Origin of the sequence: Arthrobacter sp. CAN_A1 (assembly GCF_015751665.1) — a bacterium.
GTDB lineage: Bacteria > Actinomycetota > Actinomycetes > Actinomycetales > Micrococcaceae > Arthrobacter_D.
This window is the reverse complement of the sequence record NZ_JADOUR010000006.1, coordinates 55978-171320: the sequence shown is the minus strand read 5'-3', so window position 1 is coordinate 171320 and position 115343 is coordinate 55978. Positions and strand designations below refer to the sequence as shown.

The following is a 115343-nucleotide window of genomic DNA, read 5'->3' as shown; positions in this document are numbered from 1 at the left end:
AGTCACCCTCAGCCGGGCCCATCCACCGACCACCACCCCACCACAGCAGGAGACCGGCGCATGACCCTGACCCCGACACGCGATCTGATGGCCGCCGCGCAGGCGGCCGGAACGGGCATCGGAGCCTTCAACGTCATCCAGCTGGAAACTGCCGAGGCCCTGGTAGCTGGCGCGGAGGCCGCCGGACTTCCGGTGATCCTCCAGATTTCCGAGAACTGCGTCACCTATCATCGGGGGTTGGAACCCCTCGCCCTCGCCACCCTCGCCATCGCCCGGTCGGCGCGGGTCCCGGTCGCCGTGCACCTCGACCATGCCGAAGATCCGGAGCTGGCCTTCGCCGCCGTGGACCTGGGGTTCGGGTCGGTGATGTACGACGGCGCCGCCCTGGACTTCGACGACAACGTTGCCACCACCACCCGGGTCGCCGCCTACGCGCAGGAACGCGGCGTGTTCGTGGAGGCGGAGCTGGGCAAGATCGGCGGGAAGGACGGCGCACACGCGCCCGGCGTCAGGACGAACCCGGTGGAGGCGGCGGCGTTCGTGGCGGCCACCGGCGTTGACGCGCTCGCCGTCGCCGTCGGTTCCTCCCACGCCATGACGCAGCGCAGCGCAGCACTGGACCTGAACCTGATTGCCACGCTCAAGTCTGCACTGGACGTACCGCTCGTGCTACACGGCTCCTCGGGAGTGTCCGATCACACTCTCGCCGCGGCCATTCAGGCCGGTATGACCAAGATCAACGTCTCCACGCACCTGAACAACCTTTCCACCCGGGCTGTCCGCCTCTACCTTGAGCACAACCCCTCGGTCGTTGATCCCCGGAAGTATCTGCGGGCCGGGCGGGCGGCCATCGAACCGGAGACAGCCCGCCTGCTCACCCTGTTCGCTGCCGGAGGGCGGGCCGGCTCGTCGGTACCGACGACCTCGAACGGGCCAGTGGGATGAAACGCGCAGAACGGCTCAGCGCCATCCTCGACCTCCTCTCCGAAGCCAGTCAGGTGGACGTCGAGGAGATTGTTACCAAACTCAAGGTCTCGCCGGCCACCGCGCGGCGGGACCTCGACAGCCTGGCCGAGCAACGCCTGCTCACCAGGACCCACGGTGGGGCCACCATCGAATCCGTCGCCTATGACCTGCCAGGACGCTACAACCGGGACGTGCACGCCGAGCAGAAGCGGGCGATCGCCCAGGCCGCCAGTAGCCTGATTCCCAAGGGTGCGGTGATCGGGCTCTGCGGGGGAACCACCAGCACGGCGATTGCCTCGGCCCTGAGCAAGCGCAGCGACCTGATGGAACCGTCAAACAAACCCACCCTCACTGTGGTGACCAACGCAATCAACATCGCCGCCCAGCTCGCGGTCCGGCCCAACTTCAAGATCATGGTCACCGGTGGGATCGTCAATCCCCGCTCCTACGAGCTGGTGGGATCATACGCCGACGCCGTGTTGCAGCGGGTCGCACTGGACTTCGCCTTCGTGGGAGTCAACGGACTGGATCCGGTGGTCGGGCCCACTATCAGCGACGAGGGTGAGGCAGCAGTCAACGCGATGGTCGCCCGGCGCGCATCGACCGCGTACGTGGTGGCCGACTCGTCCAAGATAGGCACCCGCCGCTTCGCGACGATGACCGGCTACACCTTCAGTAACCTGATCACCGATTCAGGGATCACCGACGATCAGCTGAGGGCCTTCGAAGACCATGGCACCGCGGTGATCGTCGCGCCAATGGTGGGGGACGACTAGCCCCAAGAAACTCCCACTAGGATGGCTGGCATGTCCACCGAACTACCCAAGGCGTCAGGCCTGTCCTCAGCCACGCCGCCATCGACGCAGCCAACCGCAGTCACCCGATCCGCGCCGGTTCAGCGGCGGCGGATCACCGCCGAGATCGCCATCGTGCTGGGGTTGTCGCTCGGACAGTCAGCCGTCTACGCGGTAGTGAACCTGCTGGACAAACTCAGCCAGGCACCGCTCGCGGCGCAGACCACCCGGCTGAACCCTGTCCTCGACGACCGCCAGTATTTCGACCTGACCTACCAGCTGCTGGGCATCTTCTTCGCCCTGATCCCGGTCTTCCTCGTCCTGTTCCTGCTGACCGAGCCCGGCAAGTCGGCGTTCCGTACCCTGGGGTTCACCTTCACCAAACCAAAAGTCGACTTCGGGTTGGGATTCGGTCTCGCCGCGGTAATCGGCGCCGGCACGTTGGGCATCTATGCGGCGGGACGTGCGCTCGGGATCACTACGGCCATCGAACCGGCGGCGCTCGACGCCTACTGGTGGACAGTACCGGTCCTGATCCTCTCGGCGTTGCGCCATGCGGTGGTCGAGGAGGTCATAGTGGTGGGCTATTTGTTCCACCGGCTGCGACAGCTCGGCTGGTCGACGCCGGTCATTATCGTCACGAGCGCGCTCCTGCGTGGGAGCTACCACCTGTACCAGGGTTTTGGGCCGTTTATTGGCAACTTCATCATGGGTCTGATCTTTGGGTACGCCTACACCAGGACCCGACGGGTCATGCCCCTGGTCATCGCCCACGCACTCCTGGACATTGCAGGATTCGTGGGTTTCGCCCTCTTCGGGTCGGCGATCGGGATCGGTACGTAGCCGCGCACCCGCCCGCTGCGGCGGCTGGCTAGATTTCCACCAGGCCGGTTGCCGTCTGGAAGGTCACCGACATGATGCCGGGGGTGCCGTTCGGCGCCACCCAGTGCACCGCGACACCATCAAGGGGTTCGGTGGCGGGGGTGCCCAGCCACTCAGCGATGCGATCGGGGGAGCCGGCGATCGTCAGCGAGTCAAGGCGGGCTGACGCCGGTTTGGCCTGCGACGGATGAAGCGCCTCGGTACCGTCATCCCACCGCAGCATGTAGGGGACCTGAGGGTCGGCGATGAGCCCTTTGATCCCGATCTGCTGCCAAGTCAGTTCCTGTCCGTCCGGGAACTTGCGGTTACCCGGCACGGCGCTCCGGCCCAGCCGCTCCTCGAAGGGGGCCAGATCATCCACTGCCACACACCAGCCCATCCAGCCGCCGCCGGCCTCGGACCGGGCACGCACTGCCTGACCGAACGGGGCTTTGTCCGAGGCGGGGTGGTTCAGCGCTTCAACCACTTCCAGGTACTGGCCATTAAGCATCGGGAAGATCATGTTCCGGGTGCCGAAGCGTGGGTGCACACCACCCTTCACGGGGTCGACACCCAGGGCGTCGGAAATCCTCCCAGCAGTTGCTACGAGGCCGTCGGGTTCACAGGCATATGAGACATGGTCCAAGCGCATGGCCTTAGTGTGGCACTTTGTGATCTGTGACTCGACTTAGGATACCCTTACCTAAAAATAGGCGGCGTATTCCCCCGCGGGCGAGCATCAGAACGATGATCAGCGCCGTCACCTGGAAGAACCCACCCAGGTACACGGCGTTGCCGAAGACCAACGCCACCAGCTCAAGAACCACCAGCTTGCTGCCCGGCATGACCAGCAGCAGGGCAACAACGATGGCCGTCAACAGTTCCAGTACGAACGACCCCGAGATGACCTCCGGGATTGACAGCTACAGCCGACCTGCCGGGCCACAGATGTTCACATATTTGCGCCAGGGGGTTCTTTTCGGGTTATCTAGGAACAGGTCACGAGTGCCAGCACGGAGCGGAACACCCGCTCCACCGAGCCCCGGCTTGCTGGACGGCAACCCTCCTTCGCGGCGGGGTGCCCCGGGTGACGACCAGGCGGCAGGCAGAGTGTCAGGCGCAAGCGCGGATTCCAAGGTGGGCGATACCAGTGGCAACTCTTCATACGACACAGCAGGGACCCGGGGCACTCGGTGACGTCCAGCCCATCCCGGACGACGGCCCTGATGGCGTCCTCCGCACCCGAAGTCTCGGTCCCTTCACCTGCGAAACGGGTGGCTATCTTCCCCAGCTCGCCCTCGCCTATGAAACCTGGGGCACCCTCAATGAAGACCGCTCCAACGCGGTCCTGATCCAGCATGCACTGACCGGCAGTTCCCACGTCGCCCGCGGGGACTCGGACGAAGACGGCTGGTGGGACCAGTTGGTCGGCCCCGGCAAAACCATCGACACCACCAGGTACTTCGCGGTGTCGATCAACATGCTCGGCGGGTGCTACGGATCCACCGGACCGGCCACGGATGATCCTGACGGGGTCCCCTGGGGCTCGCGGTTCCCGTACGTCACAGTCAGGGACTCGGTCCGGGCCGAGGCACTGCTCGCCGATGCCCTGGGCATCGGGCAGTGGCATTCGGTGGTCGGCGGATCTCTCGGCGGGGCGAGGGCACTGGAGTGGGCCCTCCTCTACCCGGAGCGGGTCAACCGGTGCGCGGTAATCGCCTGCACAGCAGCCAGTTCGGCCGAGCAGATTGCCTTTGCCCAGGCGCAGCTCAGGTCCATCAGGTTGGACCCGGGCTTCGCTGGTGGAGACTACTATCCGGGCCCCGGGCCGGTCGATGGTCTGGGCCTGGCGCGGCGGATCGCCCACATCACCTACCGGTCCGAACCCGAACTCGAGCACCGCTTCGGTAGGGCCGCGCAGGGCATTGAGGCGCCCTTCGGCTCATCGGATCCCTCGTCCCGCGGCCGCTACCAGGTGGAAAGCTACCTGGACCACCAGGCCGACAAACTGGTGGAGCGTTTCGACGCCAACAGCTACCTCCTGCTGACCGAAGCCCTCATGGGGCACGACGCAAGCCGCGACCGCGGCACCCTGCAGGACGCCCTCGGGCAGGCAAGCGCCGAGTTCTTCATCGCGGCAGTGGATACTGACCGGTTGTATTACCCCAGCCAATCCCACGTCCTGGCGGCGGCGCTGCCGGGTGATGTGCCCGTGCACATGATCGCCTCACCTATCGGTCACGACGCGTTCCTCACCGAGATCCAGCAACTCGACGAACGGCTGCGGGACGCCTTCTACTCCGTGCCCTGACCATCGTCGCGTGGATGGTCCACCACCCGCAGGGTGCATAGGCGAATTCCTGGGACTGCACGGCGCCCGGCCACCTGACCACGGCACCCGGTGTGGCGGCAGGAGGATTTCACAGCCCCTGCTGGGTCATCCGGCGGGCGGCGACAGCGCCGTCGGGCTGGGCGGGCGCCGGCACTGCGGACCCTAGCCGCCAGCGCCCGGCGGCAATCCCGGACCGAAGATTGGGGCAGCATCGGGGCGTTTGGCCAGGATCCCGTCGCCGGAGGATTGGCGCCGCAACCGGCGCAGAACCCATGGCACGAAATAGACCTTCGCCCACACAAGGTCCTCCGTCCTGGCGGTGCGCCACCTCTTGTGCGGGAGCGGCTGTGGTTCGAGGGGTGTCAACGAGTGGGGGACGGCGAGGGTTTCCAGCACCATCATCGCGATGGTGTGATGACCCAACGGCGAGAAATGGAGCCGGTCGCTGTCCCACATCTGGGTGTTCACCAGCTGGCGCAGTGCCCACATGTCGGCGATCAACGCGTCATGGCGTGCTGCGATGATCCTGAGATTCTCGTTGTAGATGGCCGTCTTGGACCGGAAGTTGCCCAGCACCGACTCGCGCGCATCGGGGCCGGTGAACAGGACCACCGTCGCATGATCGGCGCTCAACGCCCCGACGGCGTCGTCCAGGCGCGCCGCCAACTGGTCAGGGTCGCCGCCGGGTCGGATCAGGTCGTTACCCCCGGCCGAAATGGTGATCAGGTCCGGTTTCAACGCGAGCGCCGGCTCCACCTGCTGTTCCACTATCTGGTGCAGCAACCGGCCACGGACGGCGAGGTTGGCGTACGCGAAATCCTCACGGCTCCTGCTGAGTTCCTCGGCCACCCGGTCGGCCCAGCCGCGGTTACCGCCCACGCTCTCGGGATTCGGGTCCCCGATGCCTTCGGTAAAGGAGTCGCCCAACGCCACATACCGGGTCCAGGGGTGCGGGGTGTTGTTCTGCTCAGGGTGAGACTCCGGGGGCAGGTACAGGTTCCGGTTCATCCCCCTATCCTGTAACAGGCAGTCACCGAACGCGACCCCCGACTGGGTGCGGTCAGCTGGTGCGTGCCAGAATACTTCAATGACTCTTTCGGAAACGCCCCACCCAGCAGCCGCCGGGCAGCCCACCGCGCTGGCCTGGGATCCAGTGGTCCTCTGGTCGCGACCCGAGGACGAACGGCAGGGGACTGCCCTGCTCGTGATGTTCCACGGGCACCTCGCCAATGAAGAGGATCTGATGGGTCTGGCGGACCATCTGCCGTCCGATCTCACGGTGGCGTCGGTCAGGGCTCCGCACGCCCAGGGGCCCGGGTTCACCTGGTTCCCGCTGTCGCAGGACACCGGATATTCGGTGGATCTGGTCACCGCATCAGTTGCCCGGGTGGTGACCTGGCTGGACTCGGTCAGGGGCGCGCACACCAGTGTTTCGTTGCTGGGGTTCTCCATGGGAATGGCCGTTGCGACCAGCCTGCTGCGTCATCGCCCGCAGGACTTCACCGCCGTCGTCGGCCTGTCAGGGTTCGCGGTTCCCGCGGAGGGGAGTACATTTTTCGACGACGACGCCGCAGCGGCCCACCCGGTGCCGCTGTTCTGGGGACGCGACCAAGAGGACCCGGTCATCACCGCCGACCGGATCGAATTCACCCACCGGTGGGCGGTGGGCCACACCACCCTCACCAAGGTGCTCTACGCGGGCATCGGCCACAGCATCAGCATGCGGGAACTGGCGCATGTGAAGGAATTCATCGAGCTCACAGTGTTCGGGATCGAACCGCAGCCTAGCCGCGGGTAATCCGCACCGAGGCACCATTGACGGTCACCACGTCACCGGGATGGAGCTGGGCGCCGCGGCGCTCCTCAATGGCGCCGTTGACCTTCACCAGCCCGTTGTCCACCAACTCCTTGGCCTGGGTGCCGTCCTCGGCCAGATTGGCCAGCTTCAGCAGCTGGCCCAGCCGGATCATGTCATCTTTAATTTGGATGGTGTCGCCGGCGGGCGGGTCAACGTCGTGGGATTTGCTCATAGGACCATTCTGCCCGACCGGGACCACCGCGCCTGAACGGTTGGCGGACGTGGCCCGATTCGCTGCCGGTACCAGAGCGATGATTAAGCTGCCATAAGATCAATGGGTGTCACACCACCCCCGGCTTCCCCTGGTCCTCGGCCTGCTGCTCGCCGTCACCGCCGGAGTAGCCATCCCTTTGCAAGGCAGAATCAACGGCGCGCTGGGCACCCGCCTTAACGATGGTGTCGGAGCGGCCCTGGTGAGTTTCAGTATAGGACTGGCCGTGATGGTGCTGATGACCTGTGTGTTGCCCGGGGGACGGGCCGGGTTCCGGCAGATCATCCCATCCGTCCGCGAACGGCGTTTCCCACCCATTTACCTCGCGGCCGGCACCATCGGCGCTTTCTTTGTGTTCTCCCAGTCCCTGACCATCGGGATACTGGGCGTCGCCCTGTTCACAGTGGCCGCCGTCATGGGCCAAACCCTCAGCGGACTGCTGGCCGACCGCGCGGGGATCGGTCCGGCGGGTAAACGGCCGCTGACCACGATGCGGCTGATCGGGACGGCGCTCGCCGTCGCCTCCGTGGTGTGGGCGGTGTCGCCGCGGTTCGGTGCCACCGGCGACCTCCAATCCTGGCTGATACCCGTGCTGCTGCCGGTGCTCGCCGGGTTCCTGATCAGCTTCCAGCAGGCCATGAACGGCACCGCCGCGGTCCACTATGGGACCCCCATCATCGCCACCTTGATCAACTTCATCTCGGGGACCTCCGTGCTGCTGGTGGCATGGCTGATCAAAACGCTGATCGCCGGCCCGGGCGAAGCGCTGCCCGCCGAGTGGTGGTTCTACCTGGGCGGCCCCCTGGGCTGCATCTTCATCGGACTCGGCGCGGTCCTGGTGCGCAGCCTGGGTGTCCTGCTCACGGGACTGGGCATGATCGCCGGACAGCTGGTGGGTTCGCTGGTCCTCGACCTCGCGTTCCCCACCCCGGGTACCGTGGTGGAACTGGCCACAGTGGCAGGACCCATCCTCACCCTCGTCGCCATTGTGCTGACCACCCTGCCCTGGCCCCGACGCGCCCTGCGATTCCGCTAGCACGACGGTCCCCGGAGGGCAGCACCGACAGCACGCGGCCGGACCTGTACAGCTGCGGCGCGGGCTGTCGGTGCTGTCGGTGCGCTAGGGTTATACCTTCGATTCGAGCAGGCACCAGGCCTTCCCTGGACCCATGCCCTGGCCCATTCCCGGGCCAGTTCCCTGCCGGACACCGCCACGGACCGCACCCAGCGGCCTGTAGAAATGGAGAACCACCTTGGCCAAGAACCAGTCCGCACTCGACCCCATCATTTCCCTCGCGAAGCGCCGCGGCTTCGTCTTTCAGGCAGGGGAAATCTACGGCGGCTCACGGTCGGCCTGGGATTACGGGCCCCTCGGTGCCGAGCTGAAGGAAAACATCAAGCGCCAGTGGTGGCAGTCAGTGGTGCGGGGACGCGACGACGTCGTCGGGCTCGATTCCTCGGTGATCCTCCCGCGCAAGGTGTGGGAAGCCTCCGGTCACGTCGACGTGTTCAGTGACCCCCTCGTGGAATGCCTGAGCTGCCACAAGCGGTTCCGCGCCGACCACCTTGAGGAGGAGTACGAGGAGAAGAAGGGCCGTCCAGCCGAGAACGGGCTCAAGGACATTGCCTGCGCCAATTGCGGTACCCGCGGCGAGTGGACCGAGCCGCAGGAATTCTCCGGCCTGCTGAAGACCTATCTGGGTCCTGTCGCCAGCGAGGAGGGCATGCACTACCTACGGCCTGAAACCGCGCAGGGCATCTTCGTAAACTTCAACAATGTCCTCAACACCTCCCGGAAAAAGCCGCCGTTCGGCATCGGCCAGATCGGCAAGAGCTTCCGCAACGAGATCACCCCGGGCAACTTCATCTTCCGCACCCGTGAGTTCGAGCAGATGGAGATGGAATTCTTCGTCGAGCCCGGGACCGACGACGAGTGGCACGAATACTGGATCAAGAACCGCCTCGACTGGTACACCGGCCTCGGCATCAACCCCGACAACCTGCGCCTGTTCGTGCACCCGCTGGAGAAGCTCAGCCACTATTCCAAGGGCACCACCGACATCGAGTACCGGTTTGGGTTCCAGGGCTCGGAGTGGGGGGAGCTTGAAGGCATCGCCAACCGCACCGACTTTGACCTGTCCACCCACTCGAAGCATTCGGGCACCGACCTGAGCTACTTCAACCAGGGCACCAATGAGCGGTTCACGCCGTACGTGATCGAACCCGCCGCCGGTCTGACCCGGTCCTTCATGGCGTTCCTCGTGGATTCCTACACCGAGGATGAGGCACCCAATGCCAAGGGCGGGGTCGACAAGCGCACCGTCCTGAAGCTTGACCCGCGGCTGGCCCCGGTCAAGGCAGCGGTCCTCCCGCTGAGCCGCAACGAGGACCTGTCGCCCAAGGCCAAGGATCTTGCCGCCCAGTTGCGCAGGAACTGGAACATCGACTTCGACGATGCCGGTGCCATCGGCCGGCGCTACCGCCGCCAGGATGAAATCGGCACCCCGTTCTGCATCACCGTTGACTTCGACACCCTCGACGACCAGGCGGTGACCATCCGCGAACGCGACACCATGGCGCAGGAGCGGGTCTCACTGGACAAGGTCGAGGGCTACCTCGCCGCCCGGCTGATCGGCTCCTGATGGCGCTGCATTACCGTGAATGGCGCGACGGCGATGACCTGGAACTGATCCAGCTGTGGGGCGGACCCGAAAACGCCCAGGTGGAACAGGCCCGGGCGCTGTTCCGCCCGTCCTCGAACAACCCGTGGCTGCGCTGCATCGTGGCCGAGGACATTGTGGGCACAGACGCCGGAGTTCCCGTCGCTGCGGCCTATGTCTTCGAGCCGAAGCTGCACAACCAGCGGCTGTGGGCCTACGTCGAGGTGGCCGCTGACCACCGGCGCGCCGGTGTGGGATCCACGCTGGTGGGGATGCTGCGCAACGAGGCCACCGGCTCGCCGTCGGGCACCACGAAGCTGCGGGCGAAGGTCATCCCGGGCAGTACCGGCGGGTACTTCGCTGCGGCGTCCGGGTTCAGGCAGATCCAGCGGTCGCGGATCGTGAAGGTGGAGCCCGGCGCGCTGGCCCTGCCGGTCTTTGACGACGCCGGAGGGCCGCAGCTCGATGAAGCGGCGACTGGTTCGGTGGAACTCACCACCGCCGTCGCCGCCTGGTACAACGCGGTGCACGGCTGGGATCCGGCAGACATGACCCTGGGTCAGGCGCAGCAGTACCTGCTCGCCGACACCACGGGGGCCGGGGGAGCTGTGGTGCTCAGGGACAAGCCACGGGCCGACGGCGGCACGATCGCCGCGTTTGCGATCAGCTACACCCAGGCCCGGACCGACGATCCGGCCGACGTGCTGGTGGGCTATAATCCCGAGCTGGCGGCGGCCGAGCAGGAAGCCGCTGTGGCGTCGCTGCTCGCGATGCTGGTACACCAGTTCCCGGTGCTCCTTGAGGTGGACGATTCGATGCCCGCGCTGGTCAACGTCGTCGAGCCGCTGCTGGCCATGGGGTCGGCCACGGTGAGTGCGCCCGAAACCCAGGTCGTCAGCGACTAGCCCCTCCTCCTCCTACCTAACTTCTCGGCGGAAGGGGTTTCGGTCGGAGCCGGAAGGTTTTACTGCCGCTTGTGCCGGCCCGTCGCCTGGTCGTGGGCGTCGGCGGCGATGCGTTCCTCCTCGGTCATCGCGCCACCACCAAGGTGGGCGGGCTGCCACCAGGCCCCGGCCTCGGGGACCAGCGGGAAATCGGCGATCCCACGGTCAATGCCGTCCTGCAGCTCGGCCCGGAGCTGCTCCGTCTCCCTGACGACGTCGGCGTCCGCATCGTGCCAGATCGGCTTGCTCACGTGGACCCGTACCGGTGCCCGGAAGACGGTCTTCAGGGACAGTTTGTGGCCACGACTCATCAGTCGATGTGATCCCCACACCGAAATGGGGATGATCGGCACTCCGGCTTCCGCTGCCAGGCGCACGGCACCTGTCTTCAACTCGCGGACGGTGTAGCTGCGGCTGACCCCCGCCTCGGGCAGGATCGCCACATACTCACCGGCCTTCAACTTCTCCAACGCGCCCTGATAGGCGGCGCTTCCGGCGCTGCGGTCAACGATCACATGGCCTGCTGCCCGGATGGCCGGTCCGGCAAACCAGTGCGACCCCGCTCCCTTGGTGATGAGGAACCGCATCTGGGCGCGTGCGTGATGCCAGAGCACCAGCTCGGCAAACGCGAAGTCCAGGTACCCGAAGTGGGTGATCGCGACGACGGCGCCCTCGCCGGGCACGGGCCGCCGGGACTGACCGTTTCGGGGGCCCGGGGGTAACAGGTTCTCCTCGCCTGTGACATCCACCCGGATGCGGAACACCAACCGGAGCGCCTGCCCGGTCCGCACGATCATGCGGTAGAAACGATCGTTGGGCTGGGGCTGCCAGGCGGCAATTTTGTCAGTGAGCCGACTCATGATGAAGCACCTCGTCCGGGTTTGGGGGGAAGCGGGAAGAAGCCGCTGGTGTTCTCGATGTACTCGCGGTAGCCGGGCCGCGTGCTGAGGCGCTTCTCCGTGAGCGGCTTGCCGGTCTTGTTGGACAGGGTCCAGAACATCAGGGCGGGGGACAGGATGGTGAGCACCCCCGGCCAGGAGTCGGCTGCGACCAGGAATAGGCCCACCCACACGGCCGCATCACCGAAATAGTTGGGGTGCCGGGTATAGCGCCACAGGCCGCGGTCCATCACTGTCCCCTTGTTGGCCGGATCGTTCCGGAAAGCCGCCATCTGGTAGTCGCCGACCGTCTCGAAGAAGAAGCCGATCAGCCAGATGATGGCTCCCACCCAGGCCAGCCAGCCGAGTGGACCCGTGGCGTACATGGCCACCTGAACAGGAAGGGACACGAAGAGCATGACCACTCCCTGCGTCAGGTAGATCTTCCGCAGCGCAAACATATTGCGGGAGCCGGGCGCCTCGCTGAGCATGTCCTCGTAGCGCGGGTCCTCGGCGCCGTCGCGGGCACGCCAGCCGATGAAACCGGCCAGCCGGAGCCCCCATGCGGCGGTGAGGATCAGGATGAGCCAGCGGCGGGCGTCGTCGCTCCCCGATCCGGCGGAGGTGGCGAAAGTGACCGCGGCGATCACCACAAAGCCCAGCCCCCAGGCCGTATCGATCACCGAGTGGCGCTTCTGAACCTGGGCCAGGGCGAAGGTTGCTCCCAGCAGCACGACGACGCCGAGCGCCGCCCAGCCGAAGCCCTCAACAAAACTTTGAAACGGAAAATCAGGCATCGCGCACCTTTGATGGGTTGGTCGGGGCTGGTTGCTTGGCGGTGATCGCTAGACGGAGATGGACAGGGGCTGGTCGCTGGCCAACAGTTCCCGGGCGGGCAGAGTCCCATCGGGATGCACCGCGGCTCCCGTGTCGGCGGCGAAGCACTTGAGCACAAACGAGGCAGTGAGCTCATGCCAGAGGGTGGCCTTTTTGACCATGAAGTGCCCGGCGTTGGTGACGGTAACGTAGTGCAGTTCGGTGGCGAGCGGGCGGGCGCGGTGGGCGTAGCGCAGCGATTGGCGGTGCGACGTCCAGCGGTCCGAATCGCCGTGCAGGATCAGCACGCGCCGGCCGGTCACTGGCTCTGCTGGGGTGGTTTCACTCAGCCACGGCGCGAGGGAGACCACGGCGCGGACCTGGGGATCGTCGGCGACGCAGAGTGCCACGAGCCCGCCCATTGAGTGGCCGACCAGGTAGATCGGAACCCCTGGATGGCGTTTCCTGATGGCTGCCAGGGCCCAGCGGGCGTCCTGCAGGGGGGACATTTCCTGGCCGTTCCAGCCGCGCACCCGATTGCGGAGAGTCCACACTTCAAGGCCGTGACCGGCGCCGCGCCGGTGGATCAGTGCTGCGAAGGGGATCATCCGCGCCGGGCTGAGATGGCGTGCGCGTACCGGTTCGAAGCTGTTGGCGCGGCCCCCGTGGAGCACCAGCGCCACCCCTTTGACCGGTCCCGACGCTTTCCGGACGGTGATTACTGGTGCGTGCGCAACCGTCCCGGCGGGAACCTCGTCCGATTCACTAAACCGCTCTTTCATCTGCCCTTTTCCGCCTACCGCGTGGTGTCTTTCAAACCGTGTCTTCTCACAGTGGTTCTAGCTTATGTCCCGGGGCGGGTGTATCCAGTCCCCGCGTAGAATTCCGTAGAGCACCGAACCAGTGCACTGACCCATTCAAGGACAGCTAGGAATCTCGTGGGCCACAGCCACTCTCATGACACAGGCAATTCGGAGCCGAGCGCAGCAACGATTGGCGCGCGGCAGCGGGCAAATCTCCTGCTCGCCGCCATCCTGGTCCCGGTGGGTATTCTGACGGTCATCGGTATGATTCTGCTCTGGCCCAGCGGCGATCGCAGCAGCGTCACCATCGCCAACCCGTATGCCACGGCGGACGGGGTCTCCATCGAAGTGGGGCAGGTGGAACGGGTGTCGTTGGAGGACTGTCCCTCCTCGCAGCCGACTGTCGACGCAGGGGGCGAAGCGCTCCAGTGCCAAGTGGCCTACACGGTGCCCGACGCCGGCGGGGCGCCCATCCCCGTCGAGGTCACCCCGGAACTGGCCCGCGCCGGTGCGGTGGAGGCAGGCGACAAGATCAGGTACCTGAATCTCGACGGCGTTATCCAGGGCGGCAGCGCCCCCTACATTTTCATGGACTTCGTCAGGACCGTGCCGATGATGTGGCTTGCCGTCCTTTACGCGGTGGTGGTGGTCGCCGTCGCCCGCTGGCGTGGACTGCGCGCGATGATTGGCCTGGTCGGCGCGCTGGTGGTGCTGGCCCAGTTCATCCTCCCGGGACTGGTGGAAGGCAAACCGCCGTTGCTCCTGGCACTGGTGGGGTCGGTGGTGATCATGATCGGGGTGCTGTACTTCGCTCACGGGTTCTCAGCCCGAACGTCGACAGCCCTGCTCGGCACCCTGTTCGGCCTGTCCATTACTGCGCTTCTGGCCGCGTGGGCGACCGAGTCCATCTACCTGTTCGGGGTGGGCGACGAGAACGCTTACGCCCTGGTCAACGCCTCAGGGGAGGTTTCAATCTCCGGGATCATCATGTGCGGTCTGATCATTTCCGGATTGGGCGTCCTCAATGACGTGACCATTACCCAGTCATCGGCCGTGTGGGAGCTATACGAACTGGCTCCCAACACCTCCGCCCGCCGTCTGTTCACCGGTGCCATGCGGATCGGGCGGGACCACATTGCGTCCACCGTCTACACGATCGCCTTCGCCTACGCCGGTGCGGCGCTGCCGTTGCTGATCCTGGTCTCGCTGTACGACCGGACGGTGCTCGAAAACCTTACCAGCGGTGAACTCGCGGAGGAGGTGGTGCGCACCCTGGTCGGTTCCATCGGCCTGGTGCTCGCCATCCCCGCGACCACTTTGATCGCCGTCCTCGTGGTCAAGTCAGTGGGCCTGCGCAGGCAGCCGGTTGACGACGACGGCGGCCCGACTCCCGGGGTCCTCGCCGCCGAAAATGCAGTTGGGGGCGCCGCCGCGAGAGGAGGCGTCGCTGAGGATGCCGTGGTCGAGGGAGCCGCCGTCGAGGGTGCGCCCACTGAGCCCGCCGATGACCTGGTGGCCGCAGCCCAGACCCGACGTTCGCGCCGGGACGCCGAAGCGCGAGGCAACGGCTAACTCCCGCTCGAGCCGAAACACGCCCAGAACACGCCCAGAACGCGCCTAAAACGCGGCTAGAACGCGGCAGAAACACGCCGCGAACGTGCCATCCCTTCCCGATTTGCCTCCGGTTGCGACAATGGGTAGGTGACTGTTGTATCAACCCTGCCCGCCGACACGCGCCTGGACCTGCCCCCGCTGCAGCTCGGCAACATTACCGTGAAGACCCCAGTGGTCCTCGCGCCGATGGCCGGGATCACCAACACCGCGTTCCGTCGGCTGTGCCGCGAATACGGCGGCGGCCTGTACGTTTCCGAAATGGTGACCTCCCGCGCCCTGGTGGAGCGCAACCCCGAGTCCCTGCGGATCATCTCGCACGACGACGACGAAGCGGTCCGCTCGGTCCAGCTCTACGGCGTCGACCCGGTAACCGTGGGCGCCGCGGTCAGGATCCTCGTCGACGAGGACCGCGCCGACCACATCGACCTCAATTTCGGCTGCCCCGTCCCGAAGGTTACCCGGAAGGGTGGCGGTGCAGCGCTGCCCTGGAAGCTCGACCTGTTCACCGGCATCGTCCAGACCGCCGTCCGGGAAGCGTCGAAGGGTGGGATTCCCCTCACCATCAAGATGCGTAAGGGGATCGACGAGGATCACCTGACCTTCCGCGAAGCGGGGAAGATCGCCCGGGACAGCGGCGTCGCAGCCGTCGCGCTGCACGGGCGCACCGCCTCGCAGTTCTACTCGGGCAAAGCCGATTGGAACGCTATCGCTGAACTTCGCGAAGCCCTGCCCGATATTCCGGTCCTCGGCAACGGCGATATCTGGTCGGCCGAGGACGCCATCAGGATGGTGCGGCAGACCGGCGTCGACGGCGTCGTCATTGGTCGCGGCTGCCAGGGCCGGCCCTGGCTGTTCGGTGACTTGATGAACGCCTTCGAGGGAGACAGCACCAGGCACCAGCCCGGCCTCGGCGAGGTGGCAGCGACCGTCTACCGCCACGCCGAACTGCTGGTGGACACCTTCGGCAACGAAATGATGGCGCTGCGGGACATCCGCAAGCACATGGCCTGGTATTTCAAGGGCTACGTGGTGGGCGGGGAACTGCGCGCCCAACTGGCTGCCGTTCCCACCCTTGAGGTCCTGCGGGAGCTGCTGGACGAGCTCGACGCCGACTCCCCGTATCCGGGCGTCGACGCCGAGGGCCCGCGCGGCCGTGCCGGCAGCCCGAAGAAAACTTCGCTACCACAGGACTGGCTGAGCTCCCGGGCCCTCAACGACGCGCAGCAGGCGGACATTTCCGCCGCAGAAGTGGACATCTCAGGTGGCTGAATCTCCCAAGAGCTTCCCCCACGCCCCCGTCACCGCCGGGTACACCGCCGCCGACATGCAGCGGTGGGTCGACGAGCCTGCCAAGAGCACCCACCGGTCCCACTTCGAGCGTGACCGGGCCCGGGTGCTGCATTCGTCGGCGCTGCGACGGCTCGGTGCCAAGACCCAGGTGGTGGCCCCGGACACGGACGACTTCGTGAGGACCCGCCTCACCCACAGTCTTGAGGTTGCCCAGGTGGGCCGCGAACTGGGCCGTGCGTTGGGCTGCGACCCGGACATTGTTGACGCCGCCTGCCTGGCCCACGACCTGGGCCATCCGCCCTTCGGCCACAACGGCGAATCCACGCTCAACGATCTGGCACACTCAGTCGGCGGATTCGAAGGCAACGCCCAGACCCTGCGCCTGCTGACCCGCCTGGAACCGAAGGTAATCCGTACCGACGGCACACCGGCCGGGCTGAACCTCACCCGTGCCAGCCTCGACGCCGCGTCGAAATACCCGTGGACGGCCGCGAACGCGCCGGTACGCCACGGGCAGCGGACCTCCAAATTCGGCGCCTACGAGGATGACCTGCCGGTCTTCGAATGGCTCAGGGAAGGTGCCCCCGCCGGACAGTCCTGCCTTGAAGCTCAGGTCATGGACCTGGCAGACGACATTTCCTATTCGGTGCACGACGTCGAAGACGCCATCGTCGCCGGTCACTTCCAGCTCAAACAGCTGGACAGCTCTGACCAGCGTGCCCGGGTGGTGGGCTACACCCAGCAGTGGTACCTCCCGGACAGCGACCCCTCGGCGGTGGAGGCGGCCCTCACCCGCCTTGAGGCGACCGACATGTGGGTGCGGGACGCCGACGGCAGTCGACGGTCCATGGCCGCCCTGAAAAACATGACCAGCCAGCTGATCGGCCGGTTCTGCCTGAGCGCCCTCGCCGCCACCCGCGCGCTCTACGGGCACGACCCCCTCACCCGGTACCACGCGGAGATGGTGGTGCCCGAGGAGACCGAGCTGGAGATAGCCGTGATGAAGGGCTTGGCCACCACCTTCGTGATGACCACCGAGCGGCGCCAGCCCGTCTACGAACGCCAGCGGGAGGTGCTTAGCTCGCTCGTCCACCAGATGTCCGCCGCGGGGGACAGATACCTTGAACCCACCTTCGCCGCGGACTGGAAGGACGCACCCAACGACGACGCCCGGCTGCGGGTCATCATCGACCAGGTCGCTTCCCTTACCGACGCGTCGGCACTGGCCCTGCACCGCCGGGCAGTCGGACCGGTCCCCTCCCTCTGGTAACTGGTCACCGGAGGTGCGCCGTGGGGCACCTCTCCTGCACAGCGTGCCCGGACGGAACCTGAGAGCAGCGGCGACGCATAGACTGTTTTCATGGCCGGACTCATCAAGCGCGAAGACATCGATGAGGTACGCCAACGCACTGACATCAAGGAAATCGTCGACGGGTACGTCACGCTGAAGTCCGCTGGCGTGGGCTCCTACAAGGGCCTGTGCCCCTTCCACGACGAGCGGTCGCCGTCGTTCCACGTCCGCCCCCAACTGGGTTCCTACCATTGCTTCGGCTGCGGTGAGGGCGGCGACGTCATCTCGTTCGTCCAGAAGATGGACCACACCTCCTTCTCCGAGACGGTGGAAAAGTTGGCCTCCCGGATTGGGTTCGAGCTGCGCTACGAGGACGGCGGCACCGGCCCCCGCCGGGAAGATATCGGCAAACGCCAGCGCATGCTCGACGCCCACAAAATCGCCGCCGAGTTCTACTGCGACCAGCTCCTCACCCAGGGCGCCGCAGCCGGCCGCCGGTTCCTGCAGGAACGCGGGTTTGACCGGGCCGCCGCGGAACTGTTCGGGGTGGGTTACGCCCCGCAAGGCTGGGACGGCCTCCTGACCCACCTCACGGGCAAGGGATTCACCCAGGACGAGCTCAAGCTCACCGGCATGTTCAGCGTCTCCTCCAACAACGCGCAACGGATCTACGACCGGTTCCGCGGCCGGCTGATCTGGCCGATCCGCGACATCACCGGCGACACCGTCGGGTTCGGGGCGCGGAAACTGTATGAGGAGGACCAGGGTCCCAAGTACCTCAACACCCCCGAAACATCCCTGTACCGCAAATCCCAGGTCCTGTACGGCATCGACCTGGCCAAACGGGAAATCGCCAAGTCACGCCAACTGGTGGTGGTCGAGGGCTACACCGACGTGATGGCCTGCCACCTCGCCGGGGTCGGCACCGCCGTGGCCACCTGCGGCACCGCCTTCGGTGCCGACCACATCAAGATCGCGCGCCGGCTCCTGTCCGACGACGGGTCCGGTGGGGAGGTGGTCTTCACCTTCGACGGCGACGCCGCCGGTCAGAAAGCGGCCCTGCGCGCTTTCGAGGAGGACCAGCGGTTCGTGGCGCAGACCTACGTGGCCGTGGAGCCCAGCGGCGCCGACCCATGCGAGCTGCGCCAGGCCAAGGGCGACGACGCCGTCCGCGGCCTGATCTCCTCCCGCAGGCCCCTGTTCGAGTTCGCCATCAAGGCGTCCTTCGGCAACTATGACCTCAGCACCGGCGAAGGCCAGGTCAACGCTCTCCGGCATGCCGCGCCGATCGTCGCCCGCATCCGGGACGTGTCTCTGCGGTCCATCTACACCCGCGAGCTGTCGAGGTGGCTCGGCATGCAGTTCGTCGGTGAAGACCAGGTGGCCCGGGCGGTGTCCACTGCTGCCCGGAAGGGGACGGGACCCAGTGCCGGGTCGGGTGCAGGATCCCGGGAGCAGGGTGCGACGTCGTCGTCCTCCTCTGATGGAACCACGACACCCGGTGGATCGGAGCAGGGCGGCGAGGTGCAGCAGTTCCAGCGGCCGGATCCCAAGGACCCGATCGGCAGGATGGAGCGCGAAGTCCTTGAGGTGGTCCTGCAGTACCCGAACCTGCTGGAGCCCGTGCACTGGGAGCGGTTCACCGAGTCGGAGTTCTCGGAACGGGTCTACGGCGTGCTGAAGGACGCTGTGCAGGCGGCGGGGGCTGCCGGGGTGGATCCGGCCCAGTGGGTGGAACGGGTCCGTCAGGAGGTCCCGGAGGTGTTGCGGGGATTGGTGACCGAATTGGCTGTCACTCCGCTGCCGTCCAAGGCCGAGGACGCGCTCGCCCTGTACTGCAGGGACATCCTGAACCGGCTCTACGAGTTGCGGATCACCCGGCTGAAGGCCGAGATGCAGGGTCGGCTGCAGCGGGTCGACGCCGCCGCCGACCCCGAGCAATACGTGCAGTTGCAGCGGGATCTGCTGGAGCTGGAAATGCGTCGCCGGCAGTTGCGCTCCGACTAGTTGCCGGCCAATTTCACTTCCCCGCTCTTGGTATGTAAAGTTGGATCTGCTGCTTTCCTCCGTAGCTCAATTGGCAGAGCATTCGACTGTTAATCGAAGGGTTACTGGTTCAAGTCCAGTCGGAGGAGCCACTAAACCCCTTCCCACCAGCTTCGTGCTGGCGGGGAGGGGTTTTCTTTTTGCCACGTCCATTACCCCGGCACGAACGTCGGCAGGGAAGTGGCGCGCCGGGGCCCAGGGAAGCGTAGGCTGAGGAAATGGAACAAGACAGCAAACTGATCTTAGTCACCGGGGCAACCGGATACATCGGCGGCAGACTGGTGTCCCGCCTCGTCGCTGAGGGGCACACCGTGCGCGTGCTCGTACGGTCCCCGCAGAAGCTCAAGGACGTCCCCTGGGCGTCGTCAGTGGAGGTAGTGAAGGGCGACCTCGAGGATGAGGCATCGCTCACCGAAGCCTGTGCAGGGGTGGATACGCTGTACTACCTCGTCCACTCGATGGGCACCGGCAAGGGCTTCGAAACCAAGGAGTCGAAGATCGCCTCGATGGTGTCGAAGGCAGCCACCGCCGCAGGGGTGACACGGATGGTCTACCTGGGCGGCCTGCACCCGGAAAACGTGAAGCTGTCCACCCATATGCGTTCCCGCGAGGAGGTGGGAAGGATTCTCCTGGAATCCGGAACACCGACCATCGCCTACCAGGCCGGAGTGGTGATCGGATCAGGGTCCGCGTCATTCGAAATGATCAGGCACCTCTCGGATGTGCTGCCCGTCATGCCGGCACCCAAATGGGTCCTGAACCGGATCGAGCCTATCGCCGTCCGTGATGTTCTTCACTACCTGCTCGGTGCACTCACCCTTCCGGCCGATCTGAACCGGACCTTCGACATCGGTTCCCGGAACGTGCTCTCCTACGCCGACATGATGAACCAGTACGCGGTCGAGGCGGGTCTGCCGAGCCGGAAGATCTTCGCGCTGCCGGTGCTGACCCCGCGCCTCGCCGGTCACTGGGTCAACCTCGTGACACCCATCCCACGGGTGATGGCCATGCCGCTGATCGAGTCCCTGCAGCACGACGCGATCACCGCCGAACACGACATTGACACATACCTGCCGGCGCCCGACGGCGGGCTCACCGACTACCGCACGGCAGTTGACCTGGCGCTCGGCAAGGAACGCGGGGGAGAGGTGGAAACCAGTTGGGCGGGAGCCTCACGCGTTGACACTGCCGCGGATCCGCTGCCCACCGACCCCGAATGGGCTGGGCATACCGTCTTCACCGATGTTCAGGTTTACCAGTCCAAGGCCACCCCCGAGCGGCTGTGGAAGGTCATTGAGGGCATCGGCGGCGACAACGGCTGGTACTCGCTGCCTGTGGCGTGGGCTGCCCGCGGCTGGATGGACAAACTGGCTGGCGGTGTTGGACTCCGCCGGGGGCGGCGCCACGCGGACCAGCTGCTGACCGGCGATCCGCTGGACTTCTGGCGGGTTGAGGAAATCGTCAGAGGCGAGCGGCTCCGGTTGCGGGCCGAGATGAAACTCCCGGGCCGCGCCTGGCTGGAAATGTCGGTGAGCCCTGAGGGCACCGGCAGCGAATACACCCAGCGTGCAGTGTTCTTCCCGAAGGGACTCGCCGGTCGGCTGTACTGGCTGGGGGTACTCCCGTTCCACGGGATCATCTTCAAGTCGATGGCCCGCAACATCTCCAGCAAGGCCGAACGGAACTAACCTGATCGGGTGGAGAGACTGTCCCGCCCGCGCCTAGCGCAGGGGCGGGACGGTCCGCGGCTTGACCACGGTCCACAGGAAGATCACTCCAGCCCCGATGCAGGCGGCCATCACGCCGCCCATGGTGGTTGCGGAGACCCCCAGCAGGCCGACCACCGGGGAGATCGCCCCGGCCAGGCCAAACGTGACAGCACCCAGCAGGGACGCGGCAGTGCCCGCCTGGGCTCCGTGGTTGGCCAGCGCGAGCACCTGCACGCAGGGGAACGTGAATCCCGCCGACATGATGTAGAACCAGAGCGGCACCATGATTCCCCACAGCCCGAACCCCAGCTGTGCGAACAGGACGATGAGCAGGGACATCAGCAGCATCGACGCAGTGGAGTAGACCATCACCCACTGCGGGCCGATCCGGCGCAGCACCCGAGCACTGATCTGCACTCCTGCCACGATCCCCAACGAATTCACGGCGAACAGCAGGCCATACTGCTGTTCGCTGAAGTTGTAGGTGCCCTGGAAGAGGAACGGCGACGCCGAGAGGTAGGAGAACAGCCCGGAGAAGTTCATCCCACCCACCAGCAACACGCCGATGAAGATCCGGTCGGTGAGCACCGCCCGGTAGCGTTGCAGGGCGGTGGCGCCCGAGGTGCCCCGCCGCTCGGCCGGGAGCGTCTCCACCAGGAACACCGACACGGCAATGATGACCAGTAGTCCGTAGGCGGCGAGGAACCAGAAAATGCCGGGCCACGGCATGACGAGCAGCAACTGTGATCCGATGACTGGCGCAAAAATGGGGGCCAAGCCGTTGACCAGAGCCATGTAGGACAGCATCCTGACCAGCGGATACCCGCCAAAGAGGTCCCGGAGCATTGCCATGGCGACGACGCCGCCGCCGGCAGCCCCTACGCCCTGCAGCACGCGGAAGACCATCAGCATGGTGATATCGGTGGCCATGGCCGCACCCAGTGAGGCGAGGATATGAACGCTTGTCGCTAAAATCAGGGGGATTCGGCGTCCCACCTTGTCGCTGAGCGGACCAACGATCAACTGCCCGACGGCGAACCCGACTATTGTGCCGGTCAGCGTCAGCTGCACTGCCGCTTCAGTGACACCGAGATCGCTTTGCAGTGACGGGAACGCCGGGAGGTAGAGGTCAATGGTGAACGGGCCCAGCGCGGTCAGGGAGCCGAGGATCACCACGTACATCAGCTTTTGCCGTCGGGAAAGTGAAGCGCCGGGATGGATTACTGTGCTCACTGGTGCCTATCCGACCAGGGTCTTCCCCTGCGTCACGGGTGGCCCGTAGGCCTCGGGTAAAAAGTGATGCGAGGGCGCGCTGATTCTCGTCTGGGAAAGGGGGAGGGACAACGCACCACGCTGTCGTTAGTTCCATCTTAGGTTGCCTTGGCAAACAGAAGTCCCTAAGGGTGCTTGCTATTGCAGTAGGCTTACACAGATTCGGCATTAGCCGCTCAATGGTAATTTTAGGAAAAGGTTTACGCAGCTTGCAGGTCTGCTCACGCGGTCTGTTAGACGAGGGATGGAGGCAGAGCTATGGATAGCTCCGCTAGCACACGTGGCACAGGGACAACCGGCAAGCCATCAGTCTTCGGACTGGTCAAGCTTCTCGCGAGGCTGACGCCTCGCCAGTTCGGCGACGAGTTCGCAATGGCGCTCGAGCAGATGAAGCAGAAGGGCATCAAGGCGGGCATCGCAGCCGCATTCCTTGTTGTCGCGGTTGTCTTCCTCGCTTTCCTGGCTGTAGCCCTGATCGTCGCAGCGATTCTGGGCCTGGCCACCATCATGGACGCCTGGCTCGCGGCGCTGCTGGTGGCGGGTCTGTTCCTGATCGTCATTGCCATCACCGCCCTGATCGGTGTTTCCCGGTTCAAGAAGGCGCTGCCGCTGCTCCCTGAGGAAGCGATCCGTGGCATCCGCTACGACATCGGCGTCCTGCGTGAAGGCCGAAGCTTCGATCCAGCCACCCTGGATGTCAAAAAGCCCAAGGAAGAAAAGCCCAAGGACAAGCCGGAGGATTCCAAGCCCAAGGAGCCGACGCCGTCGTACGGTGAATTGCGCAGCCGGTCCGGGACGCGCCGCGACCACCTCGCGGATCTACGCGATGATCTGGGCCGCGGACTTGACGTCAAATCACGCTGGAACAGCGCCAAGGCCACAGCCAAGACCAGCGCCGACCGACTCGCCGAGCAGGCACGGTCGGTTGTCCCGGAACGCACCGCCAAACCACGCGAACACGAGCACAACGTCACCTTGGCCGACCGGTGGAAGCCGCTCTCCGTGGTGGCGGGCTCGGTGGCAGCGATCGTGGTCATGGTGCGGAAGCTGGTCTCCCGCTAGGAAATGTCAGGTTCCGCCGGTCGTGACGTCCGGCTGGTCCCGCTCTCCCTGCATAATGGTGGGGGAGGGGAAAATGATCAGACTCATTGGTGCCGGCGCCAGACCAGGGCACGAGAATGACGAACTAGCGACCTTCTGGACCCTGCCCAACATCATTACGGTCATCAGGTTCCTCGGGGTTCCGTTGTTCGTTTACCTCATTGTGAACAACGAGGACGCCCTCGCGGTCATCACTCTCGTGGTGCTTGGCTCCACCGACTGGGTCGACGGCTACATTGCCCGCCGTTTCAATCAGGTGTCGTCGGTGGGTAAATGGCTTGACCCCATTGCCGACCGCACCGCGCTCATCGTCATTGCAGTCGTCTTCGTGGTGGATGGGATCGCACCGGCCTGGCTGGTCTGGACCATTGTCATTCCGGACGCCATCCTGATCCTCAACGCCCTCATTCTGTTCCGCGGACCCTTGCACCTTCCCGTCACCAATGTGGGGAAGATCCGCACCGCGCTGCTGCTCATCGGCTCGCCGATGCTTCTGCTCTACCGGGTGCCCGGGTTCGATCTGCAGTGGCTGCTCGTCGCAGCCAATATTCTCCTCGTCCTGGGATGTATTGGTCACTTGATCGCGTTCTACGGGTACTTCACCGCAGCCCACCGGAAGTACCGCTCGGACGGCCGATCCGGCGGATCTGCCCAGCCCGGGGCCGTTGATGCAGGTTAACTCCCTTCGCCCCCGTCGCACGAAGGGTGGCGCATGGTCTGGCTAGCCATTTTTCTGGCTTTGGTCGGCGCCTGTTTCCTTGCCGTCGGAGCGCAGCGCCAGGGTAGTGCAGTGCGGTCCAACACGGGCGGCCTGTCACTGAATTCGAAGGGATTCGTTCGGCTGCTGCGCAACCCCCGGTGGGTGCTCGGGCTGGTCCTGCTGGCGGTGGGTATGGCCCTGAACGTCGTTGCCCTGAGTATGGCGAGCCTCACCGTGGTGCAGCCGATCGGTGCGATCGCCCTGGTGATTACCACCGTCGTGAACTCGAAGGATCAGGGCATCCGGATCAACCGGGCCACTGTTGTCGCGATCGCTGCGTGCGTGAGCGGCAGTGCTCTCTTCGTGTTGCTGGCGGTCAATGTCACCCGCGAAAATCACGCGGTGCTTCCGGAGCAGGAACTCGTCACTGTTCTTCTGCTGGCGGCAGCGGTCGCCCTGTTCGGGTCCCTGGCGGTCCTGTTCCGTCGTCGGCTCGGTGCCTTCGCCTACATTCTGGGTGCAGGGGTGCTGTTTGGCTTTGTCGCGGTCCTGACCAAGATTATTGCCACCCATTTGTTGGACCCCAACGGGCGATTCCTCCTGAATGTTCCCCCCTACACGCTGGTGGCGATTGCGGTCGCCGCGGCCCTCGGCTCCTGGTTCGTGCAAAGCGCCTACGCGACAGGTCCGCCGGACCTGGTGATCGCCGGTCTCACGGTCATTGACCCGATCGTGGGGATCGCGGTGGGTATTGTGATCCTGGGGGAGCTGGAACCCGACGTGGAATCGGTCATCGCCATTGCCATGGGAATGGCTGCGTTGGTTGCTATTGTGGGGGTCATTGCGCTGTCCCGCCATCATCCCGATGTAGTGCAGCGTCAGAGAGAAGTACGACGTCGGCGCTAGCTGAGACCCCATCTGTCCAGCAGCCGCATCCGCCAGTAACCCACAGAGGAATCCACCGTGAGCCACCCGGCCGATAAATTGCCCTTGACCATCCTGATTGCCGCGGAGACCTATCCGCCCAACATTAATGGGGCGGCGCAGTTCGGCTACCGGTTGGCCAAGGGGATGCACTCCCGCGGGCACAACGTGCACGTACTGGCCCCGGGTACCGAAGGTGGCAGGAGTTTCACCGAGGCCGACGGCGAGTGGCCGGTACATCGGCTGAAGTCCCACGCGGTCCCGACCCACGATTACTGGCGCATCTGCCTGCCATGGGAGATCAAACGGGACATCAGCATGCTCTTTGACCGGGTGCAGCCTGACGTGGTGCACATCCAGTGTCACTACATGGTGGGCGAGTACACGCTCTACGAAGCGGTGAAGCGCGGCATCCGCGTGGTGGCCACCAATCACTTCATGCCCGAGAACCTGAATCCGTTCCTGCCCTTCCCTGAGTGGTTCAAGAAGATTGTTGCGAAGAATTCCTGGCGTGACATGGGCAAGGTCATGGGGAAGGCGGCCGTGGTGACCACTCCCACCCCGCTGGCCGCGAAGGCGATGCATGAGCACGCGTTCCTGCGGAAGGTGCTGCCCCTGTCCAATGGCATCGATTCAGCCGCCTATGAGCTGCAACCTGGGGAAGTACTTGAGCCAGAGGACCACCCCACGGTGCTCTTTGTTGGACGCCTCGCCGAAGAGAAGCATGTTGATGTCCTGATTGACGCCGTCGCGAAGACCCCGCCAGCACTCAACGTCCACCTTGAGATCGTGGGCGGCGGCGAAGTGAAGGCGGCGCTCCAGGCGCAGGTTGCCCGGTTGGGTCTGGGCGGGCGGGTGCTGTTCCGTGGGCTGATCACTGATGAGGAGCTCCGGCGGACCTATCTCAGGGCGGCACTGTTCTGCCAGCCCGGCACAGCCGAGCTGCAATCCCTGGTGACGCTTGAGGCAATGTCGGCCTCAACACCAGTGCTGCTCGCCAACGCGATGGCGCTGCCCCACCTGGTGGACCACGGTGTCAACGGATACCTCTTCACGCCACACGACAGCACCGAGCTGGCGGATCGGATCACCCAGCTGCTGAGTCTTCCCGCTGATGATCTTGACCGGATGGGCAAGGCCAGCCGGTCCATGGTCGACGTGCACTCACTGACCGCTACGCTCGCCACCTTCGAGGGCCTGTATTACGGCGATTCGCGGGATGCGGAAGCCGTCTAGCACCCGGGTTTTTGCGCCTCTCCACCACCCGAATGGTCGGCCGCCGGTTGATACCGGACCGATCTTCGAGGAGCGGCGTCTTGGGAATAACCCCGGTGTCGTTAGAATAAACAGTGCGCTTCGGCGTTCAAGGTACGGGGCTGTAGCTCAGCTGGTTAGAGCAGCGGACTCATAATCCGTTTGTCCTGGGTTCAAGCCCCAGCAGCCCTACCGAAAAGAGCCCCTGGCCTGCGGAAACGCGGATCAGGGGCTCTTTGCTTTGGAAGTCTGAGGTAGGCAACCAAGGGAAACCCACCGAATTCACTCCAGGTGCTGACCAAACGCTTCGAGCAGAACGGTGTTGCCAGGCGACACATGGGTGTTCAGCAGGTAGTGCTTCCGGGTGACGTTCTCGCTGGAATGGCCGAGCTGCATGTCGCGCAGTTGCCCGTTTCACGAGTGTTAGGTACCTATCACCCGAACTTCTTCCACTGCCCCTCGGAGATCACCTCGACGGAGCCATCGACGACCTTGATGGCGGTCTGCTCGTCGATGGCATAGGCCGGACTTCCGAGGTCGGCGGCCCAGCGTTCGGCGTGGGCCGATGTGTTGGTTGGAAAAGCGTTCAAGTGCGGGAAGATCGAAAAGTCCACAACCCCCAGGGTGCGATCGTCCGGCGCGGAGGACCACTCGACGAAGGATGCGCCGATCCGGGGCGTCATCACCATGCTTCCGGCACTCACCCCCACCCAGACCGTGTCGGGCAATGACGGCAGCAGCTCGGCAAGCCCGGACTCCCGCATCCAATGGGACAGGTACGTCGCGTCGCCGCCGTCGACCAATATCGCGTCGGCTTCCTGAAGCCAGGGGACCCATCGCTCCTTGCCGATGGTGGGCAGTGCGGTGAGCTCAAGAACTCCGAGCGAAGCCCAGCCCAGGCCGGACAAGTGACGGAAGTCGGGCCCAGCGGTCAGTAGTCCCCGCACAGATGCCGGTCCGCACATCGGGTGGCCCCACTGCGCCGTCGGGACGACCAAGGCGTGGCATTGGCCGATCGGCTTGTTGAGAAGCTCCACTAGCGCCGAACGAATGCTCGGGTTCGTCACGCCGCCTGACGTAAGCAAGAGTTTCAAACGTTCCTCCAAGTTCGTGCCCGGATGGTGGATGTGCCTGAGGTTGCGGGACCGGACTGGATTTTACCGCCCAATGTGGTGAGCCTGCCGGCTACGCTCGGCCCTCCAATAGGTACACAATCGGTGAAACTTTGTCCACAGCTCGGCATTCGCGTAGACCTCATATTGATCTGGCGTCTCGTAATCTATCTGCCTCGTAACTCATAAGATGCGAGGCGAGCTGCCCCATCGGACACGGCATTTCACTAGTCCGCCTTCCCGGGGAGCGGTTCAGACAAGTGACAAACTGCGTACCGTAAATCGGTCCCGCACCGCGACGCCGGGGTCTGCAAACTGATGCGCGGGTCTGCATATGGAAGAGGGGCCTGTAACCGATCCCCTGGTCGCATTCCACTGGTGCGCATGAGCATGGCTTCCGCCATGGTGTGGGACAGGTGGAGACCGGTGATGATGAGAGCGGCGCCGGCGATCCCGGGGAGCGTGAGGGTGTCGTGGCCGATGGTAATGCCGATGAGGACGGCCCAGATGGGCTCGGAGCCCATGAGAAGGGTCGCTTTATCGCCCCCGCAATAGTCGCCGCCGGCCCTGCCGTGGCATTGATGCCTCGCTCCACCACCGCGCCTCGCCCCGACAGCGGAATATTGCTCAAACTGCTCAGCGATCTGCATCCCGCCAGGCGCGTGGACATCCTTTGTCAACCCGAAGCTCTACACCGGGCCGCTGTGCAAAAGGTCGTTACCGCACTCTAAGAAAGCGCAGCCCCCCAGATCACGACGACCCGCGTCAAGTTCGCCAGTGAAGAGGCGCGGGAAGCGCTCGGCCCGCAGGTGCGGTTCGGACGCAGGCCGGTGAAGACCGGAAACTGATGAAAAACAAGAGTTTCTAATCCGTTTGTCCTGGGTTTAAGCCCCAGCAGCCCTACCCCTGTGAAGTCCCCGGAATACGACGTTCCGGGGACTTTGTCGTTTCACCTGATCCCGCGTCGGTGATTGGCAACCAAGTTACTCGTGGGTAACATAGTCCGAAGAACCGTTGGACTACGCAAAGGACACCAGCATGAGCAAGCCGGTCATCGATGTAAATAACCTCCCGTACGCCGACGGCGACTTTTACTCCTTCGAAGCGCTACTCAGCCAGAAGGAACGGGACCGGCTCGAGGAGATTCGTCAGTTCCTGAAGACTGAGGTCAAGCCCCACGCCACGGGCTGGTGGAACGACTCGGCTTTCCCTAAGGACCTCATTCCCAAGCTTGCTGAACTGGATGTGATGAGCCCAGTCCGCCGCCAGGGATTCTCCAATCTCTTCGCTGGTTTGATGCACGCCGAGTTCACCCGCGCCGATACGTCAATCGCGACGTTCATGGGGGTCCATGACGGACTGTTCACCGGGTCGATCGAAGAGCTGGCTTCGCAGGAGCAGCAGGAAGCCTGGCTACCGGATATCTACTCGATGAAGAAGATCGGAGCGTTCGGTTTGACCGAACCCCTCGGTGGGTCCGACGTGGCCGGCGGCACCCGCACCACAGCACGCCGCGAAGGCGATAGCTGGATCCTCAATGGCGCCAAACGGTGGATCGGTAACGCCACCTTCTCGGACTGGGTCGTCATCTACGCCCGTGACCTTGAGGACAACCAGGTCAAAGGCTTCATGGTGGACACCACCCTGAAGGGGTACCGCGCCACCAAGATTGAAAACAAGATTGCGCTGCGGACCGTCGAGAACGCCGACATCACCCTCGATAACGTGGTGGTCCACGACGACTTCCACCTCAAGGGCGCCAACAGCTTCAAGGACACCAACAAGGTGCTCAAGGTCACGCGACTCTCCGTCGGCTGGCAGGCGGTAGGGCAGCAGCTTGCCGCCTTTGATGTTGCGCGACGCTACACCGTGGAGCGGCACCAGTTTGGGCGCCCGCTTGCCTCCTTCCAGTTGGTACAGCAGCAACTCGTCGAGATGCTGGGAAATACAGTGAGTTCAATGGGCATGATGGTCCGGCTGGCACAGCTGGAGGATGAGGGACAGGCCAAGGACGAGCAGTCGGCCATGGCCAAGGCCTTCACCACGGCCCGGATGCGCGAAACCGTCGCCATGGGCCGCAGCCTGCTCGGCGGAAACGGAATTGTCACCGACTACGAAATGGCCAAGATCTTCTCCGACGCCGAAGCCGTGTACTCCTATGAGGGCACCCACGAGATCAACACCCTGGTGACAGGGCGGGCCATCACCGGCATCGCTGCCTTCGTCTAGGCCGTGCCGGGCGACCTATGGTCCGTGCAGGGGGAGAAGGATCGACGGTCGGCGGTCGAGGACGAAGTCAAGTGGGTTGACGTAGTCCCCGTCCCGTCGGACCCCCCAGTGCAGGCAGGTCGAGGAGCAGTGCGATCCGGGGACACCTGGCTCGGAAGCTTGCGGCTCAGGGGCAAGGGTTCCGACCGGTTGGCCAGCCTGCACCAGGTCCCCGCGTTTCAGCCCGGCAACGACCGGCTCGAAGCTGCTGATCAGGCCGCCGCCGTGATCCACGGTGACTACGGGCCGGTCCACCACCCACCCGGTGAAGACCACCCGACCCTGCGCGGGGCTGCGAATATCGACAGTCCCGGTTGCGGCGAGATCGACACCTCGATGGCCCGGCAGCCACCGCTGGGCTGGCGGTTCGAAGTGGCGGAGCACCCGCGGCGTGGGGGAGAGCGGCCAGGTCCACGATGGCTCGGCCGCGATGCCCGGACCCGTGCGACCTGCACCGCCACCCGCGAAGCCGGTGGCCAGCACCAGCGAGGCGCTTGCCATCAGCATCACACAAGCGGCGGCTCTGGTCAGGGCTGAACCAGGAAGGTGGACGGAGCTCCTGCCCCGGACTCGGTTTCGGATACTGCTCTTCGGCATGGTTCAAGTGTTCGCCTACTGGACCGGCGCCGGAGGGCGCAAAGCCATCATGTGGACAACTGCAGTGACCCGGCCCGGGTTCCAGCCTCCGCCAGCCCTGTAGTACACTCATGAGAGCAGTTTGCTGCGATGCCGCGTGCCCTCCGCAAGTTTTCGAAGGGCAAGCAAGTCATAGCGACTGACTACGCGTACCTCTTCTCCTCGTCCCTCTCATAGGTGGCGAAGGGCGTGGCTCCAACGGTCCGGAAGAACTTCCGGTGATGGACACCACGGGTGAAGACCAGCAGGTACCAGGAGTGACGTTCACCCCGAACGGAACACTAGCAACCGTCAACAGGCAGAAACGGCGCCACGCGCCCTGCCGATAGAAAGGAACGACATGCCAGTCGTTACCATGCGCCAGCTGCTCGACAGCGGCGTACATTTTGGCCACCAGACCCGTCGCTGGAACCCGAAGATGAAGCGTTTCATCTTCACCGAGCGCAACGGCATCTACATCATCGACCTGCAGCAGTCACTGTCCTACATTGACCGCGCCTACGAGTTCATCAAGGCCACCGTCGCGCACGGCGGCACTGTACTCTTCGTCGGTACGAAGAAGCAGGCACAGGAAGCCATCGCCGAGCAGGCGACCCGCGTGGGCCAGCCCTACGTCAACCAGCGCTGGCTCGGTGGCATGCTCACCAACTTCCAGACCGTCTCCAAGCGCATCCAGCGCATGAAGGAGCTTGAGGAAATTGACTTCGACGATGTGGCCGGATCCGGGCACACCAAGAAGGAACTCCTCCTCCTGCGCCGCGAACTCACCAAGCTGGAAACCAACCTCGGTGGTATCCGCAACCTGACCAAGGCACCTTCAGTCGTGTGGATCGTTGACACGAAGAAGGAACACCTGGCCATCGACGAAGCCAAGAAGCTGGGCATCCCCGTCGTCGCAATCCTTGACACCAACTGCGATCCTGACGAGGTTGACTTCCCGATCCCCGGCAACGACGACGCCATCCGCGCCGTTCACCTGCTGACACGCGTGGTTGCAGATGCAGTAGCCGAAGGCCTGATCGCCCGTCACAACCGCTCCGGTGGAAACGACGCCGATGCCGCAGCCGAGCCAATGGCCGAATGGGAGCGCGAGCTGCTTGGCGATAGCGCCACCCCGGCAGCCGACGCAGCACCCGCCGCTGAGGAAGCCCCAGCAGCAGAAGCAGCAGCTGAGGAAACTCCAGCCGCGGCCGAGGAAACTCCAGCAGCAGCTGAGGAAACCCCAGCCGCCGAGGAAGCACCAGCAGCCGACGACAGCAAGTAACTGGATGAGGGGGTGCGGGTGTCACACCCGCGCCCCCTTCTCTATCTGCCCAGGCGTCAGAGCCTGTAGGCATCATTCTTCTTGGACACAACATACTTAGGAGTTCACATGGCGAACTACACCGCCGCTGATATCAAGGCCCTCCGCGAGCGCACTGGCGCTGGCATGATGGACGTGAAAAAAGCCCTCGACGAGGCCGACGGCGATGCCGGCAAGGCGATGGAGCTCATCCGCATCAAGGGCTTGAAGGGTGCAACGAAGCGCGAAGGCCGGTCGACTGCCGAGGGCCTCGTAGCAGCGAAGGTCGACGGCAACGTCGGCGTCATGGTCGAGGTCAACTGCGAGACCGACTTCGTCGCCAAGGCTGGCCCGTTTGTCGAATTCTCCAACAAGGTCCTCGCCGCAGCGATCGAATCCGGCGCCAACGACGTCGACACCCTCCTCGCGTACACGGTTGACGGCAAGCCCGTCTCCGAGCATGTCATCGAGGCCGGCGCCCTGTTGGGTGAAAAGGTGGCCATCCGCCGTCTTGCACGCATCGAGGGCAACATCGTTGATGCTTACCTGCACAAGACGTCGAAGGACCTTCCGGCCCAGGTTGGTGTGCTTTTCGCTGTTGAGGGTGAGGGCGACGCCGCCAAGGAAGCCACCCACGACATCGCAGTCCACATCGCTGCCTACTCGCCGACCTACCTCGTCCGTGACGATGTACCGGCGGAACTGGTCGAGACGGAACGTCGCATCGCCGACGAGACCGCGCGCGCCGAAGGCAAGCCTGAGGCAGCACTGACCAAGATCGTTGAAGGCCGTCTGACGGGCTTCTTCAAGGAGGGCGTGCTCGTCGACCAGGCCTTCGCCAAGGACGCCAAGAAGTCGGTGGCCCAGGTGCTGACTGAAGCCAACTCCAAGCCGACCGCATTCGCCCGGTTCCGGGTTGGAGCCTAGGTCGGTTAGGCACAGCAAGTAGTCGGACAAAGGGGTGGTTACCACGGTGACCACCCCTTTTTCCTGCCCAATGGGCAAACCAGACAGCACCGCAACGTATTCTTTTAGCAACGAACCCCGCAACAGCCCTTGGAGGCACAATGGATAACTCTGATCTGGGCACACATGGTCGGGAAACCCACCGACGTCGGGTGCTCCTCAAGCTCTCCGGCGAGGTTTTCGGCGGCGGCAAGCTCGGCGTCGACCCGGAGACGGTCCGCTCGGTAGCGAAGCAGATCGCCGCGACCGTCGGTCAGGTGGAAGTTGCCATCGTCGTTGGCGGCGGTAACTTCTTCCGGGGAGCCGAACTATCGCAGAGCGGCATGGACCGGTCCCGGGCCGACTACATGGGCATGCTCGGCACGGTCATGAACTGCCTGGCGTTGCAGGACTTCCTGGAGCAGGCTGGCGTCGAAACCCGGGTGCAGAGTGCCATCACGATGGGGCAGGTCGCCGAGGCCTATATTCCACGCCGCGCGATCCGCCACCTCGAGAAGGGCCGCGTTGTCATCTTCGGCGCCGGGGCAGGGCTCCCTTATTTCTCCACCGACACCGTCGCGGCCCAGCGGGCCCTCGAAGTGCACGCTGACCTGGTGCTCATGGCGAAGAGCGGTGTCGACGGCGTCTATACGGCCGACCCGCACAAGGATCCCACAGCGAAAAAGCTCGAGACGCTTTCCTACGATGACGCCCTGCGGCAGGACATCCGGGTCATGGACCAGACCGCTATGACCATGTGCAAGGACAATGACCTGTCCATGATCGTCTTCGGCATGGAAGGCGAGGGCAACGTCACCCGGGCAATTCTCGGGGAGAAGATCGGAACCATCGTTACCACCTAGGCGCACCCGCCGGTTTGCCCCTGAGGGGCGGCCCGTGTGAACTAGGATTGAAAACCGAACCGGACGACGCGCCACTACACCTCAGTTGGCGCACTGCATAGGAGTTACAGTGATCGACGAGACATTGCTAGAGGCCACCCAAAAGATGGATAAGGCAGTGGAGGCCGCGAAGGAAGACTTCGCCACTATCCGCACCGGACGCGCCAACGCCTCGCTGTTTTCCAAGGTCATGGTCAACTACTACGGCGCTCCGACGCCGCTGCAACAGTTGGCCTCCTTCCAGAACCCTGAGGCGCGCACCCTCCTGATCACCCCCTTTGACCGGGCTGCGCTGAACGACATCGAGCGGGCGTTGCGGGATTCCGATCTCGGGGCCAACCCGTCAAACGACGGCAACATCATCCGGGTAGTTCTTCCGGAGCTGACTGAGGAACGTCGCAAGGAATACGTCAAGCTGGTGAAGACCAAGGCTGAGGACGCCAAGATCGCCATCCGCAACATCCGCCGCAAGGCGAAGGACGGCATCGACAAGGCAGTCAAGGACGGCGACGCCGGCGAGGACGAAGGATCACGCGGGGAAAAGGATCTCGACGCCCGCACCAAATCGCACACCGACACGATCGACGAGCTGCTCAAGCGCAAGGAAACCGAGCTGCTTGAGGTCTAATGAGCGACACCCACCACTCAGCTAACACCGGCGCCCAGCCCGCGGCCAGCGTGGACGCCGAGGTGAGCGGTCGGCGCGCCCAGCGGGCACCCGGTACCCGGCAAATTCGCCGCAGGTCCGGGCGGAAAACCCCTGGGGCGCCGAAGGCACCCTCCCGGGCCGGCAGGAACCTTCCCGCGGCAACTGCTGTAGGGGTTGCGTTGCTCGGATCGGTGCTGGGCGGGATCCTCTACCTGCCCATTGCCTTCGTCGCGATCACCACGGCGTTTGCCTTGGTGGGCGTCTGGGAAGTGTCCCGGGCGCTTGAGGTACGCCAGATCCGGCTTCCCCTCGTTCCGGCTATTGCCGCCACTATCGCGCTGCCGTTTGCCGCCTACCTTGGCGGCCCCGAGGCCCTGGCATACGCCGTCGTTCTGTCCACTACGGCCCTTGCCCTCTGGCGCAGTTTCGACCCGGCACCGGATGCAGCGATATCCATCACCGCGGGCATCTTCGTCGTGCTCTGGATCCCGCTGCTGCTCAGTTTCGCGATGCTGTTGCTGCAGGAACCCTCGGGCAAGCTCCTGGTGGCGACGTTGCTCCTCCTGGTGGTCGCGAACGACACCTTCGGTTATCTGGTCGGAGCGTTCTTCGGGAAGCACGCCATGGCCCCGAAGATCAGTCCGAAGAAGTCCTGGGAGGGATTTGCCGGCTCGGTGGGCGGTGCGGTTCTGGTGGGAACCATCGCAGCGGTCTTCCTGCTGGACCGGCCCTGGTGGTTCGGCTTCGTGCTGGCCGTGGCCACCGTCTCCGCGGCGACCGCCGGGGACCTGGCCGAGTCCATGATCAAACGCGAACTGGGCGTCAAGGACATGGGGAACATTCTGCCCGGGCATGGCGGCATGATGGACCGGCTTGACTCCATTGTCTTCGCCTCCCCGGTTGCGTTCCTGCTGTCGGTTACATTGGTACCGGGATTCCTCTAGCCCCTCCCGCACAACCCAAAGGACTCAAGACACCATGGACGAAGCTCGTCAGGGCAGCTCTCCCTTCGCACGGGTGGGACACCGGGAGTATGGCTATAACCTTCGGCAGGTGGATAGCTTCCTCACCCGGGCCCGCGGGTACTACAACACTGAGGACCCGACGGGGGGCCCGGTGACCAGCGTCGACGTGCGGTCGATGGCCTTCGACCCGGCCAAGGGTGGGTACGAGCCGCAGGCAGTCGATGCCGCTCTGGACCGGCTCGAAGACGTCTTTGCGCAGCGCGAACGCGACCACCTGATCGCGGCGAAGGGGGAGGACGTCTGGCTGATGCAGATTGGCCGCACCTCGGCTGTGCTGCGGAGCAGGCTGCACCGCGAGCCCGGTGAACGGTTCCGTCGCCCGACCAAGCGGAAGGCTGCCAGCTACAACGTCGACGACGTCGACGCCCTCTGCAACGAACTCCTCGGCTATTTCGAAAGCGACGTCCCCCTGAGCGTCGACGTCGTACGCCGCTCAGTCTTCCGGGAGGCGGTGGGTGCTGAGGGCTACGAGGAAACCCAGGTCGACGCCTTCATGGACCGCGTCGTTGAGCTGATGGCAGCCATCGACTAGTTCCGGCTGACGCGGGTCGTGAACTCTGGTTCACGTGGGTCGCTGTTTCCGGCCTACGTGGATCGCTGCACCGGCTCCGGCGTATGCAACCGGGCCAGGACCCGTGACACGCTTCCCGGCGTCCGGTGGGCGGTCAGCCGTGACACCAGGATGGTGACGGCGAACGCCGACGGTACAGTCCACAACGCGGGCTGCTCAAGCCATTCGTAGCGTGCGGATTCCGGCCCCAGCGCCGCCGCAGCGAGGATGGACCCGCCGCACAGGCCAGCCCCGGCCAGCATCCCTGCCACGGCACCCACATCCGTCAGCCCGCGCCACCAGATTCCCAGCAGCAACAGCGGGCAGATCGTTGAGGCGGTGAACGCAAACACCATGCTCACGCTGCCAGCCAACGCCAGCGTGTTGGTGGCGAGCGCCAGCAGCAGGGGGATCAGCGCAGAGATGACCGCTGCCCGCCTGAACCCCCGCACGCTGCCCTGGAAGAACTCCTGGCTGACCACCCCGGCGAGGGACACCACCAGACCGCTGGTCGTCGAGAGGAATGCTGCAAATGCGCCGGCCGTGACCAGGGCTGACAGCAGGTCCCCGGCGGTGCCCTCGAAGATACGGCTCGGGAGCAGCAGGACCGTGGCGTCCGCCGCGCCGTCGGCCGCAAGATCGGGGGTGTAGATCCGGCCGAGAATCCCGTACATCGTGGGGAACAGGTAGAACACCGACAACAGGCCCAGCACAATGAGGGTGGTCCGGCGGGCCGAGGCGCCGTCGGGGTTGGTGTAGAAGCGGACCAGTACATGGGGCAGGCCAAGAGTGCCGAACAGCAGCGCGATGACCAGGGAAATGTTCCGGTACAGCGAGGCGTCGCCGACGATATTCAGGTCGGCGGCGAACACCGCACCTGCATCGGTGATCGGACTCCCGGTCGCTGACAGCCGTAGCAGGATAAAGACGATCGGCACCGCCAGTGCGGTCAGCTTCAGCCAGTATTGGAACGCCTGCACGAAGGTGATGGACCGCATCCCGCCGGTCACCACGCTGAGGCAGACCACCACGACCACCGCCACCGCTCCCACCCACGGGGGCAGCCCGGTCGTGATCTGGACGGTGAGGGCGGCGCCATGCAACTGCGGCACAATGTAGAGCCAGCCGACGACGACGACGAGCAGGCTGGTCACGCGCCGCACCATCAGCGATTCGAGGCGTGCTTCAGCGAAGTCGGGAATCGTGTAGGCACCGGATCGCCGTAGGGGAGCGGCCACGAAGAGGAGGAGCATCAGGTACCCGGCGGTGTAGCCGATCGGGAACCAGAGGGCATCGACGCCGGAGATGAGAATCAGCCCGGCCACGCCGAGGAAACTCGCCGCCGACAGGTACTCCCCACCGATCGCCGATGCGTTCCACCACGGTCGCACGGTCCGCGATGCCACGTAGAAATCGCCGGTGGTTCGCGAAATCCGCAGCCCGTAGATGCCGATCAGCACGGTGCTCAGGGAGACCAGGGCCAGCGCCACGTAGCCGACCACAGGATTCAGTTCGGCGTTCATAGCGGCCTAGTCCTCATCGACCAAGTCCCTGAAACGCAGCTCGTTGCGGGAAGCGCTCCGCACGTAGAGTGCGGCGCAGCTGATTACCAGCGGGTAGACGCCGACCCCCAGGAGGAGCCAGGGTACCGGGATGGTGAAGACGGAGAGATTCCCGATCTGAGGGTAGACCGCCAACAGCACCGGGATGCCGATGAGGATCACCAGGAAGCCTGCCGCGACCACGACGGCGAGCCGGAGCTGGGACCGGATCAGAGAGCGGACAAATAATTCGCCCACCTCCGATTGCTCCGCCATCTCCCGGGTGACCGGGTAGGAGCCCGCAGCGGGCCGCGCGGCGCTGCGCGGCGCAGTGACCCGCACCCGCTGGGGTGGGCCGTCCGGCGTCGTCATTGAGGGCACCTCACGGCTGTCGGGGCCGCAGACGGGTCGCCTCAAGCTTGTCCCGCACCACCGGCAGGTGGCGGCGGCTGACCGGGAGCTCGGCGTCACCCACGAGGAGCGACGCGCGGCCCGCACCGATCTTGACCTGCCGGACCTGGTTCATCGCCACGAGGTAGGACCGGTGGATGCGCAGGAAGCCGGCGTCGGCCCACTGCCGCTCAAGGTCGTTGAGGGGGATCCGGATCAGGTAACTCGATTCGGCGGTGTGGAGGCGGGCATAGTCGCCCTGGGCCTGGACATAGCGGATATCGTCGCGCCGGATCATCCTGCTGATGCCACCCTGATCGACGGTGATCACTTCGGGTGCGGCCGCGGTGCCGTCCTTGCCCGCCTCAATCAGTTCGCAGATGCGCCGCACCGATTCGGACAGGCGTTCCATCCGCACCGGTTTGAGGAGGTAATCAACGGCCCGCAGATCGAACGCCTCCAGGGCGCGGTCCTCGTCAGCGGTGACGAAGACGACGGCGGGAGGCCGGCTGAACCGGGAAATGACCCGGGCGATATCCAAGCCCGACAGGGCCGGCATATGGATGTCGAGGAACAGTGCATCGACGTCATGGGTCTCAAGCGCGCGCAGTGCCTCGGCTCCGCTGGAGGCACGGTGGATGGTGTCGATCCGCGCATCCTTGGCGAGGAGGAAAGCCAGTTCCTCAACTGCGGGGAGCTCATCGTCGGCGATGACAACATTGACCATGTGCTCCAGATTACGCGTACCGGGGCGTTGCCGTGTGATGTGGACTCAGGTCTGGTGGTCGGGCTGCGACTTGGGGATCCGCAGGGTGATCATGGTGCCGGCGCCCACAGCGGTGTCGATGGCGAGACCGTGATCCTCGCCGTACACCTGCCGGAGCCGCTGATCGACGTTGCGGAGGCCAACATGTACCCCGTCGGTGTGGCCGGCGAGGACCGACCGCAGGTAGTCGGGGTCCATGCCGACGCCGTCGTCCTCGATCGTGACCTCGGCGAACGCGCCGGCGTCGTGGGCAGTGATGGTGATGTGCCCCGATCCGTCGGTGGACTCCAGGCCGTGCCGGACCGCGTTCTCCACCAGGGGCTGAAGGCTGAGGAAGGGAATGACCGTGCTGAGGACTTCCGGGCCGATCTCCAGGCTGACCTTCAGCCGGTCCCCGAACCGGGCCCGCTCAAGCAGCAGGTAGCGGTCGATTGACCGGAGTTCCTCGGCAACCGTGGTGAAGTCACCATGCCGGCGGAAGGAATACCGGGTGAAATCAGCGAACTCCACCACCAGCTCGCGGGCCCGGACCGGGTCGGTGTTGATGAAGGACGCGATGGCGTTGAGCGAGTTGTAGATGAAGTGGGGGCTGATCTGGGCGCGAAGGGCGCGCACCTCAGCCTCCATCAGCAGGGTCCTGGAGGAGTCCAGTTCGGCGAGTTCCACCTGGGTGGATACCCAGCCGGCCACCTCGTTGGCGGCCCGCACCAGTCCGGCGCTGACGTGCGGGGCGAACGCGCCCACCGTGCCGACCACCCGCTTGTCGACCCGGATCGGGGAGATCACCACCTGCCCGTCACCGGGGACAGCGGCCGGGCCCAGCTGGGCTTCCCTGAAAATCTGGGTCCGCCCGCTGGCCAGCACCTGATGCACCAGGTCCATTACCTGCTCCGGCATCTCACGCCCGCCGTCCCAGGCGAGGACAGCGCTTTCGTCGGTGATCAGGAGAGTGTCACACCGCAGCAGACCGCGCAGATGCTTGCTGGCTTTCGACGCACCCGTCGGTGTGAGCCCGGCACGCAGGTGCTCCGACGCGAGCGCCGCGGTGTGCAGGGTGGCATAGGTGGCCCGGTCGGCGTCGGACCCCAGATCCCGGTAGGAGCGGGATAGTTTGAACCCCAGGGCCGCGACCACCGCGATCGTCAGGACGACGATGGCGCCTACCAGTGCGGTGTCGACGGCGGTGCTGAACATTGCTCAACAGTAGCCGTCAACGGTTCACCGGTGTTCCCACTCGCCGCAGGAGGGGGCCGCTCACCGCAGCTGGGCGTCCACTGGGCGATACACCACGCTGCGGTACTGGAGAACCGCGCGCGCAGCGCGCAAGGTGATGGGAGTCACACCTTCACGCGCCTGTCGCTGCTCCCGACCGAACGGAGCCAGCGCGGCGTGGAAGACGTTCTCAACGAGGAGGAATCATGGCTACCGAGCAATCGCCGCCGGAAGCTGGCACCACAGCGCCCGTCGACTTCACCGCATACCAGCAGAATCCGCAGTTCAAGGAACTGCGCAAACGCCATCGCAGCTTCGTTTTTCCCATGGCAGTCTTCTTTCTGCTCTGGTACTTCCTGTACGTGCTGCTGGCGTCCTACGCAACAGACTTCATGTCCACCCCGGTCTGGGGAAACATCAACATCGGGCTCATCATGGGTCTGCTGCAGTTCGTCACCACCTTCGCCATCACGATGGGGTACGTCACCTACGCCAACCGGAAGCTTGACCCGATCGCCGCGGACATCCGCCACGAGCTTGAGGTCGCCGCTCCTGAGGTCTTCAATGAGCAGTCAGGAGCGAACAAATGATGCCGGTCTCCCTGCCGATGCAGACGGTCGAAAGCACCCAGGTTGGTGAACCGTGGCTGAACATGACCATTTTCGGGTTGTTCGTCGCCGTCACCCTGGTGATTGTGCTCCGTGCAAGCCGCAACACCAAGACCGCCGCTGATTACTATGCGGCCGGGCGATCCTTCAGCGGACCGCAGAACGGCACCGCCATTGCCGGTGACTACCTGTCGGCGGCTTCCTTCCTGGGTATTGTCGGCGCCATCGCGATCAACGGCTACGACGGGTTCCTCTACTCCATCGGCTTCCTGGTGGCCTGGCTGGTAGCCCTGCTGCTGGTGGCTGAGCTGCTCCGCAACACCGGCAAGTTCACCATGGCCGACGTCCTCTCGTTCCGGTTGCGCCAGCGCCCGGTGCGCATCGCCGCAGCCATCACCACCCTGGCCGTCTGCTTCTTCTACCTGCTCGCTCAGATGGCTGGCGCCGGCGGACTGGTTTCCCTCCTGCTGGGCATTGACGACCGGATCGGCCAGTCACTGGTCATCACCGTCGTCGGCGGGTTGATGATCCTTTACGTACTGATCGGCGGAATGAAGGGCACCACCTGGGTGCAGATCATCAAGGCCGTCATGCTCATCACCGGCGCGTTCGTGATGACCATCTGGGTGCTTGCGCTCCACGACTTCAATCTCTCCACCCTGCTGGGTGCAGCGATGGAAACCGCTGGCAACCCGGACATCATCAACCCCGGCCTGCAGTACGGCGTCAGCAGCACCTCGCAGCTGGACTTCGTGTCGCTTGCCCTGGCGCTTGTTCTCGGTACGGCGGCTCTCCCGCACGTGCTGATGCGCTTCTACACCGTGCCAACTGCCAAGGAAGCCCGCCGTTCAGTGGTGTGGGCCATCTGGCTGATCGGCGGGTTCTACCTGTTCACCCTGGTCCTCGGCTACGGCGCCGGCGCCCTGATCGGTGCGGATCGTATTCAGGCCGCTCCGGGTGGAGTCAACTCGGCAGCACCACTGCTGGCGTTCGAATTGGGTGGGCCCATCCTGCTCGGAGTGATCTCGGCAGTTGCGTTCGCAACGATTCTCGCCGTCGTCGCCGGTCTGACCATCACCGCCGCAGCGTCCTTCGCCCATGACATCTACGCGAACGTCATCCGCAAGGGCAACCTGGATCCCGATGGTGAGGTGAAGGTGGCCCGGCGTACCGTCGTCGTGATCGGTATTCTCTCCATCCTCGGTGGCATCGGCGCACAGGGGCAGAACATCGCCTTCCTGGTTGCGCTGGCCTTCGCGGTTGCCGCCAGCGCCAACCTGCCGACCATCCTCTACTCGCTGTTCTGGAAGCGTTTCAACACCCAGGGCGCCGTTTGGAGCATGTACGGCGGACTCGGTTCGGCAATCCTGCTCATCGCCTTCTCTCCTGTTGTTTCGGGCAAGGAAACCTCGATGATTCAGGGTGTCGACTTCGTTCTGTTCCCGCTGAACAACCCGGGTATCGTCTCCATCCCGCTGGCGTTCTTCCTCGGCTGGTTGGGTAGCGTTCTGGCCAAGACCACTGAGGATCCGCAGAAGCAGGCGGAAATGGAAGTACGGTCCCTCACCGGGGTCGGCGCGGAAAAGGCGACTGACCACTAGGTCGGATTCGCTCACCTCTTTAGACGGCAACAGGCCGGCCCGCATCCGGGCCGGCCTGTTGCCGTTGTAGGGAGTGTGCCAGGGGCAGCCGCCTCCTTCTGGGCCGGCCACCTGTTTCGTGCCTGCCTGCCGGTGGGCAGACCGCCTGCCGCCGACCCGGCTGCCTGTTGACCCGCCTGCCTGTTACTTGCCGGGCTGGCGGGGGCCACGCTCAAGGAGTGGCTCAACCCGGAAGGGGACCAGTTCTCCCATGGCCAGCGAGGTGTCGCATCGCTCCACCCCATCGCAGCCGAGGATTTTCCCGTTGATCCTGAAGAGATCCTCAGCGTCGGCGCAGACCACCCGAACCAGGATGTCTGCCTGACCCGTGAGACCGTACGCCTCGAGCACCTCTGGAATATCGGCCAGCTGTTCAGTAATGGCGGCGAGCTTCTGCTGCTGAACGTGCACGTGAATGAACGCCATCAGCGGGTAGCCCAGGGCTACCGGATTGATCCGGCGCTCGAAGGACAGGAACACCGACTTCTTCTCCAACTGGGCCATCCTGGCCTGCACCGTGTTGCGGGACAGTCCCAGCTTTTGGGCCAACGCCACGACGGTGCGCCGTGGGTCTTTCGCCAGGGCGATCAGGAGGCGGGTGTCGGTGGAATCCAGGGGTTGCATAATGCGCAATGCTAACACGGTGCTGATACCGAATATCTGGCACTATGCTCAACCAAACGGTGATCGGTTGTGCTCGATGGCCGCTGTGAGTAGGGTCACAGTATCTTTGGGTAAAGACGCCCACAGGTCAAGGACAAGGCTCCCGGTCCGTCATAAGCGATCCGGCCGGGTGCCCGACCACACCACTGAAGGTTGTGTAATTGTGCCCCTGAATGACACCGCTTCCGCCGGAGAAGACACGCTGATCCAGCTGCTGACCCCTTCGGGCGTCCGGCGAACAAGCGGAGACTACGACCGGTGGGTTGCCGACGTCGACGGCCCGGCGTTGCAGGCGCTGTACGAGGACATGGTGGTGGTGCGGCGGATTGACGCTGAGGCAACCGCGCTGCAGCGCCAGGGGGAGCTGGCGCTGTGGCCGCCGCTGCTGGGGCAGGAGGCCGCGCAGATCGGTTCAGGGCGCGCGTTGCGTGAGGATGACTTTGTGTTCTCCAGCTACCGCGAGAACGCTGTGGCCTATTGCCGGGGTGTCGGCTTCACCGACATCCTGCGGGTCTGGCGCGGTAACGCGTCGGCGGGATGGGACCCCTTCTCGATCAACATGGCCACCCCCCAGGTGATCATCGGTGCGCAGACCTTGCATGCCACCGGATATGCCATGGGGATCCAGCAGGATGGCGCGGATGCGGTGGCGGTGACCTACTTCGGTGATGGCGCCACGAGCCAGGGCGACGTCAACGAGGCAATGGTTTTCGCTGCGAGCTACCAGGCGCCGGTCATCTTCTTCTGCCAGAACAACCACTGGGCCATCTCGGAACCCGTGGGTCTGCAGGCTCACGTTCCCATTGCCAACCGGGCACCGGGCTTCGGGATTCCTTCGGTACGTGTCGACGGCAACGACGTGTTGGCCTGCCTGGCCGTCACCCGCGAGGCGCTGGACCGGGCACGGACCGGTGGTGGGCCGAGCTTCATCGAGGCCGTCACCTACCGGATGGGCCCGCACACCACAGCCGATGACCCCACCAAATACCGTGACGCGAACGAGCTGGAGGACTGGGCGGCGAAGGACCCGATTTCCCGGCTCTCGGCGCTGCTCGACTCTTTGGGTTTGCTCACCCCCGATTTCATCTCCTCAGTTGGTGCCAAGGCCGACGACGTCGCGGCTAAACTCCGCGCTGGCTGCATCGAGATGCCCGAGCCGGAGCCGATGGACGTGTTCAAGCACGTCTACAGCACCCCCAACTCCTGGCTGGACCGTCAGCAGGAGAACTACGGACGCTACCTGGCGTCTTTCGATTCAGGATCTGGTGACTCTGTACCGGGTGACTCCGGGTCGCAGGATGCCAGCGGATCAGCCACGGAAGGAAGCCACTGATGTCTACGATGACATTTGGCCGGGCCATCAATGCCGGCATGCGCAGGGCCATGGAGAACGATCCGAAGGTGATCCTCATGGGCGAGGACATCGGCAAGCTCGGCGGCGTTTTCCGCATCACCGAGGGGCTGCAGAAGGACTTCGGCGAGCACCGGGTCCTTGATACTCCGCTGGCCGAGTCGGCCATCATGGGCACCGCCGTCGGAATGGCCTACCGGGGGTATCGCCCGGTGGTCGAAATCCAGTTCGACGGTTTCATTTACCCGGCGTTCGACCAGATTGTCTGCCAGGTCGCGAAGCTGCACTACCGGACCCAGGGCGCAGTGAAAATGCCCATCACCATCAGAGTGCCGTTCGGCGGCGGCATTGGGTCGCCCGAGCATCACTCCGAGTCGCCCGAAGCCTACTTCACCCACACCTCCGGGTTGAGGGTGGTCAGTGTTTCCAATCCGCAGGACGCCTACACGATGATCCAACAGGCCATCGCCAGCGACGACCCCGTGCTGTACTTCGAGCCGAAGCGTCGGTACCACGTCAAAGGCGAGGTCGATGAGTCGATCGACCTGTCAGCAACATCAATGGAGGATGCCCACGTGGTCACGGAAGGCGGCGACGTCACCCTCGTCACGTATGGTCCGCTGGTGCCCACCGCACGGGACGCGGCAATTGCAGCATCCGACGACGGCGTCTCTATCGAAGTGATCGATCTGCGCTCCCTCGCACCCATCGACTTCGCCACCATCGAGGCCTCGGTACGGAAGACCGGCCGGCTGGTGATCACCCACGAGGCAGCACAGTCGGGTGGGCTGGGCGCGGAAATTGCTGCCAGCATCACCGAGCGCTGCTTCAATTACCTGGAGCATGCACCGGTTCGGGTCACCGGCTTCGACATTCCTTACCCGTACTCCAAACTCGAATTCCATCACCTGCCCGATCTGGATCGTATTCTCGACGGCGTTGACCGCGTGCTGGGACGAACCAATTCGCTGAGCGGGCTCGAAAGGTAGTGGCGACTGTGATCAAGGAATTCAGGCTCCCGGATCTTGGCGAAGGTCTGACCGAATCGGAGATTGTCAGCTGGCACGTCGCCGAGGGCGACGTCGTCGAACTCAACCAGATCATTGCCGACGTCGAGACCGCCAAAGCGGTCGTCGAGCTGCCGTCGCCCTATGCCGGGGTGGTTGCCAGGCTGCACGAGCAGCCGGGCACAGTGGTCGAGGTCGGTTCACCGATCATCTCGTTCGATGTGCCTGCTGTCGAAGGAGTCAACGGTGGGGGTGCTGGCGCCGGAGGCCCCGCCGCAGCAGCCTCCGGGGGTGCGGGAGCGGTTGCGGGACCGGTCGACGGCGAAGTCCCCGCCAAGCGCGAACCCAACCTTGTCGGGTATGGCGCGGCAGTGGAGAAGGGTGGCCGTCCGGCACGTCGTGCGCGGGGCGGATCGGGTCGTGGTGAGGTGGCTGTAGCCCTGCCAGACTCAGTACCGACAGCTGTGCCTGCAGCGCCAGTTGCCCCATCGGCGCACCTGGTTTCACCTGCAGAGCCGCTGACCACCACCCCGCTGGAACGCCCCCGGTCAACTCCACCCGTGCGGAAGCTGGCACGGGACCTCGGGGTTGAGCTGGCGTCAGTGACCGGATCCGGTCCCGCCGGGCTGATTACCCGTGACGATGTGCTGGGGGCTGCCGGCCAGCGGGAGCAGCCGGCCGCCACGGTTGAGGTGTTATCCGTTCCGGAGCGCTCAACCCAGCGGGAGACCAGGACACCGATCAAGGGGGTCCGCAAGCACACCGCTGCGGCGATGGTGGCGAGCGCGTTCACTGCGCCGCATGTGACCGAGTTCCTGACGATCGATGTCACTCCCACCATGGACCTCATCGCACGACTGAAGGCCAGCCGGGCGTTTTCCGACGTGAAGATCACGCCGCTCACTGTGGTGGCCAAGGCGTTGTGTATTGCGGCGGCCCGCAACCCGACGGTCAATACCCGCTGGGATGGCGCCAGCTCCGAGATCGTGCAGCACCATTACCTGAACCTCGGGATTGCTGCCGCGACGCCGCGGGGGCTGATGGTGCCGAACATCAAGGACGCCGATCAGTTGACGCTCAAGGAGATTGCGCAGGCACTGACCGGACTCACCGAGACGGCACGCGCCGGCAAGACCAGCCCGGCCGATCTCTCCGGCGGCACCATCTCCATCACCAACGTCGGGGTGTTCGGGATCGATGCCGGAACGCCGATCCTCAATCCGGGGGAGGCGGCCATTCTGGCGATGGGAGCCGTCCGCCGGACCCCCTGGGAGTACCAGGGCGGGATCGCGTTGCGTTCGGTGATGACGCTGAGCCTATCCTTCGACCACCGGCTCGTGGATGGGGAGCAGGGGTCACGGTTCCTTGCCGATATCGGAACTATCCTCTCCGACCCCGGCATGGTCCTCACGATGATCTAGCGGGGGAGCTGGGCCGTCGGCTCAGTGCCGAGAACGGTGCGCCAGCGCCAACGATCCGTCGGCGTGAACCGGTGGGCCCTGTTCCCTGAGCTGTACCCGATTCCGGAGAGCGAAGTGGACCAGTCGGGTCAACCCAGGCATCGGTGCCCGGTATGTTGGACACCGATGTCCATTGTGCTCACCGGAGCGGGCTGGAGATGGGTCGCACGGGACCGGGCGTGGTGTGCGCGGGTTTAGCGGAGCTCCAGGACCAGTTCCTTGACGACGGCGCCGCGGGCATTGGCGAATCCCTGGACCTCACCGATGTGTTCGAACCCGTAGCGTTCGAGGATCCGGATGGAGTTGACGTTGTCCACCACGGCGCGGGCACGGATGGGTCGGTCAGTGAATTCCTCGAGGAAAAGCCCTACGGCCGCCGTGGTGATGCCCTGGCCCCAGCGGGACTTGTCGATCCAGTAGCTGATCTCGGGGGTTTCGTCGTTGCGGTAGGCGAGGATGCTGCCCACCACTGCGCCGTCGTTAAGGATGGTGCGCACGGTGATCTGGGGATCGTTGAGGATGTTCTGCCAGTGGTGGTTGAACACCCCACGGTCGGCTGGGTTCTTGGCCGTGAACGCAGCCATGTGGTTGGCGCTGGGATCGAGTTGATGGGTGAAAAACTCGTCCAGGTCGGAGGGTTCAACGGCGCGTAGTGAAGTCACATCGAACTTTCGGTTAGGTGGCGGGTAGGAACAGGTTACTAGGCAATTGGCTACGCATTAAGCGCCGACCATGCCATTTTCTCCAGCAAGAGCCGCAGGTCGGCGATGTCGCTGCTGCTTTTCCGGCGTGGAGTTGTGTGCGGAGTCGAGTTGATCAGCCCAAAGGCTGCATGAGCCTTGCGGCGAAGTTGGGCGGGGTCGTCGTCGGGCAGGAGCTTGGCCATGACATCCACCCACACTTCCACATATTGGCGCTGCAGGAACCGAACGGTGTGCTCATCTTCGGGGGTCAGGCTGTTGAGGTCCCGGTCCTGCACCCTGATCACGTTGGCATTCCGCAACGCAAAGTCCACCTGGAATTCGATCAGTCCGCGGAGCGCCGATGCCGGGTCGGGGGCATCGGCTACCACCGCATTACTGCCGCGGAGCAAGTCCTCGCTGACACCAGCCAGAAGAGCCGCGAGAACTGCCGGTTTGTTGCTGAAGTGGCGGTAGACGGCCGGCCCGCTGACGCCGGCCGCGGCGCCGAGATCCTCGATGGAGACACCGTTGTAGCCTCGATCGGCAAACAGTTGGGCCGCGGCATCCAGCAGGGCGGCGCGGCGCGAGGCCTTCGCCATGCTGCGGCCGGTAATCCGGCTCGGAGCAGAAGCTTCCATTGATGCCCCATCTCGTGCGGTCTCGTGGACCGGTCATCCCATTTTGGTGGACAAGTCGGTTATTAGCTACTAACCTAAACTCAGTTAGTACATACTAACTGAAAGTGCCTCCAAACAGACGGTGCGCTCGCCGACGAGCAACCGGTCAGGGAAAGACCCTCCATGCAGACGCTGACATCCCAGGTAGATCCCACCAGCCCCGGCTTTCTCGAGAACGACACTGCGCAGCGGCAACTGGTCACCGAATTGCGGGACAGGCTCGCTGAGGCGGCCCTCGGTGGCCCTCCGCGATCGCGTGAGCGGCACGTCGCCCGCGGCAAGCTCCTCCCGCGCGAGCGGATCGACCAGCTGCTCGACGACGGTAGCCCCTTCCTGGAGATCGCACCGCTGGCTGCCAACGGACTGTACGACGACGAATGCCCGGGCGCAGGGGTCATCGCCGGCGTCGGGCTCGTCCACGGCCGCCACGTACTGGTGATTTCCAACGACGCGACCGTCAAGGGTGGCACCTACTACCCCCTCACGGTCAAGAAACACCTGCGGGCCCAGGAAATCGCGTTGGAGAACAACCTGCCGTGTGTCTACCTGGTGGACTCCGGCGGAGCGTTCCTGCCCAAACAGGACGAGGTGTTCCCGGACAAGGAGCACTTCGGCCGTATCTTCTTCAACCAGGCCACCATGTCGTCCCGGAAAATCCCGCAGATCGCCGCCGTCATGGGGTCGTGTACCGCCGGTGGAGCGTATGTCCCCGCCATGAGTGACGAGACTGTCATTGTTCGCAACCAGGGCACCATCTTCCTGGGTGGCCCGCCCCTGGTGAAGGCAGCCATCGGCGAGATAGTGACCGCCGAGGAGCTGGGCGGGGGAGACGTCCACTCGAAAATCTCCGGGGTTACCGATCATCTGGCGGAAAACGACACCCACGCACTGGAGATAGTCCGTGACATCATCTCCACCCTGCCGCGAAACGCGCCGGCCTGGGAGATCACTGCTTCCACCGCCCCGGCTGTCGATCCCGACGAGGTCTACGGCGCGGTCCCCACCGACGTCAACGCCTCCTACGATGCCCGTGAAGTCATCGCCCGGCTCGTCGACGGCAGCCAGTTCCATGAGTTCAAGAAAGAGTACGGGGTTACGCTGGTCACCGGCTTCGCTACGCTGCACGGCCATCAGGTGGGCATCGTGGCCAACAACGGCGTGCTATTCAGCGAATCGGCGCTCAAGGGAGCCCACTTCATCGAACTGTGCGACCAGCGGGGAATCCCGCTGATCTTCCTGCAGAACCTGTCCGGCTTCATGGTCGGCCGCGACTACGAGGCAGGCGGTATCGCCAAAAACGGCGCCAAGATGGTCACCGCTGTCGCCACTTGCCGTGTCCCCAAACTGACCGTCGTCGTCGGCGGCTCCTTTGGTGCAGGCAACTACTCGATGTGCGGGCGTGCCTACTCGCCGCGATTCCTGTGGATGTGGCCCTCCAGCAGGATTTCGGTCATGGGCGGCAACCAGGCCTCGTCGGTGCTCGGAACCGTCAAACGGGACCAGCTGGAGGGACGCGGAGAGGACTGGAGCGCCGAGGACGAAGAGGCGTTCAAGGAACCCATCCGTGAGCAGTACGAGGCGCAGGGTAGCCCCTACTACTCGACAGCCCGTCTCTGGGATGACGGCATTATTGACCCCGCGGATACCCGCACGGTGCTCGGCCTCGCCTTGGACATTTGTGCCAACGCGCCGGTCCGGGACACCTCCTTCGGCCTTTTCCGGATGTGAGCGAGATGTTACCCATCGAACCAATGACCGACCCTGCCCTGTCCGACGCCGCCCTCTTCGATACCGTGCTGGTCGCCAACCGGGGCGAGATCGCGTGCCGGGTGATCCGATCCCTCCGCACGCTGGGCATCCGGTCGGTGGCCGTCTACAGCGACGCCGACGCCGGTGCCCTCCATGTCCGGGAAGCCGACGTGGCGGTGCGGATCGGACCGGCGTCCCCAGCGCTGAGCTACCTGTCCATCGACGCGATCCTCGATGCTTGCCAGCGCACCGGCGCCCAGGCGGTCCACCCCGGGTACGGATTCCTCAGCGAGAACCAGGCCTTCGCCCAGGCTCTGAGCGATGCAGACATAGCATTCATCGGCCCCTCGGTGCATGCGCTGAATGTCATGGGCGACAAGATCCGGTCCAAGAATCACGTGATGGACCACGGGGTGCCGGTGGTGCCGGGTATTGCCCAGCCGGGGCTGACCGACCAGCAGCTACTGGAGGCTGCGGCCGACGTCGGGTTCCCCCTGCTGATCAAGCCCTCGGCCGGGGGCGGCGGCAAGGGAATGCACGTGGTCGAACGGCAGGAGGACCTGGCCGGGACCCTGCCAACCGCGCGGCGCGTTGCCGCGTCGGCTTTCGGCGACGACACCCTGTTCATGGAGCGGCTGATCCTCACGCCGCGGCACATCGAAGTTCAGATCCTCGCCGACAACCACGGCAACGTCATTCATTTGGGGGAGCGGGAATGCTCGCTGCAGCGCCGTCATCAGAAGGTCATCGAGGAGGCCCCGTCGCCGCTGCTCGATGAGGCAACCCGTGCCCGCATCGGCGAAGCGGCCTGCAATGCGGCCCGCAGCGTCGAGTACAGCGGAGCGGGGACCGTCGAGTTCCTGGTGTCAGCAGACGCACCTGATGAGTTCTTCTTCATGGAGATGAACACCCGGCTCCAGGTGGAGCACCCCGTCACCGAACTGGTCACCGGCATCGATCTGGTGCAGTGGCAGGTGCGCATCGCCGCGGGTGAGAAGCTCACCCTGTCCCAGGACGACGTCGTGCTCACCGGGCACGCGGTCGAGGCACGGGTCTATGCCGAAGATCCCGAGTCCGGGTTCCTGCCGTCTACCGGCACGGTGATCCACCTCGCGGAACCGGTCGGCGAGGGCATCCGGGTGGACAGCTCGCTACTCGACGGGCTCGACATCTCCGCCAGCTACGATCCGATGCTCTCCAAGGTGATTACGTGGGGTCGCCACCGCACCGAGGCTCTCGACCGGCTGGACCAGGCGCTCGCCGACACAGTGGTGTTGGGCGTCAACACCAACACCGAGTACCTCAGGCTCTTGATCAACGACGACGACGTCCGCGCGGGACGCCTCGACACCACCATGATCGAACGCAAACTGCCCGGGTTGACGTTCCGTCGTATCTCCGACGAGGAGGTGTCAATCCTTGCAGCCGTCGGGGCGGGCAATTCCGTGTCCGAGCCTGCCAGTTTCCATCCGGCCGGATCGCCCTGGGCCCGCCGGGACGGGTGGCGGATTGGAACACGACGGCCCCGGACGGTGCATCTCACCGTCGCTCCAGGCGATGTCCGGGAGGTGCTCGTGCAGCCGACGGCTGCGGGCTACGACGTCCATCTCGGCGACGGCCCACCACGGACCGTGACCCACCATCCGGGCCAGGGCACTGTGACCGTGGACGGCATCCGTCGTCGGGCGGCTATCGGCCAGGACGGCGCGACCCTCTGGTATTCCGACGCCGGGTGGTCGACGTCGGTACGGATGCTCGACCGGGCCGAACGGCTCGAAACCCAGCTTTCGCAGATCGCCCGGGCCGAAGGGACCGCCGACCCCGAGGTGCGCTCCACGATGCCGGGAACTGTCACGTCAGTGTCAGTGGCCGACGGCGACACTGTCCTCGCGGGTCAGACGCTGCTCAGCGTCGAGGCCATGAAGATGGAACACCAGCTGACGGCCACCGTCGCCGGCACGGTGGCCATCCACCTCAAAGCCGGCGACCTCGTCAAGGCCAACCAGATCGTCGCACGAATTCATACGACCGAAACCCTGTCCGACGTAGCAGGACCGACCCCCACGAAAGAAGAAGCGTAAGTCATGAACTTTGAACTCAGCGAGGAATACCAGGACCTGGTCGACACAGTCCGCGATTTCGCCGACGAGGTTGTCGCGCCAGTGTCAGCCAAGCATGACGAGGAGCACAGCTTCCCTTACGCCGTCGTGGACCAGATGGCTGACATGGGGTTGTTCGGCCTGCCCTTCCCCGAGCAATACGGCGGCATGGGTGGAGACTACTTTGCCCTCTGCCTCGCGCTGGAACAGCTGGCCCGGGTGGACCAGTCGGTCGCCATCACCCTCGAGGCTGGCGTGTCGCTGGGCGCGATGCCGGTCTACCGGTTCGGCACCGAGGAACAGAAACAGGAATGGCTTCCGCTGCTGGCCAGCGGCAAAGCGCTTGGTGGCTTCGGCCTGACAGAGTCGGAGGCCGGCTCGGATGCGTCGGGAACCAAGACGACGGCGAAACTTGTGAACGGCGAATGGGTCATCAACGGCACCAAGGAGTTCATCACCAACTCCGGCACCGACATCACCCGCCTGGTGACGGTCACCGCGGTCACCGACACCATCACGCGCGGCGACGGGTCGGTGAAAAAGGAAATCTCGACCATCCTGGTGCCGTCCAACACCCCGGGTTTCAAGGCCGAAAAGGCGTACAACAAGGTGGGCTGGAACGCCTCCGACACCCACCCGCTCACGCTCACCGATGTGCACGTTCCCGAAGCGAACCTGCTGGGTACCCGTGGCCGCGGTTACGCCAACTTCCTCCAGATCCTCGACGAGGGCCGCATCGCCATCGCCGCGCTGGCCACCGGCGCCGCTCAGGGCTGTGTCGAAGAGTCGATCAAGTACGCCAAGGAACGTCAGGCGTTCGGCACCAACATCGGGTCGTTCCAGTCGATCCAGTTCAAGATTGCGCGGATGCAGGCCCGGGCGCACACCGCGCGGCTGGCGTACTACGACGCCGCGTCCCGCATGCTCGCCGGTAAGCCATTCAAGACACAGGCTTCGATCGCTAAGCTGGTGGCGGGTGAAGCTGCAATGGACAACGCCCGGGACGCCACCCAGATCTTCGGCGGCTACGGCTTTATCAATGAGTTCACCGTCTCACGCCACTACCGGGACTCGAAGATTCTCGAAGTGGGCGAGGGAACTACCGAGGTTCAGCTGATGCTGATCGCCCGGGAACTGGGACTCTAGCAACCCGTCATACGTCAGTACTGAAGGAGTTATAGTGATCGACAAAGTTGTTGCGACGGCCGCCGAGGCAGTGTCCGATATCCCCGATGGTGCCTCGCTGGCCGTCGGCGGGTTTGGGCTCTGCGGAATTCCCGTGGCCCTGATCGACGCGCTGCATCAGCAGGGCACAACCGACCTCGAAACCATCAGCAACAACTGCGGCGTCGACAACTGGGGGCTGGGTGTCCTCCTGTTTGACGGTCGGATCCGCCGCACCATCAGCTCATATGTGGGCGAGAATAAGGAATTTGCACGTCAGTACCTGTCGGGTGAACTCGAGGTGGAGCTGACGCCGCAGGGGACCCTCGCCGAGAAGCTGCGCGCCGGTGGCGCCGGTATTCCCGCCTTCTATACCCCGGCAGGGGTCGGCACGCAGGTGAGCGAGGGAGGATTGCCGCAGAAGTACGACGACGCCGGTAACGTCACCGTCGCATCGGCAGCGAAAGAAGTGCGTACCTTTGGCGGGCAGGACTATGTGCTTGAGGAGTCGGTCAACCCCGACTTCGCACTGGTCCACGCCTGGAAGGGGGACCGGCACGGCAACCTTGTTTTCCATGCCACCGCCATGAACTTCAACCCGCTCTGTGCGCAGGCGGGAAAAATCACTATCGCTGAGGTGGAGGAGCTGGTGGAGCCGGGCGAGCTCGATCCCGAGCATGTCCATATTCCCGGCATCTTTGTTCAGCGCGTGGTGCTCACGCCAAACCCGGAGAAGCGGATCGAGAAGCGGACCGTGTCGCTCGCTTCTGATCAGGCGTCGCAGCCGTCTGACCAGGCTGGTTCGGCACCGTCCACCGAGCAGCCACTATTTTCCGAAGCATCCGATATTTCCAACCCGGCGAAGGCGGTCTGACCATGGCACTGACACGTAACGAGCTGGCGGCCCGCGTTGCCCAGGAACTGGAAAACGGACAGTACGTCAATTTGGGGATCGGCATGCCCACACTGATTCCCAACTACATCCCCGAGGGTGTCGAGGTGGTGCTGCACTCCGAGAATGGGATTCTCGGAGTCGGGCCATACCCCACCGAGGAGCAGCTGGACGCTGACCTGATCAATGCGGGCAAGGAGACGGTGACCGTTAATTCCGGTGCGGCGTTCTTCGACTCGGCGGCCTCCTTTGGCATGATCCGTGGTGGCCATGTTGATGTGGCGGTTCTGGGTGCCATGGAGGTCGCCGAGAATGGCGACCTCGCGAACTGGATGATTCCCGGCAAGATGGTCAAGGGCATGGGCGGTGCCATGGACCTGGTGTTTGGTGCGAAACGGGTCATTGTGATGATGGAGCACGTTGACCGCAGCGGTAAGCCAAAAATCGTTGAGTCCTGCTCGCTGCCGTTGACCGGCAAGGGGTGCGTCAACCGGATCATCACCGATCTTGCCGTGATCGATGTCGACCACGGTCGTAACGGCGGCACCCTGGTGTTGCGCGAAACGGCGCCCGGCGTAAGCGTTGACGAGGTGATCGCCGCCACCGGCGCCCACCTTGAGGTTGACCTCCATGGCTGAGTCGTCGTCGTCGGGATCGGATCGGACCGTCGTTGAGCAGCGGGGACTGTACTTCGATGAGCTCGACACCGAGGTGATCTACTCGCACAAGCCTGGTCGCACACTGACCGAGGCGGATAACGTGCTGTTCACCACCATGACCATGAACACCCAGGCGTTGCACCTTGACGCGGCGTGGAGCGAGTCGCAGCCGTTTGGGCAGCGGCTGATGAACTCGATGCTGACGTTGGCGACCGTGGTGGGGCAATCAGTCCCGCAGTTGACTCAGGGCACCATCGTGGCTCAGTTGGGTATGACCAACGTGCGTTTCCCGCACCCGCTATTTCACGGAGACACCCTCTATACGGAGACTGTGGTGACCGAGAAGCGGCTGTCGGCGTCGCGTCCCGGGCAGGGAATTGTCACCATGGATCACACCGGTCGCAATCAGGACGGGACCGTTGTCGCTACGCTCACCCGGAGCGTGCTGATGTGGACCCAGGAGGGGCACCAGAATTCATGAGTACTTTCATCATGGGACCGGCGTTGTTGTTTTGTCCGGCGGATCGGCCTGAACGGTTCGGCAAGGCGGCCGAGCGGGCGGATGCGGTCATTCTGGATCTTGAGGATGCTGTTGCGCCAGCGGGTAAGGCTGCGGCACGCGATGCTGTGGCGGCCAGCCGGCTCGATCCTTCGCGGACCATAGTGAGAATCAACCCTGCATCGACGCCCGAATTCGCTCTTGATGTGGAGATGCTGAAGCACACGGGATACCGCACGGTCATGCTGGCCAAGACCGAGTCGGCCGCCGATCTGTGGGGTTTGAACCCCTTCTCGGTTATTGCTCTTTGTGAAACCGCTACGGGGATCCTCAACGCGCAGGCGATCGCTGCTGAGCTCAATGTTGTGGCCCTGATGTGGGGCGCGGAGGATCTGGTGGCTTCGTTGGGCGGCTCGTCGAGCCGTACCGATAACGGGTCGTACCGCCAGGTCGCCTCGCATGCACGGGCGCATGTGTTGCTGTCGGCGGCGGCAGCGGGCAAGGCGGCAATGGACTCAGTGTTTATCAATATCGCTGATCTTGACGGGTTGGCTGCCGAGTCTCGAGATGCTGTGGCATCCGGTTTCGGCTCAAAGGCCTGCATCCATCCCAGCCAGGTAGCGGTGATTCGAGAAGCGTATCGGCCTTCCGCGGAGGAGGTCGACTACGCTCGGGCGATTCTGGCCGAGGCCACCCAGAGCGGTGGTGTGTTCCAGTTTCGGGGGCGGATGATCGACGGTCCGATTCTTCGTCAAGCCCAGCAAACTCTGGCGAGGGCCGGCGAGGGCTAGCCGGTGTGATCGCTGATGATTTGCCCGAGGGAATTTGATGGACCCCCTCAACCGTTACCCCACTATGAAAACAGTGATAGCAGGAGCCCACGGAAAAATTGCCCGCGAACTCACCCGCCACCTTGTTCACCAGGGTCACGAGGTTGTCGGACTTATCCGCAACCCCGAGCACAACAAAGACATAGAGAGCGACGGAGGTACCCCGGAGGTCGTCGACCTTGAGTCGAGCTCGGCCGACGAACTCGCCAAAGTGCTGACAGGTGCTGACGCAGTCGTCTTCGCAGCCGGTGCCGGGCCAGGCAGCAGCGCCGAGCGCAAAGACACCGTCGACCGCGGTGCGTCTGTGCTGTTGGCAGACGCAGCCGAAATAGCCGGCGTGAAACGATTTGTGCAGATCTCGTCCATGGGTGCTGACTCGGTCCGCGACGGCCAGCGCCCCGACGGACTTGACGACATCTTCTACGCCTACCTCCAGGCCAAGCTCGCTGCCGAAGAAGACCTGGTAGCCCGGTCCTCCTTCAGCTGGACCATCGTCCGGCCTGGTGGATTGACTGACGATCCTGCCACCGGTCGCGTGCGTCTGACCTCGAAGACCGGCCAGGGATCGGTACCGCGGAAGGACGTCGCAGCGGTGATCGCCGCACTTCTCGAGACCAAGCTGGGGGACCGGCAGGTACTTGAGCTGATTTCCGGCGAGGAAGCCATCCCCGACGCGCTCGCCTCCATCAACCGCTAAGCGGCGTCCGCGCACTCGGCGCGGCGATCGTAAGAACGGCCCTTGGGCTCAGGTGCTGCCAATCCAATCGGCGGGCGTGAGCTGAGGGGCCGTTTTTCGCGTATCCGAACCTGCCGGTGCGCGATACTTGAATCATGGTATTCACCGCCCCAGACACAGGACGCCGCCGGGTCGTCATCCTCGGATCCACTGGCTCGATCGGCACCCAGGCCATCGACGTCATCCGGCAGGCTCCGGATCGGTTTATCGTCACAGCGCTGGCGGCCGGCGGCGGAAACCTCACGCTACTGGCGGAACAGGCCGTGGCCACCACCGCCCAGGCGGTCGCATCAGCCACCGGCACCGAAGCGGAACTCAGTGCAGCCATCCGTGCGGCAGCCGCCAGGACAGCGTCAGGCAAGAACTACTCACCGACACTGTTTACCGGTCCCGATGCCTCGGCCCACCTCGCCGCCTGGCCTGACGCCGACGTCGTCCTCAATGGCATTACCGGATCCATTGGGCTCGCCCCGACCCTCGCAGCTCTCAAAGCCGGACATCTGCTCGCCCTTGCCAACAAGGAATCCCTCATTGTCGGTGGTCAGCTGGTCCACGACGAAGCAGCCGAAGGCCAGATTGTCCCAGTGGATTCCGAGCACTCGGCCATCGCCCAGTGCCTGCGCTCCGGCACCGCCGATGAGGTGGACCGGCTGATCCTCACCGCATCGGGCGGTCCTTTCCGCGGCAAAGCGAGGAAGGACCTCCAAAACGTCACCCCCCAGCAGGCCCTCGCCCACCCCACCTGGGATATGGGCAAAATGGTCACGACCAATTCCGCGACCATGGTCAACAAGGCGCTTGAGGTCATCGAGGCGCACCTGCTCTTCGGCATCCCGCTGGAGCGGATCGACGTCGTCGTCCACCCCCAGTCGATCATCCACTCGATGGTGCAGTTCACTGACGGGTCCACCATCGCCCAGGCGTCGCCGCCCGACATGCGCCTCCCCATCGCCCTCGGCATCGGCTGGCCACACCGGATCCCCGGCGCGGCAACCCCCTGCGACTGGACGACGGCGGCCACCTGGACCTTCGAACCCCTCGACGAGGAGGCGTTCCCGGCTGTCCGGCTCGCCAAAGCGGCAGCAGCCTGCGGCGGAACGGCGATGGCCGTCTACAACGCCGCCAATGAAGAAGCGGTCGAGGCCTTTCACAGCGGAGCAATAGGTTTCACTGACATTGTGGATACGGTGGAGGCCGTCACCGCCGAGTACGACAGCACCGGGCCACTCACTCTCAGCAGCGTGCTCGACGCCGAAAAACGGGCACGCACACTCGCCCGAATTCGTTGTGGTGTGCAGGATCAGTTCAGCTAAGCCAAAGGAAACGCGTTGTCCATTCTGCTCTTCGTTCTGGGAGTGCTCTTCGTTGCAATAGGTATTGCCGCGTCCATCGCTCTGCACGAAGTGGGGCACCTTGTCCCCGCCAAGCTCTTCAAAGTCCGCGTTACCCAGTACATGATCGGGTTTGGGCCCACCCTCTTCTCCCGCCGCCGCGGTGACACCGAATATGGATTCAAGGCCATTCCCCTCGGCGGCTACGTCTCCATGGTGGGGATGTTCCCGCCAGCCAAGGTCGACGACGGCGTCAGCACCGGGACGGCAGTCCGCCCATCGAGCACCGGGATGTTTCAGCAACTGACCTCCGACGCGCGGCAGGCCGCCGCCGAGCAGCTACAACCTGGCGACGAAAACCGGGTCTTCTACAAGCTGCCCATCTGGAAGCGCATCATCATCATGCTCGGCGGGCCGGTGATGAACTTGATCATCGGCGTCATCATGTTCGCCATCCTGATTATGGGCTTCGGATCGCCGCAGGCGACCACCACCGTCTCCGAGGTCTACGAATGCGTGGTGCCAGCCAGCCAGCAGGCCTCCACGGGGCAGACTGCCTGTTCCGACGAGGATCCTCCCGCCCCAGCCTTCGACGCCGGGCTGCAGCCCGGCGACCGGGTGGTGAGCTACGACGGTCAGGAAGTCACCGACTGGATCCAGCTGTCCGCCTGGATCAGGGACACCGCTGGCGAAGAAACAGACATCTCTTATGTGCGCGACGGTGACACCGTCAACGCCACCATCACGCCGCTGCTCACCGAACGCCCCGTGCCGGACATCGACGGGCGCCCCAAGCTCGACGACGACGGAACTCCGGTACTCGAAGCGGTAGGGTTTATCGGCGTCGGCTCCCAGCAGGAACTCGTTCCCGGCCCGGCAAGCGACGTGTTGCCCGCAGTGGGCGAGAATGTCGTCGCAGTGACCGGCGTGGTGATCAATCTTCCGCAGCGGGTCGTCGAGGTGGGGCAGGCAGCGTTTTCGGACGCGCCGCGTGATCCCGAAGGTCCGATCAGCGTGGTCGGCGTCGGCCGTATTGCCGGCGAAGTCTCCGCCATGGATGAAATCCCCATCGAATCCCGGGTAGCGACCCTGGTCGGCCTGGTGGGCGGCGTCAATATTGCCTTGTTTGTCTTCAACCTCATCCCGTTGCTGCCCCTCGACGGCGGACACATCGCGGGTGCGCTATGGGAAGGAGTCCGTCGGACCTTCGCACGGTTGTTCAAGCGCCCCGACCCTGGCCCCTTCGACATGGCCAGGCTCCTCCCGCTCACCTACGTGGTGGCAGTTCTCCTCATGGGCATGGGCGCCCTGCTGATTTACGCGGACATCGTGAAGCCGGTCAATCTGTTCGGCTAGGTATGTCAAATCAGCCATCGAGGTTCAACACAAGATGGTTGTAAATTAAATTGAGTGCTAAATAGGTTGTTATTGCTTTCTCAACCGCTTAGGGTTGAAATATGTTTGTCATGACGATCGATCAGAAGGGTAGTTCCCAGGCCGACGACGGGGTCCCCGGCCTCCTCGACCTCCTCCGGCAGGTGCCAGCAGCCGTGCCCTTCGACCGCTCGGTCGGTGATGAGGCGCAGGGGGTCCTTGACTCGCCGGAGGCAGTGGTCGACGCAGCTCTGCTCTGCCTTCGAGCGGGCGGTTGGTATGTCGGGATCGGGGTGGGGGGCGTGGAACTGCCCCTGCCGTCGAGCGCGCGCGAGGGAAGAGGTTCTGCCTTTGTCGCTGCCCGAGCGGCAGTCGAACGAGCGAAGAAGGCCGGGGACCGGGCGGCAGTCGCCGTAGACGGTGGGGTGGGGTCTTCCGAAGCAGAGGGGGTGCTGATGCTGATTGGGTTGCACGTCATGAAGCGGACGGCGGCCGAATGGCGTGTCCTCGATCTGCTGGAACCAGGCAAATGGGGGAGTCAGACTGCCGTGGCGAGACAGCTCGGCATCACCTCCCAGGCCGTCAGTAAGGCGGTTGGCCGATCGGCGTGGGTTGAGGAATGGGCCGCCCGGCCGGCCGCCGCAGTGTTGTTGCAGCGAGCCGACGAGGCCTCCCGGGACTAGTCCGGCGAACAAAGAATAGCCCCGCGAACAAAGCGTCAGACCCAGACTGTAGAGTCCCGGTGTAACGACAGGAAGATGAGGCCTGCATGGAAGCACTGTGGATCATACTGGCGCTGCTGGTGGCGGCAGGTGTTGGTTGGCCAGTAACCACCGGCGTGCTCAAGCTTGCGCGAACGGTCGATGAGCACGAGAAGACGGCAGAGCATCACCAGGCGGCGCAGGACTGGGCCGAGCAGGACAACGCTCCGCAGGACAGGGCCGAGCACCAGAGCAGGCGCGAACCCGCGGAGACTTCCGGGCTGCCCGCGGACGACGCCCGCCCGCGGATAGTGATCCCCGATCCGCCAACACATGACCCCACAACTTCTGCGAAGCCTGCATCCCGCCCCGGAGTTTTGCGTGGTGGTCTGGTGATCGGCGTCCTCGAGCGGCTCGCAGTGGCTGGCGCCATCCTCGCCAACGAACCGGTGGCGATCGCCTACGTCGTGGCAATCAAGGGCCTTGGCAGGTACGCGGAGTTGAAAGACACACCAGCGGTTGCCGAACGCTTCATCATCGGAACCCTGACATCCATGTTGTGGGCGGCCGCCGTCGCCGGCTTCACTGCGGCATACCTCCTGTAATCACGTATAAGGTGGATCCATGAGTGTTTTCGCAGTGGAATATGTGTATGGCCCTGATACCTCCGACCTACGCGATGAGCACCGGCCGGCTCACCGCGAGTGGCTCAGCAGCCTCGTAACCGATGGGCGGGTCCTCGCCTCCGGCGCCTTCGCCGATGGTGCTGGTGCACTGCTGATCTTCACCGCCGATGACGAGCTGGGGCTCAACGATCTCCTGCGCCAGGATCCTTTCGCCCTCCAGGGTGCTATCGCTGCGGTCAAGGCCACCGAGTGGAAGCCCGGCATCGGCCTGTTGTCGCAGTACGCATAAACCCACCACATTTGATGTACCGATGAACTACACATGGAGGATCCTTTGACCTCGGTCAGTTTAGGAATGCCAGCCGCCCCACCGCCCGTCCTTGCTCCCCGCCGCAAAACCCGGCAGATCAAGGTCGGCTCCGTGGGCGTCGGATCGGATTCGCCCATCAGCATCCAATCCATGACCACCACCCCCACCACCGATATCAATGCGACCCTGCAGCAGATCGCTGAGCTGACAGCCACCGGCTGTGACATTGTGCGCGTTGCATGCCCGTCCGCCGACGACGCCGCAGCTCTGCCGATCATCGCCCGGAAGTCACAGATCCCGGTCATCGCTGATATCCACTTCCAGCCGAAGTACGTCTTCGCGGCCATCGACGCGGGCTGCGCAGCCGTCCGCGTCAACCCCGGAAATATCCGCAAGTTTGATGACCAGATCAAAGAGATCGCGGCCGCAGCCAAGGCTGCCGGAACCTCGATCCGCATTGGCGTCAACGCTGGCTCCCTCGACCCGCGGCTGATGGAAAAATACGGCAAGGCAACGCCGGAAGCGCTCGTCGAGTCGGCCGTCTGGGAAGCATCCCTCTTCGAGGAACACGACTTCCACGACTTCAAGATCTCCGTGAAGCACAACGATCCGGTGATCATGGTCCGCGCCTACGAGCTGCTGGCCGAACGGGGTGACTGGCCCCTGCACCTCGGTGTGACCGAGGCGGGACCCGCCTTCCAGGGAACCATCAAATCAGCGACAGCCTTCGGCGCGCTGCTGTCCAAGGGAATCGGTGACACCATCCGCGTGTCCCTTTCGGCCCCACCGGTTGAAGAAATCAAGGTGGGAAACCAGATTCTGCAGTCGCTGAACCTGCGGCCGCGAAAACTGGAGATTGTGTCCTGCCCGTCCTGTGGACGCGCCCAGGTAGACGTCTACACCCTCGCCGAGCAGGTGACCGCCGGCCTCGAAGGCATGGAGATCCCGCTCCGCGTCGCGGTGATGGGGTGTGTGGTGAATGGTCCAGGCGAAGCCCGTGAAGCTGACCTTGGGGTGGCCTCCGGCAACGGCAAAGGCCAGATTTTCGTGAAGGGGCAGGTCATCAAGACTGTTCCCGAAGACCAGATTGTTGAGACACTCATTGAAGAAGCCATGAGAATAGCTGAGGAGATGGGGGAAGCCGATGGCGAGACTGCTGGCCAGGGTGGCCCCATGGTTACCGTCAGTTAGGTCCCACGCCGTACAACCAGGTCCGGCCAGACCGGCCGGGCCGGCCGGGCCAGCGGATCCCGTCGTGTCCGATGGATTCGCGACGCTCGGCAAGGAGCACAACGAAGCTCTCGGACGGCTGGTTGACCGGGATCCGACGGCCAACGTCTTCATCGCGTCGCACCTCGAAGCGTCCCGCGGCCTGTCGCCGTCCTACGCGGGCGGCGAGGTAATCGGCATCTTCCGTGCCGGGGAGCTGGTTTCGGCGTGTTGGGCCGGCGTCAACCTGGTGCCTATCGGGGTCTCGGCTGCCGACGGTGCGGCCCTCGGCACCTACCTGGGGCAGTCCAAACGAAAGTTCTCCTCGATCTTTGGGCCCTCCGACGCAGTGCTGGCCATCTGGTCCACGTTGCTGGAGTACAGCCCCGAACCATTCGACGTCCGTCCCGCCCAGCCGCTGTTGGCCATCACGGGGCAACCCCACGTTGAGCCTGCGGCCGGGCTGCGATTCACCCGCGAGGACGAACTGGACGTCATCGTGCCGGCGTGTGCCGCCATGTTCGAGGAAGAGGTGGGCTACTCACCCTTCACCGGCGGAGGCGACCATTACCGTCGCCGGGTGGCCTCCCTGGTCCGGCGACACGCCTCCCTGGCAGATTTCGACGACGATGGTCAGGTCATCTTCAAAGCCGAACTCGGCACAGTCTCGAGCACTACGGTTCAGATCCAGGGTGTCTGGATGAATCCGGCCTACCGCGGGCAGGGCCTCAGCGCGAGCTACCTCGCCGCCGTCGTCCTCGTGGCTCAGCAACGCGCCCCCGTCGTGAGCCTCTACGTCAACTCCTTTAACACGCGGGCGCTGGCTGCCTACCGGACGGTGGGATTTAGCCAAGTGGGGACCTTCGCCACGGTCCTGCTATGAGCGGGCGGGACGGCCGCTGGTTGGCCGCTCTCACAGGTGCCGTTCTGCTTGTCGGCACCGGGTGCAGCGCAGGCGAGGGCACCGATGACCTCCCACCCCCCGCCACGCTGGCGGCCGAACCGACCACCGACCCAACCGACAGCGCCACCGACCCAACCGCCGGCGCCGACGCCGGCGGCACCCCGGCAGCCAGCTTGGACGCCGAGTTCACGCCCGACGAGCTGGCGGCAGCACTGGAAACACTGAATGCTGAAGAGTCGCTCGAAGGGGTCATCCTGACCGACTCGGACATCCGGGAGCTCGTCGCGGAATCCGGCAGCGGGAACCCTGGCGGTCTGACCGTCTCGCCCGAGGAATGCAACGTCTTCGCCGACCCGGATCTTACCGAACAGGCCCTGAACGCCGCCCTCGCCACCATGACCTTCGCCGGAGCATCGTCATTGCAGCCGGATTCCGTCAGCCTGACCAGCCACGCATCGGATGAGGTGATCGAGGAGCAGCTCGACGCCAACCGGGACCAGCTCGCTGCCTGCTCCGAGTTCGAGATGGACATCGCGGGGGAGACGGTGATGGTGCGCGTGAGCGAGTTGGCTGTCGCTACGATCGCCGACGAGGCGTTCGCGGTCCAGACCGTGGTCCAGGTGCCGGGGACTATCCAGCAGACCGTCTCGCTGACCGCCGTCGTCGGGACCACCACTATCAACGTGACAGTCGGCAGCTCGGGGGACAGCGCGCTGGATCTGGCCCGGGGACGGGACCTCGTGGACACGACGGTTACCGCACTGCGCGGCCTCTAGCGGATCACGGCGCGGGCCGGGTGTCACCGGGGTCTGCCGGAAACGGTTAGATTGGTATCTGATTAAGCTGCCGAGGCAGTCAGTGCTGAAGAAACGGATTCAAACGCGTGGTCCTTCGACTTTCCACTCTTTTCCTGCGCACCCTGCGCGAGGACCCCTCCGACGCCGAGGTAGCCAGCCACCGGCTCCTCGTCCGGGCCGGCTATATCCGCAGGGCAGCGCCCGGGATATACACCTGGCTGCCGCTGGGGCTGCGGGTGCTCGGCAAGGTGGAGACCATCATCCGCGAGGAAATGGCAGCCATCGGTGCTCAGGAAGTCCACTTCCCCGCGCTGCTCCCCAAAGAGCCCTACGAGGCAACCAACCGGTGGACTGAGTACGGCGATGGGATCTTCCGGTTGCAGGACCGCAAGGGCGCGGACTACTTGCTCGCACCCACCCACGAGGAAATGTTCACCCTCCTGGTGAAGGACCTGTACAACTCGTACAAGGACCTCCCGCTGAGCCTGTTCCAGATCCAGTCGAAGTACCGCGATGAGGCACGCCCCCGCGCTGGCCTGCTGCGCGGCCGCGAGTTCATTATGAAGGACTCGTACTCTTTCGACATTGACGACGCCGGCCTGGAGCGCAGCTACCAGCTGCACCGCGGTGCCTACCTGCGGATCTTTGAGCGCCTCGGCCTGACCGTGGTCCCCGTTGCCGCCACAGCTGGCGCGATGGGCGGATCCAAGAGCGAAGAGTTCCTGCACCCGTCAGAAATCGGCGAAGACACGTTTGTTGCCTCCGAGGGTGGCTACACCGCCAACGTCGAGGCAGTCACCACGGTCGTGCCAGCGGAGATCGACTTCACCGGCGCTGCACCGGCAGCGATCAAGGACACCCCTGACACCCCGACCATCGACACCCTGGTCAGCCACGCAAACGAGGTCCTCGCACGCGACGATCGTCAGTGGACCGCCGCTGACACCCTCAAGAACGTGGTGCTCGCCGCGGTCCTGCCCACCGGTGAACGCCGCCTGGTGATCATCGGGCTGCCGGGCGACCGGACCGTCGACCTGAAACGTATCGAAGCCAACCTGGCACCCCACCTTGAGGTCGGCGGCGAAGTGATGGTGGAGCCCGCCTCCGAAGAGGACCTCAGGAAGCACCCCGGCCTGGTCAAGGGGTACATCGGTCCGGGACTGAGCCTCGACGCTCCGGTGCTCCGCGCCGACGGGTCAACCGGGATTCCCTATCTGGTGGACCCGCGGGTCGTCTCGGGGACCGCCTGGATCACCGGAGCCAACGTCTCCGGCAAACACGTCTTCGGCCTGGTGGCCTCCCGCGACTTCGCCTGGGACGGGGTCATCGAATCGGTCGAGGTGCGCGACGGCGACGAGGCACCCGACGGGTCCGGTCCCCTGAAGGCGGCCCGCGGCATCGAGATGGGCCACATCTTCCAGCTTGGCAGGAAATACGCTGAAGCGTTGGGGCTGAAAGTCCTCGACCAGAACGGCAAACTCGCAACCGTCACCATGGGCTCCTACGGCGTAGGGGTAACCCGCGCCATCGCAGCCCTCGCCGAATCCAACCGGGACGACAAGGGCATCATCTGGCCACGGAACGTGGCTCCAGCCGATATCCATCTGGTCGCCACCGGCAAGGGCGAGGAAATCTTCGCCGCAGCCAACCAGCTCGCCGAGGACCTCACTGCGGCCGGACTGGAAGTCATCTATGACGACCGGCCGAAGGTGTCACCGGGGGTAAAGTTCGGCGACGCCGAGCTGATCGGTGTCCCGACCGTCGTCGTCGTCGGGCGTGGCCTGGTCGACGGCGTGGTGGAGGTCAAGGATCGCCGCAGTGGCGATGCCGAGAACGTTGCAGTGGCCGAGGTTGTTGAACACCTCCGCCTGCTCGTCACCCAGTAGCGGAACGGGATGTACTCCGGGCTGGAGGAGATCCAGCTCGCCACCCTCATCCTGGTGGTGGTCGCGGGATTCGCTGCGGGCTGGGTGGATGCAGTAGTGGGCGGTGGCGGGCTGCTTCAGCTGCCCGCCCTGCTTCTGGTCCCCGGGATCACCCCGGTACAGGCGCTGGCGACCAACAAGATGGGGTCCCTTTTTGGGACCACCACCAGCGCCATCACGTATTACCGACGGGCGAAACCGGATCTGAAGACCGCGTTGCCGATGGCGGGTATCGCCCTCGTGGGTGGGTTCGGTGGTGCCATCATCGCCACCTCCCTCCCGTCGTCGGTGTTCAAGCCCATCATCGTGGTGGCGTTGATCGCTGTGGCCGTGTTCACCGCGTTCCGCCCTACCGTGGGGACGCTGACGAAGCTGCGCCACACCGGCAGGAGGCACTACGGAACGGCCGCGGCAATCGGCCTGGTGATCGGGTTCTACGACGGGCTGATCGGGCCCGGTACCGGGTCCTTCCTGATCATCGCCATGGTGACGCTGCTCGGCTACAGCTTCCTGGACGCCAGCGCGAAATCGAAAATCGTGAACCTGGCCACCAATTTCGGGGCGCTGATGTTCTTCCTCCCCAATGGTTCGCTGCTGTGGGGGCTGGGCCTGGTGCTCGGCCTGGCCAACATGGCCGGTGGGTATCTCGGCTCACGGATGGCCATCACCCAGGGCAGCAAGTTCATCAGGATTGTCTTCCTGGTGGTGCTGTCAGCGCTGGTCGCCAAGCTCGGGTATGACGTGTGGGCCGAGAACATTCAGCCTCTCCTGTGATCCCGGTCCGGGAGATCGCTAGGGCATGACCAGGTCGGCTGGCGCCGGCAGCTCGGGCAGGGTGCGCCGCAGCAGGGTGCTGGCCACCCACAGCGAGCGCTGCGCATCGTCCCGATCGCCTGATTCGACTGCCGCGAGCGCGTTCTGCACCTCCCTGACCACTGACCAGTCGCGCGCCAGCAGTGGGTCAAGGTCAGCGGCGAGCGCCAGATCGGAGCATCTTTCCCGAAGGTGGCCGGCCGGGTCCCCGGGAAACAGGTCGCCGATCCGGTTCCAGAGCATGGGTGCGACGGCGAACTCGGCATCTCCGATGACCGGTTTCGGGTCGATCGCCACGAAACGGTGAGCCGCTGGTCCAGCCACTCCGGACTCCTGCCGGGGGAGAATGTTGGAGTAGTGAAGGTCGGAATGGACCAGCACATCCTGTTCCGCCCGGCGCCCCACCGCGCCACGCACCTGGCAGACCTCAAGGGCGCACTCGAGCAGCCACCGGTCGAACGGCCTGCCCAGCCGGTCCCAATCGGCGGGCATCGTGTCAGTCCACATTTCGGCCTGGGCAGCAACCGATGGGATGTCCCGCCACAGATCGCCGGTGGCCGGGCGTAAGGACAGGGACCGCACCAGGGTGCCCCAGACGGGGGCCGTCTCATCCAGCGGTATCCCGCACAGGGACCGATCGCCGTCCAACCGTTCCAGCAAGAGCGCATAGTCGTCCCGGGCCGCCGCAAGCAGGCGCACGGCACCCCAACCGGCCCACAGCGCCAGCGCATCGGGTTCGGGGAGTGCTTCGTCGTGGGGGACGGAAATTTTGAGCACGGCGGGGCTGCCGTCGTCGCGCCGTACGGGAAGGACCACCGCTGCGCTGCCGAACCAGGGGCCAGCCGCGCCGGGGAGGTCAAGGGTCAGATCCCACTCTCTTAGCCGGGTCTGAGCCAGGTCCTGCCACCGGGTGAGCCAACCGCGCCCGCCCGGAAGGCGCAGCGCATTGCCGATCAACACGGCGGGGAGCTCGATTCCGGGGACGTCCACGAATCCAAGTCTAGGCTTCACCGGCCCGCCCCACCGATCCCGCCGAACCAGAGCTCACTCCTCGGCGGTTGGTGGGTCTGGTTCAGGAACACTGTCTGACAGGGTGACTACCGCTCGGGACCCTATTCGGTGATGCCGGGGAACGCCTCAACGACGTCGGTGGTCGAATGCCGGTGATCAGTGACCGCGGCGAATCGTTGGATCGCCCACTGCCGTGCTGTACCGTCGGTCAGTCCCACCAGATCGGCATACATCCCGACCAGGCTCGTCTCGAGGCCGGCAAGCGTCGCAGCCGGGTCAGCTACGAATCCGGGGTCAAGGGCAAACGCCGGGATGCGTGGGGGACTAGCGGTGCAGACAACGGTGTCGAGCAGTGCCTCGCCTTCCGCTGCCGCGGCCGTGTGCTGGCCGGCCAGCGTCAGCAGGGATGCAGGGTCGGGTGCGCGCGCTGCAGTGACCTCATACGCATAGGCCGACTGGTACTCGGCTGCCACCGCTTCAGCCAGCCAATCGGTCTCTGCACTGTCCACGGGGGTAGCAGCGCAGTCGGGCGGCGATTCCACCGGGGCAGCCGGTAGCTCAGCGGGCGGCAATACTTCGAGGTCCTGCAGCCTGGCCAGTATGCGGGCCTGATGACGTTGACTGGTCCCCACCGACGCGAGGAGCCGCGCAATCCCCGGCTCGACGGTGACCGCGGCGTCGAGGTTCTGTTGGGCTGAGCTGAACAGGTCGGCCACAAACCCCGACGGTGTGGGAGCTGGCTCCGCAGGGAGGGAGGCCCCGGCGGAAGACCCGTCGGATGGTTCGCTGGAGGGCAGGCCATCCGCCCCGCCAGCGGGTGGATCGGTGTGCACTGGAGCGGAGAGGATCGGGTGTCTGAGGGCGTCGGCCTGGGTCTGCAGCAGGCCAGCAGCCTCGGTGTAGGCGGGTCCCAGATCGGACCCGGGGGCAGCCGACGGCGCAATGTCGGCAAGCACCGTTGCCGCGGCGGCAAGGTCCGACGCCCTGGCCTCGGCGGCCAGTTGGGCCTCCTCGGTCAGCGTCAGGACTGGTGGTCCCTCGGGCGGGGGGCCGTCAAGGTTCAATCCGAGGGCAATCACGAGGGTGAAGGCAAGGAGAAGTGCAAGCGTCCTGATGGTCCGTCGGGCGACGGTACGCACGGCGCCGGGGGAGCCGGAACGCCGGGGGGCAGCAGAGTCCTTCACAACTCCTGATGATGTCACGATCCCCGACTGTTCGGCGTCCGATACACCGCCCACGCCGGAAAGTCGGTACCCTAGAGCTACAACATCATCGAGTGGGAGGCAGCAATGGCGGTTCGGCCGGGCAATGACAGTCCGCCTGCGGCAAGCAAGCTGCAGCAACAGGCACGCGAGGCCGAGGACCTGGGCGAATCGGCCAGGCTCACAGCACTGCTGCTGCCCACTGTCGAGCGGCATGGACTCTTTCTGGAGGCCGTCGAGATCAAGTCCGCCGGATCCGAGCGGGTAGTCAACGTGGTAGTCGACCTTCCCGAGGATCAGAGCGGTTCAGTCAATCTGGACCTGATCTCCGATGTGGCCCACGATGTCTCGCTTGCCATGGACGCCGATCCCCACGACCATGGGCGTCCCTACAGCCTCGAGGTCTCCTCCCCGGGAGTATCCCGTCCCCTCACCCAGCCCCGCCACTGGCGGCGCAACGTGGGCCGGCTCGTTACGGTTCGCCCGTCGAAGGGCGACGACGTGACCGGCCGGCTCCTGGAAGTCACCGACGACGGCGTCCGGCTGACCCCCCACCTACCCGTAAAAAAGGGGATGAAGCCCAAAACGGGTGACCCCCTGACTCTGCTATTCGCTGACATCCGCAAGGGCACAGTGCAGGTCGAGTTTGCGCATCTTGATGACACCGGGGACGAAGGCATCCAGGACGATGCCCGCCCCACCACGACACACCCAGCTTCGGAGGCCTAAATGGATATTGATATGAGTGCGCTAAGGCTGCTTGAACGTGAACGGGAAATTCCGCTGGAGCTCCTGATCCCCACTATTGAGCAGGCGCTCCTGGTGGCCTATCACAAGACTGCCGGGTCGCAGGACACCGCGCGTGCCGAACTGGATCGCAAGAGCGGCCACGTCACCATCTGGGCCACCGAGACCGACGACGACGGCGCCCCGGTCGGCGAGTTCGATGACACCCCCACCGGGTTCGGCAGGATCGCGGCCAGCACCGCCCGCCAGATCATCCTGCAGCGTCTGCGTGACGCCGAGGACGACAACATCCTGGGGGAGTTCCGCGGAAAAGAGGGCGAACTCGTTGCCGGAATGATCCAGCAGGGCACCAACCCGCACATGATTCAGGTCAACCTTGGATCGGTCGAAGCGCTGTTGCCACCACCCGAACAGGTTCCCGGCGAAAAGTACCTGCACGGAACACGGCTGCGGGCATTCGTCGTCGACGTCCACCGCGGCATGAAGGGCCCATCCATCACGCTGTCGCGGTCCCACCCGGGCCTCGTCAGGAAACTGTTCGAACTGGAAGTACCCGAGATCGCCGACCACACAGTCGAGATCGTTGCGCTCGCCCGCGAAGCAGGACACCGCACCAAGATTGCCGTCAAGGCTCAGGTACCCGGTGTCAATGCCAAAGGTGCGTGCATCGGCGAAATGGGGTCACGCGTGCGGGCGGTCATGACCGAGCTCAATGACGAGAAAATCGACATCGTCGACTACAGCGACGACCCCGCCACCTTCATCGCCAGTTCGCTGTCGCCATCACGGGTGTCATCGGTCACGATCACTGACGAGAGCACCAGGTCAGCCCGCGTCGTTGTCCCTGACTACCAGTTGTCGCTGGCCATCGGCAAGGAAGGCCAAAACGCCCGCCTCGCAGCAAAGCTGACCGGCTGGCGGATCGACATTGTGTCCGACGCAGTCAAGGCCTGAACACCCGCGAGGACCGCGGATGCGGTCTTGCCTGCTGATAAGCGCTAGAATGGAAGAGGCTTAGGTCATTGCCATCCCAACAAACCGCCATAAGAACGTGCGTGGGTTGCCGGAAGCGCGATGGCCAGGCTGTTTTGCTGCGGTTGGTGAAAGACAAGATGGACGGCTCCAACGCCGTCGTGATTGACGATCGCCGCCGGCTCTCCGGTAGAGGTGCGTGGTTGCACCCCCAGCCGGCGTGCATGGAACAGGCCCTCAAACGCGGTGCATTCAATCGTGCCTTTCGGGGTCAGGTTGATCCTCGTGATGTTGAGGATCGGCTCCAGGCACTCAAGGAAGCTTCGCTACGAAGCCACCCTAAACAAACCGTCCTCCCTGAAAGCGGGTCAGAAAACTGATGGATTCCCGATGAGTACCCAGCGATGAGTGCCCAACGATGAAAAATCTGTTGAGCTTTGCAAATGGCTTTTCAGTTGCCCCGGCAGCTGTGGTCTGCAGTAGGAATTAGACGGTTCGTGCCTGACTCGGTGCGGACCGAGACAGGAGAAATGTGGCTAAGGTCCGCGTACACGAGCTCGCCAAAGAGCTCGGAATTACTTCAAAAGATGCAGTAGCCAAACTGCAGGAGCTGGGCGAATTTGTCCGCTCCGCCTCATCAACCATTGAGGCACCCGTCGTGAAGAAACTTCGCGGCGCTTTTCCGGATGCACCAGTTGCAGCCAAACCAGCCGCTGAACCAGCGCCGGCCAAGGCAGCACCAGCACCGGCAGCAACCCCAGCGTCCACCCCCAACGCTCCCACTCCAGCGTCACCGAAGGCTGCTACCCCGGCCGCCCCCGCGCCGAAGGCACCTGAAAAGGAACGCCAGGAAACCCCGGCTTCGGTTCCCGAACCGGCAGCCGCGGCACCTCAGGCTCCCGCAGCGGAACCAGCAGTGCAGGGAGAATCGTCGGCAGCCAAGCCCGGCGCCCGGCCGGCACCAAAGCCAGCCGAGGCACAGACACCAGCCGCACGCCCCGGTGCAGCCCGCCCCGGCGCTCCGCGACCAGGCAACAACCCGTTCGCACCATCACAGGGGATGCCTCGTTCGGGACGCGGCGAAGGTGACCGCTCAGGCGGACCCCGTCCAGGCAACAACCCGTTCGCACCATCACAGGGGATGCCTCGCCCAGGACGTCGCGACGACGAGCGTGGGCAGCGCCCCGCTGCCGGCGCAGGCGGACCACGTCCCGCAGCCGGTGCTGGCGGACCACGTCCCGCAGCGGGATCAGCCCGCCCGGGCGGTCCCCGTCCAGCATCCGGTGCGGCAGGTTCACGCCCTACACCGGGGATGATGCCTAACCGCACCGAGCGCCCAGCGGCCCCGGGCCGCGGAGGAGCGGCCCGGCCAGGTGGCGGACCAGGCCGTGGTGCCCCAGGTGGCGCTCCCGGCGCAGGTGGCGGAGCTCCAGCAGGCGGCGGCTTCGGCAAGGGCGGTCGCGGGCGCGGCGGCACTGCCGGTGCTTTCGGGAAGGGTGGAGCAGGACGCGGCAAGCAACGCAAGTCCAAGCGCGCCAAGCGTCAGGAACTGGAGCAGATGTCAGCTCCGTCCCTGGGCGGCGTCAGCGTACCCCGCGGCGACGGTAACACCGTCGTCCGGCTGCGTCGCGGCTCCTCACTCGCCGAGTTCGCCGAGAAGATAGATGCGAACCCGGCGGCACTGGTCACTGTCCTGTTCCACCTCGGTGAAATGGCGACAGCAACCCAGTCACTCGACGAAGGCACCTTCGACGTGCTCGGCACCGAACTTGGCTACAAGATTCAGGTCGTGTCCCCGGAGGACGAGGAGCGCGAGCTGCTCGAGAACTTCGACATCGACCTCGACGCCGAGCTTGAAGCCGAAGGCGACACCGAGCTTGAGGCCCGTCCTCCAGTGGTCACCGTCATGGGTCACGTCGACCATGGTAAGACCCGCCTGCTGGATGCGATCCGCAAGTCCAACGTCGTCGAAGGCGAAGCGGGCGGCATCACCCAGCACATCGGTGCCTACCAGATCGACCACGATCACGAGGGCACCGAACGGGCCATCACCTTCATCGATACTCCCGGTCACGAGGCGTTCACCGCCATGCGTGCCCGTGGTGCGAAGGTCACCGACATCGCGGTCCTGGTTGTCGCAGCCGACGACGGCGTCATGCCGCAGACGGTTGAAGCGCTGAACCACGCGCAGGCCGCCAACGTGCCGATCGTCGTCGCAGTGAACAAGATCGACAAGGAAGGCGCCAACCCTGACAAGGTCAAGGGTCAGCTCACCGAGTACGGTCTGGTTCCCGAGGAATATGGTGGCGACACCATGTTCGTCCACGTATCGGCGCTCAAGGGCGAAGGAATCGACGAACTCCTCGAAGCTGTGCTGTTGACCGCTGATGCGGCACTCGACATGCGAGCCAACCCGAACAAGGACGCCCGCGGTATCGCCATCGAAGCGAACCTCGATAAGGGCCGCGGTGCGGTTGCCACGGTTCTGGTCCAGTCGGGAACGCTGCGCGTCGGCGACACGATTGTCGCCGGTGTGGCCCACGGACGCGTCCGTGCCATGTTCAACGAAGACGGCGACAACGTCATGATCGCCGGACCGTCCCGCCCCGTCCAGGTCCTCGGACTCTCGACGGTGCCTCGCGCCGGTGACACCTTCCTGGTGACGCCTGACGAGCGGACCGGCCGCCAGATCGCTGAGAAGCGTGAGGCAGCCGACCGTAACGCCGCCCTGGCGAAGCGCCGCAAGCGCATCAGCCTCGAGGACTTCGATCAGGCAGTCGCAGCAGGCAAGGTTGACACCCTCAACCTCATCCTCAAGGGTGACGTCTCCGGTGCTGTTGAAGCGCTCGAAGACTCGCTGCTCAAGATCGATGTGGGCGACGGCGTCGCGCTGCGGGTTATTCACCGCGGTGTGGGTGCCATCACCCAGAACGACGTCAACCTGGCGACCGTGGACTCCGCGATCATCATCGGGTTCAACGTCCGGCCGGCCGAACGGGTGGCAGACCTTGCCGACCGCGAAGGCGTCGACCTGCGCTTCTACTCGGTCATCTACGCAGCAATCGATGACATTGAAGCAGCGCTCAAGGGCATGCTCAAGCCAGAGTACGAAGAGGCACAGCTCGGCACCGCAGAGATCCGGGAAGTCTTCCGGTCCTCCAAGTTCGGCAACATCGCCGGTTCGATTGTCCGTTCCGGTGTTATCCGCAGGAACTCCAAGGCACGCCTGGTCCGCGACGGGACGGTTGTCGGCGACAACCTCACCGTCGAGTCCCTGCGTCGCTTCAAGGACGACGCCACCGAGGTCCGCACGGACTTCGAATGTGGTATCGGCCTCGGGTCCTTCAATGACGTCAAGGAAGGCGACATTGTCGAGACCTACGAGATGCGCGAGAAGCCGCGCGTCTAGGTAGTGACAGGGCGGGTGTCGTCGTTTTCCGGCGGCCCCGCCCTTGGTGCGGGCGCGGGTGCCGCCGTTATCGGCGGCCCCGCCCTTGGTGCGGGCGCGGGTGCCGCCGTTACCGGCGGCCCCGCCCCTTCGCCTCGCCGGCGTCCTTGAAGTCCCCGATTCTTATTGATAAATGTTTAGGCAAGAGGAGTTAGCTATGGCAGATCCGGCACGGGCCTCACGGCTTGCACAACGGATTAAGGTAATTGTCGCCGAGGCGTTGCGTCGCCGGGTCAAGGATCCACGGCTTGAGGCAGTGACCATCACCGATGCGCGGGTGACGAACGACCTCCAGCACGCCACTCTGTACTACACCGTGTTCGGTGACGCAGACGAACAGGCCGCCACCCGCACGGCACTCGAATCAGCACGCGGGGTGCTGCGGTCCGAGGTCGGCCGGAACATCACCGCGCGGCTCACGCCCACCCTGGAATTTGTCCCTGACGAGATCCCGGTCAACGCGAGCCACCTCGAAGAGCTGCTGCGGACCGCGCGTGAACGTGACGCCGAGGTAGCGGCAATCGCCCAGGGTGCCACGTTCGCCGGCGACGCGGATCCGTACCGCAAACCGGAAGAGGACGACGCCGAGAACGACGGCGACGCCTCAAAGTAGGCACCATCTGACGCCAGGAGGGCGGGCCCGCATTTGCGGGCCCGCCCTCCTGCTTTCTGTTGCTAGTCCTGATTCGCATCGGCCTTGTCGCCCGTGGGGTCGACCCCCGACTGGTACCAGCCATGGCCGCCCTTCAGCTTCACCCTGATGATCTTCCCGTCCGGAGGGGTACCCTCGCCGGGAAGCACATCGGTGGTGGCGTACAGGGTTGACCCACGGAGCTCGACGTCACCCGGCAGGGTCGCCTCAAGAAGCAGCTGGGCCTGTGATGAACCGTGGGGGACCACCGAGATCCGGTTGGCGAACAACTCGGCGACATAGAGGTTGCCCCGTTTGTCCAGTGCCACGCCGGTGGGCGTTGTCAGACCAGTGGCTACCTGCCGTGTTGTCCCGTTCCACGCGTTGACGGCGAACACTGAGCCTCGTGCACCCAGGGATGGATCCTCGGGACCGCCCGGCAGCGACGTCACATACAGTTTGCCGTTCCACCCCACCTCGAGGTCGGTTGGCACCGGCTCAAGATAGTAGGTGGAGCCCACCGCGCAGGGGTCGATTCCGAGCGCCGCAGCAATCTCTGCGGTGACCTCCAGCGGAATCGCGGGGAGTACAGCGACGGTCGACACGTTCCCCTTCTGGTCCACCTTGAAGATAGCGTTGGCCCCAGCATCAGCCACCAGGACATGGCGGCCGAACGCCACAGTGGCATAAGGGTTGGAGTCCTGGGCGCCGGAATATCTGGCGAAGGGGCCCAGATCGACTTGAGCGGCCAGACATTCCTCGTCCAGGTCGCGGAACCCGTAGATGGTGTCGCCATCGGGGTTCGCAACGCGTTCGTAGGCGGCGATATCGGTAATGGTCCTGATGTTGCCTTTCCGGTCGATGGACTTCAGGAGGGACTCGTTGGCTTCCGGTACGCCCTCACCAGCACCGACAGTCATCGTGTAGTAGGTGGTTCCGCCGAATCGAGACACCGAACCGGCAAAATATCCCGGCATTGAATCGAGCTGTTCGATGGACCCTTTCGACTTCACCCGGTCAACCGTGCCGCCAAACGACTGGGCGACATCAACCGATTTCCCGTGCCCCAGGGCAATCCTCAACGGCGACAGCAGGCCATCGGCCAGGGTAGTGGTTTTGCCCGGTGTGGGGAGGGGCCTTGAGTAATCCCCTGCGTGAGCTGGGCCGGCTCCGAGGCCCAGGGTCGCGGCCAGCGAAAGTGTTGCGAGCGCGGCGGGGGTAGCTTTTTTCACTGTGTATCTCCTCGACATTGACGAAATGGACAACGCGAGACCCATATTTTTCCGGCGAGTACGCCGCGCGCCCCATGCCACTTCTTCAGTCAGTGAGCGTAGCCCTAGGAGGGTAAACCACCGGAAACAGTCACAGGATAGACCCAGCGTAAATCTATGTAAACAGTTGACCGCATGAAAAAGACCCCTCCCGAAATCCCCTGTCTGGTCCGAGGGAAGCACGTCATACCGGAATGCCAACGCCAATAACGACGCGGTAACGGGGTGGCAACTCTACTTAACATCGTGGCTAACGACAGCCGCCCTGAACGGAAGGATGAACGCAATGTCCACCCACGATGAATCCAGCAATGATGTGGTCATAATCCAGACCGGGGACAATGCGCCGGAAGTCCACGAAGGTCTCGCGGCGGGAGATGCGATCGAAGTCGTCGCTCGTGCCGACGAGGGTATCGGTGATCGTCTCAGGGCTGCGGAGAAACGGATAAGCGCGGTGCGTTCCGAGGTCACGGGCGATCCCGACCTGACCGTGGAGTACTTCCTTATGCAGCGGGCACAGAGCCGGGTCGGTGAACTGCTCAGCCATGACCTTGAGCACCTGGACCCCAAAGAACACCGGGGGCGAGTGGACCAGTATCACCGGTATGCCGAGGTCGGATCAGCGCTGCTTTACCGCGATCGCAATTTCAGTGGCGGGTCGAAATTCTTTACCGTCACCTGGCCGAACTTCAAATGGTGGCCGTACAAGTTCAACGACTCAGCGTCCTCAGCGAAGGCGTGGGGCGGAAACATCCTGTTCCAACACACCTGGTACGGGGGACGTCGTCTCTACCTTGTCGGGCTGCCGTATGTGGAGTTTCCCGATTTTGGGAGGTTCGATTTCAACGATGCGGCCAGCTCGTTTGTGTCCCTTCCCTGACCCGGTCAGCCAGCGTCGATCTCGCGGTCCGGTGAACCCGCAGTATGAGGACGTGACGGAAGGCGCGAGAGACCCTCGATCAGTTCGGCTGAATCGCCGCAGAGCGAGATGCGGATCCAGCCCTCGCCGATCGAGCCGAACGCCGTGCCGGGCGCCACAGCAACGCCGCGCTCCCGGAGCAGGCGATGGACCCAGCTGCGCACGTCCCCGTCGGTGGCGTGGGACAGATCGGCCCACAGGTAGAAGGCCCCCTGCGCGTCGAGGAAGTCGATGCCGAGGTTCCTCAGCACCGCCGACGCCGCGTCCCGGTTGCCCCGGTAATGGGCCAGCGCCGTGGAAACATAGTCCTGCGGGCCGGTCAGTGCCGCCAGCGCCGAATACTGCGAGGACGCTGCCACACAGGAGACGATGGACTCCATGACATTGTCGAGCCGCTGCTGCATCCCGGGCGGGGTGATCAGGGCGCCTACCCGGATCCCGGTCAGACCGTAGGTCTTCGACAGGGTCACCGACGTGAACACGCGTGCGGCGTGCCCGTCCGGTCCATCGGACGCCCCAGTCCCGTCAAACCGTGCCGGGCTGACGTGCTGCACGTCGTAGGTGAACGATTCGTAGCACTCGTCCGAGAGGACCCACAGATCGTGGGCACGGGCGAACTCCATCAACGACCGGGTCAGGGCTTCACTGAACACCGCGCCGAGCGGGTTCGACGGCGAGTTGAGCACCAGCACCCTGGTCCGGGGACTCAGCAGTTCCTCAAGATCCTCCACCCGCGGCTGGAACCCGTGTGCCGCATGTAACGGGTACTCCACCGGGACCGCATGCAACAGTTGCGCTGTCATACCGAAGGTCGGGTAGCCGGGATTGGGGATCAGCACCTCATCCCCGACGTCGAGCAGCAGGCTCATCGCCAGGTGCAGACCCTGCTGGGCACCAGCCGTCACATACACCCGCCCGGGGTCCACCTCTACCGACTGCTGGTCCCCAAACCGTGCGGCGAACGCCTCCCGCAACGGTGCAATCCCTGCGTTGGGTGTGTAGTTGGTCTCGTCCCGGTCAAGGGCTGCGATGCCGGCGTCCAACACGTGGCGCGCCACCGGGAAGCCCGGCTCGCCGATGCTCAACACGATTGCACCGGGGGTGGCCCAGGCGGCCTGGGTGATTTCGCGGATCTGATTGGCCGGTAGTCCGTCGGCGTGGGTCGAAATCTTAGGCATAGGGCAAGCGTATCCCCGCCCGACGGCTACCCCGGCAGCCGACGCGGCAACTGTTGGGCACCGGATACGGGACAGGATGCCCACCGCATCGCGCCTATACTGAGAGGCGTGAATTCCGGGCAGGTCCACTCAGGACTGATTATCGTGGACAAGCCTCAGGGCTGGACCAGTCATGACGTGGTGAGCAAAATGCGCGGGCTGGCAGGAACCCGGAAGGTGGGTCATGCCGGCACCCTCGATCCGATGGCCACCGGAGTGCTGGTGGTTGGCATCAACCGGGCGACCAGGCTACTCACCTATGTGGTGGGGACCTCCAAGACCTACACCGCGACCATCAGGTTGGGTCAGTCAACCATCACCGACGACGCCGAGGGTGACGTCGTTGCCACCGCCACCGCCGCTGGGGTGACCCCCGAGGCCATTCGCGCGGGGGCGGCGGTCCTGACCGGGGACATCGAGCAGGTCCCCAGCAGCGTCAGCGCCATCAAGGTGAACGGGCAACGCGCCTACACCAGGGTCCGCTCCGGGGAGGACGTGGTGCTTGCGGCACGCCCTGTCACCATTCACCGGTTCGACATCCATGACATCCGGCCCGTGGCCGAGGGAACCCTGCAGGACGTCGATGTCACGGTCGAGTGCAGTTCGGGGACGTACATCCGGGCGCTGGCCCGCGACCTGGGCTCCTCGCTGGGGGTTGGCGGGCACCTGACGGCCCTGCGCCGCACCCAGGTGGGCCCCTACTCCCTGGACCAGGCGGCCACACTCGATGAACTCGCCGTCGATCTCCGGCTGCTGCCCCTCAACGATGCGGCGCGGGTCCTCTTCACCCCCCGCGAACTCTCCGCTGCCGAAGCGCTCGATCTATCCCATGGCCGTTTCATCCCGGCTGGGAACGATGACGGTCCAGTGGCCGCCTTCGCCCCCGACGGCACCCTGGTTGCCCTCCTCAAGAACTCTTCCCACCGGGCCCGCCCCCTGCTGGTCTTCGCACCCGGAAACGGTTCCGCCCAGTGATCATCGATGGCTTCTTTATTGCTGGAGTAATTGTCTGCCTGGCCTCGGCAGCAATCTGCATCGGGGCGGCGGCGATCCGCCAGCCTCCCAATGACATCACCATCCTTTCGGTCGCCGCAGTGGAACTGTTCCTCCTCGTCTATGGGGTATCCGCCATCATCAGGCAGGCCGGGGGAGAGCCGCTCAACGGGGAGGCGTGGGAGTTCTGGGGCTACCTCCTGACCGCCCTGTGTATTCCTCTGGCAGGGTTCTGGTGGTCCATCCTTGAGCGCAGCCGGTGGAGCAACCTGGTGCTCGGCGCCGTCGGAATCACCGTCTTCGTTATGCTGTACCGGATGGAACAAATCTGGGATCGGGTGCCCCTGTGAGCACGCCCCCGGCCGGGCAGAGCCCGGACGTGCCGACCCGGCACCGCAACAGCGGGCCAGGCCGCCTGCTCATCGCCGTCTACGGTGTCTTCGCCCTCGCGGCCACCGCGCGGGCGGCCTTCCAGATTGGTACCAAATTTGCCGAAGCGCCGCTGGCCTATCTCCTGACCGCCCTCGCCGCACTCGTCTACGTGCTGGCCACCGTGTCCCTCGCAATGCCGGGTAAACGCTGGTACTGGATCTCCGTGGGTGCGGTGGGCCTGGAACTGGTCGGGGTGCTGACCGTCGGGCTGTTCAGCCTCCTTGACCCTCAGGCGTTCCCCAGTGACACCGTGTGGTCGCTCTTTGGCCGGGGATACGGCTTTGTCCCGCTGTTGCTCCCGGTGCTGGGACTCTGGTGGTTGTCGCTCAACCGGCCCAGTGCCGCCGGACAATCAGCCTCCGAGCGGTCCGGCCCCCCTGCGTGAGAGTATGACACCAGGAACACCTTTCCACCGCCGATCAACAGTGCCACATCAAGGGAGCATCATGTCCAGCCCAGAGAATCACCCCGCCGGCAACCCTCAGGACAGCACCCGCCCGGCCTCCGGCACCACGCCGGGTAACCCCGGCGCCGGTCAGTCCCGCCCAGCAGGAGCCCAGCCACCTGCTTCCACCGCGGCTCAGACGAAGGCGGGTGCGCCAACCTCGTCGGCCAAAACTTCGCCGAAAGCAGGGAAGAAAGCAGACAAGCCCAAGTCACCCAAGGGGGAGTGGGGTGTCTTCCGCACCGTCGTCGTCCTCGTGGGCCTCGTCCTTGCTGGATTCGGCGCGTACTACCTGATCACCGGAACCTCGGGCCTGCCCGACACCGACATTGGAACCCCCAGCCCCACCCTCGAAAGCCAGTTCCGGTTCTTCGCCGCGATGATGGTGGGTGTGGGCGCCGCGTTTATCACTATCGGTGTGAAGTTCCAGTGGGCCAACATGCTGTGGATGGTCTGCCTGATGGTCTTCATCGGCGGTATCGGCCGCGTCCTGTCCTGGGCTTTTTCCGGCACCCCGCACTACCTGATGATCATCCTGATGGTCATCGAACTCGCCTTCCCGGCAGCACTGCTCGTGTGGCACCGGTACATTGCCAAGACCACCGAAATCCGCAACGAATACGCGGCCCGCGGCTAGTAGCGGCTGCCTGCAACGAACCGTCACACCCCCAGCGACGATTCACAACGAAAGAGGAGATGCGTGTACTACTGGACTGACCTGACCAGTGTTCCGAAGGGTTTTGGTCCATCGGTGGTTACCATCGGCAATTTCGACGGCGTCCACTGCGGACACCAGCGCGTGCTGCAGCAACTGGTCGCCGCAGCCGAAGCTCACCACGCGGCCGCGGTAGTCATATCGTTTGAGCCGCATCCGGCGAAGGTGCACCGGCCCGAGCAGGCACCCGAACTCATCATGGGGCTCGAGGACCGCGTCGAGACGCTGGCCACCACCGGTATCCAGGCGTTGCTGATGATGCACTACACGCTGGAGTTGGCAGCAAACACGCCGGAGGAATTTGTTCAGAAAGTCTTCGTCGATACGCTCAACGTGCGCGCGGTGGTGATCGGGCATGACGTCCGGTTTGGCCGCGACAACAGCGGCGATCTCGGCACCATGCGTGAACTCGGTCAGAAGCTTGGGTTCGAGGTGATCGTCATCGACGACTTCGGAGCCAGCCCCACCGCCCCCACGGAAGCCGACGGCGACCGGCGGTGTTCCTCCACCTGGGTGCGGGAGGCGCTGGAAGACGGCGACGTCGCCACTGCTGCACGGATCCTCGGACGGCCGCACCGGATGCGCGGCGAAGTGGTTCACGGAGCTGCCCGCGGACGCGAGCTGGGCTACCCGACCGCCAATTTGTCCCCGGCGGCCGGCGGATACATCCCCGCCGATGGGATTTATGCCGGCTGGCTCGTTGACGAAGCAGGCACCCGGTGGCCTGCGGCCATCTCCGTGGGATCGAATCCCACCTTCGAAGGCGTCAGCCGTCAGGTGGAGGCCCACGTGATCGACCGGCCGCAGGAAGAGGTCTCCGACTTTGACCTGTACGGGCAGACCGTCATCGTGGAGTTTACGGCACGGCTCCGCGGGATGGTGGCCTACACCGGGGCGGATGCCCTCATCGCGCAGATGCGGCTCGACGTGGATCAGACCCGCACGGTCCTTTCGACAGAACAACAGGTCAGCAGGTAAACTAGACCGTGGATCCGGCTGCAGTCCGTGGTGGCTGGATCTTTCTGTGTCTGTGGTTCGGCAGGTGACTGCCGGCAGGACCAGGGAACTTGTTCACGGTACAACTCTAGGAGTTATTGTGGCCCTTGACGCCGCTATCAAGCAGGAAATCATTAAGGAATATGCAACCGGGGAAGCCGACACCGGCTCACCTGAGGTGCAGATTGCCATGCTGTCCCGCCGTATTCTCGACCTCACCGAACACCTCAAGATGCACAAGCACGACCACCACACGCGTCGTGGCCTGCTCTTGATGGTTGGACGCCGTCGTCGTCTGCTGGACTACCTGCGCAAGACCGACATCACGCGCTACCGTACGCTCATCGAGCGTCTCGGCCTGCGCCGCTAGTAACACACGTGGGGCGGCGCCTTCCTTCAGGGAAGGAGCCGCTTTCCACATGTGGCCACCGGCCACACGAATAACTAAAAACACATTGGAGCCAGGCAGGTACCGCGCATTCGCGGTCCTCGGTAGTGGTCTCCGGGAGCAGACGGCCGTGCAGCACCAAACGGTGCAGGGCACGCGTGAGTCCCCGTGGATCTCGATCGAAGACCGGGTGCGAGAATCACCGCAATGAACGGTGATCAGGTTCCGGCAGGGCACCAGCCCCAACAGAAACGGAGGTGACTCTCTATGGAGGGTCCCGAAATTCAATTCGCCGAAGCCGTGATTGACAACGGCCGGTTCGGCAAGCGCACCGTACGGTTCGAGACTGGCCGCCTTGCACAGCAGGCAGCCGGCGCCGCCATGGTGTACATCGATGAAGACACAGCTCTGCTGTCAGCAACGACCGCTGGCAAGCACCCCCGCGAAGGCTTCGACTTCTTCCCCCTGACCGTAGACGTTGAAGAGCGTATGTACGCCGCAGGGCGTATCCCAGGCTCCTTCTTCCGCCGTGAAGGCCGTCCCTCCACCGAGGCGATCCTCGCCTGCCGGCTGATGGACCGCCCGCTGCGCCCGGCCTTCGTAAAGGGCCTCCGCAACGAGGTCCAGATCGTGGTCACCGTCCTGGCGATCAACCCCGACGTGCGGTACGACGTCGTCGCGATCAACGCCGCGTCGATGTCCACCCAGCTCTCCGGTCTTCCCTTCTCCGGTCCCATCGGCGGTGTCCGCGTGGCACTCGTCTCCGATGGCAGCGGCCAGGACCAGTGGATCGCCTTCCCGAAGCACTCCGAACTGGAGAACTCGGTCTTCGACATGGTCGTCGCCGGCCGTGTAGTCAGCGGACCAGAGGGCGACGACGTCGCCATCATGATGGTGGAAGCCGAAGCTACCGACAACTCGTGGAAGCTCATCAAGGAAGACGGTGCCACCGCACCGACCGAAGAGATCGTCGCCGACGGCCTGGAAGCGGCAAAGCCGTACATTCGCGCCCTCTGTGACGCCCAGGCTGACCTTGCCGGCCGCGCCGCCAAGCCAACCGTCGATTTCCCGGTCTTCCTCGACTACCAGGACGACGTGTACGCAGCAGTCGAGTCGGCAGCAGCAGCCAAGCTGACCGAAGTTTTCCAGATCGCTGACAAGAAGGAGCGCGACCTCGCCTCCGACGCCCTCAAGGACAGCGTCACCGCTGACCTCGCCGGGCAGTTCGAAGGCCGCGAGAAAGAGCTCTCAGCTGCTTTCCGGTCGGTCACCAAGAGCGTTGTCCGCCAGCGCATCCTCAAGGACCAGATCCGTATTGACGGCCGCGGCCTGAGTGACATCCGTCAGCTCACCGCCGAGGTCGAGGTGCTGCCCCGCGTCCACGGTTCGGCAATCTTCGAGCGGGGCGAAACCCAGATCATGGGTATCACCACGCTGAACATGCTCAAGATGGAGCAGCAGATCGACTCGTTGTCGCCGGTAACGCGCAAGCGCTACATGCACAACTACAATTTCCCGCCCTACTCCACCGGTGAGACCGGCCGCGTCGGTTCGCCGAAACGCCGCGAAATCGGTCACGGTGCCCTCGCAGAGCGTGCCCTCATGCCGGTTCTGCCGAGCCGTGAGGAATTCCCGTACGCCATCCGCCAGGTCTCCGAGGCGCTGAGCTCCAACGGCTCGACGTCGATGGGCTCGGTCTGCGCCTCAACACTGTCGCTGCTCAACGCCGGTGTGCCCCTGAAGGCACCCGTCGCTGGTATCGCCATGGGCCTGGTGTCCGACGTCGTCGACGGTCAGACCCGCTACGCGGCCCTGACCGACATCCTCGGCGCTGAAGATGCTTTCGGCGACATGGACTTCAAGGTTGCCGGTACCGCCGAGTTCGTCACAGCCATCCAGCTGGACACCAAGCTCGACGGCATCCCCGCCTCGGTGCTCGCCGCAGCGCTGAAGCAGGCCCGCGAAGCCCGCCTGCACATCCTGGGTGTCCTCGAGGCAGCCATCGACGTGCCGGACGAGCTCTCCGAGTTCGCGCCACGCATCATCTCGGTGAAGATCCCGGTTGACAAGATCGGTGAGGTCATTGGCCCCAAGGGCAAGATGATCAACCAGATCCAGGAAGACACCGGCGCTGACATCTCCATCGAAGATGACGGCACCGTCCTGATCGGCGCCACCAACGGTAGTGCGGCTGAGGCTGCACGCGCCGCGGTGAACGCCATCGCCAACCCTCAGGTTCCTGAGATTGGCGAGCGGTACCTGGGTACGGTCGTCAAGACCACCACCTTCGGTGCCTTCGTCTCCCTGACCCCGGGCAAGGATGGGCTCCTGCACATCTCCGAGCTGCGGAAGCTGGCCAACGGCAAGCGCGTCGACAACGTCGACGACATTGTCTCGGTGGGCCAGAAGGTCCAGGTTGAAATCACCAAGATCGACGACCGCGGAAAGCTTTCGCTCTCCCCAGTGGTTGCCGACGACGCCGCCGCCGACGACGCTTCGGCAGTCTCGGTTGGCTCAGCAGAGGGCGACGACAACTAACGAATGGCTGTCCTAGCTAACAACGCCTCCGGCTCCGTTCCTGACACTTCGTCGGGAACGGGGCCGTTGGCCGTTTCACACGAGAATCGTACCGGCCCTTCCTCGATCCTGTTGCCGCTGGTGCCCACCCCGGCGCCCTCGGCCGACGGCACCGATGCCGGCCAGGATCCAACGCTCGTCGCGGGGACGCTGGGCGGCGCCGTCGTGCGCCGGTCCGTTCTCCCCGGTGGCGTGCGCGTCCTGACCGAGGCGATGCCCGGCCAGCGGTCGGCGACCATCGGTTTCTGGGTGGGCGTCGGTTCACGGGACGAGGCGGAGGGCCAGCACGGTTCCACCCACTTCCTTGAGCACCTGCTTTTCAAGGGCACCACCCGGCGCACCGCGCTGGAGATCGCCGAGGCCTTCGACCAGGTGGGCGGCGAATCCAACGCCGCCACCGCGAAAGAGCACACCTGCTATTTCGCCCGGGTCCTTGACGCCGATCTGCCGATGGCAATCGACGTCATCGCCGACATGGTCACGTCGGCTGTGATCGACGCCGACGAGCTGGAGCAGGAACGCGACGTCATTCTCGAGGAAATCGCCATGGACAGTGACGACCCCGCCGACGTCGCCCACGAAGAGTTTGTCGAGGCGGTGCTCGGGTCACATCCGCTGGGCCGCCCCATCGGTGGTACCCCCGACGCCATCAAGGCGGTGCCCCGTGACTCGGTACTGGCGCATTACCGCCAGTACTATCGGCCGTCGGAACTGGTCGTCACCGCGGCCGGAGGGCTGGACCACGAAGTGGTCTGCGGGCTTGTGCTCGACGCACTGCGGACCGCTGGCTGGACGCTCGAGGATGAAGCGCTTCCCGTTGCCCGCCGGTCGGATACGCCGGTGTTGATTGAAAGCACCGGGGGAATCCGCGTCATTCGGCGCGCTGTGGAGCAGGCGAACATTCTGGTGGGCTGCCCGTCCATCACCGCGACTGATGACCGCCGCTTCGTGATGAGTGTCCTGAACGCTGTTCTGGGCGGCGGCATGTCGTCGCGGCTGTTCCAGGAGATCCGCGAGAAGCGCGGGCTGGTCTATTCGACCTACTCGTTCTCAGCCTCCTACGCGGATGCGGGCTACTTCGCCATGTACGCCGGGTGCTCGCCGGCGAAGACCGGTCAGGTAATCGAGTTGCTCGGTGCTGAGCTGGACCGGCTCGCCGCTGACGGCATCTCGGCCGACGAGCTGCGCCGCGCCGTCGGGCAGCTTTCCGGTGGCATGGTGCTGGCGCTGGAGGACAGCGGGTCTCGGATGTCACGGCTGGGCAGGGCCGAACTGGTGTCGGGGGAGTTCCTGGGCCTCGATGAGGTGCTGGCCCGGGTGAACGCGGTCACCGAAGAGCAGGTGCGGGAACTGGCTGCCGAGCTGGCTGCTGCGCCGCGCACCATCACCGTCGTCGGACCGTTCGACACGCCGGCGGACTTCGGCCACTAGCAGGGACTGAAGGCACCTTTCGGCCGGAGATCTAGCAGGTTGCGTGAACTGCTCCAACCATTACGCTTCCCTTACAGCGGTTCATCCAGTGGACCGAGCCGCTTCTGGGAGTGTTAGATTTCCGGCATGAAAACGACTCGACGCAGACGAATATGGATCACCGTTGCAGGAGCTGCAGCCCTTGTCGTACTGATCGCTGGCCTGATTCTCTTCAAGCCCTGGCTGCTGTTCGTCGACGTCAGAGTGGATGAACAACTCCCCGTCGTTGCAGCGTCCCCATCTGCAGCGTCCCCATCTGCTGCCGAAACTCCATCTGCTGCCGAAACTTCATCAGCTGCCGAAACTCCATCAGCTGCCGAAACCCCATCCGCTGCCGAAACGGGTCCGCCCAGCACTCCCGCGGCCGACCAGGAGACGCCGGCAGCGGTGCAACTCGCCGCTGGTTCCTTGATCAGCCACGAACACGCGACAACCGGAACGGTGAGGATCATCGAACAAGCCGACGGGACACGGGTGCTGACGTTGGAGAACCTGGATACCTCCAACGGACCCGACGTGCATGTCTGGTTGAGCGCCGCGGATGTGGTCGAGGGAACGGATGGGTGGTATACGGCGGGCACCGCCGCCTTCTACGACCTCGGCCTGATCAAGGGAAACCAAGGTAATCAGGTGTACACCATCCCGGACGACGTTGACCTGTCCGCTTACCGTTCAATAGATCTATGGTGCGTCCAGTTCGGAGTTTCATTCGGGGCCGCGCAGCTCATCCCCTGATATCGCCCCGTGAAGTGTACAGGCGGCGGGCCTTTAGCTACCCTTCGGGTACTCGTACCAGCCCTTCCCAGTCTTCCGCCCGTAGTGCCCGGCCTCGTAGAGCTCGGTGAGGGCCGGATGCGGCAGGTCGTCGGGATCGCCTGTCTCCTGATAGTGCGCCTGCCTGATCAGGTAGGCAACATCGAGGCCCACCAGGTCCATCAACTCGAAGGGGCCCATGGGGTGGCCCAGCGCAGTCTTGGCCGCAGTATCAATGTCCTCGAAGCTGGCGATGCCGCCGTCGTAGAGTCTAAGTGCCTCGGTCCGCACCGCGCCCAGCAGGCGGTTCGCCACAAACCCGGGGATTTCGCGGTTGATCAGGATTGGCGCCTTTCCCATCCGCCTGGCGAGGGCCATCGTGGTGTCCACAGTCTGTTGGGAGGTGCTCTCGTGGCGCACCACCTCAACGCATTTCATCACCAGCGCCGGGTTGAAGAAGTGCATATTACAGACCCTGTCCGGGCGCCCGGTGGCGTCCGCCACTCTCGATGAGCCCAGCGTGGAGGAATTGGTAGCCAGCACTGCATGGGCAGGCGCGTACCGATCCAGCTCCCGGAAGATCTCCCGCTTGATGTCAAGTCTCTCCACCGCAGCTTCGATGACGAAGTCGGCGGTGGAGGCGGCATCCCTGAGGCTGGTAGTGAAGCTCATCCGGTCCAGCACGGCGTCCGCTTCGCCGCGGTCGAGGCGGCCTTTGGCGACGTTGCGGTCCAGTCGCCGGGAGAGGTCTTCCCTGGCCGAAACCAGCATGCCCTCTGAGATGTCCTGGACGGTGATCTGATACTCGGCCAGCGCACCGACCAATCCGATCTGGGAGCCCATGGCGCCCGCGCCCACCACGAGGATGCGGTGTATTTTCTCAAGATCAGGTGTAGTTTCCATTGCTACTTTCCGACGTATCTGGCTGGACGCTTTTCAAGGAAGGCGGCCGTGCCTTCGGCCTTATCCTGACTGGTGTAGAGGAGCGACTGCGCAAGCCGCTCCAGGAGGAGTCCAGTCTTCTGGTCGGTTTCAAAGCCGTGCCTCACCACCATTTTGGCCAGGCGGACTGCCAACGGGCCTTTGGCCAGGATGACATCGGCAGTCTTTCTCACGGTATCCATCAGCTCCGGCAGTGGCACGACAGTGGACACCAGGCCCACGTTCAGAGCCTCGGGCGCCTCGATCAGCCGTCCGGTCAGGATGAGTTCGACGGCGCGGCCCTTGCCCACGAGCCGCGACAACCGCTGGGTGCCGCCTGCGCCGGGAATGATGCCAAGATTGGTCTCTGGCAGGGCAAACCGGCTGCCCTCGGCCGCGACGCGGATGTCGCACGCCATGGCAAGTTCAAGGCCCCCACCCAGTGCATACCCGTTGATGGCGGCGATGGTCGGGAGCTCATAGTCCTCGATGATGTCGTAGAGACGTTGCATCCTGGCTGATAGGCCATCGACCAAGGTGTAGTTCACGAGCTGGTTGATGTCTGCGCCGGCGATGAAGGCCTTGTCGCCGGCACCGGTAAAGACCACCGCACCTACAGCTTCATCTGTCAGGAAGAGGTCGAGAGCGACGGTGATCTCGTCCAGGACAACCCGGTTGAGGGCGTTGCGGCTCTCGGGGCGGTCGATGGTGATGACGCCCAGTCCGTTGCTGGACTCGGTGCGGATCAGACTGAATTCCATGAGCTGGCCCCTACCTGAAGGCCGGAATGCCGGTGATGTGGCTACCCAGGATCAGCGTGTGCACTTCATCAGTACCCTCATAGGTGCGCACACTTTCAAGATTGTTGGCATGGCGCAACGGCGAATAGTCGAGTGTGACGCCGTTGCCGCCCAGAACGGTCCTCGCTTCGCGTGCGATGGCGATGGCCTCCCGCACGTTGTTCAGCTTGCCCACTGAAATCTGTTCAGGTCGCAGGGTGCCCGCGTCCTTCAACCGACCGATGTGAATAGCGAGCAGGATGCCTTTCTGGATTTCCAGCAGCATGTTGACCAGCTTCTCCTGGGTGAGTTGATAGGAGGCAAGTGGCTTGTCGAACTGCAGACGTTCCTGCGAGTAGTCCAGTGCAGCCTGGTAGCTGTCACGAGCCGCACCCATGGCACCCCAGATGATCCCGTACCTCGCCTCGTTCAGGCAGGAGAACGGGCCGCGCAGCCCTGTTGCCCCGGGTAGCAGTGCGGTGTCAGGTAACCGGATATCCGTCATCACAATGTCGCATTGAATTGAGGCACGCATGGAGAGCTTTGAGGTGATGGGTGTTGCCACGAAGCCGGGGGAGTCGGTGGGCACCAGGAACCCTCGGGCGCCGTCGTCGGTCATTGCCCAGATCACAGCCACCTGGGCAATGGACGCCAGTCCGATCCAACGCTTCTCCCCACTGAGAATCCAGGACGCACCGTCCTTGCGGGCAAACGTTTTCATGGCGGACGGGTCGCTACCGGCAGTCGGCTCCGTGAGCCCGAAGCAACCGATGGTGCGGCCGGTGGCCATGGATGGCAGCCAGTGATTCTTTTGCTCCTCGGAACCCCACTTGTGGATGGCGCTCATGGCCAATGAACCCTGCACACTGACGAGGGTCCGGATGCCGGAATCACCGGCTTCCAGTTCCATGGCGGCCACGCCGTACTCGACGGCAGTGCGCCCGGGGCAGCCGTATCCGTGGAGATGCATGCCCAACACGCCCAGGTCACCCAGCTCGTGCATGATTTCAGTGGGGAAGAAGGCGCCCTCGTACCATTGGGCGATGTTTGGCTTGATCCTGGTGTCGACAAACGCCCGGACCGTCGCCTGGACGGCCAGCTCACGGCTACTGAGCAATCCGTCGAGCTGCAGAATATCGGAGGTGTCCGTGACATCCGGGACTGCCGGTACAACTGGGGAAGCGGTGAGTGCTGCCGTCATGGTGGTCTCCTTCGAAGAGTAGTGACTCCCCTCACTCTCTCAGGAGTATTACAGCTAATCCAATACCAAACACGGGTCTCATTGATACCCGGAAGGGCTCCAATGGGGCGGGCGCACTCTCCGGTCTACAGTTCACTCCGGGTATGAATCCCCTACGAATTAGGTATTGGATGTATAGGTCGCCTTTCTGGGAGAGTGACGTGGATAACATTTTCAGGCAACTGATCCATTGCACTAACGGCATCACGCCGGCAGCCGGATCTCATAGGGGCTTTCAATGAAGAAAATCTTGACCTGTACCGTGCTGGCCGGAGTACTCGTTGCCGGCATCGTCACCAGCAGTTCACTCGACAGACGTGCTGACCCGAACTCCCAGCTGGTGATGACCACCTACGGCGTGGGAACCGGAACCTACAATGACCTTGCGGCGGTGTCCGACAGCCTGACCCGGGTACAGGGCACCCAGGTCCGTATCCTCACCTCCGACACGTCGATTGGGCGGGTGGCTCCGCTGAAAGCCGGCAGTGCCCAGTTCAGCCGGATGGGCGACGAGTACTACTTCGGATTCGAGGGGATCCAGGACTTCGCCAGCGAGAATTGGGGCCCCCAGGATCTCCGCGTGGTCTGGGCGCCCATGGGAAACTATGGGCTGATGGCGCGCACCGACGCGGGCATAGAAAGCTTCGAAGATCTCAAAGGTAAAAAGTTCCCCCGCGTCACCGCCAATACCTCGATCAACATCAAGCTGGAGGCCTACCTCGCCTACGGCGGTCTGACCTGGGATGATGTGGAGCCGGTCGACGTAAGCTACAGCGACCAGACCGAAGCGTTGGAGACCGGCAGGCTGGATGTCTTGTTTAGTAGCGCCTATGGCTCCAATCTGGAAGAGCTCGCCAGCACCGTCGACGTCGACTGGATGAGCATGGACGACGATTCCCCCGAAAAGATGGCGGCTGTCAATGAGCTCGCGCCGATGGTGACTATCGGCGAGTTCTCCGGAGCCCCCGGGATGGAAGAAGGGGAGTCTGCCCGGAACTTCGCCTACACAGTGCCGCTGTCCACTTATGCGGACACCGACGAGCAGCAGGTTTATGACCTGGTGAAAGCCATGGATGAAAACTTTGCCCGCTACGAAAACACCACACCATCCGCAGGGGAGTTCGCCCTCGATAAGGTGCTGACCGAACCGCTGGTGGTCCCTTTCCATCCCGGAACCGTGAGGTATCTCGAGGAGCAGGGCATATGGACCGACGAGGCCGAACAGCGAAATAACGATCTTGTTGAACGGCAAGCTGCGTTGAAGGCAGGTTGGGATGCGTTTATCGGACCGGCCGATAAGGACAATCTGGCCCAGGAGTGGACCGCATGGAGGGAAGACAACCTTGAAGACTGAAACTGCACAGCCGGCCGGGCCTGTGGCCATAGCGCCACCACGGCTTAATGGTGCATGGCGGACCGTAGTGGTGACTTTCACCATTCTGGGCGTCCTGCTCTCCATGAACCAGGTGTTCTTTTGGGGTCTCTTCGGTGTCACACTGCTTACGCACGCCTACCTCTACTACATGTTGACCTGCTTCCTGGCGATCGCTTTTATCATCTTTCCGGCGTCAAAATCCGTGACGTTGCCAGCCGATGGTGATGAGGTTGGCCCTAGGCCAAAGCCCGCCGCGCTGGCCTGGTACGACGTCGTTCTGTTCGCCGCGACACTGGTGGTCACTGTCTATTTCGGCGCGAATGCGGAGACCATTCTGAACCTGGGCTGGGACTATGCTGCGCCACCGCTGGCAGCCGTCTTCAGCGTGGTGCTCTGGGGGCTGGCGATCGAGGCACTTCGGCGCACAGCCGGGTCAGCGGTTGCGGTGATCGCATTCCTGTTCTCGGTCTACCCGATGTTCTCTTCCCGGATGCCCTTCGGTTTTCTGCAGGGCATCTCCCATGACTTCCGGACCACGGCTCAGATCCATGCGGTGGGCGTCGAGGGCATCATGGGCTTACCGCTACAGACCGCGGCGAGCATTCTCATCGGTTTTCTCCTCTTCGGAGTGATCCTTCGGCACACCGGCGGATCGACGTTCTTCCACAACTTGGCCCAATCTCTGTTTGGTGGTGCGCGCGGCGGCGCCGCCAAGGTTTCGGTGGCCAGCAGCGCCTCCATGGGCATGATGAGCGGAAGTGCGGTCTCGAATGTGCTGACCACCGGGCCCATGACCATCCCGGCCATGATCAGGTCCGGGTTTACGCCAAGGTACGCCGGGGCGGTGGAGGCCACGGCCTCCTCTGGCGGGTCGATTACCCCACCGGTGATGGGTACGGCCGCCTTCCTGATGATCTCTTTTGTCGGTGTCCCGTACAAGGAAATACTGATCGCTGCGACAATCCCCGCGATCCTCTACTACGTCGGCATCTACCTTCAAATTGACGCCTATTCGTCAAGGAAGGGCCTGGTGGGGCAGCCGAAGTCGGAGTTGCCCAGGTTTGGTCCGGTCTTAGCCGCCGGCTGGCCCTACCTCGCGTCCCTTGTTCTGCTGACCGGGCTGCTGGTCGTCACCTCCGAGACGCAGGCGCCATTCTGGGTTGCAGGCGCACTGGTGATCTACGGGATGGCCAAGCGTGATGGAAGGCTCACCCCACGACGGCTGGTGGACATGGTCTTTGACTGCGGAAAGACAATCAGTGAAATCCTGGGCATCATCGCGGGGGTGGGCCTCATTGTGGGTGGGCTCAACATGTCCGGGGTGACTCTCTCACTGGCCAGGGAGCTGCTGGTCCTGGTTGGGGACAACGTGGTGCTGATGCTCATTGCCGGCGCTGTGACCTGCTTCATCCTTGGAATGGGTATGACGGTTTCCGCCGCATACGTCTTCCTCGCAATTGTCATGGTCCCCGCCGTCGTCGAACTCGGTATTGATCCGATCGCCGCCCACCTGTTCGTGATCTACTGGGCCGCAGTCTCCTACATCACGCCGCCGGTGGCGCTCGCGTCCTTTGCAGCCGCCGGGATCGCCGGGTCCAACCCGATGAGAACCAGCGTCTCGGCAATGAAGCTGGGGGCGGTGAAGTACATTGTGCCGTTCGGGTTTGCGCTCAATCCGGCGCTGGTCGCCCAGGCCCCGTTGCCGGAGATTGTGATGGCGTTCAGTCTCAGCTTGATCGGTGTCTACGCGCTGGCCTGTGCCTTCGAAGGGTGGCTCCTGGGCATGGGTCGGAGGTTGCCGATGCTGCTGCGCATCGTCTCCGCTGTCGCCGGTGTCAGCCTGATGATGCCGGGAGTAGCAGCCGCGGCCCTGGGCGGGGCCCTGTTGGGGATGGTCCTTCTGCTGACCTTCCTCGCACTCCGCAGGAACGGGCGAACGGCGACGACGTCAGAACCCTCCGCAGCAGAAGGCCGGTTGCACTCGCTCTCAGAGTGACAGCCGGGTTGCGGCCTGGGCGGGATGCGGTCCGCTCAGGCCGGTGACGGCTCCGGCGAGGGCATCGGGGCCTCAGACAGGCGAAGCACCTCGCGCAGCGCCGGGCTGCTGTCATCACTACGCCAGATCAGGCGCAGCAGGATGGGATCGGCCGGATCCTCAAGGTGGACAAACACCACCCCGGGGTAGGACACGTTATCGGGAACAGAGGACACGGTCAGAGCGCAGCCAATGTCTGCGGCTACCAAGGAGAGCAGGGTTGACGTATCAGGCGCAGCCTGCACTATCGAGGGCACAAAGCCAGCACGGTGGGAAAGTCGATCGAGGTGTTCCCTGAGGACTGCCCCCGGGTCCGGCGGCAAGGCAACGAAATCCTCGGTGACAAGATCTGCCATCCGGACCGATGCCCGGCGCGCCAGCCGGTGGTTCGACGGCAGCGCAATTACCAGGGTCTCCCGGGCTACGGTCCGCGAGTCGATGCCAGAGGGTAGGAAGTTCCACCGGCCCAGGCCGATATCCATGGTGCCCGCAATGACCTCGTTTAAGGCCGGTACGGCGTAATAGGAGCTGTACAGCTCAATATCGATTCCGGGGTGGGTCTGCCGGACCAGCTTGGCCAGTTTGCCGACCATGACGTGCGAGGACACGCCAGCGAAGGCTACGCGGACCCTCCCGGTCTCACCCTTGCCCGCCGACGTCACTGCTGATCGGGCCCTGCGACAGGCTGACATGATGTCCTCTGCCGGCACCAGTAGCGCCTGGCCCGCAGTGGTGAGTTTCACGCTTCGGGTACTGCGCTCAAAAAGGGTTGCACCCAGTTCGCGCTCAAGATTTTTGATGGTGCGGCTGAGCGGTGGCTGGGCGATGTGCAGACGCTCGGCGGCACGGCCGAAGTGCAGCTCCTTGGCGACGGCGAGGAAGGCTCGGATTTGCTGGATTTCCATAGCACCGAATTATTGCCGCTTTGCCACCTAAGAGTCAATGATTGGAGCTAGGAAGGATATGAATTGTGGGGAGACTGAGGTGAAGGCTAAAGAGGAATGATCAGTGATTATTCCTGAAAGCGTAAAAATCGCCGACACAATTTGTATTGGACGCGGGCTTAGGCCTCTGGGAGGGTGGTGATACACGACACATGTGATGGAGGAACAACTATGGCGGAATCTGCGGCGGACACGCTGAACGAAATCTTTGGACGCACCGGGAGTGGTCCGCTCAGCGGGGTAGTCGTTGCGGATTTCAGCAGGGTGCTGGCAGGGCCGTACTGCACCATGCTGCTCGCTGATATGGGTGCCACAGTGATCAAGGTCGAGTCCCCGGAGGGAGACGACGCCCGGACCTGGAAGCCTCCAGTGCGCGACGAGGAGAGCACTTTCTTCCTCTCCGTCAACCGGAACAAGCACTCGATCACCCTGGACTTCAACGATTCCTCCGACCTTGCCCTCGCTCAGCAACTGGCAGCGCGCGCCGACATAGTCGTTGAGAACTTCAAGCCCCAGGGCCTGGAGCGCTACGGTCTTGACTACGCAGCAATTGCCGATCTCAATCCGACGGTCATTTATGCCTCGATTACGGGCTTCGGAACCGGGGCCGGCGCTGCGCTACCCGGCTACGACCTCCTGGTTCAGGCAGCCTCCGGGATGATGAGCCTCACCGGCGGGCAGGAGACTGAGCCCTACCGCGCCGGGCTCGCAATGTTCGACGTCATCACCGGGTTGCATGCCAGTACTGGAATTCTCGGCGCGCTCCATCACCGCACCACCACCGGGGAGGGGCAGCACGTAGAGCTGAACCTTCTCTCTTCGGCCCTTTCGGGGATGGTCAACCAGTCTGCCGCATATGTCACTGGCGGTGTCATTCCCACCCGGATGGGCAATGAACACCCCAGCCTCTACCCCTACGAACCCATGCTGACCGGTGACGGCCGGCTGGTCATCGCTGCAGCCAACAACGGTCAGTTCGCGCGGCTCTGTGCGGCGCTTGACGTACCCCACCTGGCGCGGGACCATCGATTCTCCTCCGCCGAGCAACGCAACGCGCACCGGTCGGAACTGCGCAACCTCCTCGAAGCTCAACTGGCGGCGCGATCGGCCAAGGAATGGTTCCCGATTCTCTCCGGTGCAGGCCTACCGTGTGCGCCCATCCAGGATGTGAAGGGCGGGGTGGACCTTGCCGACCGGTTGGGCCTTGACCCGGTGGTGTTGCCAGGCAGGAGCGAACGCCAGATTCCTACGGTTCGACACCCGGTGAGCTTCTCCCGGACGCCTGCCACCTACGATCTTGCGCCGCCGATGCTGGGCTCCAGCTCGGAACTGGTGCGCGGCTGGCTTGCACAACAGCTTGCTGCAGCCCGCTAACCCCTTGATAGACCCGACGACGACAGCTGAGGACCTCCGTGAGCACTCCTGCCCAGAACACTGACCCCGTAAATATCGACTATTACCTTCTCGATGAGCTCCTTTCCGAAGAGGAGGTTCTGACCCGGAAGAAGGTCCGCGCTTTCGTCGATACGTCGGTCCTGCCGGTGATCAACGACTACTGGGAGGCCGCGCAATTCCCTTTCGAACTGGTCCCCGGAATCGCCCAGCTGGGCATCATCGGATCCACCATCGAGGGTTACGGCTGCCCGGGGCTGAGCAGGCTGGCAGCGGGAATGGTCTCCCTCGAGATGTCGCGCGGGGACGGTAGCCTCAATACGTTCATCGGAGTGCAGTCCGGGCTGTCCATGGGCACCATCAACATGCTCGGCAACGAGGAACAGAAGCAGCGGTGGTTGCCTGGCATGGCAACGCTGGACAAGATCGGTGCGTTCGGCCTGACTGAGCCGGACCATGGATCCGACTCGGTGGCGCTGGAAACCACGGCACGTCGGGAAGGCGGGCACTACATCCTGAACGGCCGCAAACGGTGGATCGGGAACGCCAACATTGCCGACGTCGTCATCATCTGGGCGCGCGACGAAGCTGACAACAAGGTCAAGGGCTTCATTCTGGAGAAGAATGACGACGGGACCTACCCCGAGGGGTACACCACTGAACTCATCACCGGGAAAATCGGTAAGCGGGCCATCTGGCAGCCCGATGTGATGATCGACAACGTCCGTATTCCGGCTGAGAACAAGCTCGCCGAGGCACACTCTTTCAGGGACGTGACCCGGGTGCTGACGGCGACCCGCAGCGGAGCATCATGGGAATCGGTGGGCCACGGCATCGCTGCCTACGAAGCAGCAGTTTCCTATGCCACGCAGCGGGTGCAGTTCGGCAGGCCAATCGCTGGCTTCCAGCTAGTGCAGAACAAGCTGGCCAACATGCTCTCCGAACTGACAGCGATGCAGCTGATCTGTTTCCGTCTTGCCACCCTCGCCGATCAGGGAAAAATGACCAGCCCCATGGCCTCCCTCGCGAAGATGCATACCGCACAGAAGGCTCGCTGGATCTGCCTGCAGGCCCGCGACATTCTGGGTGGGAATGGGTTGCTGCTGGAGAACCATGTAGCCCGCCACATGACAGACATGGAGGTGGTGCACACCTATGAGGGAACCGACTCCATCCAGTCGCTGCTGATCGGGCGCGACATCACCGGCATCTCCGCGTTCGCTTGACCCCGCGGTTCGCTTGACCCCGCGGTTCGCTTGACCCCGCGTTTCGCCATCACCTCGATCAAGGGATAGTCAATGAATGAAGCTTTTCTTGTCGGAGGAGTGAGAACTCCTGTCGGCCGTTATGGTGGCGCCCTGTCATCAATGCGACCGGATGACCTCGCGGCTCTGGTGGTCCGGGAGTCGATCCAACGTGTGGGCGTGGACCCGGAGGCCGTCGATGAGGTGATTCTGGGCTGCGTCAACCAGTCCGGGGAAGACAACCGGAACGTGGCACGGATGGCAACGTTGCTGGCCGGGCTGCCGGACACTGTTCCAGGCATGACCGTCAACCGGCTGTGCGCGTCAGGGCTGAGCGCCATTCTGATCGCCTCGCAGATGATCAAGTCGGGTGCCGCTGATGTTGTCATTGCAGGTGGGGTGGAGTCCATGACCCGCGCGCCCTGGGTAATGGAAAAACCGGGGAAGGCCTTCGCCCGGCCCGGCGAGATTGCTGATACCTCCCTCGGCTGGAGGTTCACCAACCCACGCTTCACTGACCGGCAAAAGCTGTCGATGCCGGAAACCGCTGAAGAAGTGGCGTCGATGGATGGCATTACCCGGGAAGATGCTGACGCGTTCGCGATGACGTCCCATCGGAATGCGCTGGCGGCCATGGCTGCGGGGCGGTTCACCCAGGAGATCCTGCCCGTCGAAACGAAGTCCGGCGTCGTAGATCAGGACGAGGGTCCCCGGCCGGGTACGTCGCTGGAAAGTTTGGCCTCACTTCGTTCGGTCGTGAGGCCGGGCGGGATAGTCACGGCAGGAAATTCGAGTTCACTCAACGACGGCGCGTCAGCCGTCGTCGTTGCCAGTGAAAGAGCGGTGAAGCGGTTCGGTCTGGTTCCCCGGGCACGTGTGGTGGACGGAGCATCAGCAGGGGTGCAGCCGGAAATCATGGGCATCGGTCCAGTTCCCGCGACGGAGAAGGTTCTAGCCCGCGCCGGCTGGGGAATCAGCGACGTCGGTGCAGTGGAGCTCAACGAGGCGTTCGCAACCCAGTCGCTGGCCTGCATCCGCAGGCTTGGTCTCGACCCGGAGATGGTCAACAGCGACGGCGGCGCCATCGCCCTTGGGCATGCGCTGGGTTCCTCGGGCGCCCGGATCGTTATTACTCTTCTGGGGCGGATGGAGCGTGAGCGGGCGGACCGGGGGCTGGCGACCATGTGCGTCGGCGTTGGCCAAGGGACGGCAATGCTGTTGGAACGCGTCTAGCCTGTGACCGGGAGGTGAGGGGCGCGCGTGAAACTAGCCGCCCGCGAAGGGCGGCAGGATGTCCAGGACGTCGTCGGCGCCGAGCACGCGACTGCGGTCACGCGCAGCCACCTCGTTGAGGAGGAAACTGCTCCGGGCGATGACCTCGGGCATCGCCGGCCCGCCGACCCGCACCGGTAGCGGGTAACGGGCCGAGACGTGCTCCAGCACCGCGTCGAGCGACGCCGAGCCGAGGTCGAGGCGCTCTTCCGCCACACCGGCTGCAGCTTGCGCGGCGCCGAAATACCGAACCAGCATCTAGCCGCCAATCGCGCTCATGCTGCGGTCCGGCTGCACAAAGTCGGCCGACCCGAGACCCACATGGCCCATTCCGTGCGCCTTGGGCTTGGCCCACATGGCGTCCTGCCAGCGGGCGGCGATGGCGTCGTCGTCGGCGTCCGAACGCAGCAGGTCCCGCAGATCTGTCTCTTCACGGGAAAACAGGCAGCTCATGATCTTGCCCTCGGCGGTGACCCGGGTCCGCCGGCAGTCGGCGCAGAACGGCTCGGTCACCGAAGCGATGATGCCGACGGTCCCGACGACGATGTCGGGGGCAGCGATCCGCCGCACCTCCCAGCGTTCGGCGGGGGCGCCGTCGCGGTTCCGCGGATCTGGCGTCAACACGAACTGGCGCTCCAGGAGGGTGCGCATCTCCAGGGCGGTGATCATTCCGTCGCGGGTCCACCCATGGTCGGCGTCCAGGGGCATCTGTTCGATGAAGCGCAGTTCAAAGCCCTTGGACACTGCCCACTCGAGGAGGTCGGGTGCCTCCTGGTCGTTGATGCCACGCATCAGGACGGCGTTGATCTTGACCAGGCCCAGCCCCACCTCCGCCGCAGCCTCGATGCCGCGCAGGACCCGGTCGAGGAACGGGCGGCGGGTCAGCTGGGCGAACGTGTCGGGGTGCAGTGAGTCCATTGACACGTTGATTCGGCTCAGACCAGCATCCTTGAGCGCCTGAGCCTTCTTGTCCAGGCCCAGACCATTGGTCGTCATGGAGATAGGCAGGTCGGCGTGGTTGGCGCGGATATCCCCGATGATTTGCAGCAGGTCGGCGCGGACCAGAGGTTCACCACCCGTCAGGCGCAATTCACGCACGCCGAGGGTATCAACGCCGATCCGCACCAGCCGGACAATTTCCTCGCGGGACAGCACGGCCGATTTCTGTAACCAGTCCAATCCTTCGGCAGGCATGCAGTAGGTACAGCGCAGATTGCATTTGTCGGTCAACGACAGGCGCATGTCAGTGGCCTTCCGGCCAAAGCTGTCCATGAGCCCCGGACCGGCATCGGTGGGACGCTGGACCCCGAGATGCGGCATTCCCAGTTCAATTCCCATGCTTCGAGATTACGCCCTTTCGGTGGTTGTCACTATTTCAGCATGAACAGGAGAGTCTGCTGAATGGTCCATTCCTTACAGAACGCGGACAAATCGAGGGTTGGCCGGTAAACGGGAGGGCAATTCAGCCCACGAAATCTAGGATGGGATGGTGTCCACCCACTCTAAGTTGCCGCGAAGAGCCAATCCTGGCGGCGTTCTGCCCGGGCAACGACGGATCCTGCTGGTTGAAGACGAACCAGTACTCCGCCGGGTGGTCCGCGATTATTTACTCAACGAGGGTTTTGCTGTGGACACTGCTACTGATGGGGTCACGGCATTGCAGCTCGCCCAGACCAGCAGGCCGGACCTCATGATCCTTGACCGGATGCTGCCCGGCCTGGATGGGATGGAGGTCTGCCGGCAGATTCGTTCCGCTCCGGCCTACCCGTCGGGACGTGCCCTTCCGATCATCATGCTTACCGCTCTCGGAACCGAGGACGACCGCGTCCACGGCCTGGAAGCCGGGGCGGATGACTATGTCACCAAGCCATTCTCGCCCCGGGAACTCGTGCTGCGGGTGCATTCAGTCCTTCGCCGTATAGTCCCTGACCCGGTCGCCGAGGAGACCGTCGTCATTGCAGGATTTCGCCTGGACCCGTTGGCCCGGACGGTTGAGCACCGTGGAGTTGAGCTAAGCCTGACCGTCCGGGAGTACGAACTACTGGCCTGGTTCCTGCGTCATCCCCAGCAGGTGTTCACCCGGGATGAGCTGATCAGATCCGTCTGGGGTTGGGACTTCGGTGACCTGTCAACGGTCACCGTTCATGTCAGGCGTGTCCGGGAGAAAATCGAGGAAGATCCCACCCGCCCCCGTGTGCTTCAAACCGTCTGGGGGGTCGGTTACCGCTTCAACGCGGCCGGGGGAGTCAGCCAACCCGGCCCGGCAGAATCCGGGGGAATCAGAGATGACCGCTGAACAGCTTCTAGCAATCGTCTCGCTTGCCCTCCTGTGGGCGGTGGTGATCGGGGCAGCGACGTTCGGGCTACTGCGGCTGGTGCGTCGGTCGTCTCTGGTGGTCCAGTTCTGCCTGGTGTTATTCGCCACCATCGGGGTCCTCGTGGCAGGCATGATCAGCGCGGTCAACGCCATGGTGATCACCGCCATGGACCTGCAGATCATGTGGTACATCATCGGTATTGCTTCACTTGTTGCCCTAGGTCTCTCGCTGCTGCTGGGGACGCGGGTGGCACGGAACGCAGTGCAACTGGCGGCAGCGGCGCGCAGCATCGGAGCGGGTGAGGCCATCCAGTTCAGCTCAGAATCCATGAGCTCGGAGTTGGCATCCCTGGCCCAGGAGTTGGAAAAGACCAGCGCCAGGCTGGAACAATCTCGACGTCGGGAAGCAGCAATCGAGGATTCACGGCGGGAAATGGTCACCTGGATCTCCCACGATCTCCGGACACCGCTGGCGAGCATGAGGGCCATGGCGGAAGCCCTCGAAGACGGGCTTGCCACCGACGCTTCCAGCTACCACGCCCAGATCATCTCCCAGGCGGATCAGATGGCGGTGATGATCAACGGACTGCTTGAGCTGTCGAAAATCCAGGAGGGGAGCCTGCACCTGTCGTCCGAGCCGCTCCATTTATACGACGTGGTAAGCGATGCCATCGCGGACCTGATGCCCTTGGCTGCGCAGAGGGGTGTTGCCATGGACGGCGCCGGAGGGGATAACCCTGTAGTACTCGGCGACGGGCCGCTGATGTCCAGGGCGGTTCGCAACCTGATCCTCAACGCCGTCCTTTACACCGGCGAAAAGACCAGTGTCCAGATCAGCCTCGCCAGGATGGGCGGCAACGCTGTGCTCAAGGTGGCTGACGAGTGCGGAGGGATCGCGGCAGAGGACCTGGAGCGGGTCTTCATCGAGGGGTGGCAGAAGAGCCCCCGACTGGAAGAGAGCGGTTACACGGGAACCGGTGTGGGACTCAGCGTGGCCGCCGGAGTCATCAACGCGCACCGGGGAAGCCTGGCCGTCGAGAATACTCCCGACGGCTGCTGCTTTACGGCTGTGCTGCCGCTGGCCGAGCATGATGACGACGGCGAAAGCCTCACCCACACCCTGGATATCGCAAGCACCCCCGGTAGTTCGGGCAACGCAAGGAAGGAACGCTGACATGGCACGGACGAATGGCTGGGCTGCGCTGTCCGGGTTGATCGCGGTCTCCATCGCGGTGATCGCGGCTGAGCTGACAGCGGCGGTGGTGAGCCCCTCCCTGTCCCCGGTGACAGCGATCGGCTCCACGGTCATCGATGTGCTGCCGCCGGGCGTCAAGGACTGGGCTATTGAGACGTTCGGCACAGCCGACAAACTGGCATTCCTCGTCGTGATGTTTCTTGTCATGGCGGTTGCCGCAGCCGGCGCCGGGGTCCTTGAGTACCGGTGGCGCCGTGTCGGTGCCGCAGTGGTGCTCACCTTCGGGCTCGCGGGCATCGCCGCGGTGGCCGCCCGGCCGCAGGCCTCGACGGCGTCGTTCGCAGCCCCGGTGGTCGCGCTGGTGCTTGGCGTCATGCTGATCAGCGTCCTCACGGACCGGCTGCTTGCGTGGCAGCCCCGCAGGGCGGCCGACGTCGGTGTTCCAGCCCCGGTGGCGCGCCGCCGGTTCCTCGTCGGGGTGGGGGCGGGCGGTGTCGTTGCCGCGGCGTCGGGCGCCGCAGCGGCCGGCCTGCGCAACAGCCAATCCCGGGTGACCAACGCCAGGGAGCGGATCGCCCTGCCACGCCCGACGGCGAGCGCGACCCCGACCAGGGCGGCGGTTGTGGTACCCGCAGGGGCGGATCTCGGCGTCGACGGTATGGCACCGCTCGTCACCCCTAACGACGACTATTACCGGATTGACACGGCGCTCGTGGTGCCCGTGGTCGACCCGAACACCTGGCGGCTGCGGGTCACTGGCATGGTGGAACGGGAGGTTGAGCTCACCTTCGACGAGCTGCTCGCCATGCCCCTGGTGGAAAGCTACATCACCCTCGCCTGCGTATCGAACGCGGTGGGCGGGGACCTGATCGGCAACGCCAAGTGGCTCGGCTGGCCGGTCCGTGAACTGCTCGCCAGGGCGGGGGTCAAGGATGGCGCCGACATGGTGCTCTCCCGCAGCATCGACGGGTTTACCGCCAGCACCCCGCTGGCAGCGATGACCGATGACCGGGACGCGCTGATCGCCGTCGGGATGAATGACGAAACCCTCCCCATCGAGCACGGCTTCCCGGTGCGACTGGTGGTGCCCGGCCTGTACGGGTTCGTGTCGGCCACCAAATGGGTGACTGAACTGAGAGTGACCCGCTACGACGACGACGTCGCCTACTGGTCCACCCGCGGGTGGTCCGAGCGGGGGCCCGTGAAGACGTCGTCGAGGATTGACGTGCCGCAGGGCAATTCGACGGTCCCGGCGGGAACCGTGACGATCGCCGGCTACGCCTGGGCCCAGCACCGGGGAATCGAGGCGGTCGACGTGCGGGTGGACGACGGGCCCTGGCTGCCCGCCAGGTTGGGGACCGACATCTCCCGGGACACCTGGCGACAGTTCTCCGCCGACGTCGATCTGGAACCGGGGTCCCACTCGGTGCAGGTACGCGCCGTCGACAGCACCGGGGCAGTCCAGGTGGACAGCCCCGCACCGGTGGCACCCGACGGTGCCACGGGCCTTCACACCGTGTCATTCACCGTTTCCTGATCATCCCGGCGCGACCGCCCACCGGGCACTAGGGTGGAGAACCAGAGGCAACCGTGACGGCAGGTAGGGACCCCATGATCAGAAGCGTCGAGGAACATCAACAGGCCGTCCTGGGGTTGCTCCGCTACAGCAGCAGCTACCCGAGCGGCCACCGGTCCGACGACGACGGCGCGGTCCCCGAGAAGGTGCCGCTGGCCGACGCCCGCGGACGGGTCCTGGCCTCGGACCTGTCGGCGCCCGTGAGCCTGCCCCCGTTCGACAACTCCCAGATGGACGGCTACGCCGTCCACGAGGCCGATCTCGGTTCGACGGGCGGCCCGGCCGGGTGCACCCTGCGCGTCGTCGCCCCCATCCCCGCCGGGATCGAACCGCCGGAACTGGTGCAGGGCACGGCAGCGCCGATCATGACCGGTGCCATGATCCCGCGGCACACGGGCGCCGTCGTTCCCATCGAACGGGTGACTCCAGCCCAGTTCTACTCGCTCGAGGATTACGACTCGGGGGTGGAGCTGACCATCGACCTGACCGGGGTGGTCCAGCCCGGAGCCTATGTCCGCCGGACCGGCAGCGACATCGCGGCCGGCACCACCGCCCTTGCCGCCGGCACACTGCTGGGCCCCGCCCAGCTGGGGCTCCTCGCGGCCTGCGGGGTGGCCACCGTCCCGGTCCGCCGCCGGTTCACCGTCCTGCTGCTGACCACCGGTGACGAGGTCCAGGAGCCCGGCACGTCGCCGCAGCCCGGAAAGATCTTCGACGCCAACACCACCCTCCTGGAAACCGCGCTCCTCGACGCGGGCGCCGCCGTCGTCCGGCACCGGCTGATGGACGACAACCCGACGCTGCTGCGTGAGGCGTTCGCCGCTGTGGCAACCAGCGGGATCAATCTGATCCTCACCACCGGTGGGATCAGCCAGGGTGCCTACGAGGTGGTGAAACAGGCGCTGGCCGATAGCAGCGTCGAGTTCCTCTCGGTCGCCATGCAACCCGGCGGGCCGCAGGCGCTCGGGACGATTGGCGGGGTACCGTTCCTGGGTTTCCCCGGCAACCCGGTCAGCGCTCTCGTGTCCTTCGAAATGTTCCTCCGGCCGGCACTCACCGCCGTCGCAGGCGTCCCGCGCCCACGGGTGTCGCTCACGGCCGCCCTGGAAGACGACGTCACCTCGCCGGAGGCGAAACACCAGGTCCGGCGTGGCTGGTACACCCCCCGGGCGGCAGCCGGGGAGCCGGTCGGAACGGTTAGGCTGGTAGGCGGCCCCGGGTCGCACCTGATTCACGCCCTGGCGGAATCGAATGTGCTGGTGCACCTGCCCGCCGGTACCGGACAGCGTTCAGCAGGGGACCTGGTGTCCGTCTGGCTGGTGGATGGGGTGCAGGGCAGCCCCGCGTTCGGGATCCCGGCCAGCAGTAGTCCGATCCAGCAGCAGTACTGAAAGTAAGGACAGCATGACCGAGAACAGCAGCGCTGCGTCGCTCAGCCATGTCCGCGAGGACGGCAGCGCCCACATGGTTGACGTGTCAGCCAAGGCCGAAACGGCACGCGAGGCCACCGCGCAAGCCGTCCTTCGCACCACCGCCGAGGTGGTCGGACTGATCACCGCCGGCGGGCTCCCCAAGGGTGACGCGTTGGCCGTCGCCCGGGTGGCAGGGATCATGGCCGCCAAGCAGACCTCTTCGCTGATCCCGCTGTGCCACCCGCTGCCGCTGAGCAAGATCACCGTCGACTTCAGCGCCGACCACGACACGGTCACCATCACCTGCCTGGTCAAGACGACGGCGGTCACCGGCGTCGAAATGGAAGCACTCACCGGCGCGTCGCTGGCAGCGCTGGCCCTCTACGACATGATCAAGGCGGTGGACAAGCGCGCCGTCATCACCGACACGCGGGTGCTCGCGAAGTCCGGCGGCAAAAGCGGGGACTGGACGGCATGACCGGGCAGCGCACCGCAGCAGTGATCATCGCCTCCACCCGCGCCGCCGCCGGGATCTACCAGGACGAGTGCGGCCCGTTGATCCTCGACTGGCTGCAGGAGAACGGGTTCGCGGTGGACCAGGCCCGCGTGGTGCCCGACGGCGATCAGGTGGGCCGGTCCATCGGTGAAGCCCTCGCCGGGTCACCATCGGTGCTCATCACCAGCGGCGGCACCGGGCTCAGCCCCGATGACGTCACCCCCGAACAAACTGAACCGTACCTTCAGCGGTATCTGCCGGGCATCATGGAATCCGTCCGCCGCGTCGGTACCGCGAAGGTGCCGACGGCGGCGCTGAGCCGCGGCCACGCCGGTACGGCGGGCGCCACCTTCGTCATCAACCTGCCCGGTTCGCCCGGCGGGGTCAAGGACGGCCTGGCCGTTCTCAAACCGCTGCTGGGACACATTTGCTCCCAGCTGGAAGGAAAAAATGAACACTAGCCGTGTGGTGCATGTGTCCCTCGCGCAGCACAGCATCAGCCTTGATGAGGCCCTCACCCAGGTCGACGCTGCGGACTGTGGTGCCGTGGTCGGGTTCGGCGGTGTGGTCAGGAATCACGACGGCGGCCGCGACGTCACCTCGCTGACCTACACAGCGCATCCCAGCGCCGAGCGGATCATCGCCGGGATCGCCGATGAGATCGCTGCCCGGTATGACGGCGTCCGGATCTGGGTGGCACACCGCATCGGCCCGCTGGCGATTGGCGACCCGGCCCTGGTGGCGGCAGTCGCCTCCGCGCACCGCGGTGAGGCTTTCGCTGCCTGCTCGGAACTGGTGGACACGGTCAAGGAGCGGGTCCCCATCTGGAAGGAACAGTTCTTCACCGACGGCACCGTCGAATGGGTCGGGGCCGGCAGCGCAGGTTCCGTCGGGGGCACCGCAGAATCCGCAGCCACCCAGCCTGACTCCTGACCCAAATGGGCAGGGGAGGGCCCGATCAGTAGGGTTGGGTGTTATGACTGAACAACTTGCCGTCGCCGTGCTGGGAGCCGCCGGGCGGATGGGGTCGGAAGCGGTCAAAGCCATCGACGCCGCGCCGGACCTTGACCTCGTCGCCGCCCTGGGGCGGCACGATTCACTGGACACCCTTGTCGCCGCCGGCGCGCAGTGCATCGTTGACCTGTCGGTGCCCGACGCGACGCTCGCGAACGTGACATTTGCAGTCGAACGCGGCATCCACGCCGTCGTGGGCACCACCGGCTGGGACGATGCCAGCCTCGACCGGCTCCGCGCCCTCCTGACCGATCAGCCAGCCACCGGCGTGCTGATTGCCCCCAACTTCGCACTCGGCTCGGTCCTCGCCACAGCCTTCGCCGCCCGTGCCGCCCGATACTTCGAGTCGGTGGAAATTGTTGAACTGCACCACCCCGACAAGGTCGACGCGCCCTCCGGTACGGCCGTCCGGACGGCAAACCTGATCGCGCAAACACGCCGCGAAGCCGGCCTCCCCGCCAGCCCCGACGCGACCACCAGCGGGCGCGACGGTGCCCGCGGTGCCGACGTCGACGGCATCCGGGTGCACTCGGTGCGGTTGCGCGGTCTGGTGGCGCACCAGGAAGTGCTCCTCGGTGGTGTGGGGGAGCAGCTCACTATTCGTCATGATTCGTATCATCGCGAGTCGTTCATGCCTGGCGTGCTGCTGGGCGTCCGCGGCGTCGCATCCCATCCCGGCCTGACGGTCGGGCTGGACGGTTACCTCGATCTGGAAGCGTGAACCCCCGCATGGCTGAAACTGTTGGATTCCTCGGCACCATAAAGCGCCACCGCGCCAAGGTGGGGGTGGCCCTGGTGAGCCTCTTGCTGGTGTTTTGGCTGATCATCGCCCTGCAGCGCAGCATCATCCTGCTGGCCGATCCGGACCTGGTGGCCAAGGCGCTCGGGCTCGCCTACCTCCTGTTGCCGCTGATCGGCGGCTGGGCCATGATCCGCGAGCTCCTGTTCGGGATGCAGACGTCGAAAATGGCTAACGAACTCGACGCCGAGGGAGGGCTTCCCATCGATGACCTGCCCCGGACCCCCGCTGGACGGATTGTCAGGGCGGCCGCCGACGCCCGGTTCCCCGAATACCAGGCGGAAGTGGAGGCGGCGCCGGAGGACTGGCGGGGCTGGTTCAGGCTCTCCTGCGCCTACGATGCTGCCGGGGACAGGACCCGCGCCCGGCGCTCCATGCGGACGGCCGCGAAGCTGCACCGGAAAGGCCGCTGACCCCCGTACCGGGCGCTTCTGGTTGGCACTCCGGCCGTTGGTCCGTAGAGTCGCCCCATGGGGACTGAAAAAGACGACACGAACCGGGTCATCATCACAGAAGTGGGCGCGCCAGGTGATCGCTATGCATCGCATGATGGCAGGGACACCGGAAACCATGCAGGGCAGCAGAGCGCCGGGGACGGGACCGCCTCGCGACCCGTCGCGGGTCGACGAGTGGTCAACCCGTTCTTTGTTGCCGCCTGGTTGCTTGCCGCTCTGATGACTGCGGTAGGCGTGATGTCGGTGACGTCTTCTCTACAGGGGATGAATCCCTACCTGGTCTACATGCCGGTCCAGGGTGGCCTCGGCGAATCGAGCCCCTACCAGACCTTCATGAGCCTGCTCGTCAGCCCGCTCGGTGCCGGGCCGTTGCTTCTTGTGGCCGGTTGCCTGCTGGCCGGGCTCCTGCTGGCAGTCCACGGCATCAACCACTCCCGCCGGCCCCCGGCCGGGGTGTCAGCTGTTCAGTCCTGACCGCGCCGCCCGGGATGCGCCCGACGTCAACAGTTCCAGCGGGCCGCGGGCATTGATTCTCAGCAAGAGCACCCCCAGGACAACGAACACCACTACCTGGCCCCAGTAGACCAGCGACGGCTCCGGCGCAGGATTCTGTGCGTCGACAATGCTCATGGTCCAGATGTGCAGGGTGTACAGGGTTAGGGTCATTGCGCCCGCCGCCGACAGCGGAAGCAGCGCGGACTCGAACCTGCGGGTCGCAAGCAGGCACAGCCCAATCACCAGGGCAGCGGTCCCGCTGGTGTGCAGCAGATCCAGCGGGGAGCCCGAGTGGGGAGCGCTGACCGCCAACCACCACCACGACCCCGACTGGTCAACACCGGTCAGGCTGACGTCCATCATCGCCTCCAGCGGGTACCGGGCGCCGTCGGGGGTTTGCAGCAGCGCAGCCAGGCCACCGGCCGGGCCCAGCAGATAGCCGCTGACCGCCTTCGCTGCGAGGGCCACCGCGGCACCGGAAACCGCCAGTCCCAGCTGCACCCGCAGGTCCGTCAGCGGCAGCCGGCCGATGGCCATTCCGATCAGGAGGTAGCTCAGCCATTGCAGGGCCGGGTAATAGCCGGTCACCGTGATGTCGGCGAGCAGGGTGGCCGGTTCGAGTAGCGTCTCAAACAGGGGGTTTCCCCCCACCGAGGGCGGAGTGACGGTGTCGGCGATCCACGGCCGCAGCAGGTAGGCGGCGACGGGGGAGAGCAGTACCCACCCGACGGCCCACCACGCGAGGCGCCGCAGGGGCATCGAGACGAACGGCAGGGCGAGCAGGAACAGCACCCCGTAGTGGAACAGGATGATCGCGATGTTGATCTCCAGCCCGCCGAGCGTCAGCCCGATCAGCATGATTACCGCGGCCCGGGCCGCAATACCGCGCCGGTCCATCGCCAACGCGGGGCGGTTGTGGATCCGGTTCCCCCCGGTCAGCAAGGCCAGTCCGAGTCCGGCAACGACGGCGAACAGGGCTGACGCCCGCCCGGAGAACACCAGCGCCACCCAGGTGGCGGCAGCGGTCCCCGGAACGTAGAGAGGAAAAATGTGGGTGCTCATCATCCCAAGGAGGGCGACGCCGCGCGCCGCGTCGACCCCGCTCACGCGACGGGAAACGGTGGGAGATGCCATGACCTGATCGTCTCACAGGCGTCTTGATGCCCGCCGTGATGCTGCGGTGCTGAGGCTAAACGGCGCCGAACCGGGTAACGTTTTACCCATGCCTCACACCGATACCCGTACCCTTCCCTTCGGCACCCTGGCCATCGCGATGGTGACCCCGTTCCACCCTGACGGCAGCGTTGACTTCGATGCCACGGCCCAGCTGGCCAGCCAGCTGGTCGACGACGGCTGCGACGGGCTGGTCATCTCGGGTACCACCGGGGAGACCTCAACGCTGGAGGACCAGGAGAAGGAAGACCTCTTCCGGGTAGTCGTCGAAACGGTGGGCGGGCGTGCCAAGGTGATCGCCGGCACCGGCACCAACCACACCTCCCACTCGATCGAGATGGCACGGCGCGCCGAGCGTGCCGGCGTCGACGGGCAACTGGTGGTCACCCCCTACTACAACAAGCCCACCCAGGCCGGGGTGCTGGCCCACTTCGAAGCGGTTGCCGCTGCCACCGACCTCCCGATCATGATCTATGACATTCCTGGCCGGTCCGGTATCCCGATCCTCACCGAAACCATGATCCGGTTGGCTGACAACCCGAAGATCGTGGCGCTGAAGGACGCGAAAGCCGACTTCGCCGAGATCACCCGGGTACTCGCCAACACCACCCTTGACGTGTACTCCGGTGATGACGGCCTCACGATGCCCTGGATGCTCGCCGGAGGTGTTGGCGTGGTCAGCGTCAGCGCCCACGTCGCCACTGCCCAGTTCAGGGCACTTGTCGACGCCGCCGGCGCGGGGGATCTCGTTACTGCCCGCCGGATCCACTTCGAGCTCGATCCGGTGGTCCGCGCGGTCATGACCCACATCCCGGGCGCCGTGTCGGCGAAGCAGATCCTCAAGATGCAGGGTTTGATCCCCAACGCGGTGGTGAGGCTCCCACTGGTGGGACCCTCGGCCATCGAGATGGAAGCTGTCCTCGCCGATCTGGCCGAAGCGGGGATGAACTTCGACCGCCCGCGCTCCACCCGGACCGCTGACGGAACACGGGCATGACGGTATCGGCCGCCACAGCGCTCATCACCCCACCGGATCTGGCTCCGGGCGTGCTCCGCATCGTCCCGCTGGGCGGTCTGGGGGAGATCGGGCGGAACATGGCGGTCTTCGAGCTCGACGGCAAGCTGCTCATCGTCGACTGTGGTGTGCTGTTCCCTGAGGAAACCCAGCCCGGCGTCGACCTGATCCTCCCCGACTTTTCCTACATCGAGGACCGGCTCGACGACGTCGTCGGCCTGGTCCTGACGCACGGTCATGAGGACCACATCGGCGCAGTCCCGTACCTGCTGCGCCACAAGAAGGACATCCCGCTGATCGGCTCCCAGCTCACGCTGGCCCTGATCGAAGCGAAACTGCAGGAACACCGGATCACCCCCTACACCCTCACCGTCACCGAGGGACAGATTGAACAGTTCGGGCCGTTCGAGTGCGAATTCGTTGCGGTCAACCACTCCATCCCCGACGCGCTGGCCGTCTTTATTCGCACTGTTGCTGGAAACGTCCTGCACACCGGCGACTTCAAAATGGACCAGCTGCCGCTGGACGGGCGGATCACCGACCTCCGCGCGTTTGCCCGGTTGGGTGAGGAGGGCGTCGACCTGTTCATGGTCGACTCCACCAACGCTGACGTGCCCGGCTTCACCACCGCTGAACGGGAGATCGGTCCGGTGCTGAACCGGCTGTTCGGGCAGGTCACCAAAAGGATCATCGTCGCCTCGTTCTCCTCCCACATCCACCGGGTGCAGCAGGTGCTCGACGCCGCCGAAGCCCACGGCCGCTTTGTCTGCTTCGCCGGACGGTCCATGGTGCGGAACATGACCATCGCCGCGAAGCTCGGGTACCTCAAGGTGCCCGAGGGCATCCTCGTGGACATCAAGAACGTCGACAGTCTGCCCGACGACAAGGTGGTGCTGATGTCCACCGGGTCCCAGGGTGAGCCGATGGCGGCCCTGTCCCGGATGGCCAACGGCGACCACCGCATCACCGTCGGGAAGGGCGACACGGTGATCCTCGCGTCCTCTCTGATCCCCGGCAACGAGAACGCAGTGTTCAGGGTGATCAACGGGCTGCTCAAGCTCGGCGCCGACGTCATCCACAAGGGCAACGAGAAGGTCCACGTGTCAGGCCACGCGGCTGCTGGTGAACTGCTCTACTGCTACAACATCCTGAAGCCCCGCAACGTCATGCCGGTGCACGGGGAAACCCGGCACCTCATCGCCAACGCCCGGCTGGCCGAGCAGATCGGGATCCCCACCGAGAACGTGCTGCTCACCGACGACGGTTCGGTGATCGATTTGGTGAACGGGGTGGCCCGGGTCGTGGGTGCAGTGGAATGCGGGTTCGTTTATGTTGACGGGTCGAGTATCGGGGAAATTACCGACGCCGACCTCAAGGACCGCCGCATCCTCGGCGAGGAGGGGTTCATCTCCATCGTCACCGTGGTCAACCGGAGCACCGGGAAGATCGTCTCGGGTCCCGACATCCACGCCCGCGGTTTCGCCGAAGACGATTCAGTGTTCGACGAGATCAAACCCCAGCTCAATGCCGCCCTGGAGGAAGCCGTGAGGAGCAACAAGGACCACACCGTCTACCAGCTCCAGCAGGTGGTCCGCCGGGTGATCGGAACCTGGGTCAATCGCCGCTACCGCCGTCGGCCCATGATCATCCCGGTGGTCCTGGAAGCGTAGCCGCCCGGAGCCCAGGCACCTACCGCGGCGCAGATCCGGCCGCGTATGTCCGGGGAATCAGGGGCTTTGTCCGGTACCGTGGGGACTATGGCGACTCGTACTTCCCCGGGCCCCAGAGGTTCACAGCAGTCGCGCGGTAAGAACACCTCGGCTGCTGCGCGTTCAACTTCGGGCCGTAGCGGCGCAAACAAAAGCGGTGGCACCACCCGGCAACCGACCAAACAGCAGACCGTGCTGCCCGGTGACACCCTTCCCCTGCCCCTGCGCGCCCTGAGGGGACTGTGGATGGGCGGCGCCCACATGGTCGCGTCAGGCGTCCGCAAGTTTGGGCACGACGTGCGCCCGGACAAAGAGTTGCGCCGTGATGGCACCGGCCTGTTCCTGCTGATCCTCAGCGTTGCTGTCGCAGCAGTCGAATGGTGGGCGCTGACCGGCCCCGGCGCCGACGTGGTGCACGCTGTGGCCGCGGGAACGTTCGGCTGGATGGCGCTGCTGGTGCCGTTCATGCTCCTGATCGGCGCGGTCCGCCTCTTCAGGTATCCCGAAAATCACCGCGCCAACAACCGGGTTGGCATTGGCATGACCATCGCCCTGTTCGCGGGATCCGGTATCGCCCACCTCTCCGGTGGGGCACCAGCACTTGTGGACGGCTTCGAACGCCTATGGCAGGCCGGGGGAGTGGTCGGCTTCCTTGTCGCCGGCCCTCTCAGCGGGATCCTGACCGAGTGGCCCGTGGTGATCCTGCTCTCGGTCCTGATTTTCCTCAGCGTGCTCATTGTCACGGCCACCCCCTTCCGGCATATCCCCTCGCGGCTCCGGGCCCTGTACGAGCATCTGATGGGGCAGGACCTCATGGACGAGGACCGGCGGCAGACTAACCAGGTCAATGACGGTGAGGCCGCCACTAGGAAGCACGACCAGAGCTACCTCGACGAACGCCACTCCGCTCCGGTAAAGAAGCCCAAGCGAAAAATGCGTCTCTTCGGACGCGATCGCGCGGCCGACCGGGAACAGGCCGAGCTGGATGGCTATGTGGGCGACGAAGCGTTTGAGCGGGCAGTCGTGGATGACGACGTCGACCACGACGACCAGGACCAGCGGGCGCAGCAGGCGGCAGCTCCTGCCGAGCCCCGGGTTCCACCCGGGGTCCGCCGTCCCACCCAGCAGGAGCGGGCCACCGAGAAAATCAAACAGGATCACGGCATCCCCGCAGATCTCCAGGACTCCGCCCACGGCCAGGGTGCCGCCGAACCGGCCACCGAAGCCATGGCGGTGCTCCCCGCGGCGGCGCCAAGGGTTCCCTCGACCCCGGTGCAGCCGCAGGTTCCACCCACCCCGATGCCGCAGCGGACCGAACAGCTGCAGCTGGCTGGGGACGTCACCTACACCCTGCCGCCGTCGGACTACTTGCCCGCAGGAACCCCGCCCAAGGAACGCTCCGAAGCCAACGACTCGGTGGTCGCCGCCCTGACCCACACCCTCGACCAGTTCCACGTCGACGCGAAGGTCACCGGTTTCTCCCGCGGCCCCACGGTTACACGCTACGAAATTGAGCTGGCGCCCGGCACCAAGGTAGAGCGGGTGACCGCCCTGTCCAAGAACATCTCCTACGCGGTGGCGAGTTCCGACGTGCGCATCCTGTCGCCGATCCCGGGCAAGTCGGCCATTGGCATTGAGATCCCCAACACCGACCGCGAAACCGTGTCGTTGGGCGACGTCCTGCGCTCCGGCAACGCCCGCAAGACCGACCACCCGATGGTGATGGGCGTGGGCAAGGACGTTGAGGGCGGCTTCGTCGTCGCCAACCTGGCCAAGATGCCCCACCTGCTGGTGGCCGGTGCCACCGGTGCCGGCAAGTCGTCGTTCGTGAACTCGATGATCACCTCGATCCTGATGCGCTCCACCCCCGATGAGGTGCGCATGGTCATGGTGGACCCCAAGCGGGTGGAGCTCACCGCCTATGAGGGCGTTCCCCACCTGATCACGCCCATCATCACCAGCCCGAAGAAGGCCGCCGAGGCGCTGCAGTGGGTGGTCCGGGAAATGGACACCCGCTACGACGACCTCGCCAACTACGGCTACAAGCACATCGACGACTTCAACAAGGCGGTCCGGAACGGGAAGGTCATCCCGCCCGAAGGCTCCAAACGCGTGGTCCGCCCCTACCCGTACCTGCTGGTCATCGTCGATGAACTCGCCGACCTGATGATGGTGGCACCCCGCGACGTCGAGGATTCCATTGTGCGCATCACCCAGCTGGCCCGGGCCGCAGGTATCCACCTGGTGCTCGCCACCCAGCGGCCCTCGGTCGACGTCGTCACCGGGCTGATCAAGGCCAACGTGCCGTCGCGGATGGCTTTCGCTACCTCCTCGGTCACCGACTCCCGTGTGGTCCTGGACCAGCCGGGCGCGGAGAAGCTGATCGGGCAGGGCGACGCCCTCTTCCTTCCCATGGGCGCCTCCAAACCGATGCGTGTGCAGGGTGCCTGGGTCACCGAGTCCGAAATCCACCGAGTGGTAGAGCATGTCAAGGGCCAGCTGAAGGCCAACTACCGCGAGGATGTGGCGGTCGAAGCCCCGAAGAAGCAGATCGACGACGACATCGGCGACGATCTCGACGTCCTGCTGCAGGCCACCGAGCTGGTGGTCACCACCCAGTTCGGCTCCACGTCCATGCTGCAGCGCAAGCTGCGGGTCGGATTCGCCAAGGCAGGCCGGCTCATGGACCTGCTGGAATCCCGTGGTGTGGTGGGCCCTTCGGAGGGATCCAAGGCCCGCGACGTGCTCGTCAAGCCTGATGACCTGGCCGCCGTACTCGGCGCGATGCGCGGCGACGGCCCGGTCTCCGTCCCCGACGAACCGGCCGCCAGCGCTGCCGCGCCCATCGACCTGGTGGCCGACGACCTCGAGGCCCGCCGCCAGGCCGGCCAGTATCATGACGGATCCGACGACGACGATGACGGTTCCACTGACGCCTGGTCGCTCACGGGAAGGTAGCCTTGAGCCGTGAGTACTCCTCCGGCCAAACAGGTCCCTACGCTGAACATTGCCAACGTCCTGACGGTGGTGAGGATCCTGCTGGTCCCGTTCTTCATCTGGTTCCTGCTCCTCGACGACTCGGCCGACGACGGCAGTGGGGGATTGTTCCGCTGGCTGGCCGTGGCGGTCTTCGCCGTCGCGATCTACACGGACAAGCTCGACGGTGACCTGGCACGCAGCCGGGGGCTGATTACCGACTTCGGGAAAATCGCTGATCCGATCGCCGACAAGCTGCTGATCGGCTCGGCCCTGATCCTGCTCTCGGTGCTGGGTGAACTCTGGTGGTGGGTGACCCTGGTGATCCTGGTGCGTGAACTGGGCATCACCGTGCTGCGGTTCGCCGTCATCCGGTACGGGGTGATGCCCGCCTCGCGTGGCGGGAAACTCAAGACCGTCATTCAGACGTTCGCGATCTTCCTTTACCTGCTGCCCCTTGCCGGTCTGGTGGGGGACTGGTATTCCTGGCTGGCCATCGCCGTGATGCTCGCAGCCGTTGCCGTCACGGTCATCACCGGGCTGGACTACATTGTGCAGGCGGTCCGGCTCCGACGCGATGCCCGTGCACCGGGCCAGCCCGACTCGACGTCGTAATGGTTGAATCCTCCGACGCGCCGGGGCCCGCCGCCGAGGTGGTGAGCCTTGCCGCCGCCCGAAACCTGACCGTCGCGACAGCCGAATCGGTGACCGCTGGGCTGGTCGCTGCTGCGCTCGGCTCGGTGCCCGGGGCGTCAGCTGTCTTCCAGGGCGGGGCAGTGACCTACCAGAACCGGATCAAGGTGGACGTTCTCGGTGTTGACGCCAGCGGGCTTGCGGCAACCGGGGCCGTTGACGCCGTCGTCGCCCGCCAGATGGCTGACGGGGCCCGCCGGGTGTTCACCGCTGATATTGCCGTGTCGACCACCGGGGCCGCTGGGCCGGAGCCGCACGGGGGCAAAGCCGTGGGGACGGTTTTCGTGGCGGTGGCGTCCGCTGCCGGCACCACCGTCAGT

111 protein-coding genes, 2 tRNA genes and 1 riboswitch (2 of these 114 only partly in view) are annotated in these 115343 nt (G+C 64.6%); of the genes, 85 read left to right on the top strand and 28 right to left on the bottom strand.

Features of this window, described 5'->3' with window-relative positions:
• The 4 genes in view from IWX62_RS09320 to IWX62_RS09305 are tightly spaced (at most 30 nt apart) and all read left to right on the top strand, a layout consistent with a single transcriptional unit that may run on beyond the window.
• On the top strand, positions 1-64 hold the 3' end of the coding sequence (locus IWX62_RS09320) for a 1-phosphofructokinase family hexose kinase (RefSeq protein WP_333483323.1). It extends 938 nt beyond the left edge of the window; 64 of the gene's 1002 nt are visible here — the last part of the coding sequence; its start codon lies off the left edge, out of view; its stop codon occupies positions 62-64.
• A complete protein-coding gene (locus IWX62_RS09315) occupies positions 61-945 on the top strand; it encodes a class II fructose-bisphosphate aldolase (protein WP_196841114.1) in 885 nt (294 codons plus the stop codon). Before IWX62_RS09320 ends, IWX62_RS09315 begins: the two co-directional genes overlap by 4 nt.
• Positions 942-1742, top strand: a complete 801-nt coding sequence (locus IWX62_RS09310; protein ID WP_196841113.1) for a DeoR/GlpR family DNA-binding transcription regulator — start codon at positions 942-944, stop codon at positions 1740-1742. Before IWX62_RS09315 ends, IWX62_RS09310 begins: the two co-directional genes overlap by 4 nt.
• A gap of 30 nt (positions 1743-1772) precedes the next feature.
• A complete protein-coding gene (locus tag IWX62_RS09305; protein ID WP_333483322.1) occupies positions 1773-2603 on the top strand; it encodes a CPBP family intramembrane glutamic endopeptidase in 831 nt (276 codons plus the stop codon).
• Between the two features lie 28 nt (positions 2604-2631).
• Here IWX62_RS09305 and IWX62_RS09300 read toward each other — a convergent pair whose 3' ends face one another.
• Complete coding sequence (locus IWX62_RS09300; RefSeq protein WP_196841112.1) at positions 2632-3273, bottom strand: VOC family protein; 642 nt, start codon at positions 3271-3273, stop codon at positions 2632-2634.
• 4 nt (positions 3274-3277) lie between these two features.
• On the bottom strand, positions 3278-3499 hold the full coding sequence (locus tag IWX62_RS09295; RefSeq protein WP_333483321.1) for a hypothetical protein: 222 nt from the start codon (positions 3497-3499) through the stop codon (positions 3278-3280).
• A 119-nt stretch (positions 3500-3618) separates the two neighbouring features.
• Positions 3619-3753: riboswitch (SAM riboswitch) on the top strand.
• A 75-nt stretch (positions 3754-3828) separates the two neighbouring features.
• On the opposite strand from IWX62_RS09295, the gene metX reads away from it, so the two are divergent.
• Positions 3829-4932, top strand: coding sequence for a homoserine O-acetyltransferase MetX (metX, locus tag IWX62_RS09290; RefSeq protein ID WP_196841202.1), 1104 nt, complete (start codon positions 3829-3831; stop codon positions 4930-4932).
• 183 nt (positions 4933-5115) lie between these two features.
• Here the strand turns inward: metX and IWX62_RS09285 are convergent, their stop codons facing one another.
• A complete protein-coding gene (locus IWX62_RS09285) occupies positions 5116-5961 on the bottom strand; it encodes an SGNH/GDSL hydrolase family protein (protein ID WP_196841111.1) in 846 nt (281 codons plus the stop codon).
• A 79-nt stretch (positions 5962-6040) separates the two neighbouring features.
• On the opposite strand from IWX62_RS09285, the gene IWX62_RS09280 reads away from it, so the two are divergent.
• Positions 6041-6751, top strand: a complete 711-nt coding sequence (locus IWX62_RS09280; protein ID WP_196841110.1) for an alpha/beta hydrolase — start codon at positions 6041-6043, stop codon at positions 6749-6751.
• Here the strand turns inward: IWX62_RS09280 and IWX62_RS09275 are convergent.
• Positions 6738-6983 carry an RNA-binding S4 domain-containing protein gene (locus IWX62_RS09275; protein WP_196841109.1) on the bottom strand — a complete coding sequence of 82 codons (246 nt, stop codon included), beginning with the start codon at positions 6981-6983 and terminating at the stop codon, positions 6738-6740. The genes IWX62_RS09280 and IWX62_RS09275 overlap by 14 nt on opposite strands.
• Positions 6984-7089: 106 nt before the next feature.
• On the opposite strand from IWX62_RS09275, the gene IWX62_RS09270 reads away from it, so the two are divergent.
• The 3 genes from IWX62_RS09270 (at position 7090) to IWX62_RS09260 (ending at position 10587) form a co-directional block, all read left to right on the top strand.
• Positions 7090-8058 (top strand): DMT family transporter, encoded by a 969-nt coding sequence (locus IWX62_RS09270; protein ID WP_196841108.1) that lies wholly within the window; start codon positions 7090-7092, stop codon positions 8056-8058.
• Between the two features lie 217 nt (positions 8059-8275).
• Positions 8276-9664, top strand: a complete 1389-nt coding sequence (locus IWX62_RS09265; RefSeq protein WP_196841107.1) for a glycine--tRNA ligase — start codon at positions 8276-8278, stop codon at positions 9662-9664.
• A complete protein-coding gene (locus tag IWX62_RS09260) occupies positions 9664-10587 on the top strand; it encodes a GNAT family N-acetyltransferase (RefSeq protein ID WP_196841106.1) in 924 nt (307 codons plus the stop codon). Before IWX62_RS09265 ends, IWX62_RS09260 begins: the two co-directional genes overlap by 1 nt.
• Before the next feature lie 59 nt (positions 10588-10646).
• On the opposite strand, the gene IWX62_RS09255 is transcribed toward IWX62_RS09260, so the two are convergent.
• Genes IWX62_RS09255 through IWX62_RS09245 form a run of 3 tightly spaced genes read right to left on the bottom strand, consistent with a single transcriptional unit; the run spans position 10647 to position 13102 of the window.
• On the bottom strand, positions 10647-11486 hold the full coding sequence (locus IWX62_RS09255; protein ID WP_196841105.1) for a lysophospholipid acyltransferase family protein: 840 nt from the start codon (positions 11484-11486) through the stop codon (positions 10647-10649).
• A complete protein-coding gene (locus IWX62_RS09250) occupies positions 11483-12301 on the bottom strand; it encodes a DUF1295 domain-containing protein (RefSeq protein ID WP_196841104.1) in 819 nt (272 codons plus the stop codon). Before IWX62_RS09250 ends, IWX62_RS09255 begins: the two co-directional genes overlap by 4 nt.
• Before the next feature lie 48 nt (positions 12302-12349).
• Positions 12350-13102 carry an alpha/beta hydrolase gene (locus tag IWX62_RS09245; RefSeq protein ID WP_196841103.1) on the bottom strand — a complete coding sequence of 251 codons (753 nt, stop codon included), beginning with the start codon at positions 13100-13102 and terminating at the stop codon, positions 12350-12352.
• A gap of 156 nt (positions 13103-13258) precedes the next feature.
• Between IWX62_RS09245 and IWX62_RS09240 the strand changes: the two genes are divergently transcribed.
• The 6 genes from IWX62_RS09240 (at position 13259) to IWX62_RS09215 (ending at position 21052) form a co-directional block, all read left to right on the top strand.
• Positions 13259-14695 carry a YibE/F family protein gene (locus tag IWX62_RS09240; RefSeq protein ID WP_333483320.1) on the top strand — a complete coding sequence of 479 codons (1437 nt, stop codon included), beginning with the start codon at positions 13259-13261 and terminating at the stop codon, positions 14693-14695.
• 129 nt (positions 14696-14824) lie between these two features.
• Positions 14825-16006, top strand: coding sequence for a tRNA dihydrouridine synthase DusB (gene dusB, locus IWX62_RS09235; RefSeq protein ID WP_196841102.1), 1182 nt, complete (start codon positions 14825-14827; stop codon positions 16004-16006).
• Positions 15999-17297 carry a deoxyguanosinetriphosphate triphosphohydrolase gene (locus tag IWX62_RS09230; protein WP_196841101.1) on the top strand — a complete coding sequence of 433 codons (1299 nt, stop codon included), beginning with the start codon at positions 15999-16001 and terminating at the stop codon, positions 17295-17297. Before dusB ends, IWX62_RS09230 begins: the two co-directional genes overlap by 8 nt.
• A 90-nt stretch (positions 17298-17387) precedes the next feature.
• On the top strand, positions 17388-19325 hold the full coding sequence (gene dnaG / locus IWX62_RS09225) for a DNA primase (protein ID WP_196841100.1): 1938 nt from the start codon (positions 17388-17390) through the stop codon (positions 19323-19325).
• 55 nt (positions 19326-19380) lie between these two features.
• A tRNA-Asn gene (locus IWX62_RS09220) sits at positions 19381-19456 on the top strand.
• A gap of 126 nt (positions 19457-19582) precedes the next feature.
• On the top strand, positions 19583-21052 hold the full coding sequence (locus tag IWX62_RS09215; RefSeq protein WP_196841099.1) for an SDR family oxidoreductase: 1470 nt from the start codon (positions 19583-19585) through the stop codon (positions 21050-21052).
• A 33-nt stretch (positions 21053-21085) separates the two neighbouring features.
• On the opposite strand, the gene IWX62_RS09210 is transcribed toward IWX62_RS09215, so the two are convergent.
• On the bottom strand, positions 21086-22255 hold the full coding sequence (locus IWX62_RS09210) for a multidrug effflux MFS transporter (protein WP_196841200.1): 1170 nt from the start codon (positions 22253-22255) through the stop codon (positions 21086-21088).
• A gap of 348 nt (positions 22256-22603) precedes the next feature.
• Between IWX62_RS09210 and IWX62_RS09205 the strand changes: the two genes are divergently transcribed.
• From IWX62_RS09205 to IWX62_RS09185, 5 genes are all read left to right on the top strand, one after another.
• Entirely contained in the window at positions 22604-23407 is an 804-nt protein-coding gene (locus IWX62_RS09205; protein ID WP_196841098.1) for a phage holin family protein, read from the top strand.
• 73 nt (positions 23408-23480) lie between these two features.
• On the top strand, positions 23481-24125 hold the full coding sequence (locus IWX62_RS09200; protein ID WP_196841097.1) for a CDP-alcohol phosphatidyltransferase family protein: 645 nt from the start codon (positions 23481-23483) through the stop codon (positions 24123-24125).
• Positions 24126-24158: 33 nt separating this feature from the next.
• Positions 24159-25052, top strand: a complete 894-nt coding sequence (locus IWX62_RS09195; RefSeq protein WP_196841096.1) for a DMT family transporter — start codon at positions 24159-24161, stop codon at positions 25050-25052.
• 57 nt (positions 25053-25109) lie between these two features.
• The gene (locus tag IWX62_RS09190; protein WP_196841095.1) at positions 25110-26306 is read left to right on the top strand and encodes a glycosyltransferase; all 1197 of its coding nucleotides are present in this window, start codon (positions 25110-25112) and stop codon (positions 26304-26306) included.
• A gap of 136 nt (positions 26307-26442) precedes the next feature.
• A tRNA-Ile gene (locus IWX62_RS09185) sits at positions 26443-26516 on the top strand.
• A gap of 242 nt (positions 26517-26758) precedes the next feature.
• Here the strand turns inward: IWX62_RS09185 and IWX62_RS09180 are convergent.
• Positions 26759-27418, bottom strand: coding sequence for a Type 1 glutamine amidotransferase-like domain-containing protein (locus IWX62_RS09180; RefSeq protein ID WP_196841094.1), 660 nt, complete (start codon positions 27416-27418; stop codon positions 26759-26761).
• Between the two features lie 1056 nt (positions 27419-28474).
• On the opposite strand from IWX62_RS09180, the gene IWX62_RS09175 reads away from it, so the two are divergent.
• Positions 28475-29665, top strand: coding sequence for an acyl-CoA dehydrogenase family protein (locus IWX62_RS09175; RefSeq protein ID WP_196841093.1), 1191 nt, complete (start codon positions 28475-28477; stop codon positions 29663-29665).
• Between the two features lie 15 nt (positions 29666-29680).
• On the opposite strand, the gene IWX62_RS09170 is transcribed toward IWX62_RS09175, so the two are convergent.
• On the bottom strand, positions 29681-30205 hold the full coding sequence (locus tag IWX62_RS09170; protein WP_333483319.1) for a murein hydrolase activator EnvC family protein: 525 nt from the start codon (positions 30203-30205) through the stop codon (positions 29681-29683).
• 475 nt (positions 30206-30680) lie between these two features.
• On the opposite strand from IWX62_RS09170, the gene rpsB reads away from it, so the two are divergent.
• From rpsB to IWX62_RS09140, 6 genes are all read left to right on the top strand, one after another.
• On the top strand, positions 30681-31604 hold the full coding sequence (gene rpsB / locus IWX62_RS09165) for a 30S ribosomal protein S2 (RefSeq protein ID WP_196841091.1): 924 nt from the start codon (positions 30681-30683) through the stop codon (positions 31602-31604).
• Positions 31605-31712: 108 nt separating this feature from the next.
• On the top strand, positions 31713-32549 hold the full coding sequence (gene tsf, locus IWX62_RS09160) for a translation elongation factor Ts (RefSeq protein WP_196841090.1): 837 nt from the start codon (positions 31713-31715) through the stop codon (positions 32547-32549).
• Between the two features lie 140 nt (positions 32550-32689).
• Entirely contained in the window at positions 32690-33430 is a 741-nt protein-coding gene (gene pyrH / locus IWX62_RS09155) for a UMP kinase (RefSeq protein WP_196841089.1), read from the top strand.
• Positions 33431-33539: 109 nt separating this feature from the next.
• On the top strand, positions 33540-34097 hold the full coding sequence (gene frr / locus IWX62_RS09150) for a ribosome recycling factor (RefSeq protein WP_196841088.1): 558 nt from the start codon (positions 33540-33542) through the stop codon (positions 34095-34097).
• Positions 34097-35062, top strand: a complete 966-nt coding sequence (locus IWX62_RS09145) for a phosphatidate cytidylyltransferase (protein WP_196841087.1) — start codon at positions 34097-34099, stop codon at positions 35060-35062. Before frr ends, IWX62_RS09145 begins: the two co-directional genes overlap by 1 nt.
• A 34-nt stretch (positions 35063-35096) precedes the next feature.
• A complete protein-coding gene (locus tag IWX62_RS09140) occupies positions 35097-35675 on the top strand; it encodes a DivIVA domain-containing protein (protein ID WP_196841086.1) in 579 nt (192 codons plus the stop codon).
• Between the two features lie 53 nt (positions 35676-35728).
• On the opposite strand, the gene IWX62_RS09135 is transcribed toward IWX62_RS09140, so the two are convergent.
• The 4 genes from IWX62_RS09135 to IWX62_RS09120 are packed head-to-tail and all read right to left on the bottom strand — an operon-like array spanning position 35729 to position 39584.
• Positions 35729-37204, bottom strand: coding sequence for a sodium/solute symporter (locus IWX62_RS09135; protein ID WP_196841199.1), 1476 nt, complete (start codon positions 37202-37204; stop codon positions 35729-35731).
• 18 nt (positions 37205-37222) lie between these two features.
• A complete protein-coding gene (locus tag IWX62_RS09130; protein WP_196841085.1) occupies positions 37223-37606 on the bottom strand; it encodes a hypothetical protein in 384 nt (127 codons plus the stop codon).
• Between the two features lie 10 nt (positions 37607-37616).
• A complete protein-coding gene (locus tag IWX62_RS09125; protein ID WP_196841084.1) occupies positions 37617-38351 on the bottom strand; it encodes a LytR/AlgR family response regulator transcription factor in 735 nt (244 codons plus the stop codon).
• 45 nt (positions 38352-38396) lie between these two features.
• Positions 38397-39584 carry a sensor histidine kinase gene (locus IWX62_RS09120; protein ID WP_196841083.1) on the bottom strand — a complete coding sequence of 396 codons (1188 nt, stop codon included), beginning with the start codon at positions 39582-39584 and terminating at the stop codon, positions 38397-38399.
• Positions 39585-39808: 224 nt separating this feature from the next.
• Between IWX62_RS09120 and IWX62_RS09115 the strand changes: the two genes are divergently transcribed.
• Positions 39809-40192, top strand: a complete 384-nt coding sequence (locus IWX62_RS09115; RefSeq protein ID WP_196841082.1) for a DUF485 domain-containing protein — start codon at positions 39809-39811, stop codon at positions 40190-40192.
• Positions 40189-41811 carry a solute symporter family protein gene (locus IWX62_RS09110; RefSeq protein WP_196841081.1) on the top strand — a complete coding sequence of 541 codons (1623 nt, stop codon included), beginning with the start codon at positions 40189-40191 and terminating at the stop codon, positions 41809-41811. Before IWX62_RS09115 ends, IWX62_RS09110 begins: the two co-directional genes overlap by 4 nt.
• Positions 41812-41994: 183 nt before the next feature.
• Here the strand turns inward: IWX62_RS09110 and IWX62_RS09105 are convergent, their stop codons facing one another.
• Positions 41995-42474, bottom strand: coding sequence for an Lrp/AsnC family transcriptional regulator (locus IWX62_RS09105; RefSeq protein WP_196841080.1), 480 nt, complete (start codon positions 42472-42474; stop codon positions 41995-41997).
• A 202-nt stretch (positions 42475-42676) separates the two neighbouring features.
• Between IWX62_RS09105 and pdhA the strand changes: the two genes are divergently transcribed.
• From pdhA to IWX62_RS09090, 3 genes are read left to right on the top strand one after another with little or no spacing between them, the layout of a single operon-like run.
• Positions 42677-43846, top strand: a complete 1170-nt coding sequence (gene pdhA / locus IWX62_RS09100) for a pyruvate dehydrogenase (acetyl-transferring) E1 component subunit alpha (protein ID WP_196841079.1) — start codon at positions 42677-42679, stop codon at positions 43844-43846.
• A complete protein-coding gene (locus tag IWX62_RS09095; RefSeq protein WP_196841078.1) occupies positions 43846-44853 on the top strand; it encodes an alpha-ketoacid dehydrogenase subunit beta in 1008 nt (335 codons plus the stop codon). The genes pdhA and IWX62_RS09095 overlap by 1 nt, the downstream gene beginning before the upstream one ends.
• The gene (locus tag IWX62_RS09090) at positions 44853-46292 is read left to right on the top strand and encodes a dihydrolipoamide acetyltransferase family protein (protein ID WP_442859251.1); all 1440 of its coding nucleotides are present in this window, start codon (positions 44853-44855) and stop codon (positions 46290-46292) included. Before IWX62_RS09095 ends, IWX62_RS09090 begins: the two co-directional genes overlap by 1 nt.
• A gap of 233 nt (positions 46293-46525) precedes the next feature.
• Here the strand turns inward: IWX62_RS09090 and IWX62_RS09085 are convergent, their stop codons facing one another.
• Both IWX62_RS09085 and IWX62_RS09080 read right to left on the bottom strand, forming a co-directional pair.
• Positions 46526-46993 (bottom strand): GNAT family N-acetyltransferase, encoded by a 468-nt coding sequence (locus IWX62_RS09085; RefSeq protein WP_196841077.1) that lies wholly within the window; start codon positions 46991-46993, stop codon positions 46526-46528.
• Positions 46994-47043: 50 nt separating this feature from the next.
• The gene (locus IWX62_RS09080; protein ID WP_333483318.1) at positions 47044-47652 is read right to left on the bottom strand and encodes a TetR/AcrR family transcriptional regulator; all 609 of its coding nucleotides are present in this window, start codon (positions 47650-47652) and stop codon (positions 47044-47046) included.
• Positions 47653-47814: 162 nt separating this feature from the next.
• Here IWX62_RS09080 and IWX62_RS09075 point away from each other — a divergent pair, with 162 nt between their 5' ends.
• The 18 genes from IWX62_RS09075 (at position 47815) to IWX62_RS08990 (ending at position 66270) form a co-directional block, all read left to right on the top strand.
• Entirely contained in the window at positions 47815-49419 is a 1605-nt protein-coding gene (locus IWX62_RS09075; RefSeq protein ID WP_196841076.1) for a carboxyl transferase domain-containing protein, read from the top strand.
• Between the two features lie 23 nt (positions 49420-49442).
• Positions 49443-51521 carry an acetyl/propionyl/methylcrotonyl-CoA carboxylase subunit alpha gene (locus IWX62_RS09070; RefSeq protein ID WP_333483317.1) on the top strand — a complete coding sequence of 693 codons (2079 nt, stop codon included), beginning with the start codon at positions 49443-49445 and terminating at the stop codon, positions 51519-51521.
• Positions 51522-51524: 3 nt separating this feature from the next.
• Positions 51525-52685 (top strand): acyl-CoA dehydrogenase family protein, encoded by a 1161-nt coding sequence (locus IWX62_RS09065; RefSeq protein WP_196841075.1) that lies wholly within the window; start codon positions 51525-51527, stop codon positions 52683-52685.
• A gap of 34 nt (positions 52686-52719) precedes the next feature.
• Positions 52720-53577 carry a CoA transferase subunit A gene (locus IWX62_RS09060; RefSeq protein WP_196841074.1) on the top strand — a complete coding sequence of 286 codons (858 nt, stop codon included), beginning with the start codon at positions 52720-52722 and terminating at the stop codon, positions 53575-53577.
• Positions 53578-53579: 2 nt separating this feature from the next.
• Positions 53580-54233 carry a CoA transferase subunit B gene (locus IWX62_RS09055; protein ID WP_196841073.1) on the top strand — a complete coding sequence of 218 codons (654 nt, stop codon included), beginning with the start codon at positions 53580-53582 and terminating at the stop codon, positions 54231-54233.
• On the top strand, positions 54226-54735 hold the full coding sequence (locus tag IWX62_RS09050) for a MaoC family dehydratase (protein ID WP_196841072.1): 510 nt from the start codon (positions 54226-54228) through the stop codon (positions 54733-54735). Before IWX62_RS09055 ends, IWX62_RS09050 begins: the two co-directional genes overlap by 8 nt.
• Entirely contained in the window at positions 54732-55544 is an 813-nt protein-coding gene (locus tag IWX62_RS09045; RefSeq protein ID WP_196841071.1) for an HpcH/HpaI aldolase/citrate lyase family protein, read from the top strand. The genes IWX62_RS09050 and IWX62_RS09045 overlap by 4 nt, the downstream gene beginning before the upstream one ends.
• Before the next feature lie 64 nt (positions 55545-55608).
• Positions 55609-56280, top strand: a complete 672-nt coding sequence (locus IWX62_RS09040; protein ID WP_196841070.1) for an NAD(P)-binding oxidoreductase — start codon at positions 55609-55611, stop codon at positions 56278-56280.
• 134 nt (positions 56281-56414) lie between these two features.
• Entirely contained in the window at positions 56415-57632 is a 1218-nt protein-coding gene (dxr, locus tag IWX62_RS09035; protein ID WP_196841069.1) for a 1-deoxy-D-xylulose-5-phosphate reductoisomerase, read from the top strand.
• Between the two features lie 15 nt (positions 57633-57647).
• Entirely contained in the window at positions 57648-59006 is a 1359-nt protein-coding gene (locus IWX62_RS09030) for a M50 family metallopeptidase (RefSeq protein WP_196841068.1), read from the top strand.
• 101 nt (positions 59007-59107) lie between these two features.
• Positions 59108-59707, top strand: a complete 600-nt coding sequence (locus IWX62_RS09025) for a MarR family transcriptional regulator (protein ID WP_196841067.1) — start codon at positions 59108-59110, stop codon at positions 59705-59707.
• Between the two features lie 86 nt (positions 59708-59793).
• Entirely contained in the window at positions 59794-60330 is a 537-nt protein-coding gene (locus tag IWX62_RS09020; RefSeq protein ID WP_196841066.1) for a hypothetical protein, read from the top strand.
• A gap of 19 nt (positions 60331-60349) precedes the next feature.
• Positions 60350-60640 carry a YciI family protein gene (locus IWX62_RS09015; protein ID WP_196841065.1) on the top strand — a complete coding sequence of 97 codons (291 nt, stop codon included), beginning with the start codon at positions 60350-60352 and terminating at the stop codon, positions 60638-60640.
• A gap of 45 nt (positions 60641-60685) precedes the next feature.
• On the top strand, positions 60686-61852 hold the full coding sequence (ispG, locus tag IWX62_RS09010; RefSeq protein WP_196841195.1) for a flavodoxin-dependent (E)-4-hydroxy-3-methylbut-2-enyl-diphosphate synthase: 1167 nt from the start codon (positions 60686-60688) through the stop codon (positions 61850-61852).
• A gap of 64 nt (positions 61853-61916) precedes the next feature.
• A complete protein-coding gene (locus IWX62_RS09005) occupies positions 61917-62753 on the top strand; it encodes a GNAT family N-acetyltransferase (protein WP_196841064.1) in 837 nt (278 codons plus the stop codon).
• Positions 62750-63550 (top strand): hypothetical protein, encoded by an 801-nt coding sequence (locus IWX62_RS09000; RefSeq protein WP_196841063.1) that lies wholly within the window; start codon positions 62750-62752, stop codon positions 63548-63550. Before IWX62_RS09005 ends, IWX62_RS09000 begins: the two co-directional genes overlap by 4 nt.
• Before the next feature lie 107 nt (positions 63551-63657).
• Positions 63658-65457 carry a proline--tRNA ligase gene (locus tag IWX62_RS08995; RefSeq protein WP_196841062.1) on the top strand — a complete coding sequence of 600 codons (1800 nt, stop codon included), beginning with the start codon at positions 63658-63660 and terminating at the stop codon, positions 65455-65457.
• 9 nt (positions 65458-65466) lie between these two features.
• Positions 65467-66270: a sulfite exporter TauE/SafE family protein gene (locus tag IWX62_RS08990; RefSeq protein ID WP_196841061.1), complete on the top strand. Its 804-nt coding sequence runs from the start codon at positions 65467-65469 to the stop codon at positions 66268-66270.
• 18 nt (positions 66271-66288) lie between these two features.
• On the opposite strand, the gene IWX62_RS08985 is transcribed toward IWX62_RS08990, so the two are convergent.
• Both IWX62_RS08985 and IWX62_RS08980 read right to left on the bottom strand, forming a co-directional pair.
• A complete protein-coding gene (locus tag IWX62_RS08985; protein WP_196841060.1) occupies positions 66289-67299 on the bottom strand; it encodes an aminoglycoside phosphotransferase family protein in 1011 nt (336 codons plus the stop codon).
• Between the two features lie 122 nt (positions 67300-67421).
• Complete coding sequence (locus IWX62_RS08980) at positions 67422-68504, bottom strand: DUF4439 domain-containing protein (protein WP_196841059.1); 1083 nt, start codon at positions 68502-68504, stop codon at positions 67422-67424.
• A 105-nt stretch (positions 68505-68609) separates the two neighbouring features.
• Here IWX62_RS08980 and rimP point away from each other — a divergent pair, with 105 nt between their 5' ends.
• From rimP to rbfA, 5 genes are all read left to right on the top strand, one after another.
• Entirely contained in the window at positions 68610-69251 is a 642-nt protein-coding gene (gene rimP / locus IWX62_RS08975; protein WP_196841058.1) for a ribosome maturation factor RimP, read from the top strand.
• Positions 69252-70223 (top strand): transcription termination factor NusA, encoded by a 972-nt coding sequence (gene nusA / locus IWX62_RS08970; RefSeq protein WP_196841057.1) that lies wholly within the window; start codon positions 69252-69254, stop codon positions 70221-70223. It begins immediately after the preceding gene.
• A gap of 101 nt (positions 70224-70324) precedes the next feature.
• Entirely contained in the window at positions 70325-70621 is a 297-nt protein-coding gene (locus IWX62_RS08965; protein WP_333483316.1) for a YlxR family protein, read from the top strand.
• A gap of 152 nt (positions 70622-70773) precedes the next feature.
• The gene (gene infB / locus IWX62_RS08960; protein WP_196841055.1) at positions 70774-73650 is read left to right on the top strand and encodes a translation initiation factor IF-2; all 2877 of its coding nucleotides are present in this window, start codon (positions 70774-70776) and stop codon (positions 73648-73650) included.
• 196 nt (positions 73651-73846) lie between these two features.
• Positions 73847-74302 carry a 30S ribosome-binding factor RbfA gene (gene rbfA / locus IWX62_RS08955; protein WP_196841054.1) on the top strand — a complete coding sequence of 152 codons (456 nt, stop codon included), beginning with the start codon at positions 73847-73849 and terminating at the stop codon, positions 74300-74302.
• A gap of 62 nt (positions 74303-74364) precedes the next feature.
• Here the strand turns inward: rbfA and IWX62_RS08950 are convergent, their stop codons facing one another.
• Positions 74365-75552: a ScyD/ScyE family protein gene (locus IWX62_RS08950; protein WP_196841053.1), complete on the bottom strand. Its 1188-nt coding sequence runs from the start codon at positions 75550-75552 to the stop codon at positions 74365-74367.
• Between the two features lie 325 nt (positions 75553-75877).
• On the opposite strand from IWX62_RS08950, the gene IWX62_RS08945 reads away from it, so the two are divergent.
• Positions 75878-76471: a hypothetical protein gene (locus tag IWX62_RS08945; protein ID WP_196841052.1), complete on the top strand. Its 594-nt coding sequence runs from the start codon at positions 75878-75880 to the stop codon at positions 76469-76471.
• A gap of 5 nt (positions 76472-76476) precedes the next feature.
• Here the strand turns inward: IWX62_RS08945 and IWX62_RS08940 are convergent, their stop codons facing one another.
• Positions 76477-77688, bottom strand: coding sequence for a pyridoxal phosphate-dependent aminotransferase (locus IWX62_RS08940; protein WP_196841051.1), 1212 nt, complete (start codon positions 77686-77688; stop codon positions 76477-76479).
• A 108-nt stretch (positions 77689-77796) separates the two neighbouring features.
• Here IWX62_RS08940 and truB point away from each other — a divergent pair, with 108 nt between their 5' ends.
• The 9 genes from truB to IWX62_RS08895 all read left to right on the top strand — a co-directional run bounded on the left by truB (position 77797) and on the right by IWX62_RS08895 (position 86478).
• A complete protein-coding gene (truB, locus tag IWX62_RS08935) occupies positions 77797-78702 on the top strand; it encodes a tRNA pseudouridine(55) synthase TruB (protein WP_196841050.1) in 906 nt (301 codons plus the stop codon).
• A gap of 2 nt (positions 78703-78704) precedes the next feature.
• Entirely contained in the window at positions 78705-79070 is a 366-nt protein-coding gene (locus IWX62_RS08930; protein WP_442859253.1) for a hypothetical protein, read from the top strand.
• Positions 79067-79537 (top strand): hypothetical protein, encoded by a 471-nt coding sequence (locus tag IWX62_RS08925; RefSeq protein ID WP_196841048.1) that lies wholly within the window; start codon positions 79067-79069, stop codon positions 79535-79537. The genes IWX62_RS08930 and IWX62_RS08925 overlap by 4 nt, the downstream gene beginning before the upstream one ends.
• A 61-nt stretch (positions 79538-79598) precedes the next feature.
• Positions 79599-80234, top strand: a complete 636-nt coding sequence (locus IWX62_RS08920; protein WP_196841047.1) for a DUF4345 domain-containing protein — start codon at positions 79599-79601, stop codon at positions 80232-80234.
• A 63-nt stretch (positions 80235-80297) separates the two neighbouring features.
• Positions 80298-81290, top strand: a complete 993-nt coding sequence (locus tag IWX62_RS08915) for a bifunctional riboflavin kinase/FAD synthetase (protein WP_196841046.1) — start codon at positions 80298-80300, stop codon at positions 81288-81290.
• 118 nt (positions 81291-81408) lie between these two features.
• Positions 81409-81678, top strand: coding sequence for a 30S ribosomal protein S15 (gene rpsO, locus IWX62_RS08910; RefSeq protein WP_019483462.1), 270 nt, complete (start codon positions 81409-81411; stop codon positions 81676-81678).
• A 285-nt stretch (positions 81679-81963) separates the two neighbouring features.
• Positions 81964-84234 carry a polyribonucleotide nucleotidyltransferase gene (locus IWX62_RS08905; RefSeq protein ID WP_196841045.1) on the top strand — a complete coding sequence of 757 codons (2271 nt, stop codon included), beginning with the start codon at positions 81964-81966 and terminating at the stop codon, positions 84232-84234.
• Between the two features lie 3 nt (positions 84235-84237).
• Entirely contained in the window at positions 84238-85704 is a 1467-nt protein-coding gene (locus IWX62_RS08900) for a M16 family metallopeptidase (RefSeq protein WP_196841044.1), read from the top strand.
• A gap of 126 nt (positions 85705-85830) precedes the next feature.
• Entirely contained in the window at positions 85831-86478 is a 648-nt protein-coding gene (locus IWX62_RS08895; protein WP_196841043.1) for a DM13 domain-containing protein, read from the top strand.
• 33 nt (positions 86479-86511) lie between these two features.
• Here IWX62_RS08895 and IWX62_RS08890 read toward each other — a convergent pair whose 3' ends face one another.
• Genes IWX62_RS08890 through IWX62_RS08880 form a run of 3 tightly spaced genes read right to left on the bottom strand, consistent with a single transcriptional unit; the run spans position 86512 to position 89397 of the window.
• A complete protein-coding gene (locus IWX62_RS08890) occupies positions 86512-87399 on the bottom strand; it encodes a 3-hydroxyacyl-CoA dehydrogenase family protein (protein WP_196841042.1) in 888 nt (295 codons plus the stop codon).
• A gap of 2 nt (positions 87400-87401) precedes the next feature.
• Positions 87402-88178, bottom strand: coding sequence for an enoyl-CoA hydratase/isomerase family protein (locus IWX62_RS08885; RefSeq protein WP_196841041.1), 777 nt, complete (start codon positions 88176-88178; stop codon positions 87402-87404).
• A 10-nt stretch (positions 88179-88188) separates the two neighbouring features.
• Positions 88189-89397, bottom strand: coding sequence for an acyl-CoA dehydrogenase family protein (locus tag IWX62_RS08880; protein ID WP_196841040.1), 1209 nt, complete (start codon positions 89395-89397; stop codon positions 88189-88191).
• Between the two features lie 277 nt (positions 89398-89674).
• Here IWX62_RS08880 and IWX62_RS08875 point away from each other — a divergent pair, with 277 nt between their 5' ends.
• Positions 89675-90790, top strand: a complete 1116-nt coding sequence (locus IWX62_RS08875; protein WP_196841039.1) for a TAXI family TRAP transporter solute-binding subunit — start codon at positions 89675-89677, stop codon at positions 90788-90790.
• A 67-nt stretch (positions 90791-90857) separates the two neighbouring features.
• A complete protein-coding gene (locus IWX62_RS08870) occupies positions 90858-92807 on the top strand; it encodes a TRAP transporter permease (RefSeq protein WP_333483315.1) in 1950 nt (649 codons plus the stop codon).
• 35 nt (positions 92808-92842) lie between these two features.
• Here IWX62_RS08870 and IWX62_RS08865 read toward each other — a convergent pair whose 3' ends face one another.
• Positions 92843-93751, bottom strand: a complete 909-nt coding sequence (locus IWX62_RS08865) for a LysR substrate-binding domain-containing protein (RefSeq protein WP_196841037.1) — start codon at positions 93749-93751, stop codon at positions 92843-92845.
• A 210-nt stretch (positions 93752-93961) separates the two neighbouring features.
• Here IWX62_RS08865 and IWX62_RS08860 point away from each other — a divergent pair, with 210 nt between their 5' ends.
• The 3 genes from IWX62_RS08860 to IWX62_RS08850 all read left to right on the top strand — a co-directional run bounded on the left by IWX62_RS08860 (position 93962) and on the right by IWX62_RS08850 (position 97659).
• Positions 93962-95164, top strand: coding sequence for a CaiB/BaiF CoA transferase family protein (locus IWX62_RS08860; protein ID WP_196841036.1), 1203 nt, complete (start codon positions 93962-93964; stop codon positions 95162-95164).
• Between the two features lie 38 nt (positions 95165-95202).
• On the top strand, positions 95203-96408 hold the full coding sequence (locus IWX62_RS08855) for an acyl-CoA dehydrogenase family protein (RefSeq protein ID WP_333483314.1): 1206 nt from the start codon (positions 95203-95205) through the stop codon (positions 96406-96408).
• Positions 96409-96480: 72 nt separating this feature from the next.
• Complete coding sequence (locus IWX62_RS08850) at positions 96481-97659, top strand: thiolase family protein (protein ID WP_196841035.1); 1179 nt, start codon at positions 96481-96483, stop codon at positions 97657-97659.
• 33 nt (positions 97660-97692) lie between these two features.
• Here the strand turns inward: IWX62_RS08850 and IWX62_RS08845 are convergent, their stop codons facing one another.
• Together IWX62_RS08845 and moaA are read right to left on the bottom strand one after the other, a co-directional pair.
• Positions 97693-97956 (bottom strand): MoaD/ThiS family protein, encoded by a 264-nt coding sequence (locus IWX62_RS08845; protein WP_196841034.1) that lies wholly within the window; start codon positions 97954-97956, stop codon positions 97693-97695.
• A complete protein-coding gene (moaA, locus tag IWX62_RS08840) occupies positions 97957-99036 on the bottom strand; it encodes a GTP 3',8-cyclase MoaA (protein WP_196841033.1) in 1080 nt (359 codons plus the stop codon). It lies immediately after the preceding gene.
• Positions 99037-99187: 151 nt separating this feature from the next.
• Here moaA and IWX62_RS08835 point away from each other — a divergent pair, with 151 nt between their 5' ends.
• The 10 genes from IWX62_RS08835 (at position 99188) to IWX62_RS08790 (ending at position 107436) form a co-directional block, all read left to right on the top strand.
• Positions 99188-99994, top strand: a complete 807-nt coding sequence (locus tag IWX62_RS08835; protein ID WP_333483313.1) for a response regulator transcription factor — start codon at positions 99188-99190, stop codon at positions 99992-99994.
• Positions 99984-101189, top strand: a complete 1206-nt coding sequence (locus tag IWX62_RS08830) for a sensor histidine kinase (protein ID WP_196841031.1) — start codon at positions 99984-99986, stop codon at positions 101187-101189. Before IWX62_RS08835 ends, IWX62_RS08830 begins: the two co-directional genes overlap by 11 nt.
• Position 101190: 1 nt before the next feature.
• On the top strand, positions 101191-102747 hold the full coding sequence (locus IWX62_RS08825) for a molybdopterin-dependent oxidoreductase (RefSeq protein WP_196841030.1): 1557 nt from the start codon (positions 101191-101193) through the stop codon (positions 102745-102747).
• Positions 102748-102821: 74 nt separating this feature from the next.
• On the top strand, positions 102822-104177 hold the full coding sequence (locus IWX62_RS08820) for a molybdopterin molybdotransferase MoeA (protein ID WP_196841029.1): 1356 nt from the start codon (positions 102822-102824) through the stop codon (positions 104175-104177).
• Between the two features lie 13 nt (positions 104178-104190).
• Entirely contained in the window at positions 104191-104676 is a 486-nt protein-coding gene (gene moaC, locus IWX62_RS08815) for a cyclic pyranopterin monophosphate synthase MoaC (protein WP_196841028.1), read from the top strand.
• Positions 104673-105155, top strand: a complete 483-nt coding sequence (locus IWX62_RS08810) for a MogA/MoaB family molybdenum cofactor biosynthesis protein (RefSeq protein ID WP_196841027.1) — start codon at positions 104673-104675, stop codon at positions 105153-105155. The genes moaC and IWX62_RS08810 overlap by 4 nt, the downstream gene beginning before the upstream one ends.
• A complete protein-coding gene (locus tag IWX62_RS08805) occupies positions 105145-105627 on the top strand; it encodes a molybdenum cofactor biosynthesis protein MoaE (RefSeq protein WP_196841026.1) in 483 nt (160 codons plus the stop codon). The genes IWX62_RS08810 and IWX62_RS08805 overlap by 11 nt, the downstream gene beginning before the upstream one ends.
• Positions 105628-105670: 43 nt before the next feature.
• Positions 105671-106429, top strand: coding sequence for a 4-hydroxy-tetrahydrodipicolinate reductase (gene dapB / locus IWX62_RS08800; protein WP_196841025.1), 759 nt, complete (start codon positions 105671-105673; stop codon positions 106427-106429).
• A gap of 8 nt (positions 106430-106437) precedes the next feature.
• Positions 106438-106920: a hypothetical protein gene (locus IWX62_RS08795; protein ID WP_196841024.1), complete on the top strand. Its 483-nt coding sequence runs from the start codon at positions 106438-106440 to the stop codon at positions 106918-106920.
• Positions 106921-106977: 57 nt separating this feature from the next.
• Entirely contained in the window at positions 106978-107436 is a 459-nt protein-coding gene (locus tag IWX62_RS08790) for a hypothetical protein (protein WP_196841023.1), read from the top strand.
• Here IWX62_RS08790 and IWX62_RS08785 read toward each other — a convergent pair.
• The gene (locus IWX62_RS08785; protein ID WP_196841022.1) at positions 107419-108591 is read right to left on the bottom strand and encodes a heparan-alpha-glucosaminide N-acetyltransferase domain-containing protein; all 1173 of its coding nucleotides are present in this window, start codon (positions 108589-108591) and stop codon (positions 107419-107421) included. The two genes, IWX62_RS08790 and IWX62_RS08785, sit on opposite strands and share 18 nt — an antisense overlap.
• 88 nt (positions 108592-108679) lie before the next feature.
• Between IWX62_RS08785 and dapA the strand changes: the two genes are divergently transcribed.
• From dapA to IWX62_RS08760, 5 genes are all read left to right on the top strand, one after another.
• Entirely contained in the window at positions 108680-109627 is a 948-nt protein-coding gene (gene dapA / locus IWX62_RS08780; protein ID WP_196841021.1) for a 4-hydroxy-tetrahydrodipicolinate synthase, read from the top strand.
• Positions 109624-111315, top strand: a complete 1692-nt coding sequence (locus tag IWX62_RS08775; protein ID WP_196841020.1) for a ribonuclease J — start codon at positions 109624-109626, stop codon at positions 111313-111315. The genes dapA and IWX62_RS08775 overlap by 4 nt, the downstream gene beginning before the upstream one ends.
• 87 nt (positions 111316-111402) lie before the next feature.
• Positions 111403-114312, top strand: a complete 2910-nt coding sequence (locus IWX62_RS08770) for an FtsK/SpoIIIE family DNA translocase (RefSeq protein ID WP_196841019.1) — start codon at positions 111403-111405, stop codon at positions 114310-114312.
• 9 nt (positions 114313-114321) lie between these two features.
• Positions 114322-114945 carry a CDP-diacylglycerol--glycerol-3-phosphate 3-phosphatidyltransferase gene (pgsA, locus tag IWX62_RS08765; protein ID WP_196841018.1) on the top strand — a complete coding sequence of 208 codons (624 nt, stop codon included), beginning with the start codon at positions 114322-114324 and terminating at the stop codon, positions 114943-114945.
• A protein-coding gene (locus IWX62_RS08760; RefSeq protein ID WP_196841017.1) for a CinA family protein crosses the window boundary here: on the top strand, positions 114945-115343 show its 5' portion. Its footprint extends 111 nt past the window's final position; the window shows 399 of its 510 coding nt (coding positions 1-399); its start codon is at positions 114945-114947; its stop codon lies beyond the right edge, outside the window. The genes pgsA and IWX62_RS08760 overlap by 1 nt, the downstream gene beginning before the upstream one ends.

Bases quoted from the DNA above. Each gene is read 5' to 3' on its own strand.
- IWX62_RS09315 (WP_196841114.1), top strand. From the start codon at position 61: ATGACCCTGACCCCGACACGCGATCTGATGGCCGCCGCGCAGGCGGCC.
- IWX62_RS09310 (WP_196841113.1), top strand. From the start codon at position 942: ATGAAACGCGCAGAACGGCTCAGCGCCATCCTCGACCTCCTCTCCGAA.
- IWX62_RS09305 (WP_333483322.1), top strand. From the start codon at position 1,773: ATGTCCACCGAACTACCCAAGGCGTCAGGCCTGTCCTCAGCCACGCCG.
- IWX62_RS09300 (WP_196841112.1), bottom strand. From the start codon at position 3,273: ATGCGCTTGGACCATGTCTCATATGCCTGTGAACCCGACGGCCTCGTA.
- IWX62_RS09285 (WP_196841111.1), bottom strand. From the start codon at position 5,961: ATGAACCGGAACCTGTACCTGCCCCCGGAGTCTCACCCTGAGCAGAAC.
- IWX62_RS09280 (WP_196841110.1), top strand. From the start codon at position 6,041: ATGACTCTTTCGGAAACGCCCCACCCAGCAGCCGCCGGGCAGCCCACC.
- IWX62_RS09275 (WP_196841109.1), bottom strand. From the start codon at position 6,983: ATGAGCAAATCCCACGACGTTGACCCGCCCGCCGGCGACACCATCCAA.
- IWX62_RS09260 (WP_196841106.1), top strand. From the start codon at position 9,664: ATGGCGCTGCATTACCGTGAATGGCGCGACGGCGATGACCTGGAACTG.
- IWX62_RS09255 (WP_196841105.1), bottom strand. From the start codon at position 11,486: ATGAGTCGGCTCACTGACAAAATTGCCGCCTGGCAGCCCCAGCCCAAC.
- IWX62_RS09250 (WP_196841104.1), bottom strand. From the start codon at position 12,301: ATGCCTGATTTTCCGTTTCAAAGTTTTGTTGAGGGCTTCGGCTGGGCG.
- IWX62_RS09245 (WP_196841103.1), bottom strand. From the start codon at position 13,102: ATGAAAGAGCGGTTTAGTGAATCGGACGAGGTTCCCGCCGGGACGGTT.
- dnaG (WP_196841100.1), top strand. From the start codon at position 17,388: ATGGCCGGACTCATCAAGCGCGAAGACATCGATGAGGTACGCCAACGC.
- IWX62_RS09215 (WP_196841099.1), top strand. From the start codon at position 19,583: ATGGAACAAGACAGCAAACTGATCTTAGTCACCGGGGCAACCGGATAC.
- IWX62_RS09210 (WP_196841200.1), bottom strand. From the start codon at position 22,255: ATGTACGTGGTGATCCTCGGCTCCCTGACCGCGCTGGGCCCGTTCACC.
- IWX62_RS09205 (WP_196841098.1), top strand. From the start codon at position 22,604: ATGGATAGCTCCGCTAGCACACGTGGCACAGGGACAACCGGCAAGCCA.
- IWX62_RS09200 (WP_196841097.1), top strand. From the start codon at position 23,481: ATGATCAGACTCATTGGTGCCGGCGCCAGACCAGGGCACGAGAATGAC.
- IWX62_RS09195 (WP_196841096.1), top strand. From the start codon at position 24,159: ATGGTCTGGCTAGCCATTTTTCTGGCTTTGGTCGGCGCCTGTTTCCTT.
- IWX62_RS09175 (WP_196841093.1), top strand. From the start codon at position 28,475: ATGAGCAAGCCGGTCATCGATGTAAATAACCTCCCGTACGCCGACGGC.
- IWX62_RS09170 (WP_333483319.1), bottom strand. From the start codon at position 30,205: ATGGCAAGCGCCTCGCTGGTGCTGGCCACCGGCTTCGCGGGTGGCGGT.
- rpsB (WP_196841091.1), top strand. From the start codon at position 30,681: ATGCCAGTCGTTACCATGCGCCAGCTGCTCGACAGCGGCGTACATTTT.
- tsf (WP_196841090.1), top strand. From the start codon at position 31,713: ATGGCGAACTACACCGCCGCTGATATCAAGGCCCTCCGCGAGCGCACT.
- pyrH (WP_196841089.1), top strand. From the start codon at position 32,690: ATGGATAACTCTGATCTGGGCACACATGGTCGGGAAACCCACCGACGT.
- IWX62_RS09145 (WP_196841087.1), top strand. From the start codon at position 34,097: ATGAGCGACACCCACCACTCAGCTAACACCGGCGCCCAGCCCGCGGCC.
- IWX62_RS09140 (WP_196841086.1), top strand. From the start codon at position 35,097: ATGGACGAAGCTCGTCAGGGCAGCTCTCCCTTCGCACGGGTGGGACAC.
- IWX62_RS09130 (WP_196841085.1), bottom strand. From the start codon at position 37,606: ATGACGACGCCGGACGGCCCACCCCAGCGGGTGCGGGTCACTGCGCCG.
- IWX62_RS09125 (WP_196841084.1), bottom strand. From the start codon at position 38,351: ATGGTCAATGTTGTCATCGCCGACGATGAGCTCCCCGCAGTTGAGGAA.
- IWX62_RS09120 (WP_196841083.1), bottom strand. From the start codon at position 39,584: ATGTTCAGCACCGCCGTCGACACCGCACTGGTAGGCGCCATCGTCGTC.
- IWX62_RS09115 (WP_196841082.1), top strand. From the start codon at position 39,809: ATGGCTACCGAGCAATCGCCGCCGGAAGCTGGCACCACAGCGCCCGTC.
- IWX62_RS09110 (WP_196841081.1), top strand. From the start codon at position 40,189: ATGATGCCGGTCTCCCTGCCGATGCAGACGGTCGAAAGCACCCAGGTT.
- IWX62_RS09105 (WP_196841080.1), bottom strand. From the start codon at position 42,474: ATGCAACCCCTGGATTCCACCGACACCCGCCTCCTGATCGCCCTGGCG.
- IWX62_RS09095 (WP_196841078.1), top strand. From the start codon at position 43,846: ATGTCTACGATGACATTTGGCCGGGCCATCAATGCCGGCATGCGCAGG.
- IWX62_RS09080 (WP_333483318.1), bottom strand. From the start codon at position 47,652: ATGGAAGCTTCTGCTCCGAGCCGGATTACCGGCCGCAGCATGGCGAAG.
- IWX62_RS09075 (WP_196841076.1), top strand. From the start codon at position 47,815: ATGCAGACGCTGACATCCCAGGTAGATCCCACCAGCCCCGGCTTTCTC.
- IWX62_RS09070 (WP_333483317.1), top strand. From the start codon at position 49,443: ATGACCGACCCTGCCCTGTCCGACGCCGCCCTCTTCGATACCGTGCTG.
- IWX62_RS09065 (WP_196841075.1), top strand. From the start codon at position 51,525: ATGAACTTTGAACTCAGCGAGGAATACCAGGACCTGGTCGACACAGTC.
- IWX62_RS09055 (WP_196841073.1), top strand. From the start codon at position 53,580: ATGGCACTGACACGTAACGAGCTGGCGGCCCGCGTTGCCCAGGAACTG.
- IWX62_RS09050 (WP_196841072.1), top strand. From the start codon at position 54,226: ATGGCTGAGTCGTCGTCGTCGGGATCGGATCGGACCGTCGTTGAGCAG.
- IWX62_RS09045 (WP_196841071.1), top strand. From the start codon at position 54,732: ATGAGTACTTTCATCATGGGACCGGCGTTGTTGTTTTGTCCGGCGGAT.
- IWX62_RS09040 (WP_196841070.1), top strand. From the start codon at position 55,609: ATGAAAACAGTGATAGCAGGAGCCCACGGAAAAATTGCCCGCGAACTC.
- dxr (WP_196841069.1), top strand. From the start codon at position 56,415: ATGGTATTCACCGCCCCAGACACAGGACGCCGCCGGGTCGTCATCCTC.
- IWX62_RS09025 (WP_196841067.1), top strand. From the start codon at position 59,108: ATGTTTGTCATGACGATCGATCAGAAGGGTAGTTCCCAGGCCGACGAC.
- IWX62_RS09020 (WP_196841066.1), top strand. From the start codon at position 59,794: ATGGAAGCACTGTGGATCATACTGGCGCTGCTGGTGGCGGCAGGTGTT.
- IWX62_RS09015 (WP_196841065.1), top strand. From the start codon at position 60,350: ATGAGTGTTTTCGCAGTGGAATATGTGTATGGCCCTGATACCTCCGAC.
- IWX62_RS09000 (WP_196841063.1), top strand. From the start codon at position 62,750: ATGAGCGGGCGGGACGGCCGCTGGTTGGCCGCTCTCACAGGTGCCGTT.
- IWX62_RS08990 (WP_196841061.1), top strand. From the start codon at position 65,467: ATGTACTCCGGGCTGGAGGAGATCCAGCTCGCCACCCTCATCCTGGTG.
- rimP (WP_196841058.1), top strand. From the start codon at position 68,610: ATGGCGGTTCGGCCGGGCAATGACAGTCCGCCTGCGGCAAGCAAGCTG.
- nusA (WP_196841057.1), top strand. From the start codon at position 69,252: ATGGATATTGATATGAGTGCGCTAAGGCTGCTTGAACGTGAACGGGAA.
- rbfA (WP_196841054.1), top strand. From the start codon at position 73,847: ATGGCAGATCCGGCACGGGCCTCACGGCTTGCACAACGGATTAAGGTA.
- IWX62_RS08945 (WP_196841052.1), top strand. From the start codon at position 75,878: ATGTCCACCCACGATGAATCCAGCAATGATGTGGTCATAATCCAGACC.
- IWX62_RS08940 (WP_196841051.1), bottom strand. From the start codon at position 77,688: ATGCCTAAGATTTCGACCCACGCCGACGGACTACCGGCCAATCAGATC.
- IWX62_RS08920 (WP_196841047.1), top strand. From the start codon at position 79,599: ATGTCCAGCCCAGAGAATCACCCCGCCGGCAACCCTCAGGACAGCACC.
- IWX62_RS08905 (WP_196841045.1), top strand. From the start codon at position 81,964: ATGGAGGGTCCCGAAATTCAATTCGCCGAAGCCGTGATTGACAACGGC.
- IWX62_RS08900 (WP_196841044.1), top strand. From the start codon at position 84,238: ATGGCTGTCCTAGCTAACAACGCCTCCGGCTCCGTTCCTGACACTTCG.
- IWX62_RS08895 (WP_196841043.1), top strand. From the start codon at position 85,831: ATGAAAACGACTCGACGCAGACGAATATGGATCACCGTTGCAGGAGCT.
- IWX62_RS08890 (WP_196841042.1), bottom strand. From the start codon at position 87,399: ATGGAAACTACACCTGATCTTGAGAAAATACACCGCATCCTCGTGGTG.
- IWX62_RS08885 (WP_196841041.1), bottom strand. From the start codon at position 88,178: ATGGAATTCAGTCTGATCCGCACCGAGTCCAGCAACGGACTGGGCGTC.
- IWX62_RS08880 (WP_196841040.1), bottom strand. From the start codon at position 89,397: ATGACGGCAGCACTCACCGCTTCCCCAGTTGTACCGGCAGTCCCGGAT.
- IWX62_RS08875 (WP_196841039.1), top strand. From the start codon at position 89,675: ATGAAGAAAATCTTGACCTGTACCGTGCTGGCCGGAGTACTCGTTGCC.
- IWX62_RS08865 (WP_196841037.1), bottom strand. From the start codon at position 93,751: ATGGAAATCCAGCAAATCCGAGCCTTCCTCGCCGTCGCCAAGGAGCTG.
- IWX62_RS08860 (WP_196841036.1), top strand. From the start codon at position 93,962: ATGGCGGAATCTGCGGCGGACACGCTGAACGAAATCTTTGGACGCACC.
- IWX62_RS08850 (WP_196841035.1), top strand. From the start codon at position 96,481: ATGAATGAAGCTTTTCTTGTCGGAGGAGTGAGAACTCCTGTCGGCCGT.
- IWX62_RS08845 (WP_196841034.1), bottom strand. From the start codon at position 97,956: ATGCTGGTTCGGTATTTCGGCGCCGCGCAAGCTGCAGCCGGTGTGGCG.
- moaA (WP_196841033.1), bottom strand. From the start codon at position 99,036: ATGGGAATTGAACTGGGAATGCCGCATCTCGGGGTCCAGCGTCCCACC.
- IWX62_RS08830 (WP_196841031.1), top strand. From the start codon at position 99,984: ATGACCGCTGAACAGCTTCTAGCAATCGTCTCGCTTGCCCTCCTGTGG.
- IWX62_RS08825 (WP_196841030.1), top strand. From the start codon at position 101,191: ATGGCACGGACGAATGGCTGGGCTGCGCTGTCCGGGTTGATCGCGGTC.
- IWX62_RS08820 (WP_196841029.1), top strand. From the start codon at position 102,822: ATGATCAGAAGCGTCGAGGAACATCAACAGGCCGTCCTGGGGTTGCTC.
- moaC (WP_196841028.1), top strand. From the start codon at position 104,191: ATGACCGAGAACAGCAGCGCTGCGTCGCTCAGCCATGTCCGCGAGGAC.
- IWX62_RS08810 (WP_196841027.1), top strand. From the start codon at position 104,673: ATGACCGGGCAGCGCACCGCAGCAGTGATCATCGCCTCCACCCGCGCC.
- IWX62_RS08805 (WP_196841026.1), top strand. From the start codon at position 105,145: ATGAACACTAGCCGTGTGGTGCATGTGTCCCTCGCGCAGCACAGCATC.
- dapB (WP_196841025.1), top strand. From the start codon at position 105,671: ATGACTGAACAACTTGCCGTCGCCGTGCTGGGAGCCGCCGGGCGGATG.
- IWX62_RS08795 (WP_196841024.1), top strand. From the start codon at position 106,438: ATGGCTGAAACTGTTGGATTCCTCGGCACCATAAAGCGCCACCGCGCC.
- IWX62_RS08790 (WP_196841023.1), top strand. From the start codon at position 106,978: ATGGGGACTGAAAAAGACGACACGAACCGGGTCATCATCACAGAAGTG.
- IWX62_RS08785 (WP_196841022.1), bottom strand. From the start codon at position 108,591: ATGGCATCTCCCACCGTTTCCCGTCGCGTGAGCGGGGTCGACGCGGCG.
- dapA (WP_196841021.1), top strand. From the start codon at position 108,680: ATGCCTCACACCGATACCCGTACCCTTCCCTTCGGCACCCTGGCCATC.
- IWX62_RS08775 (WP_196841020.1), top strand. From the start codon at position 109,624: ATGACGGTATCGGCCGCCACAGCGCTCATCACCCCACCGGATCTGGCT.
- IWX62_RS08770 (WP_196841019.1), top strand. From the start codon at position 111,403: ATGGCGACTCGTACTTCCCCGGGCCCCAGAGGTTCACAGCAGTCGCGC.